General features: G+C 69.1%; 100 protein-coding genes, 1 other RNA gene and 1 pseudogene (1 of these 102 cut by a window edge). 62 read left to right on the top strand and 40 right to left on the bottom strand.

Going from position 1 to position 113,980, the window contains the following annotated elements; genetic code table 11:
- From ACN469_RS27730 to trmB, 6 genes are all read right to left on the bottom strand, one after another.
- A protein-coding gene (locus tag ACN469_RS27730; protein WP_498772481.1) for a helicase C-terminal domain-containing protein crosses the window boundary here: on the bottom strand, positions 1–1,571 show its 5' portion. It extends 1,375 nt beyond the left edge of the window; only the first 1,571 of its 2,946 coding nucleotides appear in the window; its start codon is at positions 1,569–1,571; the stop codon falls past the left edge of the window.
- A gap of 56 nt (positions 1,572–1,627) precedes the next feature.
- Positions 1,628–2,050 carry a cupredoxin domain-containing protein gene (locus tag ACN469_RS27725; RefSeq protein ID WP_498772479.1) on the bottom strand — a complete coding sequence of 141 codons (423 nt, stop codon included), beginning with the start codon at positions 2,048–2,050 and terminating at the stop codon, positions 1,628–1,630.
- A 65-nt stretch (positions 2,051–2,115) separates the two neighbouring features.
- The gene (locus ACN469_RS27720; protein ID WP_498772477.1) at positions 2,116–2,979 is read right to left on the bottom strand and encodes a hypothetical protein; all 864 of its coding nucleotides are present in this window, start codon (positions 2,977–2,979) and stop codon (positions 2,116–2,118) included.
- A gap of 382 nt (positions 2,980–3,361) precedes the next feature.
- Positions 3,362–3,778 carry a hypothetical protein gene (locus ACN469_RS27715; protein ID WP_498772475.1) on the bottom strand — a complete coding sequence of 139 codons (417 nt, stop codon included), beginning with the start codon at positions 3,776–3,778 and terminating at the stop codon, positions 3,362–3,364.
- Positions 3,779–3,833: 55 nt separating this feature from the next.
- A complete protein-coding gene (locus ACN469_RS27710; RefSeq protein WP_498772473.1) occupies positions 3,834–4,877 on the bottom strand; it encodes a diguanylate cyclase in 1,044 nt (347 codons plus the stop codon).
- A 108-nt stretch (positions 4,878–4,985) separates the two neighbouring features.
- On the bottom strand, positions 4,986–5,606 hold the full coding sequence (trmB, locus tag ACN469_RS27705) for a tRNA (guanine(46)-N(7))-methyltransferase TrmB (RefSeq protein ID WP_498772471.1): 621 nt from the start codon (positions 5,604–5,606) through the stop codon (positions 4,986–4,988).
- Between the two features lie 66 nt (positions 5,607–5,672).
- Between trmB and ACN469_RS27700 the strand changes: the two genes are divergently transcribed.
- The 8 genes from ACN469_RS27700 to ACN469_RS27665 all read left to right on the top strand — a co-directional run bounded on the left by ACN469_RS27700 (position 5,673) and on the right by ACN469_RS27665 (position 15,318).
- A complete protein-coding gene (locus ACN469_RS27700; protein WP_498772469.1) occupies positions 5,673–6,602 on the top strand; it encodes a bifunctional riboflavin kinase/FAD synthetase in 930 nt (309 codons plus the stop codon).
- A 212-nt stretch (positions 6,603–6,814) separates the two neighbouring features.
- Positions 6,815–8,515: a type IV-A pilus assembly ATPase PilB gene (gene pilB / locus ACN469_RS27695; RefSeq protein ID WP_498772467.1), complete on the top strand. Its 1,701-nt coding sequence runs from the start codon at positions 6,815–6,817 to the stop codon at positions 8,513–8,515.
- Positions 8,516–8,553: 38 nt separating this feature from the next.
- The gene (locus ACN469_RS27690; protein ID WP_498772465.1) at positions 8,554–9,669 is read left to right on the top strand and encodes a type IV pilus twitching motility protein PilT; all 1,116 of its coding nucleotides are present in this window, start codon (positions 8,554–8,556) and stop codon (positions 9,667–9,669) included.
- 57 nt (positions 9,670–9,726) lie between these two features.
- The gene (gene pilC / locus ACN469_RS27685; RefSeq protein ID WP_498772463.1) at positions 9,727–10,980 is read left to right on the top strand and encodes a type IV pilus assembly protein PilC; all 1,254 of its coding nucleotides are present in this window, start codon (positions 9,727–9,729) and stop codon (positions 10,978–10,980) included.
- A 61-nt stretch (positions 10,981–11,041) separates the two neighbouring features.
- Positions 11,042–12,583 (top strand): two-component system sensor histidine kinase NtrB, encoded by a 1,542-nt coding sequence (locus ACN469_RS27680; RefSeq protein WP_498772515.1) that lies wholly within the window; start codon positions 11,042–11,044, stop codon positions 12,581–12,583.
- A gap of 5 nt (positions 12,584–12,588) precedes the next feature.
- Complete coding sequence (locus ACN469_RS27675; RefSeq protein ID WP_498772513.1) at positions 12,589–14,031, top strand: sigma-54-dependent transcriptional regulator; 1,443 nt, start codon at positions 12,589–12,591, stop codon at positions 14,029–14,031.
- Positions 14,032–14,050: 19 nt separating this feature from the next.
- Complete coding sequence (locus ACN469_RS27670) at positions 14,051–14,608, top strand: GNAT family N-acetyltransferase (protein WP_498772461.1); 558 nt, start codon at positions 14,051–14,053, stop codon at positions 14,606–14,608.
- Complete coding sequence (locus ACN469_RS27665; protein ID WP_498772459.1) at positions 14,605–15,318, top strand: WbqC family protein; 714 nt, start codon at positions 14,605–14,607, stop codon at positions 15,316–15,318. The genes ACN469_RS27670 and ACN469_RS27665 overlap by 4 nt, the downstream gene beginning before the upstream one ends.
- On the opposite strand, the gene ACN469_RS27660 is transcribed toward ACN469_RS27665, so the two are convergent.
- From ACN469_RS27660 to rffA, 4 genes are read right to left on the bottom strand one after another with little or no spacing between them, the layout of a single operon-like run.
- The gene (locus tag ACN469_RS27660; RefSeq protein WP_498772457.1) at positions 15,299–16,153 is read right to left on the bottom strand and encodes a class I SAM-dependent DNA methyltransferase; all 855 of its coding nucleotides are present in this window, start codon (positions 16,151–16,153) and stop codon (positions 15,299–15,301) included. The two genes, ACN469_RS27665 and ACN469_RS27660, sit on opposite strands and share 20 nt — an antisense overlap.
- Positions 16,153–16,950, bottom strand: coding sequence for a phytanoyl-CoA dioxygenase family protein (locus tag ACN469_RS27655; RefSeq protein WP_498772455.1), 798 nt, complete (start codon positions 16,948–16,950; stop codon positions 16,153–16,155). The genes ACN469_RS27660 and ACN469_RS27655 overlap by 1 nt, the downstream gene beginning before the upstream one ends.
- Complete coding sequence (locus ACN469_RS27650) at positions 16,947–17,882, bottom strand: glycosyltransferase family 2 protein (RefSeq protein WP_498772453.1); 936 nt, start codon at positions 17,880–17,882, stop codon at positions 16,947–16,949. Before ACN469_RS27650 ends, ACN469_RS27655 begins: the two co-directional genes overlap by 4 nt.
- 59 nt (positions 17,883–17,941) lie before the next feature.
- Complete coding sequence (rffA, locus tag ACN469_RS27645; protein WP_498772451.1) at positions 17,942–19,162, bottom strand: dTDP-4-amino-4,6-dideoxygalactose transaminase; 1,221 nt, start codon at positions 19,160–19,162, stop codon at positions 17,942–17,944.
- A 58-nt stretch (positions 19,163–19,220) separates the two neighbouring features.
- On the opposite strand from rffA, the gene ACN469_RS27640 reads away from it, so the two are divergent.
- Positions 19,221–20,957 (top strand): glycosyltransferase family 39 protein, encoded by a 1,737-nt coding sequence (locus tag ACN469_RS27640; protein ID WP_498772449.1) that lies wholly within the window; start codon positions 19,221–19,223, stop codon positions 20,955–20,957.
- Between the two features lie 171 nt (positions 20,958–21,128).
- Entirely contained in the window at positions 21,129–22,841 is a 1,713-nt protein-coding gene (locus ACN469_RS27635) for a tetratricopeptide repeat protein (RefSeq protein ID WP_498772447.1), read from the top strand.
- Positions 22,842–22,892: 51 nt separating this feature from the next.
- On the opposite strand, the gene ACN469_RS27630 is transcribed toward ACN469_RS27635, so the two are convergent.
- From ACN469_RS27630 to ACN469_RS27615, 4 genes are all read right to left on the bottom strand, one after another.
- Entirely contained in the window at positions 22,893–23,660 is a 768-nt protein-coding gene (locus tag ACN469_RS27630) for an ABC transporter permease (protein WP_498772445.1), read from the bottom strand.
- Positions 23,657–24,637: an ABC transporter ATP-binding protein gene (locus tag ACN469_RS27625; RefSeq protein ID WP_498772443.1), complete on the bottom strand. Its 981-nt coding sequence runs from the start codon at positions 24,635–24,637 to the stop codon at positions 23,657–23,659. The genes ACN469_RS27630 and ACN469_RS27625 overlap by 4 nt, the downstream gene beginning before the upstream one ends.
- A complete protein-coding gene (locus ACN469_RS27620; RefSeq protein WP_498772511.1) occupies positions 24,618–25,493 on the bottom strand; it encodes a tetratricopeptide repeat protein in 876 nt (291 codons plus the stop codon). Before ACN469_RS27620 ends, ACN469_RS27625 begins: the two co-directional genes overlap by 20 nt.
- A 137-nt stretch (positions 25,494–25,630) precedes the next feature.
- Positions 25,631–26,206: a prepilin-type N-terminal cleavage/methylation domain-containing protein gene (locus ACN469_RS27615; RefSeq protein ID WP_498772509.1), complete on the bottom strand. Its 576-nt coding sequence runs from the start codon at positions 26,204–26,206 to the stop codon at positions 25,631–25,633.
- Between the two features lie 232 nt (positions 26,207–26,438).
- Between ACN469_RS27615 and ACN469_RS27610 the strand changes: the two genes are divergently transcribed.
- The 19 genes from ACN469_RS27610 to ACN469_RS27520 all read left to right on the top strand — a co-directional run bounded on the left by ACN469_RS27610 (position 26,439) and on the right by ACN469_RS27520 (position 53,409).
- On the top strand, positions 26,439–27,647 hold the full coding sequence (locus tag ACN469_RS27610) for a prepilin peptidase (protein WP_498772441.1): 1,209 nt from the start codon (positions 26,439–26,441) through the stop codon (positions 27,645–27,647).
- A 16-nt stretch (positions 27,648–27,663) separates the two neighbouring features.
- Entirely contained in the window at positions 27,664–28,785 is a 1,122-nt protein-coding gene (locus ACN469_RS27605) for a sensor histidine kinase (protein WP_498772439.1), read from the top strand.
- Positions 28,786–28,852: 67 nt separating this feature from the next.
- Entirely contained in the window at positions 28,853–30,271 is a 1,419-nt protein-coding gene (locus tag ACN469_RS27600; RefSeq protein ID WP_498772437.1) for a sigma-54-dependent transcriptional regulator, read from the top strand.
- A gap of 197 nt (positions 30,272–30,468) precedes the next feature.
- Positions 30,469–31,551, top strand: coding sequence for a type IV pilus assembly protein PilM (gene pilM / locus ACN469_RS27595; protein ID WP_141642888.1), 1,083 nt, complete (start codon positions 30,469–30,471; stop codon positions 31,549–31,551).
- 27 nt (positions 31,552–31,578) lie between these two features.
- Complete coding sequence (locus tag ACN469_RS27590; RefSeq protein WP_498772434.1) at positions 31,579–32,262, top strand: PilN domain-containing protein; 684 nt, start codon at positions 31,579–31,581, stop codon at positions 32,260–32,262.
- A 15-nt stretch (positions 32,263–32,277) separates the two neighbouring features.
- On the top strand, positions 32,278–32,859 hold the full coding sequence (locus ACN469_RS27585; RefSeq protein ID WP_498772432.1) for a type IV pilus inner membrane component PilO: 582 nt from the start codon (positions 32,278–32,280) through the stop codon (positions 32,857–32,859).
- Between the two features lie 43 nt (positions 32,860–32,902).
- Positions 32,903–33,478 carry a pilus assembly protein PilP gene (locus ACN469_RS27580; RefSeq protein WP_498772430.1) on the top strand — a complete coding sequence of 192 codons (576 nt, stop codon included), beginning with the start codon at positions 32,903–32,905 and terminating at the stop codon, positions 33,476–33,478.
- A 56-nt stretch (positions 33,479–33,534) separates the two neighbouring features.
- Positions 33,535–36,255, top strand: coding sequence for a type IV pilus secretin PilQ (locus ACN469_RS27575; protein WP_498772428.1), 2,721 nt, complete (start codon positions 33,535–33,537; stop codon positions 36,253–36,255).
- Positions 36,256–36,291: 36 nt separating this feature from the next.
- Positions 36,292–36,930 carry a hypothetical protein gene (locus tag ACN469_RS27570; RefSeq protein ID WP_498772426.1) on the top strand — a complete coding sequence of 213 codons (639 nt, stop codon included), beginning with the start codon at positions 36,292–36,294 and terminating at the stop codon, positions 36,928–36,930.
- Between the two features lie 32 nt (positions 36,931–36,962).
- Complete coding sequence (locus tag ACN469_RS27565; RefSeq protein ID WP_498772424.1) at positions 36,963–37,325, top strand: roadblock/LC7 domain-containing protein; 363 nt, start codon at positions 36,963–36,965, stop codon at positions 37,323–37,325.
- 135 nt (positions 37,326–37,460) lie between these two features.
- Complete coding sequence (gene efp / locus ACN469_RS27560; RefSeq protein ID WP_498772422.1) at positions 37,461–38,042, top strand: elongation factor P; 582 nt, start codon at positions 37,461–37,463, stop codon at positions 38,040–38,042.
- A 28-nt stretch (positions 38,043–38,070) separates the two neighbouring features.
- The gene (gene accB / locus ACN469_RS27555; protein WP_498772419.1) at positions 38,071–38,667 is read left to right on the top strand and encodes an acetyl-CoA carboxylase biotin carboxyl carrier protein; all 597 of its coding nucleotides are present in this window, start codon (positions 38,071–38,073) and stop codon (positions 38,665–38,667) included.
- Positions 38,668–38,734: 67 nt separating this feature from the next.
- The gene (gene accC, locus ACN469_RS27550; RefSeq protein WP_498772417.1) at positions 38,735–40,120 is read left to right on the top strand and encodes an acetyl-CoA carboxylase biotin carboxylase subunit; all 1,386 of its coding nucleotides are present in this window, start codon (positions 38,735–38,737) and stop codon (positions 40,118–40,120) included.
- A gap of 188 nt (positions 40,121–40,308) precedes the next feature.
- On the top strand, positions 40,309–43,518 hold the full coding sequence (gene sgmX / locus ACN469_RS27545; protein ID WP_498772415.1) for a type IV pili formation protein SgmX: 3,210 nt from the start codon (positions 40,309–40,311) through the stop codon (positions 43,516–43,518).
- 24 nt (positions 43,519–43,542) lie between these two features.
- Positions 43,543–44,490, top strand: coding sequence for an ExeA family protein (locus ACN469_RS27540; protein ID WP_498772413.1), 948 nt, complete (start codon positions 43,543–43,545; stop codon positions 44,488–44,490).
- 5 nt (positions 44,491–44,495) lie between these two features.
- Positions 44,496–48,428, top strand: a complete 3,933-nt coding sequence (locus ACN469_RS27535; RefSeq protein WP_498772411.1) for a translocation/assembly module TamB domain-containing protein — start codon at positions 44,496–44,498, stop codon at positions 48,426–48,428.
- A gap of 11 nt (positions 48,429–48,439) precedes the next feature.
- Positions 48,440–51,526 (top strand): POTRA domain-containing protein, encoded by a 3,087-nt coding sequence (locus tag ACN469_RS27530; RefSeq protein WP_498772409.1) that lies wholly within the window; start codon positions 48,440–48,442, stop codon positions 51,524–51,526.
- 9 nt (positions 51,527–51,535) lie between these two features.
- Positions 51,536–52,054: a hypothetical protein gene (locus ACN469_RS27525; protein ID WP_498772407.1), complete on the top strand. Its 519-nt coding sequence runs from the start codon at positions 51,536–51,538 to the stop codon at positions 52,052–52,054.
- A gap of 35 nt (positions 52,055–52,089) precedes the next feature.
- Positions 52,090–53,409: a lysophospholipid acyltransferase family protein gene (locus ACN469_RS27520; protein WP_498772405.1), complete on the top strand. Its 1,320-nt coding sequence runs from the start codon at positions 52,090–52,092 to the stop codon at positions 53,407–53,409.
- A gap of 274 nt (positions 53,410–53,683) precedes the next feature.
- Here the strand turns inward: ACN469_RS27520 and ACN469_RS27515 are convergent, their stop codons facing one another.
- Genes ACN469_RS27515 through ACN469_RS27485 form a run of 7 tightly spaced genes read right to left on the bottom strand, consistent with a single transcriptional unit; the run spans position 53,684 to position 60,444 of the window.
- Positions 53,684–54,985, bottom strand: a complete 1,302-nt coding sequence (locus ACN469_RS27515; protein WP_498772403.1) for a spinster family MFS transporter — start codon at positions 54,983–54,985, stop codon at positions 53,684–53,686.
- Positions 54,982–55,917 carry a Ppx/GppA phosphatase family protein gene (locus ACN469_RS27510; RefSeq protein ID WP_498772401.1) on the bottom strand — a complete coding sequence of 312 codons (936 nt, stop codon included), beginning with the start codon at positions 55,915–55,917 and terminating at the stop codon, positions 54,982–54,984. Before ACN469_RS27510 ends, ACN469_RS27515 begins: the two co-directional genes overlap by 4 nt.
- A gap of 14 nt (positions 55,918–55,931) precedes the next feature.
- Positions 55,932–57,116 carry an aminotransferase class V-fold PLP-dependent enzyme gene (locus ACN469_RS27505; protein WP_498772399.1) on the bottom strand — a complete coding sequence of 395 codons (1,185 nt, stop codon included), beginning with the start codon at positions 57,114–57,116 and terminating at the stop codon, positions 55,932–55,934.
- 50 nt (positions 57,117–57,166) lie between these two features.
- A complete protein-coding gene (locus ACN469_RS27500) occupies positions 57,167–58,462 on the bottom strand; it encodes an LpqB family beta-propeller domain-containing protein (RefSeq protein WP_498772397.1) in 1,296 nt (431 codons plus the stop codon).
- Entirely contained in the window at positions 58,459–59,244 is a 786-nt protein-coding gene (locus ACN469_RS27495) for an energy transducer TonB (protein ID WP_498772395.1), read from the bottom strand. Before ACN469_RS27495 ends, ACN469_RS27500 begins: the two co-directional genes overlap by 4 nt.
- Positions 59,245–59,247: 3 nt before the next feature.
- Positions 59,248–59,721 carry a protein TolR gene (gene tolR / locus ACN469_RS27490; RefSeq protein ID WP_253994577.1) on the bottom strand — a complete coding sequence of 158 codons (474 nt, stop codon included), beginning with the start codon at positions 59,719–59,721 and terminating at the stop codon, positions 59,248–59,250.
- 12 nt (positions 59,722–59,733) lie between these two features.
- Positions 59,734–60,444, bottom strand: coding sequence for a MotA/TolQ/ExbB proton channel family protein (locus tag ACN469_RS27485; protein WP_498772392.1), 711 nt, complete (start codon positions 60,442–60,444; stop codon positions 59,734–59,736).
- A 169-nt stretch (positions 60,445–60,613) separates the two neighbouring features.
- Between ACN469_RS27485 and ACN469_RS27480 the strand changes: the two genes are divergently transcribed.
- On the top strand, positions 60,614–61,927 hold the full coding sequence (locus ACN469_RS27480) for a hypothetical protein (RefSeq protein WP_498772390.1): 1,314 nt from the start codon (positions 60,614–60,616) through the stop codon (positions 61,925–61,927).
- Between the two features lie 113 nt (positions 61,928–62,040).
- Positions 62,041–62,856, top strand: a complete 816-nt coding sequence (murI, locus tag ACN469_RS27475) for a glutamate racemase (RefSeq protein WP_498772388.1) — start codon at positions 62,041–62,043, stop codon at positions 62,854–62,856.
- A gap of 123 nt (positions 62,857–62,979) precedes the next feature.
- Here murI and carF read toward each other — a convergent pair whose 3' ends face one another.
- On the bottom strand, positions 62,980–63,843 hold the full coding sequence (carF, locus tag ACN469_RS27470; RefSeq protein WP_498772386.1) for a plasmanylethanolamine desaturase: 864 nt from the start codon (positions 63,841–63,843) through the stop codon (positions 62,980–62,982).
- A gap of 245 nt (positions 63,844–64,088) precedes the next feature.
- Here carF and ACN469_RS27465 point away from each other — a divergent pair, with 245 nt between their 5' ends.
- A complete protein-coding gene (locus ACN469_RS27465) occupies positions 64,089–64,652 on the top strand; it encodes a RomY N-terminal domain-containing regulatory protein (protein WP_498772384.1) in 564 nt (187 codons plus the stop codon).
- Between the two features lie 63 nt (positions 64,653–64,715).
- On the opposite strand, the gene ACN469_RS27460 is transcribed toward ACN469_RS27465, so the two are convergent.
- Positions 64,716–66,188 (bottom strand): SLC13 family permease, encoded by a 1,473-nt coding sequence (locus ACN469_RS27460; RefSeq protein ID WP_498772382.1) that lies wholly within the window; start codon positions 66,186–66,188, stop codon positions 64,716–64,718.
- Positions 66,189–66,310: 122 nt separating this feature from the next.
- Here ACN469_RS27460 and ftsE point away from each other — a divergent pair, with 122 nt between their 5' ends.
- The 9 genes from ftsE to ACN469_RS27415 all read left to right on the top strand — a co-directional run bounded on the left by ftsE (position 66,311) and on the right by ACN469_RS27415 (position 76,719).
- Positions 66,311–67,003, top strand: a complete 693-nt coding sequence (ftsE, locus tag ACN469_RS27455) for a cell division ATP-binding protein FtsE (protein ID WP_163865347.1) — start codon at positions 66,311–66,313, stop codon at positions 67,001–67,003.
- Entirely contained in the window at positions 67,000–67,902 is a 903-nt protein-coding gene (locus ACN469_RS27450) for a cell division protein FtsX (RefSeq protein WP_498772380.1), read from the top strand. Before ftsE ends, ACN469_RS27450 begins: the two co-directional genes overlap by 4 nt.
- Positions 67,899–69,023 carry a murein hydrolase activator EnvC family protein gene (locus ACN469_RS27445; protein ID WP_498772378.1) on the top strand — a complete coding sequence of 375 codons (1,125 nt, stop codon included), beginning with the start codon at positions 67,899–67,901 and terminating at the stop codon, positions 69,021–69,023. The genes ACN469_RS27450 and ACN469_RS27445 overlap by 4 nt, the downstream gene beginning before the upstream one ends.
- A 75-nt stretch (positions 69,024–69,098) precedes the next feature.
- On the top strand, positions 69,099–69,959 hold the full coding sequence (locus tag ACN469_RS27440; protein WP_498772376.1) for an alpha/beta fold hydrolase: 861 nt from the start codon (positions 69,099–69,101) through the stop codon (positions 69,957–69,959).
- Between the two features lie 57 nt (positions 69,960–70,016).
- Positions 70,017–71,396 (top strand): S41 family peptidase, encoded by a 1,380-nt coding sequence (locus ACN469_RS27435; protein ID WP_498772374.1) that lies wholly within the window; start codon positions 70,017–70,019, stop codon positions 71,394–71,396.
- Between the two features lie 92 nt (positions 71,397–71,488).
- On the top strand, positions 71,489–73,372 hold the full coding sequence (locus tag ACN469_RS27430; RefSeq protein ID WP_498772372.1) for a PEGA domain-containing protein: 1,884 nt from the start codon (positions 71,489–71,491) through the stop codon (positions 73,370–73,372).
- Between the two features lie 2 nt (positions 73,373–73,374).
- The gene (locus tag ACN469_RS27425; protein WP_498772370.1) at positions 73,375–73,671 is read left to right on the top strand and encodes a hypothetical protein; all 297 of its coding nucleotides are present in this window, start codon (positions 73,375–73,377) and stop codon (positions 73,669–73,671) included.
- Between the two features lie 216 nt (positions 73,672–73,887).
- A complete protein-coding gene (locus ACN469_RS27420) occupies positions 73,888–74,868 on the top strand; it encodes a D-alanine--D-alanine ligase (RefSeq protein ID WP_498772368.1) in 981 nt (326 codons plus the stop codon).
- 327 nt (positions 74,869–75,195) lie between these two features.
- Complete coding sequence (locus ACN469_RS27415; protein ID WP_498772366.1) at positions 75,196–76,719, top strand: cellulose synthase family protein; 1,524 nt, start codon at positions 75,196–75,198, stop codon at positions 76,717–76,719.
- Positions 76,720–76,777: 58 nt separating this feature from the next.
- Here the strand turns inward: ACN469_RS27415 and ACN469_RS27410 are convergent, their stop codons facing one another.
- Positions 76,778–77,227 carry a hypothetical protein gene (locus ACN469_RS27410; protein ID WP_498772364.1) on the bottom strand — a complete coding sequence of 150 codons (450 nt, stop codon included), beginning with the start codon at positions 77,225–77,227 and terminating at the stop codon, positions 76,778–76,780.
- Positions 77,228–77,391: 164 nt separating this feature from the next.
- On the opposite strand from ACN469_RS27410, the gene ACN469_RS27405 reads away from it, so the two are divergent.
- Positions 77,392–78,483, top strand: coding sequence for a PEGA domain-containing protein (locus ACN469_RS27405; RefSeq protein WP_498772362.1), 1,092 nt, complete (start codon positions 77,392–77,394; stop codon positions 78,481–78,483).
- 62 nt (positions 78,484–78,545) lie between these two features.
- Here ACN469_RS27405 and ACN469_RS27400 read toward each other — a convergent pair whose 3' ends face one another.
- Positions 78,546–79,145: a hypothetical protein gene (locus ACN469_RS27400; RefSeq protein WP_498772360.1), complete on the bottom strand. Its 600-nt coding sequence runs from the start codon at positions 79,143–79,145 to the stop codon at positions 78,546–78,548.
- A gap of 52 nt (positions 79,146–79,197) precedes the next feature.
- Between ACN469_RS27400 and ACN469_RS27395 the strand changes: the two genes are divergently transcribed.
- Positions 79,198–80,970: a M1 family aminopeptidase gene (locus ACN469_RS27395; protein WP_498772358.1), complete on the top strand. Its 1,773-nt coding sequence runs from the start codon at positions 79,198–79,200 to the stop codon at positions 80,968–80,970.
- Between the two features lie 12 nt (positions 80,971–80,982).
- Here the strand turns inward: ACN469_RS27395 and ftsY are convergent, their stop codons facing one another.
- The gene (gene ftsY / locus ACN469_RS27390; protein ID WP_498772356.1) at positions 80,983–82,551 is read right to left on the bottom strand and encodes a signal recognition particle-docking protein FtsY; all 1,569 of its coding nucleotides are present in this window, start codon (positions 82,549–82,551) and stop codon (positions 80,983–80,985) included.
- 69 nt (positions 82,552–82,620) lie between these two features.
- On the opposite strand from ftsY, the gene ACN469_RS27385 reads away from it, so the two are divergent.
- The gene (locus ACN469_RS27385; protein ID WP_498772354.1) at positions 82,621–83,175 is read left to right on the top strand and encodes a hypothetical protein; all 555 of its coding nucleotides are present in this window, start codon (positions 82,621–82,623) and stop codon (positions 83,173–83,175) included.
- A gap of 16 nt (positions 83,176–83,191) precedes the next feature.
- Positions 83,192–84,346 carry a hypothetical protein gene (locus ACN469_RS27380; RefSeq protein ID WP_498772352.1) on the top strand — a complete coding sequence of 385 codons (1,155 nt, stop codon included), beginning with the start codon at positions 83,192–83,194 and terminating at the stop codon, positions 84,344–84,346.
- Between the two features lie 52 nt (positions 84,347–84,398).
- On the opposite strand, the gene rnpB is transcribed toward ACN469_RS27380, so the two are convergent.
- From rnpB to ACN469_RS27365, 3 genes are all read right to left on the bottom strand, one after another.
- Positions 84,399–84,796: RNase P RNA component class A (gene rnpB, locus ACN469_RS27375), an RNA gene on the bottom strand.
- 67 nt (positions 84,797–84,863) lie between these two features.
- Positions 84,864–85,490 carry a ribonuclease HI family protein gene (locus ACN469_RS27370; RefSeq protein ID WP_498772350.1) on the bottom strand — a complete coding sequence of 209 codons (627 nt, stop codon included), beginning with the start codon at positions 85,488–85,490 and terminating at the stop codon, positions 84,864–84,866.
- A gap of 7 nt (positions 85,491–85,497) precedes the next feature.
- Positions 85,498–86,229 (bottom strand): zinc ribbon domain-containing protein, encoded by a 732-nt coding sequence (locus tag ACN469_RS27365; RefSeq protein WP_498772348.1) that lies wholly within the window; start codon positions 86,227–86,229, stop codon positions 85,498–85,500.
- A gap of 162 nt (positions 86,230–86,391) precedes the next feature.
- Here ACN469_RS27365 and ACN469_RS27360 point away from each other — a divergent pair, with 162 nt between their 5' ends.
- Positions 86,392–87,171 carry a cupredoxin domain-containing protein gene (locus ACN469_RS27360; RefSeq protein ID WP_498772346.1) on the top strand — a complete coding sequence of 260 codons (780 nt, stop codon included), beginning with the start codon at positions 86,392–86,394 and terminating at the stop codon, positions 87,169–87,171.
- Between the two features lie 152 nt (positions 87,172–87,323).
- On the top strand, positions 87,324–87,488 hold the full coding sequence (locus ACN469_RS27355; protein ID WP_498772344.1) for a hypothetical protein: 165 nt from the start codon (positions 87,324–87,326) through the stop codon (positions 87,486–87,488).
- A 142-nt stretch (positions 87,489–87,630) separates the two neighbouring features.
- Here the strand turns inward: ACN469_RS27355 and ACN469_RS27350 are convergent, their stop codons facing one another.
- Positions 87,631–87,924 (bottom strand): FYDLN acid domain-containing protein, encoded by a 294-nt coding sequence (locus ACN469_RS27350; protein ID WP_498772342.1) that lies wholly within the window; start codon positions 87,922–87,924, stop codon positions 87,631–87,633.
- Positions 87,925–88,070: 146 nt separating this feature from the next.
- On the opposite strand from ACN469_RS27350, the gene ACN469_RS27345 reads away from it, so the two are divergent.
- The gene (locus ACN469_RS27345) at positions 88,071–89,744 is read left to right on the top strand and encodes an AgmX/PglI C-terminal domain-containing protein (RefSeq protein WP_498772340.1); all 1,674 of its coding nucleotides are present in this window, start codon (positions 88,071–88,073) and stop codon (positions 89,742–89,744) included.
- An 81-nt stretch (positions 89,745–89,825) separates the two neighbouring features.
- On the opposite strand, the gene ACN469_RS27340 is transcribed toward ACN469_RS27345, so the two are convergent.
- The 3 genes from ACN469_RS27340 to ACN469_RS27330 are packed head-to-tail and all read right to left on the bottom strand — an operon-like array spanning position 89,826 to position 92,622.
- Positions 89,826–90,080 carry a DUF3006 domain-containing protein gene (locus tag ACN469_RS27340; RefSeq protein ID WP_498772338.1) on the bottom strand — a complete coding sequence of 85 codons (255 nt, stop codon included), beginning with the start codon at positions 90,078–90,080 and terminating at the stop codon, positions 89,826–89,828.
- Positions 90,077–91,381: a ComEC/Rec2 family competence protein gene (locus tag ACN469_RS27335; RefSeq protein WP_498772336.1), complete on the bottom strand. Its 1,305-nt coding sequence runs from the start codon at positions 91,379–91,381 to the stop codon at positions 90,077–90,079. The genes ACN469_RS27340 and ACN469_RS27335 overlap by 4 nt, the downstream gene beginning before the upstream one ends.
- Positions 91,378–92,622: a ComEC/Rec2 family competence protein gene (locus tag ACN469_RS27330; RefSeq protein WP_498772507.1), complete on the bottom strand. Its 1,245-nt coding sequence runs from the start codon at positions 92,620–92,622 to the stop codon at positions 91,378–91,380. The genes ACN469_RS27335 and ACN469_RS27330 overlap by 4 nt, the downstream gene beginning before the upstream one ends.
- Positions 92,623–92,736: 114 nt before the next feature.
- Here ACN469_RS27330 and deoC point away from each other — a divergent pair, with 114 nt between their 5' ends.
- The 4 genes from deoC to ACN469_RS27310 all read left to right on the top strand — a co-directional run bounded on the left by deoC (position 92,737) and on the right by ACN469_RS27310 (position 96,487).
- The gene (gene deoC, locus ACN469_RS27325) at positions 92,737–93,570 is read left to right on the top strand and encodes a deoxyribose-phosphate aldolase (protein ID WP_498772334.1); all 834 of its coding nucleotides are present in this window, start codon (positions 92,737–92,739) and stop codon (positions 93,568–93,570) included.
- Between the two features lie 15 nt (positions 93,571–93,585).
- Positions 93,586–93,978, top strand: a complete 393-nt coding sequence (locus ACN469_RS27320) for a TraR/DksA family transcriptional regulator (protein WP_174485450.1) — start codon at positions 93,586–93,588, stop codon at positions 93,976–93,978.
- Between the two features lie 65 nt (positions 93,979–94,043).
- Entirely contained in the window at positions 94,044–95,771 is a 1,728-nt protein-coding gene (locus ACN469_RS27315) for a phospho-sugar mutase (RefSeq protein ID WP_498772331.1), read from the top strand.
- Positions 95,772–95,848: 77 nt separating this feature from the next.
- Positions 95,849–96,487, top strand: a complete 639-nt coding sequence (locus ACN469_RS27310; protein ID WP_498772329.1) for a hypothetical protein — start codon at positions 95,849–95,851, stop codon at positions 96,485–96,487.
- Between the two features lie 12 nt (positions 96,488–96,499).
- Here ACN469_RS27310 and ACN469_RS27305 read toward each other — a convergent pair whose 3' ends face one another.
- From ACN469_RS27305 to ACN469_RS27285, 5 genes are all read right to left on the bottom strand, one after another.
- On the bottom strand, positions 96,500–97,582 hold the full coding sequence (locus ACN469_RS27305; RefSeq protein WP_498772327.1) for a sensor histidine kinase: 1,083 nt from the start codon (positions 97,580–97,582) through the stop codon (positions 96,500–96,502).
- Positions 97,583–98,002: 420 nt separating this feature from the next.
- Positions 98,003–98,932: an ABC transporter permease gene (locus ACN469_RS27300; protein WP_498772325.1), complete on the bottom strand. Its 930-nt coding sequence runs from the start codon at positions 98,930–98,932 to the stop codon at positions 98,003–98,005.
- Positions 98,925–100,070: an ABC transporter permease gene (locus ACN469_RS27295; protein ID WP_498772323.1), complete on the bottom strand. Its 1,146-nt coding sequence runs from the start codon at positions 100,068–100,070 to the stop codon at positions 98,925–98,927. Before ACN469_RS27295 ends, ACN469_RS27300 begins: the two co-directional genes overlap by 8 nt.
- The gene (locus ACN469_RS27290) at positions 100,063–101,613 is read right to left on the bottom strand and encodes an ABC transporter ATP-binding protein (RefSeq protein WP_498772321.1); all 1,551 of its coding nucleotides are present in this window, start codon (positions 101,611–101,613) and stop codon (positions 100,063–100,065) included. The genes ACN469_RS27295 and ACN469_RS27290 overlap by 8 nt, the downstream gene beginning before the upstream one ends.
- A gap of 38 nt (positions 101,614–101,651) precedes the next feature.
- Positions 101,652–102,845: a BMP family lipoprotein gene (locus ACN469_RS27285; RefSeq protein WP_498772319.1), complete on the bottom strand. Its 1,194-nt coding sequence runs from the start codon at positions 102,843–102,845 to the stop codon at positions 101,652–101,654.
- A 78-nt stretch (positions 102,846–102,923) separates the two neighbouring features.
- Here ACN469_RS27285 and ACN469_RS27280 point away from each other — a divergent pair, with 78 nt between their 5' ends.
- On the top strand, positions 102,924–104,228 hold the full coding sequence (locus tag ACN469_RS27280) for a thymidine phosphorylase (protein ID WP_498772317.1): 1,305 nt from the start codon (positions 102,924–102,926) through the stop codon (positions 104,226–104,228).
- A gap of 63 nt (positions 104,229–104,291) precedes the next feature.
- On the opposite strand, the gene ACN469_RS27275 is transcribed toward ACN469_RS27280, so the two are convergent.
- Positions 104,292–105,041: an SDR family NAD(P)-dependent oxidoreductase gene (locus ACN469_RS27275; protein WP_498772315.1), complete on the bottom strand. Its 750-nt coding sequence runs from the start codon at positions 105,039–105,041 to the stop codon at positions 104,292–104,294.
- Positions 105,042–105,203: 162 nt separating this feature from the next.
- Here ACN469_RS27275 and ACN469_RS27270 point away from each other — a divergent pair, with 162 nt between their 5' ends.
- The 5 genes from ACN469_RS27270 to ACN469_RS27250 all read left to right on the top strand — a co-directional run bounded on the left by ACN469_RS27270 (position 105,204) and on the right by ACN469_RS27250 (position 108,864).
- The gene (locus ACN469_RS27270) at positions 105,204–105,812 is read left to right on the top strand and encodes a TetR/AcrR family transcriptional regulator (RefSeq protein ID WP_498772313.1); all 609 of its coding nucleotides are present in this window, start codon (positions 105,204–105,206) and stop codon (positions 105,810–105,812) included.
- A gap of 102 nt (positions 105,813–105,914) precedes the next feature.
- On the top strand, positions 105,915–106,325 hold the full coding sequence (locus tag ACN469_RS27265; protein WP_498772311.1) for an SET domain-containing protein-lysine N-methyltransferase: 411 nt from the start codon (positions 105,915–105,917) through the stop codon (positions 106,323–106,325).
- A gap of 380 nt (positions 106,326–106,705) precedes the next feature.
- A complete protein-coding gene (locus ACN469_RS27260; protein WP_498772309.1) occupies positions 106,706–107,071 on the top strand; it encodes a PilZ domain-containing protein in 366 nt (121 codons plus the stop codon).
- A 31-nt stretch (positions 107,072–107,102) separates the two neighbouring features.
- On the top strand, positions 107,103–107,507 hold the full coding sequence (locus tag ACN469_RS27255; protein WP_498772307.1) for a cytidine deaminase: 405 nt from the start codon (positions 107,103–107,105) through the stop codon (positions 107,505–107,507).
- Between the two features lie 16 nt (positions 107,508–107,523).
- Positions 107,524–108,864, top strand: a complete 1,341-nt coding sequence (locus tag ACN469_RS27250; RefSeq protein ID WP_498772305.1) for a 5'-deoxyadenosine deaminase — start codon at positions 107,524–107,526, stop codon at positions 108,862–108,864.
- Between the two features lie 9 nt (positions 108,865–108,873).
- Here ACN469_RS27250 and ACN469_RS27245 read toward each other — a convergent pair whose 3' ends face one another.
- Positions 108,874–110,229 carry a sensor histidine kinase gene (locus ACN469_RS27245; RefSeq protein WP_498772303.1) on the bottom strand — a complete coding sequence of 452 codons (1,356 nt, stop codon included), beginning with the start codon at positions 110,227–110,229 and terminating at the stop codon, positions 108,874–108,876.
- Between the two features lie 261 nt (positions 110,230–110,490).
- Here ACN469_RS27245 and ACN469_RS27240 point away from each other — a divergent pair, with 261 nt between their 5' ends.
- The 4 genes and pseudogenes from ACN469_RS27240 to ACN469_RS27225 all read left to right on the top strand — a co-directional run.
- Positions 110,491–111,228, top strand: a complete 738-nt coding sequence (locus tag ACN469_RS27240) for a PspA/IM30 family protein (protein ID WP_498772301.1) — start codon at positions 110,491–110,493, stop codon at positions 111,226–111,228.
- A gap of 47 nt (positions 111,229–111,275) precedes the next feature.
- Positions 111,276–112,463, top strand: a complete 1,188-nt coding sequence (locus ACN469_RS27235; RefSeq protein ID WP_498772299.1) for an ABC transporter substrate-binding protein — start codon at positions 111,276–111,278, stop codon at positions 112,461–112,463.
- A gap of 75 nt (positions 112,464–112,538) precedes the next feature.
- Complete coding sequence (locus ACN469_RS27230; RefSeq protein WP_498772505.1) at positions 112,539–113,306, top strand: hypothetical protein; 768 nt, start codon at positions 112,539–112,541, stop codon at positions 113,304–113,306.
- Between the two features lie 303 nt (positions 113,307–113,609).
- Positions 113,610–113,980: pseudogene (locus ACN469_RS27225) on the top strand (hypothetical protein); the annotation flags it as partial.

Below are 113,980 nucleotides of genomic sequence, written 5' to 3'. Positions count from 1 at the left end.
CCGTGCAGTCGCTCGGTGAGGCGCTGAAAGGCCAGGTCCGACAGCTCCACGGTGAGGGCCGTGGTGGCCACGTCCTCCACCTCGTGCGCCTCGTCGAGGACCAGGTGCTCCAGCTTCGGGTAGCGCGCGGGCCACGCGAAGGCGAGCGACTGGTTGATGACCAGCACGTCCGCCTCGCGCGCCTGGGCCACCGCCGAGTGGTAGAAGCAGCGGTGGTAGTGCGGGCACTTCTCGCCCAGCGTCGTCGCGGCTTCGGAGCGCACCGCGGGCGTCAGGCCCATCAGGACGGGGAAGCGCTCGCGGAACCAGTGGCTCAGCCGGTCCATGTCCCCGTCCACGCTGCGGCGCAGGTACGCCCGCAGGTAGGCGCGAGGCGCGCGCGCGGAGTGCCCCATGCCCGGCTCCACGCGTGTGGCCTCCAGCGCGCGGCGACGGCACAGGTAGTTCGACTGCCCCTTGAGCAGCGCGTAGCCGAACGTCCCGCCCATCGCCTTGTGCAGCCGGGGCAGGTCCTTCTCCAGCAGCTGGTCCTGGAGCGTCTTCGTGTGCGGAGCCACGCCCACCTTGCGCCCGTTGCGCGCGGCGAAGAGGGCCGCGGGCGCCAGGTACGCGAGCGACTTGCCCGTCCCCGTCCCCGCCTCCACCGCCACCTGCTCGCCGTCCGACAGCGCGCGCGCCACCGCCTGCGCCATGTCGAGCTGCGCGGTCCGACTCCGGAAGCCCTCGTCCATCCGCTCCAGCGCCCCGCCCGCACCCAACACCGCCGTCACTTCATCGGCCCGCACCGGAAGCACCGGCGCCTCGGCTTCGGGCTCGGGAAGGGAAGGCACTCCGGCCGCCCGACGTCGCTCGGGCTTTCCGCGCAGGAAGCCCTGCGTCTCCAGGGCCAGCTGCGCGGGAGCGGCCCGACAGGCCTCGCTCAGTCGCGACAGCAGCTCCAACAGCGGCCACTCCTCGTAGTCGAACGCGCCGCCGTCCGTCTCCGGAGGCCCCAGCCGCCGCGCGGCCCGAGGGTCCAACGTGGCCAGCAGGTCCGAGACATCCTCACCCCGGCCCTCACGCACGAAGCGGTCCATCGTCTGCACGAGCACGGCGTGCACCGCCTCGCAGTCGGACAGCGCGCGGTGCGGCTGGCGGATGCCCAGGCCCGCCCAGCGCAGCAGCGACTCCAGCGAGTGGCTGGTCAGCTCCGGGTGCAGGTAGTGCATCAACTCGCACGAGTCGAGCACCGGCGCGCGGATGGGATTCAGCAAGTCCGGCAGGAAGCCCTTCTCGAAGGGCGCGTTGTGCGCCACCACCGTCCAGCCCGTGAGCCGACTTCGCAGCTCCTCGATGTCAGCGCCGAAGCGCGGCCGCCCCGCGAGGTCCGCGTCCGTCAGGCCCGTCAGCCGTCGGATGGTGAGAGGCAGGGGCCGCGACGCCGAGTAGAGCCGCGCGAAGCGGTCCACCTCGCGTCCGTTCTCGAAGAAGAGACACCCCAGCTCGATGATTTCGTCGGCACGTGGATCCAACCCCGTTGTCTCGAGGTCGAGGAAGACATGCCGCGTGAAAAGCTCCGCCGCGCCGCCCATGCAGGGCCGGGAGACTAACTCTTCCCGGCGCGGTGCCCAGATTTCGACCTACGTCTTCAGTCCACCAGGAAAACGCCGGAAATCATCTTCCCCATGGCACACCCGTAGACGAGCTTTCCGGACTCCTTGGGTGTGAAGGAGATGTCCACCGGCTGGTTGAGCGGCAGCGGCGTGTTGATGTCGTAGCCGTCCATCACGACTTCGGTGGCGCACGTCTGGTCCGTCTTGCGCGTCACCACCAGCTTCACCGGCTCGCCCTTCTTCAGCGTCACGGGGCTGGGCTCGTAGCCCTTCTCCGTCACCGTCAGCTCCACCACGCGCACGCCGTTCTCCCGCTTCTCGGGGACGGTGGGCGCGGCGGGAGTCTCGGCTGCGGCGGGCGCGTCCTTGGTGCACCCCTGCTGCGTGGCGCCCACCATGGCGGCCGTCGCGGCGAGCGCGAGCCAGGGCTTGATGATGCGGGAGACGAAGGGGCGCATGGGGTGCCTCGAGCGAACGAAGGACTGGCGAAGGTGAAGGGGCGGCGCCCCCGGCGACAGGGCCCTCAGGCCTCGTCGGCGGGAGCGCTCGAAGGACCTGGCTCGAACCTGAGCAGGGCGTGGAGCGGGACGAACACCTCGTGCCCCGGCTCACCCAGCAGCAGGTCGAACCGGCCCACGTGCATCAGCGGGAGCTGGAGGGTGATGCCGTTGCGCAGCACCAGCTTCACCGTGTCGCCCAGGTGGTCCAGGAAGGCGCGCGGGTCCGAGTACGGACGCTTGTCCGGCTGACGCGCCACCGTGGACGGCTTCTGCGTCAGCTTGGCGTCGCGCTCCAGGCTCGGCAGCAGCCGCTCCCATTCGGCGCGACGCGCCAGCAGCACCACCTGCAGCTTCTCCAGCCGCCCGGTGCGCTCCAGCGTGAAGGCGATGGGCTCCTCGGCGACGAGCGTGTCCAGCAGCGAGCGCTCCGCCAGGACGACGGACACCTCCACCTTGCCGGAGATGAGGCCGCCGAGCAGCTCCGCCACCACGGCGTTGTCGACCTCGCCGCGCGCCTGCTTGATGGCCGCCTTGCGCTGGGTGCGCTCCTTGCGCGCCATGAACTCCGCCACCGTCATGCCGCTCTGGAGCACGCCAAAGGCGTCCCCCAGCGACAGGTCCGGCGTCTGGCCCATCAGCTCGTAGACCTGGTCGAAGCGCTTCGCCTCCTCGGCGTGCAGCTTGCGCCAGATGCGGGCCTTCATCTTCCCTTCCAGCTCACCCTTGGCGATGCGCGCGGGCACGTGCTCGCGCTGCGCCAGCGCGAGGATCTGCTCGGGCGTGGGCGGAGGCCGCGGCGTGGAAGAGCGGAAGCCTCCGGGCCGTCCGCCGAAGCCTCCCGGACGCGCACCGGGTGCACCGGGGCCTCCGGGCGCTCGCGGTGCCATCGGGCGGGCGCCGGGCGTCACCCCCGCCGGACGCGGCGAGGGAGCGGGCGCCACGCCGGCGGGCCGGGGCGCGGGCAGGGGAGCCGAAGGGGTCGCCGGCGCCGTCGCCGCAGGGGCGGCGGGGCGAGGCGTGGGATTCACTCCCGCGGGCCGAGGGGCCGGCGGGGTGGGGGGCGCCGTGCCTGCGGACGGCCGGGGCGTGGGCGTGGGGCGCGGCGTGGGCGCCGGAGGAGCGGATTCCGAAGGGGACGGAGTCTGGGCGGCGCTGCCGGGCGTCGAGGCCGGCCGCCGGATGACTTCGACCGCGGGAACCACCCGTCGTGTCTTCCGATCGTTCACAGTCGTACGTTACCTGATGCGAGGAGCCCGGGCATGCCCGGCTTCAAGGCTGGAGGGAGGCTGAGAGGTCCACTTTCCACCCAGACGGCTCCCGGACCATCCGGACCTCATGGGTGCTGCCTGACGAGCGAACGAGCACGGTCGCCTCGTCGCCCGCCTCCCGGACCAGGGAGACCTCCGTAACATCCGGAGGAGGGGGGACATTCGCGAAGAAGAGGCCCATGGGCTCGGGTTTCACCGCGCCCCCGGAGGCGTCACTCACCGCCTGGGCCCGCTTCGTCAGGGTCGCCTGGGTGGGCTGGGACAAGGCGCCCCAGGCCGCGCGCAACTCGCCGCGCTTCACCAGGCGGTGGAAGGACGTATACGCATCTTGCGGTGTGCCGAAGCGGGGCTGGTTGCAGCCGGCCACGCCCACCAGGAGCAGGGCCAGCAACCAGGGCATCGTCGCGGTCAGGCGCATGGACGTGGGGTTTAGGTCAAAGCGGCGCCGGGGGAAAGCCTTGGGTGCGTCAGCCTCACGGAACGTGTTGCTGGACACGGTTGCGCCCCGCTCCCTTGGCCGCGTACAGCCCCGCGTCCGCCGCGCGCAAGAGCGCCTCAGAGCTCTCCAGGTCCGCCGAGGGCACCGTGGCCACGCCCAGCGACGCCGTCAGGCGCACCTCCTGCCGCTTCCCGTCCACGCTCACGTGCTCCACCCGCAGCCCGGCGATGGCCTCGCGCACGCGCTCGCACACCTTGAGCGCATCCGCCGTCCCCGTCTCCGGCAATAGGGCAATGAACTCCTCCCCGCCATACCGCGCCAGCACGTCCACCTCGCGCAGCCGCGAGCGCGTCGTCTGCGCCACCGCCTTGAGCACCTGGTCCCCGAAGGGGTGGCCGAAGGTGTCGTTGATGCGCTTGAAGTGGTCGATGTCCAGCATCACCAGCGACAGCGGTGACTGGTAGCGCCGCGAGCGCGCGAACTCGTCGGTCAGCCGCTCCTCGAAGCAGCGCCGGTTGAACAGGCCCGTGAGCGCGTCCGTGCGGCTGAGGGCGAGCAGCTCCTCGCGCCGCCGCGCCAGCTCCTTGTTGGCCTTGTCCAGCTCCCGGTTCTTCTCCACCAGCGCGTCCTGGAGCGCCTTGAGCCGCAGCATCGACTTCACCCGCGCCGACAGCTCCAGCATGTCGAAGGGCTTCACCAGGTAGTCGTCCGCCCCCAGCTCCAGCCCCTCCACCTTTCCCGCCGCCTGCCGCGCCGTCATCAGAATCACCGGGATGAAGCCGAAGCCCTCCTCCCCGGAGTTCGCCTTGATGATGCGGCACACCTCCACGCCGCCCAGCCCCGGCATCTCCACGTCCATCAGGATGAGGTCCGGCCTCGCCTCGCGAATGGCCGACAGCGCCTGCGTCCCGTCATGGGCTTCCTTGAAGACGTACCCCCGCGGCGCCAGCCCCTCGCGCACATGCGCCACGTGCGCCGGGTCGTCGTCGACGATGAGCACCGTCCGGCCGCTCAGCTCGCCGCCCGCCGCCGTCCGCCGGGCTACCTCCGGCGTCCTCTTCCTGTCACCCTCCGCCATGCGGTTGCGCCCCCAGTGCAATCATCCCGCTCTGCCAGAATGCTTTTGATTGTCTCCCGCCCTCTCCAGGAAGCCAAGGGGTAGGGCAAGTCCCTGTCTTTTGGAGGCTCAGGCGGGTTTGACGAGCCGGGCCCGGTACACCGGCTCTCCCGAGGTGAGATACCGCCGCTCACGCGTCGAGGGCACTTCCTCCGGGTCATAGGGGTGGAAAACACCGGAACCCAAGGGGTTGTGGAAACCCACGGATTCCAGGATGGAGAGCATGTTGTGGGCGCGGTCCTCGACGTCGGTGCGCATGTCGAAGCGGCCGCCGGGGGCGAGCTTGGCGAGCAGGAGGGCGGCGAAGTCAGGCTGCACGACGGCGCGCTTGGCGTGGGCGCGCTTCCACCAGGGGTCGGGGAACTGGAGGTGGATGACGGAGAGGGAGCCGTCCGCGAAGATGCGGGGGACGGCGAAGCGGGCGTCGGATTCGACGACGCGCAGGTTCTTCATCCCGGCCTTCTGGGCGCGCTCCTGGGTGTCGCGCGCGTACTTCTTGCGCCACTCGAAGGCGACGAAGCGGATGGTGGGGTTGCGGCGGCAGTACTCCAGCGCGTGGCCTCCGGCGCCGGAGCCGATTTCGAGCTCCAGGGGGCCCGGGAAGCCGAACTCGGCGTCCCAGTCCGGAGGAGTCTCCTGGGCGATGAGGTGGAGGCCGACGGGGTCTGGCAGCAGGCGAGGGCGTGGCATGAGGAGGCCGCTCCAACCACGGGCAAGCGGGGTCTGGCCAGGGAAAAACACTGGTATAGGGGGGACATGAAGGTCTTCCAGTCGGTGGCGGAGGCGGGCCGGGCGCTGATCGGCCGGGCGCTCGCCCTGGGCAACTTCGACGGGGTTCACGTGGGCCACCAGGCCCTCTTCGCGGAGGCGCGCAAGCACGCTTCCCCCGCGGCGTTCACCTTCAACCCCCACCCGGGCAAGGTGCTCCAGCCGGACCTGGCGCCCAAGCTGATTACGCTCTTGCCCCGCCGCCTGGAGCTGCTCGCGGACCTGGGGCTGGAGGCCACGGTGGTGCAGGGCTTCTCGCGCGACTACGCGCGCACGGGGCCCGCGGACTTCGAGGCCACGCTCCTCGACGCGCTCGGCGTGTCGCACGTGGTGGTGGGCAGCGACTTCACCTACGGCGCGGCGCGTGCGGGCAACGTGGAGACGCTGCGCGAGGCGGCGTCCCGGCGAGGCGCCCGCGTCCACGTGGTGACGCCCGTCACGGTGGACGGGGTGGTGGCCTCGTCCTCGCGGGTGCGCGAGTACATCCTGGAGGGTCGGGTGTCCGCGGCGTGCCGGCTGCTCGGCCGCCCGTTCGATCTGGACGGCATGGTGGTGCCGGGGGCGGGGCGGGGGAGGACCATCGGCTTTCCCACCGCCAACGTGGACACCCAGAACGAGCTGCGGCCCGCTCCGGGGGTCTATGCCATCCGCGTGCGCTTCCTCGCCGGGGAGGGCGTGGGCATCTGGCACGGCGGGGCAACCAACATCGGCATCAAGCCCACCTTCGGCGGCACCGAGGTCACCATCGAGGCGCACCTCCTGGACTTCGCCGGGGACCTCTATGGGCGGGAGCTGCGCGTGCAGTTCCTGGAGCGCCTGCGCCCCGAGCAGCGCTTCGGCTCCGTGGCGGAGCTGACCGGGCAGATCAAGCGCGATGTGGAGGCTGCTCGCACGGTGATTGCGCGGGCCGGGGAGTGACGCACGCACTTTTCCCGTGATTGTTCAACGGGTTGGCGAGTCGGGGCCCCCCAGAGGGTGCCTTGACGGATGTGCGCGGCTCCCCTCTAATTCGCTGTCAGGAACCGTGCCAAAGGTGCTGTGGGGCCCCGAGGCAACGCCCCTGTCTCCCAAGAGCGAGGCGGGCCCCCGCCCGTCTCATCCTCCTGTGCCAAAAGGAAGAGGCTTCACGAATGTCCGGTCGATTGGGTGAACTGCTGGTCCGCGAGAATCTCATCTCCGTCCAGCAGCTGCGCAAGGCCCAGGAAGAGCAGCAGAAGAGCGGCACGCGCATCGGCACCGCGCTCATCAAGACGGGCGCCATCGAGGAGTCGAAGCTCACTGACTTCCTCTCCAAGCAGTACGGCGTGCCGGCCATCAACCTGAAGGACTTCGACGTCGACCCGGACATCATCAAGCTCGTGCCCAAGGAAGTGGCCGAGAAGCACCTGGTGATTCCCGTCAACCGCGCCGGGCCGTCGCTCATCGTCGCCATGTGCGACCCGTCCAACATCTTCGCGGTGGACGACCTGAAGTTCCTCACCGGCTACAACATCGAGACGGTGGTGGCGTCGGAGGTCTCCATCCGCGAGGCGATTGAGCGCTACTACGCGGAGAAGGGCCCCTCGATGGAGGAGATCGTCGGCGACGTCGACGACGACATCGAGCTGGCGAAGGAGGAGACGGAGAACATCGACGAGATGGCGAAGGCCGCGGATGACGCGCCCGTCGTCAAGCTGGTGAACCTCATCCTCATGGACGCCATCAAGAAGCGCGCGTCCGATATCCACATCGAACCGTACGAGAAGGACTTCCGGGTCCGTTTCCGCATCGACGGTGTGATGTACGAGGTGATGCGCCCGCCGATGAAGCTGCGCAACGCGATTACCTCCCGTCTGAAGATCATGGCCTCGCTGGACATCTCCGAGCGACGCCTGCCGCAGGACGGCCGCATCAAGATCAAGATTGGCGGCGGCAAGGAGATGGACTTCCGCGTGAGCGTGTGTCCCACGCTCTTCGGCGAGAAGGTCGTGATGCGTCTGCTCGACAAGAGCAACCTGCAGCTCGACATGACGAAGCTGGGCTTCGACGCGGAGCCCCTGGCCTGGTTCAAGGAAGCCATCGACCGGCCCTACGGCATGGTGCTGGTGACGGGCCCCACCGGCTCCGGCAAGACGACGACGCTGTACTCGGCGCTCGCCAGCCTCAACGACGTCGGCACCAACATCTGCACCGCCGAGGACCCGGTCGAATTCAACTTCGCCGGCATCAACCAGGTGCAGATGCATGAGGACATCGGCCTGAACTTCGCCGCGGGCCTGCGCTCGTTCCTCCGCCAGGACCCGGACATCATCATGATTGGTGAGATCCGCGACTTCGAGACGGCGGAGATCGGCGTCAAGGCCGCCCTCACCGGCCACCTGGTGCTCTCCACGCTGCACACCAACGACGCCCCTGGCACGGTGAGCCGTCTGCTCAACATGGGCATCGAGCCGTTCCTCGTGACGGCCTCGCTCAACCTCATCCTCGCCCAGCGTCTGGCGCGCCGCCTGTGCCCCGCTTGCAAGAAGCCGGCGGACAAGGTGGACGAGCAGGCCCTCATCGACGCCGGCATCCCCCCGGACAAGATGGGCACCTTCACGGTGTACGAGAAGGTCGGCTGCCGCGACTGCAATGACCGTGGCTACCGGGGCCGCGTGGCCATCTACGAGGTCATGCCCTTCTGGGACGGCCTCAAGGAGCTGGTCATCAACGGCGGGTCCGCCGCGGAGCTCAAGCAGGAGGCCATCCGCCTGGGCATGAGCAGCCTTCGCATGAGTGGTCTCAAGAAGGTGATGGACGGCTTCACCACTCTGGAAGAAGTGGTCGGCAACACCGCCCCGGACCGTTTCTAGTCACCCCCTCCCCAGCCTCACCGAAGGACACCCCCACCGTGGCCAACCTGCACCAGCTCCTCAAGGCGATGGTCGAGAAGGGCGCTTCCGACCTCCACATCACCACCGGTTCGCCGCCGCAATTGCGCGTGGACGGCGAGCTCGTCCCCTTGAAGACGGCGCCGCTGACGCCCGTGGAGACCAAGCAGCTCTGCTACTCCATCCTCACGGACGCCCAGAAGCACAAGTTCGAGGAGGACAACGAGCTGGACTTGTCCTTCGGCGTGAAGGGGTTGTCGCGCTTTCGCGCCAACATCTTCATGCAGCGTGGCGCGGTGGCCGGCGCCTTCCGCACCATTCCCTTCAAGATCCTGACCTTCCAGGAACTGGGTCTGCCGAACATCGTGGCGGAGCTGGTGAAGAAGCCGCGCGGCCTCATCCTGGTGACGGGACCCACGGGCTCGGGCAAGTCCACCACGCTGGCCTCGATGATCGACAAGATCAACACCGAGCGTCATGAGCACATCATGACCATCGAGGACCCCATCGAGTATCTGCACCCGCACAAGAACTGCCTCGTCAATCAGCGCGAGGTCGGTGCGGATACGCGCAACTTCAAGACGGCCCTCAAGTACATCCTGCGCCAGGACCCGGACATCGTGCTGGTGGGCGAGTTGCGCGACCTCGAAACGATTGAGGCCGCGCTCACCATCGCCGAGACGGGCCACATCTGCTACGCGACGCTCCACACCAACAGCGCGGTGCAGACCATCAACCGCGTCCTGGACGTGTTCCCCCCGTACCAGCAGCCGCAGGTGCGCGCCCAGCTCTCCTTCGTGCTGGAGGGCGTGATGAGCCAGGCGCTGGTGGCCAAGGCGGGCGGTCCGGGCCGCATCCTCGCCCTGGAGGTCATGATTCCCAACCCCGCCATCCGGAACCTCATCCGCGAGGACAAGGTCCATCAGATCTACTCGTCCATGCAGGTGGGTCAGGCCAAGTACGGCATGCAGACCTTCAATCAGGCCCTGGCGGCGCTCCTCTTGCGCCGGCTCATCACCCAGGACGAGGCCTTCGGGCGTTCCAGCGACCCGGAAGAGCTGCGCAACATCCTCGCCACGGGTGGTGGTGGGATACCGGGGGCCCAGCGGCCAGCCGGAGGAGCGGCGGGTCGTTAGTTCCTGGTTTTGAGATTCAGCGGTTAGACTCGCGCGGCGTCCGCGGAGGTCGAGCTCATGGCAGCACCGGCAGTCCAGAAGGCAACAGCTTCCAAGAAGAACACCGCCCAGTTCCTCTGGGAGGCGAAGACCAAGAGCGGGGAGACGAAGAAGGGCGAGATGGAGGCCTCGGACAGCGAGGCCGTCAACGCCCGTCTGAAGTCCCTGGGCCTCAATCCCGTCAAGGTGCGCAAGAAGAGCGCGCTGGACGGCGAAATCTCCATCCCGGGCTTCGGCGGCGTCACCGGCAAGGACATCCTCGTCTTCACGCGCCAGTTCGCGACGATGATCGACGCGGGTCTCCCCCTGGTGCAGTGCTTGGACATCCTCGCCAACCAGATGGACAACCCCGCCTTCAAGAAGGTGGTGCTGGCCATCAAGGGCAAGGTGGAGCAGGGCAGCACCTTCGCGGATGCGCTCAAGGAGCACCCCAAGGTCTTCGACGAGCTCTACATCCAGCTCTGCGCGGCCGGTGAGGTCGGCGGTATCCTCGACACCATCCTCAACCGTCTGGCGGCCTACCGGGAGAAGGCGGAGAAGCTCAAGCGCAAGGTCAAGGGCGCGATGACCTATCCCATCATCGTCATCCTGGTGGCCATCGGCGTGACGGCGCTGCTGCTCCTCAAGGTGACGCCCGTCTTCGCGGCCATGTTCGCGGACTTCGGCTCGGCGCTGCCCGCGCCCACCCAGTTCGTCGTGGACCTGTCCGCCTGGGCGGAGGCGTACTGGCTGCACGTCATCAGCATCATCACCGCGATCGTCGTCTCCTTCACCTGGAGCTACAGGCAGCCCAGGGGCCGCAAGTTCTGGGACAAGGTCTTCCTGAGTGTGCCGCTGTTCGGCCCGGTGCTCCGCAAGGTGGCCGTGGCGCGCTTCACGCGCACGCTGGGCACGATGATCTCCTCGGGCGTGCCCATCCTCGACGCGCTCGACGTGACGGCGAAGACGGCCGGTAACCGCACGGTGGAAGAGGCCATCTACTACGTGCGCAGCAAGATCTCCGAAGGCAAGAACATCGCCGGTCCGCTGCTCGAGACGAAGGTGTTCCCGTCCATGGTGGTGCAGATGATTGGCGTCGGTGAAGCGACGGGCGCCATGGACACCATGCTCAACAAGATCGCCGACTTCTACGACGACGAAGTGGACACGGCCGTCGGCGCGCTGACGGCCATGATTGAGCCCCTGTTGATGGTGTTCCTCGGCGGCGTGGTCGGTGGCTTCCTCATCGCCATGTACCTGCCCATCTTCTCCATTGCCGGTGCCATCAAGTAGCTCCGCTGTCGCCAGGGCGCGCGCGGACGAAGCCGAGAGGCTCCGCGCGCGCCTGGTCTGGCTGGTGTTGTTCCGGACGGTGGCCGCGAGCCTGTCGCTGGTCATCACCGTGGGTCGCCTGCTGCTCCAGCCCCTGGAGGAGCCGAGCCGGGCGGACTCCCTCTCCCTCTCCGTCATCGTCGCCGCGTACATCTCCACTGTGGTGGTGGGCATCCGGCTGCGGCGGGAGAAGGCCGGGCGGCTGGACGCGTGGGTGCAGGTGCTGGGCGACGTCGCCATCGCCACGGGCCTGGTGTACCTGAGCGGTGGTTCCGACTCCCCGCTGACGTTCCTCTACAGTTTGGCCGTCATCGGCGCCGCGGTGGTGCTGGACTGGCGGGGCGCGCTCTGGGTGGCGGCGGCAGCGGCGGTGTGCTTCGCCGGGCTGGTGGTGATGCAGCGGCTGTTGGACGTCGCGCCCTTGGGGCCGCTCTTGTCCAGCCGGGGCTTCTTCGTGCTGGGCAGCAACCTGCTGGCGCTGGCGCTCATCGCCGTGCTGGCGGGCTACCTGTCCCGGCAGCTCTCCGCGACGGGTGGCGCGCTGTCCGCGCGCGAGGCGGACCTGCGCAGGCTGGGAGGGCTGCAGCAGCAGATCCTCTCCTCCATGCCCTCGGGGCTCATCACCTGTGACAGCCAGAAGCGCGTCACGTACGTCAACGTCGCCGCGCGCGGCATCCTCCAACTGGAGGACGAGGTCGGCGCGGGGCAGCCGCTGGAGTCGCTGCTCCCCGGCGTGTCGGGGTTGGCGCCGCGCTCGGCGCGGGGCGAGCTGATGGTGGGCACGGACGGGGGCCGTCGGCGCATCATCCTCGGGTTGTCCGTGACGCCGCTGGAGGGTGAGCAGGGCGCGCTGCTCATCGTCTTCCAGGATTTGACGGAGCTGCGGCGGATGGAGGAGGACCTGGAGCGCTCGGACCGGCTGGCGAGCCTGGGGGCCCTCTCCGCGCAGCTGGCGCACGAGCTGCGCAACCCGCTGGCGGCGATGCGAGGCTCCGCGCAGCTGCTGGCGCAGGAGTGCTCGCGGGACGTGGTGGTGGTGAAGCTCACCAACATCCTGGTGCGCGAGTCGGACCGGCTGGCGCGGCTGGTGGAGGACTTCCTGCGCTTCGCGAGGCCTCCGGAGCCGGTGCGCCGCGAGGTGCCGCTGGACGCGCTCCTGGCGGAGACGGTGGACATGTTGAGGGCGGATCCGCTGGCGCGGGACGTGCGGGTGGAGGTGTCCGCGCAGGAGCGGTTGATGGCCGCGGTGGACCCGGACCAGCTGAGGCAGGTGCTCATCAACCTGGTGCGCAACGGCTTCCAGGCGGCGGGGCCGAAGGGGGAGGTGCGGGTGGGGCTGGCGAGAAGTGAGAAGGAGGCGCAGATTCGCGTGTGGGACTCGGCGGGAAGCATCACCGAGGAGATGATGGGCCACCTGTTCGAGCCGTTCTTCACCACGCGGGACGGAGGCACGGGCCTGGGGCTGTCGACCGCGCACTCCATCGTCCGCGCGCATGGCGGGTCCATCCGCGTGCGCTCGGACCCGACCGAGGGAACGGAGTTCGTCGTGGGGTTGCCGCTGTGACGACAATGCATGCGGGAGAGGGCGGTGCGCGAGGCCACGTCCTCGTCGTGGACGACGAGCTGTCCATGCGCGAGTACCTGGAGCTGCTGCTGCATCGTGAGGGTTATGCGGTGACGAGCGTGCCCGGGGTGAAGCCCGCGTGCGAGGTGCTCGCGCGCGACGGGGTGGACCTGGTCATCTCCGACATGAAGCTGGGGATGGGCGGCAGTGGCCTGGACGTGCTGCGCACGGCGCGGGCGCGCAAGGAGCCTCCCGAAGTCGTCTTGATTACGGCCTTCGGCACTCCGTCCGCCGCCGTGGAGGCGATGCGCGAGGGGGCCTACGACTACATCTGCAAGCCCTTCGACAACGAGGAGCTGCGGCTGCTGGTGCAGAAGGCGCTGGAGAAGCGCACGCTGCGGCAGGAGAACTCCACGCTGCGCGCGCGGCTGTTGCCCGGTCTGGGCATGGCGGTGGGGCACAGCGCGCGGATGCAGGCGGTGTGGGCCCTGGTGGAGAAGGTGGCGCCGGGGCGCAGCACGGTGCTGGTGACGGGAGAGAGCGGCACCGGCAAGGAGCTGGTGGCGCGTGGCATCCACATGCGTGGCAGTCGGGCCGCGCAGCCCTTCCTTCCCTTCAACTGCGCGGCGCTGAACGAAGGTACGCTGGAGAGCGAGCTGTTCGGCCACGTGAAGGGCGCCTTCACCGGGGCGCTGCACGAGCGCGCGGGCCTGCTGGTGTCCGCGGGCGAGGGCACGGTGATGCTGGACGAGGTGGGGGAGATGCCGCTGGCCACGCAGGTGAAGCTCCTGCGGGTGCTCCAGGAGCGGAAGGTGAAGCCGGTGGGCAGCGCGGCGGAAGTGCCCTTCCACGCGCGAGTCATCGCGGCGACGAACCGGCGGTTGGAGACGGAGGTGAAGGCGGGGCGCTTCCGCGAGGACCTCTTCTACCGACTCAACGTGATTACGCTGGAGCTGCCGCCGCTGCGTGAGCGCACTGGGGACATCTCGCTCCTGGCGGGACACTTCCTGTCGAGGATGGCGGAGGAGCTGGGCCGGCCGGGCCTGCGCTTCTCGCCGGAGACGCTGGAGCTGCTGGAGCGCTACGCGTTCCCCGGCAATGTGCGGCAGTTGCAGAACATGGTGGAGCGCGCGGCCACGCTGTCGGACTCGGACCTGCTGGGGCCGTCCACGCTGCCGCCGGCGGTGCGCGGCGAGTCGGAGCCGGTGGCGCGGCCGGGTGATGGCGGCGAGCCTCAGTTGAGCGTGGGCTTCAACCTGGAGCGCCACCTGGACGACAGCGAGCGGCGCTACCTGCTCGCGGCGTTGAAGCAGGCGGGCGGAGTGAAGACGCGCGCGGCGGACCTGCTCGGCCTGTCCTTCCGCTCATTCCGCTACCGGCTGGCGAAGCACGGCCTCACCGACGAGCTGGACGAACCGCCGACATCCTCGGGCCGGGGCGCGTCATGAGCAGGAGCGCCCCATGGGCGTGAGCGTGACTCGTCCCGACGTGCGGCTTGTCCCGTTGTCACTCGAGCATGCGCCGGCGATGTTCCGCTGGATGGAGGACCCGGAGGTGCGGCTGGGCGTGGGCATCCGCGCCACGCCGTCCCTCGAGCGGACGCAAGGCTGGATTGCCCAGGCCTTGGAGCGCGGAAGTGGCATGTTTCCCTTCGCGATTCTGGAAGGCGACGCTCATGTGGGCAACGTGGTGCTGGACCGCCTGGACTCCCATCTGTCGACGGTGAGGCTGTCCATCTACGTGGGGGAGTCTTCCTGCAGGGGCCGGGGCGTGGGCCAGGCCGCGGTGCGACTGGCGCTGGCGCATGCCTTCGAGCAGCTGGGCCTGTACAAGGTGTGGCTGACCGTCCATGCGGAGAATGAGGCCGCGCGCCGCATGTACACGGTGCTGGGCTTCCAGGAGGAAGGTCGACTGCGGGGGGAGTTCCTCCTCGCGGGGCGACGGGTGGAGGCCATCTACATGGGCGTGCTGGCCTCCGAGTTTCACGCTCGGAATCCGCGCGGTGGTGAGGAGCTGAGCCCGTGAAGGTGGCCGTTCTCCAGTCCAACTACCTGCCCTGGAAGGGCTACTTCGACATCATCCACGCGGTGGATGTGTTCGTCTTCTACGACGACGTGCAGTTCACCAAGAACGACTGGCGTCACCGCAACCGCATCAAGACTTCACGAGGACCGGAGTGGCTGTCGGTCCCCGTGGGCTCCCACATCCACCGGCTCATCTGCGAAGTGTCCATGACGGACCCGCGTTGGGCCGAGCGTCACTTCGACATCCTCCGGCAGAACTACAGGGCCGCGCCCTTCTGGTCTCGCTACGAGCCCCTGCTGAAGGACGCGTTGCTGGGGCGCACCTGGACGCATCTGTCCGAGCTGAACCAGCACCTCATCCGCCAGCTGTCAGGCGAGCTGGGCATCTCCACCCCCTTCCGGGACTCGCGCGAGCTGTCCCTGGAAGGGCAGAAGGGCGAGCGCCTGATGGGGCTGCTGCGGCAGCTGGGGACCACCGAGTATGTCTCGGGCCCGGCGGCCAGGGCGTACCTGGACCCCGCGGTGTTCGAGGCCGCGGGCATCCGCCTGACGTACTTCGACTACAGCGGCTATCCTGAGTACCCGCAGCCGCATCCGCCCTTCGTCCACGAGGTGAGTGTCGTGGACCTCCTCCTGAACGTCGGGCCGGATGCGCCCCGTTACATCTGGGGCTGGCGCGAGCCGCCCGTGGCTATGCCTTCACCGCGGTGAAGCCCACGTACTTGTAGAGGGGCCGGGAGAGCGGCATCGCCGCGCGCAGCGTCTCCTCCACCAGGGCGGCGTTGCGCAGGCGCTCCTCGGTGGACGTGCCCGGCGCGTTGACGAGGGAGGCCTGTCCCAGGAACCAGTAGTAGTGGAAGTCCACCCGGGCGAAGCCCGCCTCCAGGAGCTGCTCGCGCAGCACCTCTTCGCGGAAGCCGCCCAGGAAGTCCTTGCCGTACTCCGCATGGCTGAAGACCTCCGCGTTGATGCCGTAGGTGCGCTGCATCTCCTCGTCCTTGTGCGCGACGGCCTCGATTTCGCGGCGCACCACGGGCGCGTAGTCCCCAGTCCGCTCCAGGCCTTCAATCTGCTGCCAGAAGTAGAAGTTCGGGTCCAGGTCCGCGTAGAAGCAGCCCCCCGAGCGCAGCGCCTTGGCGGCGGTGCGCAGCGTGGGGGCCACGTCGTAGAGGTGGTGGAGGAACGAGTACGCCGTCACCATGTCGAAGGTGCCGGGCTCCACCGGATAGGTGCCCGTGTCGTGCTGGTGGAGGTGGATGGTCGCGGGTCCGGAGCGGTCCACCTGAGCGAGCATGGCCGCGGTGACGTCCACGCCATGAATCTCCGGGATGAACTGGCGGGCGATGCGGATGATGAAGCCCGTCCCGCAGCCCAGGTCCAACAAGCGACGGGCCTGGACTCGTGAAGACAGCTCCCGCAGCTTCCCCTCCACGAAGCTGACGTTCTCCGGGCGGAAGTGTGGCTCTGTCGTCTCGTAGATGGCAGCCAGGCGCGAGTGCACCTCGATGTTGGCCGCGATCACCTGGTCGTTCTTTGCCGTGGTCACTACTCGGTCTCCTGCTGAAACTTCCGCTGCGAGGGGGGCGCGTAATACTCGTCGAGAGAGGCGGGAACCTGCGCGAGGAAGCCCAGCTTCTGTCGGGCTCGTCGCGACATGTCGCTCAAGTCCAGGTGGGCGAGGGCTCGCGGGATGTCGATGCGCTGCTTCATGTACGGGCGGCACATGTTGAGCGTGAGCGCGTGGCGCCACTGGTGGGACTGGTTCTGTCCCCCCGCGTGCCAGAGTCGTGCATTGAAGAAGAAGCCACTGCCGGCTGGCGCGATGAGGCGCAGCCCCTGGGCGTGGAACACGTCCTCATCCGGTGCCTCGGCACGGGTGTGGGAGCCCGGCAGGAACCAGGTGGCGCCATTCTCCTCGGTGAAGTCGTCCACCAGGAGGGTTGCCCCCATGTTCGTGACGTAGCCGGGGATGAGGCGCGGGCAATCCACATGGATGCGCGTGGAGTAGTTCCCCTGTCCGGGCGGCATGGAGGACGAGGTATAGGCGTACACGGTGCAGCCAGGCCCCATGACGGACTCGAAGGGCGCCATCACCGGCTCGAGGTCGAAGAGGCTCCAGAACGCGCCGCCATACAGGGCGCACAGCAGCACCATGTTCTGGTCCCGGTAGGGGCGACCTTCATGCCAGGCTTCTTCCTTCCGAATCGCCTCGGCCATCTCCACGCGTGCGCGTGCGACGAAGTCCGGGGGCATCACGCCTTCGATGACGACGTAGCCCTCCTGTTCGATGTGCTCGCGGACTTCAGCGGGAGAGGGATTTCGGAGGACGCGGGCGGCGGTCATTCCTGTGGCTCCTCGTATATCTGTCGGACGATGTAGAGGGGGCGGCCCTGGACCTCGCGCAGGACGCGGCCGATGTAGAGGCTCGCCAGGCCGACCACGAAAATCTGGATGCCTCCCAGGAACACGGTGATGGCGATGGTGGACGTGTAGCCCGCTCTGTAGTCCACGAAGAACAGCTTGCTGATGACCAGGAACAGCGCCATGAGCAGGCCCAGAAGCGCGATGACCATTCCCACCGCGGCGGCCATCTTCAGCGGCAGGTCGGAGAAGGAGATGATGGTCTCCAGGGCCATGCGCAGGCGGCGCCGGAAGTTGTAGCTGGAGCGCCCCTGTGTGCGTCGCTGATGCCGCATGGGGACATAGGCATGGCGGAAGCCCAGCCAGAACTCCAACCCTGGAATGTAGCGGCTCTTCTCCGTCAAGGCGTTGTACGCATTCAGGAAGCGCCTGTTCATGATGCGCAGCGTGGCGCTGTCCTGTGGCACCGCATAGCCCGTTAGCCAGTTGAGCACCGAGTTGAACCCGCGCGACGTCAGCTTGTTGAGCCACGTCACATCGCGCACCTGGTATTGGCCGTGGACGATGTCTGCTTCGTCGCGCTCCAGCACGCTCAGGAGCAGGGGAATCTGGTCGGGTGGGTCCTCCATGTCCACGTTGAGCATGCCCACGTACTGGCCTCGGGCATGCTGGTAGCCACAGGAGAGCGCCACATGCTGGCCGAAGTTGCGGCTCAGCTCGATGACCCGGACGAACGCGAACCGTGGCACCACCTGCTCCACCAGGAACCGCACGGATGCATTGCGGCTGCCGTCGTCCACGAAGAGCAGCTCGACGCGGCCCGTGATGTCCGCACGGTCGAGGTGCTTCTGAAACACCCGCTCGAACTCCGCCGCGAAGTCGGCCGCCAGCTCGCCGTCGTTGTAGATGGGCACGACGAAGGAGTAGAGGACCCCTTCTTCTCGAGGTTCATTTCGTGCTGGGGCAGCCGGGCTCACCGTGCTTGTGCCTCTCGCTCGAGGCAGCGCACGAACGCGCGGGCGGCATGGTCCGCATCCTCCAACGTCATGCCCCCATGGAGGGGCAGGCGCAGCAGTCGCGGAGCAAGGGACTCGGTTTCGGGCAGGGATGGCGCGGGCGCCCCCTGGCGGATGCGCGCCTGGTAGGGCGACAGATGGAGCGGCTCGTAATGGGAGGCCACCCGGACCTCCTCGGCGGCCATGTCCTTCAGCAACGCCGCGCGATCAACCTGCGCGGGCAGTCGCACCGCGAAGACATGCGCCGGGTGTTCGGCTCCAGCGGGTGTCTGCTGGAAGGACAGGCCCAGCCGCTCGCCTTCGGGTTCCAGCAGTTCGGCATATCGCCGCCACAGGGCCATCCGGTGACGCTGTGAGTCCCGCGAGGACTCCAACTGCGCGGTGAGCACCGCCGCGAGGATGTCCGACAGGAGCAAGCTGCTACCGGCCTCCTGCCACGTGTACTTGTCCACCTCTCCCCGCAGGAATCGCGAGCGGTCCGTGCCCTTCTCGCGAAGGGTCTCCGCGCGCACGGCCAGGGCAGGGTCCCTGATGAGCAACGCGCCGCCCTCGCCACACGAGACATTCTTGCTCCGGTGGAAGGAGAGCGCCGAGAGCTGGCCGAAGCTGCCGAAGGGGCGACCTCCGACGTTCGCGAAGAGCGCGTGGGCGGCATCCTCCACCAGTCGGACACCTCGCGCGGCGCACATGCTCGCGATGCGCTCCATGTCTCGATTCACCCCGCCATAGGGCATGGTCACCACGACGGTGGTGCGCGGCGTCCAGGCGGCCTCGAGCTGCTCGGCTTCCATGGAGAACGTCCGCGGGTCGATGTCAGCCCACCGCAGGCGTGCGCCCCGCAGCGCGAAGGCGTTCGCGGTGGAGGAGAACGTGTACGAGGGCATGACGACCTCGTCCTCGGGGCCCACGTCGAGGGCGAGCGCCGCGAGCTCCAGCGCGTGCGTTCCCGAGGGTGTCAGCAACACATGTCCTCCACCCGTGAGCTCGCTCAGCAAGCGAGCCGCCCGACGGGTGAAGGGGCCATCTCCCTCGGTGTGCCCCGAGTTGAGCGCCTCGCTCATGTAGAGGCTCTCGGTCGGCGCGGGGCAATGGCGGGTGAAGAAGATCACTGAGCACCTGGAAGAGGGGGGCCGACTTCGGGAGCATGATGAATGCAGTCCAGGAGAGTCAACGCTCATGGACCTCGCCCACTTTACCTCGCGAGTCCGCTGACCAGGCTGCTAGGCTCGAATCTTCATGAACACGCGACAACGGGTCGGCCTGCTGGTGTGCGGCGCTACCCTGTATGCCTGCTTCTTCGGGCTCACCCGGACTGCGCCGGGCCTGCTCATCACCTTCCATCCGCCCTGGACGAACGCGAGCGCGGGTGAGGGCTACGTCTGGCTGGGGTTGTTGCTCCTGCTGACTCCGGGGGCCGGCATGGTGGGGGTGGCGCTGGCGCCCTGGGTGGCGCGCGCCGTGGGTTCTGTCGGTGCTCAGCTGATGCAGATGACCTCTCGCGAGCGCAAGGTGGGGGCCGCGATGTTGGCGTGCCTCTTCGTCGGGTTCGCGCGCGCGGGGCACGCTTTCTTCCTGCGAGGCTTTCCCTTCACGGATGACGAAGGGGCCGCGCGGTTCGGAGGGCAGGTGCTGGCGGCGGGAGTGGTCTCGATGCCTCGGCCCCTGCCGGTCGAGGCCTTTCCAGACCTCTTCCTCTATGCACACGACGGACGGTGGGCGGGGTTGGACTGGCTGGGCGTGCAGCTCGCCTGGGCCGCGGCGGAGCTCAGTGGATTGGGAGACGCCCTCTTCGCGATAGCGGCGGCGCTGGCCGTGCTCGGAGTCCTGGGCGTGGGCGCGAGACGAGGAGGTCCCACCGGGGCCGTGCTGACGGTCGCGCTCCTGGTCGCGTCTCCCATGATGGAGCTGTTGTCCTTCACGACGCACGCGCATGTGCTGTCACGAGGGATGCTGGCCCTCGCGCTCTGGGCCTTCGTGTCGGCGATGGAGCGCCGCACGGTGGGGGCGTGGTTCTGGACGGGGCTTGCCCTCGGGTTGGCGGGAATGACCCGCCCCTTCGAGGTGGGGGCGCTCGTGTTGCCGCTGGCGCTCGCGGAAGTGGGGGCCAGCTTCAAGCGGGGAGACCTGGCTCGCACGTTGGGGGGCGTCGCGCTCGGCCTGGCGCTGCCGCTCATCGCCACGCTGGTGCATGCCAGCTGGGTGACGGGTGGGGTGCTGCCTCCACGGCTCGCGGGAAACAACGAGGTCCTCCACCCGTATCTGACCCACTTCAAGAGTGCCTGGAGCCCGGCGCAATTCGCGGACCGGTTCGGCGCCAACTTCTCCTACAACCTGGTGATGCTCGCGCTGTGGTTCCTGGGGCCCGTGGGCATCCTCCTGGTGGCCGCGGGATGGGGCGCGGACCGGCTCACGCGTTGGCTGGGCTGGGGTGTCGTCGTTCATCTGTTGGTCGCGCTCATCCACGACGACCACGGGCTGCATCTGGTGGGCCCCATCCACTACTCGGAGGCCGTGGTGCCGCTGGCGATCATCGCTGGCGCCGGACTGCTCCGGCTGCTCGCCGCGCTGCGCGAGCGCTCCATCCCGACCGAGGCCCTGGTGGGGGCACTGGCGATGGTCCTGGTCCTCGCGCTGGGGACCTTCACGGTGTGGAATGGACTGGCGTTGAGGCGTCAGGCGGAGATTCACGAGAGCATCTACGCCTTGGTGGATGACCCCGCGCTGGGCGATGCCGTGGTGCTGGCCCCCGCCTACAGCAACGTCTGGAGCTCCATCCCGCGTTTTCGTGCCCAGGGCTCGTTTGTCTTCAGTTGGCGCAGACCTCGTCCCGACCTGGGGGATTCGGTGCTCGTGCTCCTGGATGCCCCGGGCGCGGAGCCACGGCTCCGAGCACTCCTGCCGGGCAGGCGCTTCTTCCGGCTCGCGCGCTCCGCCGAGGGACAGGTGGAACTCGTCCCCTTGCCTGCCTCGTAATGGAGGAGGGCTGGACTTGCGCTCGGGGGACAGGTTGCCCTGCTCGCCACGGCGATGGCCGAGGGGGCTCGTGGCACCGGCTGCTGAAGGAAGCCGCTACAATCCGAGTGCTCGATGCCGACGCAACTCCTCCCTGAACCTCGCCCCGTGACTCTCCGACCTCGAACACAAGTGCTGCTCGTCGTCCTGACGGCGGTGCTCGTGTATTCCGGCACCCTGTTCAACGGGCTCGTCTACGACGACCGGCTCCTGGTGGTGGAAAACCCCTGGCTGCAGTCATGGAGCGCGCTGGGGGAAGCGTTCCAGCGTCCCTTGTTCGCCTTTGGTGACGAGCCTGTCGCCCAGATGGAGCGCAGCCCCGGGGAGAGCTACTTCCGGCCGTTCGCGCATGTGCTCTTCTTCGTGCAACGAAGCCTCTTTGGCACCGCCGCGTGGGGGTTCCACCTGGTCCTCATGCTGCTGCATGCGGCGGTGTCCGCGTTGGTGTTCTGGTTGCTGCGCACCTGCCTCCAGCGCCCGGGTGAACCGCTGTCTCCCGCGAGAGGGTGGGCCGCGCTGGCGGGAGCGCTCCTCTTCGCCGTGCACCCCGTGCACACGGAGGCGGTGGCCTGGGTGAGTGGCTGCATGGACGTGACGGCCACCTTCATGGTGCTGCTCGCGGTGTGGCTCATGGTGGCGGGCCCTGCCTCTTGGAGACGAGGGCTGGGGGCCGCGCTGTTGTGGTTCGCCGGCCTGATGTTCAAGGAGGTGGCCGTGGTGTTTCCCGTGGTGCTGTGGGCCACGGACCGCGCCGCGGGCATCACGCCGTCCCCGCCAGGCGTTCGCGGATGGTGGCGCCGCTATGCCCCGTTGGGGCTGGGCGCGCTGGGGTATGCCGCGCTCCGGTTGAATGCCATTGGCCTGTCGCTGCCAGTTCCGGTGGGCTCCGGGGAGACGGGGTTGTATCCGCTCCACCTGCTGGCCCTGGCGGGGAGGCTGGGGGCCAAGCTCTTCTGGCCGCATCCCCTCGTGCTGACGATTCCCGTCCGCGTGGAGCCCACCTCGTTGGAGGTGCTTCTGGGCTCGGTGTTGTTGGTGGCGGTACTGGGGTTGTTGTGGAGGAAGCGCCGCGAGGCGGGGGCGGAGTTCACCGGGGGCGTGTGGCTCTTGACGCCCCTGCTGCCCGTCTTCTTTCTCCAGCTTCGCGGCGTGGAGGCCTACGGAGAGCGCTTCCTCTATCTTCCTTCGGTGGGGTTCTGTCTGCTGGCCGCCGCGGTGCTGGGCCAGCTGCTGGAGCGCTGGCCCGGCCAGACACGCGCGCTGGGACTGGTGGCGGGAGGCGCCATCGCGGTGTCCGCGGTGCTGACGCTGGTCCGGGTCCCCGTGTGGCACGACGATATTTCGCTATGGGAGGACACGGTGGCCAAGACGCCCGGGGAGCCCATTCTCCGGGGCTACCTGGGCGCTGCCTACCTCAAGGCGCGTCGCCCCGAAGAAGCGCTGCCCCAGTTGGAGTTCATGGCCCAGGCGATGCCCCGGGCCTATCAGCCGCAGAGCGACCTGGCCGTCGCCTATGCCCTCTTGGGGCGGATGGACCTCGCCATTCCCCAACTCGAGAGGACGTTGCGACTGCGTCCCAATACGCCGGTGGTCATCCACAACCTGGGGCTCGCGCTTCGCCGGGCGAAGCGACTGGAGGAGGCGGTCGCCCGTTTTCAGGAGGCCGTGCGGCTGGCTCCGAAGCGTGCCGATTCCCATCTGGAGCTGGGCCGGACGATGCGTCAGCTCGGGCGGCCCGCGGAGGCGGTGGCCCCCCTGGAAGAAGCGTTGCGGCTCCAGCCCGACTCGGAGCTCGCGCGTCGGGAGTTGAGCGAGGCACGGCAGGCCCTGAGTGCCGCGCCCTGAGCCGCACGGCGAATCATCCTTCGGCGGGGCCCGTCGCCAGTGCGTGGCGCCTCAGCGGAAGTCGCGTCGCTCGAAGATGAAGATGGCGGCGGCGGTGAAGAGCGCGGCCCAGCCCAGGGTGTAGCCCACACCCGAGAAGAAGGTGGGGGCGTCGACCGCCAGGGCATACGTCGCATGGGGGCGGAAGTTCACCCGCTCCAGATTGGGCAGCAGGTAGTAGAGCCCGGTCGCGACGGCCTTCACGGACCCTTCGTCCAGCCGCCGGGCGATGTCGTGGAGGTCGTTGGCCAGATGCCCGGCGAAGTAGATGCCCGTCGTTGCGATGGCCGACACCGCGGGCCCCGTGAAGCTGGAGAAGAGGATTCCCGCGCTCGTCAGGACCAGGAGCTCGAACCACAGGCCCACCGCCGCGACGAGCTGCACGGGCTGGACGCTCACCTGGAACAGCACGAGCTGGCCGAGGAAGATGAGCATCATGGCCCCCATCAGCACGGCGAGCGTCAGCATGTTGCCGGCGAGCCGCGCCAGCAGGAACTCGGTGCGCGACACCGGCTTGCTCACGACGAGGAAGATGGTGCGCCGCTCGATTTCCCGACTCAGCAGTCCGCTCGACAGGAAGATGGTGAGGAAGACGAGGATGAGGCTCATCATTCCCAGTCCGAAATCGGTGAGCACGCGGTCGAACGTCGCGACCGTCACCTCCGTCACCAGCGTCGAGGACAACAACACCACCGCGGCGAAGGCGCCCACCACCACGGTGACGCGGTTGCGGCGTGCCTCACGGAACCCGTTCCAGACCATCGCGCCGAACGCGCTCATGTGTTGATCTCCCCGCCGACACTCGTCGTTCGTCCCGAGTCCTTGAGTGCATCCATGAAGAGCTGCTCCAAGGAGAACCGCGCCGCCTGGAGGCTGTTGACGCGCCCTCCCGCCGCGAGCACTTGACTCAACAAGCGCTGGCTCTCCTGGTCCGAGACCTGAACGCGCACCCGACCATCCAGGGCCTGCGTGGATTCCAGCGATATGCCCAGACCCTTCACCTGCTCCAGCTTCAGCCCCTCCACCACCAGCTCCACGGTGGGCACCTGGGCGGAGAGCAGCTCCTGCACGCTGCCCTCGCGCACACGACGACCGCCCACGAGCACGGCCAGCCTGTCACACAGCGCTTCCACGTCCGGGATGATGTGGCTGCAGAACAGGACGGTGGTCCCCCGGTCTCGCTCGGCCAGGATGAGGTCGCGCATCTGCCGCCGCCCCACGGGGTCCAGGCCGCTGGTGGGCTCGTCGAGGATGAGCATCTTCGGCCGGGCCACCAGGGCCTGCGCGAGCGCCACACGCTGCACCATGCCCTTGGAATAGCGACGAATCTGGAGCTTCTCCGCGGCGCCCATCTCCACGGCGCCCAAGACCTCCGTCACTCTCAGATCCAGCTCATGCCCGCTCATGCCGCAGAGCTGTCCCGCCAGCGTCACGAACTCGCGTCCGGTGAGGTACTCGTAGGGCGCGGGGTTCTCTGGAAGGAAGCCCACCAGTCGGCGTGTCGCCGCACGGTCCACGGGCTGGCCAAACAGCAGCGCCGTGCCTCCACTGGGGCGAACCAGGTTCATCAGGATCTTGATGGTCGTGGACTTGCCGGCGCCGTTGGGCCCCAGCAGGCCATAAATCTGTCCTGCGCCCACTTCGAGGTCCAACCCTTGAAGGGCACGAACGGTGCGGTTGAACCAGAAGCCTACCTTGTATGTTTTCGAGAGGCCCCGGGCTTGGATGGGGGGGGCATCAGGGCTGATGGGGTTCATGGCTCGTCGTCTCTCGGGGTTTGGGAACGATGCGTTCCCCCTCCGGCGTCTTGTCGTTGTAGATGATCTCCAACCGGAACCGCGCGGCCGTTGAATAGCTCCGGCCGTCCTCCCCCAGGAAGAACTGTCCACCCAGAGGGTCGGCCGGCAGCTCCCTCAGGTCTCCGGAGGTGACGAGCGCCTCCAGTTTCGTGGGGAGGCGGCCCTCCCGGGCCTTGTACCGCTCGAGGGCCTCGTCGAGCTGCTGGAGCACCTTTTCCTGGATGATTTCGTTGACGCGTCGCTCGTAGTACTCACGCGTCTCGGCGTCCTCCGCCCCGTCGCGCATGGTCTGCGCCAACCCCAGGCTGGTGTCGAAGTCGCCCGCCTGCGCATACAGCCGGGTCGCCAGCCCCGAGTACCACTCCGGTGCATCGGGGGCGCGAGCGAGCTCCTCGATGATGGCGGCGGCCTCTTGGTAACGCCGCTCGAAGAACATGAGGTTGTAGGCGAGCTGGAAGTGGATGCGTTTGTCTTCCGGCGTGTTGGCCATCCCCTTGCGGAGGATTCGCGAGGACTCCTCGACGTTGGCGTACTGCTCGCGGCCCAGGTGGATGGGGATGGTGATTCCCGCGAAGGTGTAGACCTTGGCGAAGCGAGGATCGAGATCTGTCGTGAGGTCCGCGTAGTAGTAGATGTCGCGGTACTCAGACACGGTGCTGGCCGCGCCTACGCGGTTGATGGTCATCACCCAGAAGTAGTCCGCCACCAGTCCGAGCTGCGCCTTGAACAGGGCCTTGAGGAGCCCGGCTCGCGGCAGCAGGGGGCGATCATCCAGACGAAGCGGCGGAGGCGGCTGGGCGGACAAAACGACCACCAAGACCAGGCCAGCGACCAAGAGCAGAGCAGTCAGCTTGCGCATCGTTCCTTGGAAAGCACACGGGGCACCCGAGTCTCTCGGGCGCCCCGAATTTACCACATGATGCCCCGCCGGAAAGCGGGGTCATGCCGTGATTAGCAGCTCACGTCGTTGTAGGCGTTGCCCGGCTCACCACCACCGACGTTCGGGCTGTCAATGCCGCAGGGGTTGATGAGGACGGTGCTCGTGGTGGCGACCGAGGTGATGCCCCAGGTGTCCGCGGCGGAATCGTTGTCCACGTTGCCCACGGCCACGGCGCTGAAGTCGCAGCTCGGGCACTGGCCCGCGATCTTGGCGGCCATCGGGTAGGTCGGAGCATCCGGGACCTTGGCGAAGCGCGCCAGGTCCTGGCCGATGCAGCCGGCGCCGTAGGTGCGGCCCGTCGGAGACGCTTCCTGCGCCAGGTTGCAGCCACCGTTGATGGAGTAGCTGAAGCGGTTGCCCGGCTCCGGATCAAAGCCGACGACCTTGAAGTCGGAGACGTACTTGTCCTTCTCGCCGAAGTACGCCTTCTGGGCCGTGAAGATGGCCTTCAGGTTCGTCTTGGCCTCGGACTGCTTGGACTTGGCCTGGAAGCGGATGAAGTTCGGGATGGCGATGGCCGCCAGGATGCCGATGATGGCGACGACGATCATCAGCTCGATGAGGGTGAAGCCACCCTTCTTCTTCAGGAGACGGTTCAGCATGTCGGGAGTGCTCCGCAGGTGCAGAGGGGGGTTGAACGACTGCCTGGATTTATAGCACGAACGGTGCCATGGCCAACAGTCGCCCCAACCCGATGAATTCTCACAGAGGGGCACACTGGATCTCGTCCGCCCGTCCCCCTGGCTGCCAAAAATTGTCACCGCGCCTGACGGAAATCGTCGATCCGCGATGCTGTCCTCCTGATGCCGCGACGCTAGGATGCCCGGCTCCGTGACGGACTTCTCCCTCGTGCCGGGCTGGGCCGGGCCCCTCTTCACCGCCTTCCTCCTGGTCCTCGGCCTGTGTATCGGCAGCTTCCTCAATGTCGTTATTGCCCGCGTCCCGGAGGGACTGAGCATCGTCCGCCCCGGCTCGCGCTGCCCCAAGTGCGGGCATGTCCTGTCGTGGTACGAGAACATCCCCGTCCTCTCATGGCTCGCGCTGAGAGCTCGGTGTCGTTCGTGTCACGCGCCCATCTCCCCGCGCTACGTGCTGGTGGAGCTGCTCACGGGCCTGCTCTTCCTGGCGTGCCTGCGCAGGTTCGGGTGGACGTACGAGCTGTTTCCCGCACTCGTGCTCGTGTCGCTGCTGATTCCGCTCACCTTCATTGATCTGGCGCACTGGATTCTACCGTTCTCGCTCACGGTGCCGGGCATCGCCGCGGGGCTGGTGCTCGCGGTGCCCAGGGGCGCGGATGCGGTGGTGGACGCCACGCTGGGGGCGATCATCGGCTTCCTCACCTTCCGCCTGATGGAGTACGTGGGCTGGAAGGTCTTCCGGAAGGAAGCGCTGGGCGGCGGCGACAAGTTCCTCGTCGCGCTGCTGGGCGCCTTCCTGTCCTGGCGGGCGCTGCTGGGCATCCTCTTCCTGTCCTCGCTGCAAGGCGCTGTGGTGGGAATCGCCATGCTCGGACTCACCGGTCGCGCGGGGCCATCGACACCTCCCGACGCCGGGCCCGTGAAGACTCCCGAGGGCGTGGCGCCGCCCCCGGAGGCCCCGAAGGGCGCGCCTCCCGAGGGCGCGTCTCTGGCTCTCGGTGACGAACGTGTCACGCCCCCTGAGGGTGCGGCGCTGCCCGCTGATCCGCCGAATGACGCGCCTCTCGCCGGAGCGGGTGCGACGACGGCCGCGACCGAGGGCACACAGGAGGCTGATCCCGAGTCCACGATGACGTGGGAGTTCACTCGACCTGGGATTGCACTCTGGAAGCGCTTGTTGCTGGTGCCTTGGTGCCTGCTGTTCCAGCCGATTCCCGACGCGCCCATGGATGACGAGACGGGCGAGGAAGAGGAGTGGGTGCCCGGGCCCACCAACATCCCCTTCGGCCCCTGGCTGGCGCTGGCGGGGCTGGAGGTGATGCTGCTCGGGCCCTGGCTGGCGCGCGTGCTACCCATGGACATCGCGATGTTGCTCGGGGGCGCGCCGTGAAACGCGCGGACGGGCGATGAAGTGGCGCATCGCCAGCGTGGCGTTCCTGCTCAGCTCGCTCTGCACGGGACTCTCCTGGCTGTCGCTCCAGCCCGTCCTCATCCGGTTGCTGGAGCTGGGCCGTCGGCTCGTGTCTCCAGGCTCTCCGGACGCGGAGGTGCTGGCGCAGGTGCGGGGCTTCCTTCCGCTCGCGCTGGGGTTGGATCTGGTGGCGCTCACGTTGCTGGCGTACGTGGTGCTGGATTTGACGGTGGGCCGTCCGCTGCGCTCCGCCGAGGCCATGGTGGAGCAACTGGGGCGCCTGGAGTTGGATCCGCACCTGACGCCCACGCAGGGCGGGCCGCTGCTGTCGAGGATGCAGCGCGCGCTGCAGCGGCTGGCGGAGGCGCTGCGCTCGGAGCAGGCCCTCACGCGCTCCCAGGTGGAATCGCTGCGGGAGGCCAACCTCCGCCTGTCGCGGGCCCAGACGGAGCTGGTGTCCGCCGAGCGGCTGGCCACGGTGGGCCGGCTCGCCGCGGGCGTGGCGCATGAGGTGGGAAACCCCCTGGCCGGCATCCTCGGCTATCTCTCCCTGGCGCGGATGAAGGCGCCCACGGCGGAGCTGAAGGACTACCTGGAGCGCATCGACCACGAGGTGCAGCGCATCGACCGCATCGTCCGCGGCCTGCTGGACCTGGGGCGCCCGGAGACGTCGTCGCCGGGGCCGGTGGACGTGGGCTCGGTGGTGGAGACGTGTGTGCGGCTGGTCCGCGCCGCACCCGAGCTCTCCAGTGTGTCGGTGGACCTGGCGCTGGAGCCTGGGGTGTTCGCCCGGGCGGAGACAGGGCCGCTGTCGCAGATCCTCATCAACCTCCTGCTCAACGCCGCGCAGGCCATGGGAGGGCAGGGGAGCGTGAGTGTCGTGACCCGCAGGGCGGAGGGCGAGGTCCAGCTGATGGTGAGGGACCACGGGCCGGGAATCCCTTCCGAGGTCATGCCCCGGCTGTTCGAGCCCTTCTTCACCACGAAGGGTCGGCAGGGCACCGGGCTGGGGCTGGCGGTGTCGCTGCGACTGACGCAGGTGATGGGAGGGCGTCTGGGCGCGGAGAACCTGCCTGACGGTGGCGCGCGCTTCACCGTGTCCCTGCCCGCCGTGTGAGCGGACGCCGTCTGGCCAGAAGCTATCTCCTCCCCCGGGACTGGGGGATGATGCCGCCAGGCCCCCCATGTCCCTGTTCCGCACCATCCTCGTCGCCGACGACGAGCCGTCCATCCGGCACATCCTCACGTTGGTGCTCACCGACAAGGGCTACGACGTGCGCGCTGTCGCGGACGGGGATGAGGCGCTGCGAGAGCTGGCCACGCGCGACTACGACGTCCTCGTCTCCGACGTGCGCATGCCTCGCAAGGATGGCCTGACGCTGCTGCGCGAGGCCCAGGCCGCGCACCCGGCGCTCACCGTGGTGGTGATGAGCGCATATGGCTCGCAGGAGCAGGCCCTGGAGGCGGTGTCTGCTGGCGCGTACGACTACGTCCAGAAGCCGTTCAAGCCCGAGGAGATCGTCTTCGTCCTGCGCAAGGCCGAAGAGCGCGAGCGACTGCTGCGGGAGAATCGCCGGCTCAAGCAGGGCGGTCTGCCCTTCGCGCCTCAGGGGCACATCCTCGGGGCGAGCGAGTCGCTCCATGCGTTGCTCCGGCAGGTGGCGCGCCTGGCGCCGGTGGACACCACGGTGCTCATCAGCGGGGAGAGCGGGACGGGCAAGGAGCTCATCGCCCGGGAGCTGCACGCGCGCAGCCCGAGGGCACCGCTGCCCTTCGTCGCCGTCAACTGTGGCGCCATCCCGGGCGGGCTGCTCGAGAGCGAGCTGTTCGGCCACGCCAAGGGCGCCTTCACGGATGCCCGCACGGCCAAGCGCGGCCTCTTCTCGGAGGCCGACGGCGGCACGCTCTTCCTGGACGAGGTGGGCGAGCTGCCGCTGCCCGCGCAGGTGAAGCTCCTGCGGGTGCTGCAGGAAGGCGAAATCCGCCCGGTGGGCGAGAACCGCGTGGAGAAGGTGGACGTGCGCGTGGTGGCGGCCACGCTGCGAGATTTGGGCAAGCTGGTGGAGAAGGGGGAGTTCCGCGAGGACCTCTACTACCGCCTCAACGTGGTGAACGTGAGGGTGCCGCCCCTGCGGGAGCGCCGCGAGGACGTGCCCCTGCTGGCGAGCGCCTTCATCCACCGCTTCAACCGCGAGCTCAACCGCGAGTCGCCCGTCGAAGGACTGTCCCCGGAGGCGGCGGCGCTGATGTCCGCCTACGCCTGGCCGGGCAACGTGCGCGAATTGGAGAACGCCATGGAGCGGGCCGTGCTCCTGGCGGATGGCCCGCACATCCTTCCCTCCAACCTGCCCGAAAGGCTGTGGGCCGCGCCCGCACCTGGAACGACGGGGGCCAGCACCGGTGGGATGCCACAGGTCGGTAGCGACCTGTCGCTCAAGCGAGCCATCCGGGACTTGGAGGAGTCCTACATCCGGGCGGCCCTGAGACGGACGAAGGGGAACCGGACCCGGGCGGCGGAGGTCCTGGACATCAGTCACAGGGCGTTGCTGTACAAGATCAAGGAGTACGGCATCGACCCGGACGCGGAGGCCGAGCGGAGCTGAAGCGGGAGATTCAGCCTGGCTGCATTTGACGGAATGCGTCCGGGGCCGGAAAATCGGGCCTCCGCGACCGTGGTGGGGGGCCCGGCGCAGTTTGGATGCAGGGGTCCCGGCCGAACGGAGAGCAGGCGGGCTCCGGGCACTTTTTAGGAGGGGTTGACGGCCAGTGCTACGCTGGCTGCCTCTCGACGGAGTCAAGCATGGCGAAGGGCAAACTGGCACTCGGTCTGGACATCGGATCGACCTCCATCAAGATGATCCTGCTCAAGGAGCAGCGCAAGCGGGGCGAAGTAGGCTTCGCTCTGCAGAGCTTCGGCATGAAGCCGCTGCCCCCCGAGGCCATCGTGGATGGCGCGCTGATGAACTCCACCGCCATCGTCCAGGCGGTGCAGGAGCTGATGTCCGAGCTGAAGGTGAAGGGCAAGGATGTCGCCATCGGCGTGTCCGGCCACTCGGTCATCATCAAGAAGATTCAGATGCCGCGCATGTCCCAGGAGGAGCTCGAGGAGAGCATCCAGTGGGAGGCCGAGCAGTACATCCCGTTCGATGTGAAGGACGTGAACATCGACACGCAGATCCTCGACGGGGGCGGCAACGACGCCACCGGGCAGATGGACGTGCTGCTGGTGGCCGCCAAGAAGGACATGATCAACGACTACACCACGGTGGTCTCCGAGGCGGGCCTGGCCCCGGTGGTCGTGGACGTGGACGCCTTCGCGGTGCAGAACATGTTCTCCGTCAACTACGACCTGCCGGAGAAGGAGACCGTCGTCCTCATCAACGCGGGCGCTTCGGTGGTGAACATCAACATCATCGCCAACGGCGTGACGGTCTTCACCCGTGACGTCACCATCGGTGGCAACCAGTTCACCGAGGAGATCCAGAAGCAGCTCAACGTCTCCTACGAGGAGGCGGAAGCGCTGAAGATCGGCGGCAACCGCGCGGACGCGGATGCCGTGGTGCCCCAGGAAGTCGAGCGCGTGCTGTCCAGCGTCGCCGAGCAGGTGGCCGGTGAAATCCAGCGCTCGCTGGACTTCTACGCGGGCACCGCGGCGGACTCGAACTTCACCAAGGTCTACCTGTCCGGCGGCACGGCGAAGATTCCGGCCCTGTTCAAGACCATTGAAGCGCGCACCGGGGTGCCGGTGGAGATCCTCAACCCGTTCCGCAAGATTGAAGTGGACAACCGCAAGTTCGACCCCGCGTTCATCATGGACGTGGCGCCCATGGCCGCGGTGGCAGTGGGACTGGCGCTCCGGCGTCCTGGCGACAAGCTGGCCTAGACCGTCCACTTCCTGGAGACGACGCACATGATGATTCGCATCAACCTGCTTCCCGTCCGGAAGGTTCAGACCCAGCAGAAGGGCCGGCAGATCCTGGTCCTCTTCGCGCTGGCGCTCATCGGCGCCGCCGTGGGCAACTACCTCTGGTACGACGACCGTGACAGTGAGTTCCAGCGCAACGCCCAGGCCATCGCCCAGACTCGCGCGAAGATCGCCGAGTTGGAGAAGGTCATCGGCGAGGTGAGGAACATCAACGCCCGCAAGACCGAGGTGGAGAAGAAGCTGGCCGTGCTGGACTCGCTGCGCAAGGGCCGCAACGGTCCGGTCCGGATGATGGACGCGCTGGCGTCCGCCACACCGAAGAAGGTCTGGGTGAAGGGCTTCGTCGAGACCGCCAGCGCCGTGTCCATTGACGGCTCGGCCGTCAGCCACGACGAGGTCGCCGAGTTCATGCGCAGCCTGAACGGTGTGGTGTGGACGCCCAAGGGCATGGGGCGCCTGGTGGATCAGCGGAGGGACGCGAAGACGTCCCGCGTGGAGCTGCTGACGGCCGAGGCCACCATCGAGGAGTTCCCCGCTGGGGAAATCACTCCGTTCTTCACCGACATCGACCTGTCCAGCGCGGTGCAGACGAAGGCGGCCACCGGGCCATTGGCCGCGCCCTCGTTGGTCGACTTCAAGATCACCCTCACCGCGAACTACGCCATCTGACCGAGGCCACCGCCCATGGACAAGTACCTGGACCAATTCGTCAAGGCGACTCCGGCCGTCAAGTACGGCGGCCTGGCAGCGGCCATCGTCCTGATGACCGTCGCCAACTACTTCCTGCTCATCGACCCCACCGAGACCCAAATCAAGCAGCAGATCTCCGCGCGGCGCACGCTGGACCTGGATCTGGCGGAGAAGAGTGAGATCGCCCAGAACCTCAACGAGCGTCGGCGCGAGATGGACGTGCTGGAGCAGAAGCTCGCCGAGGCCCTCACGGAGCTGCCGGAGAAGAAGGACGTCGAGGAGCTGCTCGCGCAGATCAACGACATCGGCAAGAAGAGCGGCCTGGAGATCTCCCTGGTGCAGCCCGACCGCGAGTACGTGGGCGGCGGCGAGTTCTTCGCCCGCATCCCCATCCGCATGACGGTGAGCGGCAACTACCATGAGATCGCCATGTTCCTGCAGGAGATGGCGAACATGCGCCGCATCGTGAACGTCAACAACATCAACCTGGGCCAGCCGACCCTGAAGAACGAGAAGGTCGTGCTGCAGAGCAGCTTCCTGGCGACGACTTTCCGGTTCGTCGAGACCAAGAACTAGAAACTTGATCCGTCCGGAAAGTAGGGCGACAAGGGGATTGAGGATGAAGATGTTCAAGGCCACCATGACGACCGCCGCGCTCGCGCTGACGCTCGCTGCTTGCGAGGAGGCACCTCCGCCCCCTCCGCCGGTGGCTGCGCCACCTCCCGCGGCTCAGGCCGCGGCGCCCGCGGAGACGGCACCGACGCCCGTCGACAGCGCCACCGCGCTGGCGCCATACGTCTACAATTACAACCCGGTGGGCAAGCGGGATCCGTTCCGCAGCCCGCTGGAAGAGCTGGGCCCGGTGGCCCAGGCCAATCCCGTCATGACGTGCACGGAGCCTCTGTGCGCGTTCGACCTGGACCAGCTCAAGCTGGTCGCGGTCGTGACGGGAGACGCCAATCCACTGGCGATGGTCGAAGACCCGTTGGGTCGAGGCCACATCGTGCGCCGCAACACCCGGGTTGGACGCCAGGGTGGGAAGGTCACGCAAATCCTCCGCGATTCGTTGACGGTGACCGAGGTGTTCTCGGGCAACGGGGAGATCATCAAGAATCCGGTGACTCTGCAGCTCAAGGCCGATGACCGGCAGGACCCTAGTTACAATCTGATGACGGGCAAGAACTACGGGGAGTAGCCCCCCGTGGCGCGCCCGCGGGCGGCAGCCCGCTTCCAACTTTGGTGAGGGGACGCATGCTCGAGAGGAGCGTTGTGACGAGGGGCAAGTGGATGTTGGCGACCGCTTTTGCGGTCGTCCTCGCGGGCGCCAGCAGCAATGGCGCCGAACTGAATACGCTTCGGGACCTGGATGTGTCCCGTACCGGCTCGGGCGCCCAGGTGGTGGTGACCGGAACCCGGCCCCCCACCTTCACCGTGTTCCGGCTGAGTGGTCCGGAGCGGTTGGTGGTGGACCTCTCGTCGGCTGACGCGACGGGTATCAAGGGCCACCACGACGGCTCTGGCCCCGTGGCCGGAGTCGTGGCGTCGCAGTTCTCGGATGAGCGCGCGAGCGTCGGCCGGGTGCTGCTGGCGCTGGACAAGGCGTCGCAGTACGACGTCCGGGCGGATGGCAACCGCGTGGTGATTTCGGTGGATGGCGCGATGCCCGCCGCCGAGGTCAAGCGTCCGGAGCCTGTTGTCGCCACGGCTCCCGCCGCCCCGACGCCCGCACCGGTCGCCGAGGTCAAGCCCGCCGCGCCCGCCGCCGTCATGGTGGCGGAAGCGCCGGCGAAGCCCGCCGCTGAAAAGCCCACGCTGCCAGAGAACGTCGTCGCCGCCGAGGCGGATGAGCGAGAGGTGGCTCAGCCAGCTCAACGCATCACCCAGCTGGCCTATTCCGACGACACGCTTCGCATCCGCGCGGACGGCGACATCGCCCGCTACGAGGTGCTGGAGCTGGCGGACCCGCCGCGGCTCGCGGTGGACCTGTATGGCGTGGGGCTCTCCGCCCGTGCGCCTCGCGTGAATGGCGCGACGTTGAGGGAGGTGCGCGTGGGCGCCCACTCGGACAAGGTCCGGCTGGTGCTCGACGTGCGCGGCAAGATGCCCGCCTACCGGGTGGACCGGGCCGACAAGGGCCTGGAAGTGGTGCTGGGGGGCGCGGTGGCCCGCAAGGCCGCGCCGTCGCCCGCGCCGCAAGAGGTCATCGCGTCGGTGGCCGAAGTAGAGCCGCTGCGCCCCGCGCCCGAGCCGGTGGAGGCGCCCGTCACGGCCTCGCTGGTGGAGGTCAAGGACCTGTCCTTCCAGGAGGGTGGGGCGGGTGGTCGCGTGGTGCTCAAGCTGTCCGGCACGGCCGCCTGGAAGGTGGACCGTCCCGACCCGCGCAGCGCCGTGCTGACGCTGGACAACGCCCGGCTGCCGAAGAAGCTCGAGCGCAGCCTGGACACCAGCGCGCTGGAGACGCCGGTGAAGATGATCAGCGCCTTCAGCGTCCCCGGTGAGGGCCGCAAGGTGCGCGTCGTCGTCGCCGCTGACGGAGCCATCGAGGAGAAGGTCACGCAGAACGGCGGGACGCTCTCCTGGCGCCTGGACGTGAAGGGCGTGAAGACGGACGAGGTATCCGTGGCGCAGCGCACCGCCGGCTTCACCGCCGAGGCGCCCGCCTACGCCGCCGAGGGCGCGCCGCAGCAGGCCCGCTACCGTGGCAAGCGCGTCTCCTTCGAGTTCAAGGACATCGACATCCAGAACCTCCTGCGGGTCATCGCGGAGATCTCCAAGAAGAACGTGGTCGTCGCGGACGATGTCGCCGGTCGCGTCACCATCCGCCTGCGCAACGTTCCCTGGGACCAGGCGCTGGACCTCATCCTGCGCACCAAGCAGCTGGGCAAGGAGGAGTTCGGCAACATCATCCGCATCGCCCCGCTGAAGACGTTGGAGGAGGAGGCCCGGCTGCGTCTGGAGCGCAAGAAGGCGTTCCAGCAGCAGGAGGACCTGCTGGTCAACCTCATCCCGGTCAACTACGCGGTGGCAGCCGAGATGGCCGCGCGGGTGAAGGACGTGCTGAGCGAGCGCGGCAACGTCACGGTCGACACTCGTACGAACGTGCTCATCGTCAAGGACGTGCGGTCCAACACGGAGAAGGCCCGCGCCCTGGTGCGCAGCCTGGACACGCAGACTCCGCAGGTGCTCATCGAGAGCCGCATCGTGGAGGCGAGCACCGCCTTCAGCCGTCAGCTCGGCGTGCAGTGGGGTGGCCAGGCGCGCGCTGCCCAGGCCACGGGCAACCCGACGGGCCTCATCTTCCCGAACAACGTCGCCGTCACGGGCGGCTCCGTGGGCACGGCCGCGGGTCTCCCTGCCGCGCCGAACTTCGCGGTGAACCTGCCGGCGTCGGTCGGTGAGAACGCCGGTGGTGCGCTCGGGTTCGTCTTCGGCTCGGCTGGCGGCGCACTGCAGCTCAACCTGCGGCTGTCCGCTGCGGAGAACGAGGGCACGGTGAAGACCATCTCCGCGCCTCGCGTGACGACGCTGGACAACAACACCGCTCGCATCAGCCAGGGTGTGTCCATCCCGTTCAGTCAGACGTCGGCCGGTGGTGTGAACACGACCTTCGTGGAAGCCCGCCTGTCGCTTGAGGTGACGCCGCACATCACCCAGGACGGCAGCATCCTGATGTCCATCAACGCGTCCAACAATCAGCCGGACCAGTCCAACACGGGCGCGAACGGTCAGCCGTCCATCCAGCGCAAGGAAGCCAACACGCAGGTGCTGGTGAAGGACGGGGACACCACGGTCATCGGCGGCATCTACGTCCGCCGTGGCGCCACCACCACCAACGCCGTGCCCTTCCTCTCGAAGATTCCGGTGCTGGGGCTCCTGTTCAAGAACTACTCGGAGCGGGATGAGCGTCAGGAACTGCTCATCTTCATCACGCCTCGCATCCTCAACCGGCAGACCATTGCGCAGAGCCTGTAAGGCATCGCGCCTCTTCATTCAGGAGAGCGTTCGCTCATGAAGCCCATCTATCTCGCCACGCTGCTGGCGCTCGGCACGGTGTCTTGTGTCGACAACCTCCCGAAGCTCCAGATTCTCCAGGCCGCTCCACCCGAAGAGGACTGCAATGTTCCTGATGACGTGGCGTTGCTGAGCGGCTCGTTGAACCTCGCGCTGGCTGGTGACTACACCTCGGGGTTCATCGTCACCTCCAACCTGGCCGACACGCCCATCGTCCTCGGTGAGGCGCCGCTCTCTGATACCGACTCCACCGCCGTCTATCTCACCGAACTCGAGCTCAGCTATCAGACGGAGCCCGAGCTCAACATCCCCAGTGCGACGGTTCCCATCTACGGGACCTTCCGTGGCAATGAGGATGGTTCCATGGTGCTCGGCCTGTTGACGCGCGACGCGCGGAACGCGCTGCTGTCCGCGACCGGGGGAGGAGGCTCCGTTGTCGATGTTCTCGTGACTCTGCGGGTCCGAGGACACACGGTTGCTGGCGGCGACGTGGAGACGAACGAAATTTCCTACCCGCTGGTCGTGGGCTTCGCCGAATTCAAGTGCCCGAAGATGGGCGATATCCACGGCCCCAGTTTGGGGCCGTGTGACCCGCGTGGGCAGAATGGTGCTGTCCCCGAGTGCGTGACGCCCTGAGCGGCGCCGCTGCCCAAGAACGCTGAGAGCCCATGTCCTTTCGCACGCACCTCGAGTCAGTGGTCAACCAGGTGGAAGGAGCCCTCGCCTGCAGCGTGATGGGCTTCGACGGCATCTCCGTGGACACCTTCCAGCGCGAGGAGGCCAGCGAGCTGGATTTGAGCGGTGCCTGGGTGGAGTACGCCAACATCCTCACGCAGCTGCGCAACGCCGCGGAGACGCTCAGGACAGGCACCGTCAGCGAGGTCAGCGTCAACAGCGAGAAGGTGCTGACGGTGATACGGTTGGTGTCACCCGAGTACTTCCTGGTGCTGGCGCTGCGCGCGGACGGCAACTACGGAAAGGGCCGCTATGTGCTGCGCGTGACGGCCCCCAAGGTGAGCGCGGAGCTGTAGCCGCGCCCGCTGTAAACCAGTCGTCCAGACGACGCGCCGCTCCGCTGGTTTCCCCTTCCCATGGAAGGGGGCATGGGCTAGACACCCCCGACTTTTCAAGCTTCCGTAATTTCGAGTCTGAAGGAGTCGGTCCCCATGGCCGGTGTCATCGATACGTCCGAGTTTCACAACAACATGAAGATCGAAATCGACGGTGAGCCGTTCGTCATCGTCGAGTTCCAGCACGTGAAGCCGGGCAAGGGCTCCGCCTTCGTCCGCACCAAGATTCGCAGCCTCCTCTCGGGCCGCGTCCTGCAGCCCACGCTGAAGTCCGGCGACAAGGTGGGCAAGCCGGACATCGAAGAGAAGGACATGCAGTACCTGTATGTCCAGGGCGACGACTACTACTTCATGGACAAGCGCGACTTCGAGCAGACCTTCATCAGCGAGAAGGCACTCGGCGACGCGAAGAACTTCCTGAAGGAGAACATCGACGCCACCATCCTGTTCTGGAACGGGAAGGCGATTGCCGTGACGCTGCCCAACTCGGTGGACCTCAAGGTCACCAAGTGCGACCCGGGCGTGCGCGGCGACACGGTGTCCGGTGCGCTGAAGCCCGCCACGCTGGAGACCGGCTTCGAGGTCTACGTGCCCCTGTTCATCAACGAGGGTGACGTCCTGAAGATCGACACGCGCGACGGGGGCAAGTACCTGACTCGCGTGGCCACCGCGGGCTAGCGCAGACTCCGCTCGGAGGGACGCGAGAATGGCAACGAAGCGCAAGTCGACCCGGGCGTCCGCGCCCACCAGCGCGCCCGCTCCGGCGAGCGCGCGAGACGCCGGCAACACGTCCCTGGACGTGGAAGCCCTGCGGGAAATCGTCAACATCCTGGAGGCCTCGGACGTGACGAGGCTCGTGTGGAAGCGCGGGGAAGAGAAGCTCTTCATCCGCCGTGGCCACGCCCCGGAGACGACCATCGTCCACCACTCGGCCCCCTCGGCCGTCCAGGTGGGTCCGGCCGTGGAGTACTCGGCTCCGTCGGCGCCCCGCGCCGCTCCTGTCTCCTTCGCCCCTGCTTCCGTGGCCGCGGCCCCTGTCGCCGAGAAGGCGCCGGAGAAGCCCGGCCACGTGGTGACCAGCCCCTTCGTCGGCACCTTCTACCGGACGCCGGCGCCGGATCAGCCTGCCTTCGTCGACGGGGGTTCGGTGGTGAAGAAGGGCCAGGTGCTCTGCATCATCGAAGCGATGAAGTTGATGAACGAAATCGAGTCCGAGGTGTCCGGCCGCGTGGCGGAGATCCTCGTGGAGAACGGTCGCCCGGTGGAGTTCGGCCAGGCGCTGTTCCGCATCGAGCCGGCTTGACGCGGCGCGCGCGCCTCCGCATCCAGCGGGGCGCGCGCCCGAGCCGACCGTTTCAGGAGACACCCCCGTGTTCAAGAAGGTGCTGATTGCCAACCGCGGGGAGATTGCCCTGCGGGTCATCCGCGCCTGCCGGGAGCTGGGCATCGCCACGGTGGCGGTGCACTCCACGGCGGACGCCAACGCCCTGCATGTCCGCTTCGCCGACGAAGCGGTCTGCATTGGCCCTCCGGCGTCCAAGGAGAGCTACCTCAACGTCCCGCAGCTGCTCTCCGCGGCCGAAATCACCCGCGCGGACGCCATCCACCCCGGCTACGGCTTCCTCTCGGAGAACGCCGAGTTCGCCGAGGTGTGTGAGAACTGCAAGATCCGCTTCATCGGTCCGCGCCCTGAGATGCTGCGGATGATGGGCAACAAGGTCCGCGCGAGGCAGGCGGCGCGCGAGGCGGGCATGCCACTGCTGCCCGGCAGCCCCGGCACCGTGAAGGACCCCCGCGAGGCGGAGGCGTTCGCCCGGGAGATTGGCTTCCCCGTCATCCTCAAGGCCGCCGCCGGTGGCGGTGGCAAGGGGATGAAGATCGTCCGCGAGCCGAGCGCGCTGGCCCAGGCGTTCTCCACCGCGCAGGCGGAGGCGGTGGCCTCCTTCTCCAACGGCGACCTCTACATCGAGCGGTACGTGGAGAAGCCGCGCCACATCGAAATCCAGATCGTCGCCGACGAGCACGGCAACGTCATCCACCTCAATGAGCGCGAGTGTTCGGTGCAGCGCCGGCACCAGAAGCTCATCGAGGAGAGCCCGTCGCCCGCGCTCACGCCGGAATTGCGACAGCGGATGGGTGACGTGTCCATCGCGGCGATGCGCAAGCTGCGCTACAACAACGTCGGCACCATCGAGTACCTGCTGGACGAGCGCGGCGAGTTCTACTTCATGGAGATGAACACGCGCATCCAGGTGGAGCACCCGGTGACGGAGCTCGTCACGGGCATCGACCTGGTCCGTGAGCAGATCCGCATGGCCTACGGCCACCCGCTGCGCTTCAAGCAGGAAGACATCCAGATGCGCGGGCACGCCATCGAGTGCCGCGTCAACGCCGAAGACCCGATTACCTTCGCCCCGTGGCCCGGGAAGATTACCGGCTACAGCGTCCCGGGTGGCTACGGGGTGCGCGTGGACTCAGGCGCCTACGAGAACTACACGGTGCTGCCGTACTACGACAGCCTGCTGGCCAAGCTCATCGTCCACGCAGAGGACCGCGAGACGGCCATCCGCCGCATGCAGCGCGCGCTGGGGGAGTACGTCGTGGAAGGCATCCGCACGAACATCCCCTTCCACCGCGCGGCGCTGGCGGACGAGTCGTTCCAGGAGGGCAACTACGACACGCGCTTCGTGGAGCGGCTCCTGGCCAGCGAGACGGGTTCTCGTCGGCTGAAAAAAGCTGTTGAAGAAACGCCGTAGCACACGTCCGCCTACGTGGCGTTCCCGCCCGTGGGGCGGGCATGCGAGCAGGTGAGCTGGCTCTGGGGGAAGCCGGGCTGTTTCTTGACCCGCGTTGGAGGATTCCGTTAGCCTCCGCCTCTCCCCCTTTTGAAGATAGAAACCCGCGAAGTTCCAAGGGGTTTCGGCTTTCCGGAAGCCCACGCTCGATGGACAAGAACAAGATCATCGAAGCCGCCGCGAAACTTGTCGCGAAGGGCGCGTACGACAAAGCCATCAAGGAGTACCAGAAGGTTCTGGAAGTGGATCCGAAGGACATCCGGGTCCTCCAGAAGATGGGCGAGCTGTACGTCAAGAAGAACGACAACGCCCAGGCGGCGCACTTCTTCACGAAAGTCGCCGAGAGCTACTCCTCCGACGGGTTCTTCCTCAAGGCCGTCGCCCTCTACAAGCAAGTCCTCAAGCTCAACCCGAACCTGCTGGAGGTGAACCTCAAGCTGGCGGAGCTTCACCAGCAGCTCGGGCTGATGTCGGAGGCGATGGCGTACTTCCAGATCGTCGCCAACCACTACGACAAGGCGGGCGACACCAAGTCGTCGCTCGATACCTTGAAGAAGATGGTGGATCTCGACCCGGAGAACGTGGCGTCGAAGATCAAACTCGCGGAGCTCTACGCCCGCGAGAACATGACGCGCGAGGCCATCCAGGAGTTCAAGCGCGCCGCCGAATACCTCAAGCGCAACAGCCGCGGTGACGACTGGGCCCGCGTGGCCGAGCGACTGTCCACGCTCGAGCCGGACAACCTGCCGCTCGCCAAGGAGCTGGCCTCCTCGTACTTGCAACGCGGTGACCAGAAGCGCGCGCTCGCGAAGCTGCAGGTGTGCTTCAAGGCGGATGGCCGCGACGTGGAGACGCTGTCGCTCCTGGCGCAGGCCTTCCAGGGCCTGGGGCAGACCTCCAAGACGGTGTCCGTCTACAAGGAGCTGGCGAAGATCCACCAGGAGCGCGGCCGGCAGACCGAGTCCGAGGCTGTCTGGACGCAGATTGAAGTGTTGGATCCGCAGGACCCGGATCTGCTCGCGCGCCGTGCGCCCGCGCCGGCCCCCGCCGCGCCGCAGCCCACGCCCGCCGCGGCGCCGCAACCCGCCGCTCGCGCCGCGCCGCAGCCCACGCCCCAGGCCGCTCCGGCTCCCGTGGCGGCGCCGCCTCCACAGCAGCAGCCGGGCGGACTGGCTCGCGAGCAGCTCTCCAAGCTGCTCACGGAGACCGACGTCTACGTGAAGTACGGGCTCCACGACAAAGCCCTGGAGCACCTGCGCAAGGTCTTCTCCGTGGACCCGGAGAACCTGGATGCGCACGAGAAGGCGTACCAGATCTACGTCGCGTCCGGGAACACGGCGCAGGCGTCCGAGCAACTGCTGAACGTGCTGCGGCTGTGCACGCGCGCGGCGGACTCGACGCGCGCGCAGCCGTACCTGGCGACCATCCTCCAGCAGAACCCCTCCCATCCCGAGGTGCCGGCGTTCCTGTCGGTGCTGCGCGTGGAGGGCCCGGTGGCGGTGGCACCGTCGGCCACGGTGGTGGAGTCGGTGGGCGAGGACGCCATCCTGGTGGACTCCAGCGACGACGAGGTGCTCGTCGCGCCGCCCCCCGAGGACGCGCTGCTGCACCCGCCCGGCGATGAGCTGGCGCTGGCAACGCTGCCCTCGAGCGACTCCGACGAGGTCATCGACGACGAAGGCGACGCCACCGTCGTCAGCGAGGAAGCGCTCGTCGGCGAGGCCATCACCTCGGGTGAGCACGACATCTTCGACACGCCCGCGCCGGAAGACCTGGCCTCGGACTCCGCGGACGAGACGCTCGTCTCCGGAGACGACGACGGGCTGATGCTGACGGACGAGCCCGGCCTCGACTCCTCGGAGGACGAGCCCCTCGTCGAGTCGGCCGACCTGGACGCGTCGTACGCCAGCGACGAGAGCATGTCGCTGGGCGACTCGGACGACGAGGCCACGTCGTCGTCGATGGCGGCGCTGTCGCTCGGAGACGAAGACGAGCCGCCTCCGACGATGGTGCGCGCTCCCACGCGGGCCCTGCTCCAGGAGGCCGCGCCCAACACGCGCAAGCAGCCGGTGTACGTGGAAGAGGCCCCGCTGGACGTGGACGAGATGCCCACGCGCGTGGGCATTGCTCCGCTGGATGCCTCCATGCTTGACGAGCTGGAGGAGGCACCGGGCTCGGACATGCCCTCGCTGGGGGATCCGTTCGAGGAGGAGGAGCCCACCGCCTCGCACGCCATCGTGTCGCTGGACGACATGCCGACGGAGGACCCGGAGACCGACTTCGGCTCGGAGCCTCAGGTCGAGTCCGACTTCCAGTCGGTGGATGACGCCGAGTCCGACTTCGATTCGGAGCCTCAGGTCGAGTCCGACTTCCAGTCGGTGGAGGAGCCGGAAGAGGCCTCCGCCGAGCTGGTCGCCGATGGCGCCACCGAGGGTGACGAGGAAGAGCCCGCGGTCGAGGAGTGCGACGAGGCCGCCTTCTTCCTGGACCAGGGCCTGCTGGAAGAGGCCCGCGAAATCCTGGAGACGGTGGCCATTGCCTTCCCGGGCCACGCGCGCGCCACCGAGCTGATGGAGCGGCTGGAGGCGATGGAGGCCAGCGGTGGGGCGGCGCCCGAAGAGGAGCCGCTGGAGCCCATCTCCGTGCCTTCCGTGCAGCCGGTGACGGATGCCGGCGCGGAGCGAGACGCGTTCGACCTGGCGGCGGAGCTGGCTGGCGAAATCGACAACCTGGGCGACGACACCGTCGCTCCGGCGCCCGCGGAAGAGGATTTCCAGTACTCGGTGGAGGAGGTGTTCTCCGAGTTCAAGAAGGGCCTGGCCAAGGTGGTGAAGCCCGAGGACGTGGACACCCACTACGACCTGGGCATTGCCTACAAGGAGATGGGCCTGCTGGACGACGCGCTCCACGAGTTCGAGGTGGCCCGGCAGGGCTCCGCGGGCACCAAGCGCGAGGTCGACTGCCTCACGATGATGGGCATGCTGCACCTGCTGCGTGGCGACGGAGGCTCCGCGGTGGAGACCTTCCGTGAAGGGCTCGCGAACCCGTATGCCACGGGTGAGGCGGCCAAGGCGCTCGGCTTCGAGCTGGCGCTGGCCTACGAGGCCAATGCCGAGCCCGGCAAGGCGCTCCACCACTACCAGCGGGTGGCGGCGATGGATGCGAAGTACCGCGACGTGGGCACGCAGGTGTCCCGCCTCGCGGCGAGTACGGAGCCGGAAGACGACCCCCTGCCGACCCCGGCCCCCGCCGCGGTGAATGGCGCCAGGTCTCATGGCGCCGCGCCCGCAACGGCGGTGGCGAGTCCCCCAGTGCCAGCGGCCGGCGCCCCCAAGGCGCGCAAGGTCGGTTACGTGTAGTTGCCCCCGAGGTCCGGCGAGCCCATGACGACCTACCTCGATTTCTTCGACCTCACGCAGGAGCCCTTCTCCAACGCTCCGGTGAGCCGCTTCTATTACAACTCGGCGCAGCACTCGCAGGCGCTCACCCGTCTGATGCACGCGGTGAGCTACATGAAGGGCCTGTCCATCCTCGTCGGCGACATCGGCGCGGGGAAGACGACGCTGGCCCGCCGCATGCTCGACTCGTTGCCCGAGTCCGAGTACGAGGCCGCGCTGCTGGTCATCATCCACTCGGGCATCACCGCCAACTGGCTCTTGCGGCGCATCGCCCTGCAGCTGGGCGTGGAGAACCCCGCGCAGGAGAAGCTGGCGCTCCTGTCGCAGCTCTACCAGCGGCTCCTGCAAATCTACGAGTCCGGCAAGAAGGCCGTCGTCCTCATCGACGAGGCGCAGATGCTGGAGACGCGGGAGTTGATGGAGGAGTTCCGCGGCCTGCTCAACCTGGAAGTGCCGGAGCGCAAGCTCATCTCCTTCGTGTTCTTCGGCCTGCCCGAGATTGAGAAGAACCTGAAGCTGGACCCACCGCTCGCCCAGCGCGTGGCCATGCGTTACAAGCTCGAGCCCTTCACCGCCGAGTCCACCGAGGCCTACATCAAGCACCGCCTCCGGCTCGCGGGCTGCCCGCGCATGCCGTTCTCCCCCGAGGCCCTGCTGGCGGTGCACGAGCACTCGTCCGGCTCGCCGCGTGTCATCAACACGCTGTGCGACAACGCGCTCTTCGAGGCCTTCCTCGCGCGCGCCGAGACAGTCTCCGCGGAGCTGGTGCATCGCATCGGAAAGAACCTGGGACTCCAGGGCATCAACGCGGCTGCTCCCGGAGCGAGCGAGCGAGCGAGCACCACCCCGGCGACGAATCTGCCCCGAGCGTCGAACAACAAGCTCGACCTCGCGGAGATAGACCGCTACCTCGAAGGGCTGGGTAAGCTCTAGGGGCTTTGGCGACACAGAGCCGCAACGGTGCGCTTCGAGCGCTGCTGCTCGTGCTCCTCGTTCTATCGGGGAGTGTGCTCGCGTTGCGCATGCCCGAGACGTGGGAGGTGGCCTGCACCGTCGCGCGGCGGCACCTGCCTGACGTGCTCGGGCTGGACGTGGGCATTGGCCGGTGTGAGTTGGATCCACTGGGCTCGCGCGTGGTGGTGCACGGCCTCTCGCTCTTCCTTCCAGGTGAGGACACGCCGCTGGTGGCGGCGGACACCGCGGAGGTGCAGTTCGGCTTCCTGCGTCCCTTCTCCGGCCGGTTGACGCTCGCGCTGGTGCGCGCCGAGCGGCCCCGCGTGACGCTGGATTTGTCCCAGCCCTCGGCGGAGCCGGCGAAGAAGTCGGAGGGCTGCTTCCTGGACCCGTTGGAGCGGGTGAGGATTTCTCACCTGGACATCACCGGCGCGGAGCTGCGCCTGGCGCTGCCCGAGGGCCGGCGCGTCGAAGTCGCCGACCTGGACGTGCGCTGGACGGAGCGTTGGGGCGTCATCGAGCTGGACGCGGAGGCCCGTCGTGGCCTCGTGCGGCTGGGCCCGGACGGCAAGGAGCTGGCGCTGCAGCGGCTGGCCTTCGCCGGCGCCGTGGACCCCGACGAGGCGCTGCTGGAGCTGGAGCGCGCGGAGGTGTCACTGGATGACATCAGCACCACGGTGTCGGGGCGCGTGGACTCGCTGTGCCAGCCGCACCTGGCGCTGGATGCACAGGTCTTCCTCCCGCTGCGCACGCTGTCGCAGGCGAAGCTCCTGCCGAAGCCCGCGACGGGACACCTGTGGAGTCGCGTGTCCATCGCCGGCAAGGCGGAGTCGCCCGCGGTGTCGCTGGAGCTGTCGGGCAACGGGCTGGGCTACGACAGGTATGGCCCGGTCAACATCTCCGCGCGCCTGTCGTACTCCGGTGACGAGCTTCGGGTGGAGGAGGTGGTGGTACCGGTGGGAGCGGGCCGGGTGCGCGCCACGGGCAAGCTGGGGCTGACACCGCTGTTCCCCCTGGAGGTGACGCTCAAGACGGAGGACGCGTCGCTGGCGCGCATCCTGGACAAGGCGGGCATCAAGGGCGCGTGGGTGGACTTCCCGGCCTCGCTCGACGCGCAGCTCACGGGCAACCTGTTGCCGCGCTTCTCGCTGTCGGGGCCGTTGGACTTGCGCACCGGCCGCTTCACGCTGGCCACGCGCGCGTACGACGCACCGTCGTCCGACGGCATCACCATCCTGGAGTTCGACAAGGGGCGCGCGCAGGCGCAGGTGAAAATCCAGGCGGACCGGGTGTCGTTCAACCACGTCTCCGCGGAGGTGGGCCGCTCGCGCGTCCAGGGCGACGTGGGGCTGCTCATCGGCAACGGGCTGGGGCTGGACATCCACGGCAAGGGCGAGCTGGAGCTGGCGGACTTCGGCCACATCGCGGGGCTGAAGTGGGCGGGGCGGGGTAACGCCACGTACTCGATTACGGGGCCCGTCTCGGCGGTGAAGGTGGAGTCCGGACTGTCGTTCCGTGACTTCGTCTTCTGGAGCTTCTCGATGGGGGTGTTGCAAGGGAAGCTGAACTACTCCGACGGGGTGCTGGCCTTCCCCTCGTTCACCGGCCAGAAGGGGCGCACGCAGTACTACGGCAAGGCCGCCGTGGGCTTCGGACGGTTGCTCAACCTGAAGCTCGAGGTGAATGTCCCGCAGGGGCGCACCGAGGACCTGGTCGACGTGGTGGCGGGCCTGACGCCGTCGCTGGCGGTGATGCAGGGCACGCTGGGCGGCACGGCCTCCGGCCGCGTGGAGATAGACAGCCCCATCGAGCGGCTGGAGGGGCTGGTGGCCTTCGACGTGAAGGACACCACGTACTACGGCCGTCGCCTGGGAGATGGCTCGGCGCGGCTGCGCTTCGTGGACGGCAAGGCGATGGTGCTGGAGCGCACGGAGCTGCGCGGCCCGTTGGGGCGCACGTGGGCCGAGGGCACGCTGCTGTTCGCTGGTGGGCTGGACTACCGCTTCGGCGGTGATGGCCTGTCGCTGGCGGAGACGGTGGAGCCGGAGCTGGCGCGGCGCATGGGCATCCAGGGGACGATGGTCATGGACGGCGTCGTGTCCGGCACCTCCGACGTGCCCGTCGTCGACGTGACGCTGCGCGCCCCCCGCGTGACGTTCGCCGACCGCAGCCTTGGGGCCATGGACCTCACCGGACGGCTGGTGGGCAAGGACCTCGAGGTCTGGGGCCGGCCCTTCCAGGACGCCAACGGGCGCGTGAAGCTCAAGGTCCAGGACTCGTGGCCCTATGACGCGTCGCTGACGCTGTCGCTGCCGGAGATTCGTCCGCTGCTCCCCTCGGAGCCGTTGTGGGCCGGCGTGTCCGGCGCGGTGTCCGGTTCGCTCACGGCCAAGGGCCCGTTGATGGAGCCCGAGGCGGCGCACCTGCGCGCGACGGTGGACAAGCTGGTGCTGTCACGCGACGACGTGCGCGGCGAGAACACGGCGCCCATCGCCCTCTCGTACGAGAAGGGGCGGATGGAGGCGCAGCCGTTCCGCTTCCTCGGGCCCTACATCGACTTGAACCTGGGCGGGTGGATGACCACTCGCGGCGGCATCGCCTTCACCCTGCGCGGCGGTGGGGACCTGCGCCTGCTGGAGTCGCTCATGCCGGCGATGGTGGAGCGCTCCACCGGACGCGTCACGGTGGACGCGGAGGCCACGGGCACGCTGGACGCCCCCTCCGTCGTGGGCAGCGCGGAGCTGTTGGACTTGCGCCTCGCCATGAGGGACTTGCCCATCAACATCCGAGGCATGTCCGGGCGCGTGGAGCTGACGGGTCAGCGGGTGCTGCTCGAGCACCTCCAGGGGCTGCTCAACGAGGGGCGCATCTCCGCGCGCGGAGACGTGCGGCTCGCGCGCTTCATGCCGCAGCGACTGGGCCTCACGGTGCAACTCGACGAGGTGCCCTACCGGCTGACGGAGGACCTGCCGGCGACGTTCTCCGGCTTGCTCCAGGTGGTGGGGCCGCCCCGTGGCTTCACCGTCACGGGTGGCATGGACATCGTCAAGATGCGCTACCAGAAGGCGCTGGACGTGGAGTCCCTGCTCAAGTCCATGCAGAAGCGCGCCAACGCGGCGTCCTCGTCGGCGAACGCCGTCACCGGCGAGCAGCAGAAGCCCTGGGTCATCTGGGATGTGAACGTCCACTTCGGGGACGTGCGCGTGGACAACAACCTGGCCAAGGCGCGGATGCTGGGCGATGTGCGGCTGACGGGGACGGACCTGCGGCCGGGCCTGCTGGGCCGAGTGGAGCTGGCCGAGGGCAGCCAGGCGTTCTTCCGCAACAACCCCTTCACCATCAGTCAGGGTCAGCTCGAGTTCCAGGACCCCACCAGCCTGGAGCCCGTCTTCGAGGTTCAAGCCCAGACGCAGGTGCGCGAGTACGTGGTGAAGCTGCACGCCTTCGGCAAGCCCACGGACCCCCAGGTGCTCCTGTCCTCGGAGCCGGCCCTGGTGGAAGGTGACATCGTCTCCCTGCTGACGCTGGGCTTCACCTCGTCGGACCGGGACACGGCGGCGTCGGCGGGGGCCGGGCTGGCGGCCGAGGCCCTCTTCAACGTGTCGGGGCTGGACCGGCAGGTCCAGCGGTTCCTCCCCAGCAATCCGGTGCTGAGGGATTTGTCCCTCCAGATTTCCACGACCTACAACGACGCCACACGTCAAGCGGAGCCGACCGCGCAACTGGAGTCGAAGTTCCTCAGCGAGCAGCTTAAAATCGGTATGACTCAACCGGTGAGTGGGCGAGGAACGCGGGCGCGTGCCGAGTACCGCTTCGACGACAGACTTTCCGCGCAGGCCCAGTGGGACAACGAGAACAGCGAAGCCTCGTTCGGCAACCTCGGGCTCGAGCTGAAGCTCAGCTGGGAGGTCGAGTAGCCCGCGCCGCCATGGCGCTGGTGCTGTGGCTCTGCGTCCTGTGCGCGGGGCTGGCGCGAGCCCAGCTTCGCGAGGTCGATGTCCCCGGACCGGAAGTGGTGGCCGTGGAGCTGCACCTCCAAGGGGGCGGGGACGCGGAGGGCCTCAGCGGACTGGTGGCGGTGCGCAAGGGCCAGGCGTTGACGCCGGGGAACGTGCGTCGCTCGGTGGAGCGGCTGTGGGCCACGGGGCGCTTCGCGGACGTGGTGGCGAGCGCGGAGGATGTGCCCGGTGGAGTGAAGCTGGTGTTCCAGCTCACGCCCGTGTCGCGGCTGGCGAGGCTGCGCTTCGACGGCAACGCAGTGCTGTCGGACGCGGAGCTGCTGGAGGCCAGTGGCCTGCTGGAGGGCGGGCCTCTGGACGGCGAGGAGCTGGAGGGCGCGGTGTCCTCCGTGCTGCAGGCGTACCAGCGCAAGGGCTACGACTCGGTGAAGGTGACGGCGCGGCAGGAGCCCGTGACGGACGGCGTGGCGGTGTCGCTCCTCGTCGCCGAGGGCCAGCCGACGCTCGTGCGACAGGTGAGCTTCTCGGGAAGCCCGGGCCTGCCTTTGCCGCGCCTCTTGCGCGAGCTGGCGATGCAGCCGGGCGAGGTGTTCGACCGGGCGCGCCTGGATGCGGGGCTGGACCAGCTGCGCATGCTGCTGCGGCAGGAGGGCCACTGGCGGGCACAGGTGGGCACGCCCTCGGTGCTGGTGGAAGGAAGCTCCGCGTCGGTGGCGGTGCCGCTGTCGGCGGGGCCGCGGTATTCGCTGCGCTTCCACGGCAATCACCGCTTCTCCGCGGAGATTCTGGAGCGGGTGCTGGCGCACGACGCGGCGGAGCCGCTCGACGAGGTGGTGGCGGGGCGGCTGGCGCGGCGGGTGGAGTCCTTCTACCGGCACCGTGGCTTCCACGACGCGAAGGTGCGCCCACGCGAGGTGATTCGTCCCGATGGCGAGGTCGCGGTGCTGGCCTTCGACCTGGACGAGGGGCAGCCCCTGCGCGTGGAGGAGGTGCGCTTCCATGGCAACGCCTCGCTCGGCTCGGGGACGCTGAAGGCGCTGCTCGCGGAGCGCATTCGCGCGGGCGAGCTCCAGCCGGAGCTGGACATGCGACTCCAGGACGACCCGTTGGACGTGGAGGGTCGCCATGGCCGTCGCCCCGAGTCGCTGGAGCCCGTGCCGGACGCGTCCACGGTGTACGTGGAGGACGCGTGGCTGGACGCGACGGAGGCGATGAACGAGCTCTACCGGGAGCGGGGCTTCCTGTCCTCGTCCGTGGTGTTCCGTGGGTTGACGGTGGATGCGCGGACGCGGACGGCGGTGGCGGACTTCGACGTGGAGGAGGGGCCCCAGGCGCGCGTGACGGAGCTCCGCTACGAGGGGCTGCCGGAGGGCACCGTGTCGCTCACGACGATGGCGGGGCTGGGGGTGCACAAGGGCCTGCCGCTGAGCTTCGAGGCGGTGGAGGCCGCGCGCGTGGCCCTGGAACGAGGACTGGGGCAGCAGGGCTACCTCTTCGCCAAGGTCACGACGGAGGCCTCCGTCGGAGTGGACGGCAAGGCGGCGACGGTGGTGTTCCGCGCGGATGCGGGGCCGCAGGTGAAGGTGGGCAAGGTGCTGGTGCAGGGGCTGACCCGCACGGACCCGGACCTCATCATGGCCAACCTCGACTTGAAGGAAGGACAGCCGCTCGCGCTGGAGGCGCTGACGGAGGGCCAGCGCAAGCTGGCCCGGTTGGGCTTGTTCCGGCAGGTGGATGTCTCGCTCGCGGACCCGACCCGACGCGAGCCGTCCAAGGACGTGGTGGTGACGGTGCACGAGCGACCGCGCCTGGATGGGCAGGTCTCCGGCGGATACTTCCTCGTCGACGGTCCGCGCATCACCCTCGACACGACGTATCGCAACCTGGATGGGCTGGGGTTGAGCCTGCTGGCGCGCGGGAAGGTGAACTACGCGGGCTGGAGCGCGGATGCGCTGTCGGCGGACCGGCGCATCGCCTGTCAGCAGTCCGGAGGCGTGGCCTCGGCGGGCTGCGACGTGGAGCTTCAGGGGCTGGCGGGCCTGGGCGGCCGAGGCAACCTCGCGCTGTCGCAGCCGCGCCTGTACTTCATGCTGCCCTTCGAGGTGGGCGCGCGACTGGACTTGATTGCCGAGCGCGTTCACCGCCCCTCGTACGTGTCCACGCGGTTCGCGGCGGCCGCGGCGCTCGACTGGGCGGTGACGTCCTGGTTCAACGCCTCGCTGTCGTACGAAGTGGAGAACAACCGGCTGCGCTCGCGCGCGGGCGTGCTGGAGTTGCTCAACCGCGCGGACCAGGAGCGGCTGCGCTATCCGTTCGGTGACTTCGCGCTGCACTCGCTGAGGCCGTCCATCACGCTCGACTTCCGGGATGACCCGACGAATCCCCGGCGCGGGTTGGTGCTCATCAGCAGCGCGGAGCTCACGAAGGGAATCAGCGTGAATCCCACGGACGTGGCGGGCAATGCCGTGGCCGCGTTCCCCATCAACGGCGTGAAGCTGGCGAGCAACCTGAGTGGCTACATCCCCCTGGGGCGCCGGGCGAGCCTGGCGCTGTCGGCGCGCGCGGGGACCATCGTCCCGCTGGAGACGGGCGCGCAGACCATCGGCTCGAAGCTGTTCTACCTGGGTGGCTCGTCGAGCCTGAGAGGCTTCCGCGAGGACGGCGTGCTGCCGGAGGACGTGCGCACGGCGCTGCATCAGCGACTGAGGGACTGTCGCTCGCTCATCAGCCCGTCGGGGTGCTCGGGAGAGCTGAAGGCGGTGCTCGCGGGGCAGGTGCCGGCGAGCCAGGGTGGTGAGCTCTTCACGTTGGGCAAGGTGGAGTTGCGGGTGCCGGCGCTCACGTCGGTGGACCTGGGGTTGTTCTTCGAGGCGGGCAACCTCTGGTTGGACCGGACGCGGTGGGACCTGGAGCGGCTGCGGTACGCGGCGGGCTTCGGCTTCCGGTACGTGACGCCGGTGGGCCCGCTGGCCTTCGACGTGGGCTTCAACCTGGACCCGGACGAGCAAGTGAACGAGGCGCAGACGCAGTTCCACTTCAGCATCGGTACGTTCTGAGGAGGCGGGATGCGCGCGTCGTCCAGATGGCTGGCGGCCCTGGTGGTGGCGGTGGGCGGAGCGGGTTGCGGCCACACCAAGGACGCGGCGCCGAAGCCGGAGCGCCCCAAGTGGATGCCGCCGGAGGGGACGTGTCCGAAGGGCTCGCTCGTCCAGATGGAGCGGCTGGGGCTGAAGCCGGGCGACAAGATTCCGGTCATCGTCGATGCCATCCAGGACCATCCCGGGCCAGCGCGGTACAACTACAGCTTCGTGATTGCGCTGCCTCGGGAGGGCGGGGAGAAGATGCTGCCCGAGGCGCGCTTCGGTGGACGGCTGTACGTGACGAAGCACCGTGTGTTCGGCCGGTATGACCGGGTGTTCCTGCCGGAGGGTGGCGCGATGTCGGTGCCATTCTGCGGAATCCTCCTGGATGCGCGGTGGGACCGTGACGGCGAGGGGCTGATTGCCTACCCGAGTCCGATGAAGGGCTTCTCCGTGGTGCAGGACAACACGGGCGTCATCCTCGTGGTGGACCAGTACCCGTGAGCCGTCGCGTCCGCTCGTGAGGTAGAGTCCGGGCCGTGTTCTACGCGTGCGTCCGGGCCGTGGTGGCGGTGTGTCTGCGACTCTTCTACCGGGTGAAGGTGAATGCGCCCGGCGCCGAGCCCGAGGGCCCGGTGCTCTTCGTGGGCAATCACCCCAATGGCCTCATCGACCCAGCCCTCGTCTTCGTCCTCACGCACCGCAAGGTGACGTTCCTGGCGAAGGCGCCGCTGTTCCGCATGCCCGTCCTGGGCTGGTTGCTCAAGGGACTCGATGCGCTGCCGGTGTACCGCAAGCAGGATGACCCGACGAAGATGGGTGGCAACGAGGGCACGCTCGACGCCGCCAAGGGCGCGCTCCTGCAGGGCCGCGCCATCACCATCTTCCCCGAGGGCAAGAGCCACTCCGAGCCCGGCCTCGCGGAGCTGAAGACGGGCGCCTCGCGCATCGCCCTGAGCGCCGCGAAGGAAGGCGCCCCGGTGCGCATCGTCCCCGTGGGCCTCACCTACGCGGAGAAGCACGTCTTCCGAAGCGAGGTCCTCATCGACGTGGGCCCCGCCATCGACGTCGCGACCTTCCTTCCCGCGGATGCCGCGTCGGAGGCCGACTCCGTGCGCGCCCTCACCGAGCGCATCGCGGAGGGGCTCCGCGCCGTGACGCTCAACCTGGAGCAGTGGGCGGACCTGCCGTTGGTGCAGCTCGCCGAGCAGCTCTTCTCCTTCAAGCAGGGAGGGACGTTGGACGCAGAGCGCCTGCGCTTGTGGGCGCGTGGCGTGCAGTTGTTCCGCGCCCAGGAGCCCGAGCGTTTCGAGGACGTGCGTACGCATCTGGCGTCCTTCCAGCGGCGTCTGGCGCTGGTGCATGCGGACGGGCCCAAGGACCTCGCGCTCGTGTACCGCACGGGCAACGTCGTCCCCTTCGTCGTGAAGAACCTGCTGGCGTTGGTGTTCGGCCTGCCGCTCTTCGCGTTGGGGCTCGCGCTCTTCTGGCTGCCCTACCAGGTGCCCCGGGCCGCCAGTCGCAAGGCCGAGCTCGACGTGCAGGCCACGGTGAAGTTCCTCACCGCATTCGTCGTGGCGCTCGTGTGGTGGGGCGCGCTCACCGTCGCCACGGGGCTGTGGGGAGGCGCCGTCTGGGCCGGCCTCACCTTCGTCGCCGTGCCGCCCCTGGCCCTCTTCACGCTCTACTTCGCCGAGCGGTGGGATGTGCTGAAGCGGGACATCGTCGTGTTCTTCACGCTGGGCAATCGCGCGCGCCTCAAGGCGCTGCTGCTCTCCGACGGAGAGCGACTGGCCGCCGAGGTTGAGCGGCTGGCGGAAGAGTACCGGCCGAAGGTCGACGCGGTCGTCAGGCGGTAGCTCTCGGGGTGCCGCCTCGCGAAAGCGCGAGGTGGTCGATGCGCTGAGAGGCACTTCTCAACGTTACGAGTACGGCACTTACTTTCGCAGGTGGTAACGCGGCCCTGTCTTGCGGAAGAGAGAGGCGCCCGATGCTGAGCCTCGCCTCTCGGCAGCGTGTGGCACGGCATCCATCGTCAGGCGGTAGCGCGCGCTCGCGGCAATGCCTCCCGGAAGAGAGAGGCGTCCGATGCTGAGCCGCGCCTCTCCGCAGCGCGCGGCATGGCAGCCAGCGTCAAGCGGTAGCGCGCGCTCGGGGCACTGCCTCGCGGAACAGCCGTGCGCCCAGGAGCAGCGCCAATCCGCCCAGCAGGACGGGCAGGGCGTTCACCGCGATGGCGGTGCGCAGGTTCGCCGCGTCGGCGATGTTGCCGATGAGCGCGGGCGAAATCGCATCACCCAGCAGGTGGATGCACAGCACGTTGAGCCCCATGGCGAAGGCGCGGAACGCGGGCGGCACGCAGTTGACGATGGCGGCGTTGATGGGGCCGCTGTTGAGGAAGATGAGGAACTGCGCCACACCCATCGCCGCGAGCGCGGGTCCCACTTCCTGCAGGTTGACCGCCAGGTACATGCACGGCGCCGCCAGCAACAGGCCGATGCCGGACATCCACAGTCCGCCGCCCTCGCGCTTGCGGTCCATCCTGTCGCCCAGCCAGCCGCCCGCCACGGTCCCCAACAAGCCCGCCACCGCCGTAATCGCGCCGAAGATGAAGCCGGCGCTGTCTCCCGCCATGCCTCGCTCGCGCACCAGATAGGTCGGCATCCAGAAGCCCAGGCCGCCGATGGAGAACGTCATCAGCGTGTAGCCCGCCGTCACCGCCCAGAAGGCCGCGTTGCGACCCAGTCCCTTGAGCCCCACCATGAAGGGGAGCTTCGTCTCCGCGTCCGGTCCATCCATGGCCCCGCGCTTCGGCTCCGGCATGAAGAAGGCCAGCGCCCCCAGAATCAGGCCCGGCACGCCTCCGGCGAAGAAGGCCACGTGCCACGAGTACTTCTGCGTCAGCCAGCCGCCCAGTCCGTAGCCCGCGGCGGCGCCCACCGGAATGGCGATGTAGAAGAACGCCAGCATCCGCGTGCGCTGGTCGCGCGGATACAGGTCCGAGATGATGCTCGGCGCCACCGCGCCATAGCCCGCCTCGCCGATGCCAATCACCGCGCGCGCGACGAGCAACGCGACGAAGGACGTGGCCAGTCCACTGGCCCCCGTCGCGAGGCTCCACAGCAACACTCCGCCCGCCACCAGCAGCCGACGCGGATACCTGTCACCCAGGAAGCCACCAATCGGCGAAGCCAGCATGAACACCACGATGAACATGGTGCCCAGCAGCCCCGACTGGGTGTCGTTGATGCCGAACTCCTTCTGGATGCCCGGCAGCGCCACCGCGACGATGTACCGGTCCAGGTAGTTGACCAGGTTGATGAGCGTGAGGATGAGCAGCGCGTACCCGGCATTCGTCGCGGGGGCGATGGGCGCCGTGGAGGGCGAGGGCGACGGAGCAGGCGAGGGAGGGAGACTCACGGAGGGAGCGCTCATGACCGGGCCGCCCCAGCGCCGAAGCGGTGCGCCAGCAGTCCCCACCTCAACCCTCGGTCACTCACGCGGCACCCGTCCAGGCCCAGGGCCTTCACCGACTCCAGCAGGATGATGGCTCCAGCGGGGACGACGTCCGCGCGCTTGGGCTGCATGCCCGGCAGGGCTCGTCGCTCCTCCAGCGGCATCCCGCACAGCCGGTCCACGAGCGCGGTCAGCTCGCCCACTGACAGCGTTCCACCATGCACCCTCACCGCGTCATACGGGTCGATGGCGTGCTGCACCGCGTACAGCGTCGTCACCGTGCCCGCGACTCCCACCAGCGCCGAGGCGGGCGGAGGTGCTGGCAGCGTCTTGAAGGTGTCACGCAGGTGCGACTCGATGCGGGCCCGGTCCTCCGGGGACATCGGGTCGGAGCGCACGAAGCGCTCGGTGAGTCGCACCGCGCCCACGTCGAAGCTGTGGCGGAACTCCACGTTGCCCGCGGGGTTGCCGAAGATGAACTCCGTGGAGCCTCCGCCGATGTCCAGCACCAGCAGCGGCCCCGCCGCCTCGCCCGCGAAGTCCGAGTACACCGCGGCGAAGGACAGCTGCGCCTCCAGTTGCCCGGAGATGATCTCCACCGTGACGCCCGCGCGCTGCTTCGCGGCGGAGAGGAACTCCGCGCCGTTGCTCGCGTCACGCGCCGCGCTGGTGGCGGAGACGGCGATGTCCTCCGCGCCCAGCTCCCGCGCCTCGCGCGCGAAGGACTCCAGCACCGCGAGCGTGGCCTCCATGCCCTCCGCCGACAGCTGACGGGTGGCGTCCACGCCTCGGCCCAACCGGGTGATTTCCGCGCGCTCCCGGACGGCCTCGAAGCGGCCCTCCGCCGTGCGCTCCGCGACCAGCAGCAGCACGGAGTTGGTACCGATATCGATGGTGGCGAATCGCGGCATGCGCGCAAGCCTACTCAACGCAGCAGCGCTTCCAAAGCGTCCGCCAGCACCTGGTACTCGTCAGCCGTGTTGTAGAGCTGCGCGGACACCCGGACGTGCCGGTGGGGGGGCTTGGGCCAGGCGACGATGGGCACCTCGATGCGGTACTCGTCGAACAGGCGCAGGTGGAGCGGGTCCAGGTAGAGGGGCGGCTCGGGCTGCTCCGGGTAGCCCTCGGGCAGCGTCACCACCGCCATGCTGCCCACCATGTCCTCGGGGCAGGCGGGGGAGACTTTCAGTCGCTCGCACAGCAGCGCGCGCGCGGCCAGGGCCTTGCTCCGGTTGGCCGCCATCACCTCGGGCCAGCCGCCGGGTAGCAGGCCACCCACCACTCGCAGCGCGTCCGGGACGCAGAGCGCGGCGGAGGGGTCCAGCGTCCCCGTCCAGTCGAAGAGGAGCCTGAAGCGGGAGCGGTCCGTGCGGGGCGAGTTGCGCCCATGGCTCACCGCCAGCGGCGTCACGCCCTCCTGCAAATCACGGCGCACGTGGAGGAAGGCCGCGCCCTTGGGAGCGCACAGCCACTTGTGGCAGTTGCCCGTGTAGTAGCCCGCGCCCAGCGAGCGCATCGACAGGGGCACCATGCCCGGCCCGTGCGCGCCGTCCACCAGCGTCTCGATGCCCTTCTCCCGCAGCGCGGAGATGAGCCGGGCGATGGGCATCACCAGCGCCGTCTGGCTGGAGACGTGGTCCACCAGCAAGAGGCGCGTGCGGGGCGTCACGTGCGCGAGCACCACGTCCACGATGGACTGCGCGGACGTCACCGGCCAGGGGAGCTTCGCCACGACGATTTTCGCGCCCCACTGGGCCGCGACGAAGTCCAGCGCGTTGCGGCTGGCGTTGTATTCGTGGTCCGTGGTGAGCAGCTCGTCACCTGGCTCGAAGCGCAGCGAGCGCAGCACCGTGGTGACGCCGCTGGTGGCGTTGGCGACGAAGGACACGTCCTCCGCATCCGCGTCGACGAAGTCGGCGAGCGTGGCCCGGGCCGCGTCCAGCAGCGGCTCGATTTCGCGGTGGAGGAAGCGGACGGGCTCGGCCTCCATGCGCGCGCGCAGCTCCGACTGCTTCTGGAGCACGGCGGTGGGGCACGCACCGTAGGAGCCGTGGTTGAGGAACCGGACCTCGGGGTCCAGTCCCCAGTGGGAACGGAAGGGGACGCTCATGCGCGGGAACTGGACCCGAGCACGCGCCCCCTGTCAACGAGCAGCGAGTCCTACGGCTGGGCGTCCGCGAGCGGCGCCCAGTCGGGCGTCAAGAGCGTGCCCTTCTCCGCCCGAAGGGGGAGCTGGTTGTTGCCCTCCGCCGTCATCACGAACAGCTGCGAGCCGCCCGCGCGGGTGGTGGAGAAGAGGACCAGCCGACCGTTGGGCGAGAAGGCGGGCTCCTCGTTGTTGCCCTGGTCCTGCGTCAGGCGCGTCACCTTGCCCGTCTCGACGTTGATGGTGAACAGGTCGAACGCGTTGCGCTCGTCGCGCGCCGTGAAGACGATGAGGTCGCCGCGCGGAGACCAGTCCGGCGTCTGGTTGTAGTTGCCCTGGAAGGTGAGGCGGCGCACGCCCGCGCCATCCGCGCCCATGACGTAGATTTGAGGGCTGCCGCCCCGGTTGGACACGAAGGCGATGCGCTTGCCGTCGGGCGACCAGGTGGGGCTGGTGTTGAGCCCGTAGGGCGTGTCGGTGATGGCCTTCGGGCCGCTGCCGTCGGCGTTGGACACGTAGATCTGCGCGCTCTCACCCTCGGCCAGCGAGTACGCCAGACGCTTGCCGTCCGGAGAGAAGGCGCCGCCGGTGGCCATCTGCCCGGCGGAGACCACCGAGCGGGCCTCGCCACCCGGACGCTGCACCCAGATGTCCGGCCGGTTCTTCCGGTAGGACGTGTACGCCACCTGCGCGCCGTCCTGGCTCAGCGAAGGGAGGATGTTGATGCCGCCCTTGGTGAGCGCCACCGGGTTGCCGCCGTCCCAGTCCGCCACCAGCACGTCGCGGTTGTTGCCCGCCTTGCGCACGTAGGTGATGCGCGAGAGGAACGGGCTGGGCTCGCGGGTGAAGTGCCGGTACAGCGCGTCCGCCAGCCGGTGGGCCAGCAGGGACGGGTTGTTGCCCGGCGCGTCCTTGGCGACCTTGAGGTCCTCGCGGCCGGTGCCGACGTTGAACAGGCGCAGCTCGCCGCGCAGCGTGCCCGCGTCCTCCGCGAGCGACACCTTCACCAGCGCCTCGGCGCCCACGTCCGCCCAACGGCTGAAGGTGATGGTGCCGGCGGCCATGCCCTCCTTGGGGTCGGCCGTGAAGCTCTTGCGGTCCAGGACCTGGAGGATGCCGGAGGCCAGGAGGTCGAAGTTGAACGCCGTGTCGAAGGCGCCGGCCTGCGCCTTGGCACCGTCGCTCTGGGTGATGGGCGCGGGCACCGCCACGGGCAGCGGGCGGAAGTTGGCGCCGGAGATTTCGATGGTCGGGGTCTGTGCGAGCGCCGCGAGCGGGACGAGGACGAGGGAGAGGAGCAGGGCTTTCATAGGGCGTTGAACATCAGGTTGACGCCGTTCTTCTGCAGCGCGTCTCGAAGGTGGTCGGGAGGAGGCGAGAAGGGTGAGGCCTTGCGCACGGCGTTGAGCACCGCCGCGTCGAACAAATCATTGCCACTGGGCTTGGTGAGATTCACGTCCAGCACCTCGCCCGCGCGTCCCAGGCGCAGCGCGACGAGCGCCTTGAGGTGCATGCGTTCCGACTCAGGGATGGTGTCCGCGACGCTGTAGTTGCGGCGCACCTGTGCCTGGAGCATGCCGAAGTAGCGCTCGCCCTCGGCGGTGGCCGAGTCGCCGTCCGCGTCTCCATCCTCGGCGCCCTCGGGCTCTTCTTCCGGCGACGCCTTGGCCGTCTTGTCGAAGGCGCCGAAGAGCCGCTTGCGGCGGTCCTCGCCTTCCTTCTCGCCCTTCACGGGCGTGGGCTTCGCCGCGGAGGTGGGCTCCGGCTTGACGCCGGGAATGGGCACCGCGACGGCGGCGGAAGAGGGAGGAGGCGGCGCTTCAGGCGCGGGCTTGGGCGCGTCCACCTGCTTGGGCGGCGGTGGCGGCTGCTCCTTGCGGGGCAGCAGCTTGGCGTCGCGCGGCTTGCCCAGGCGCACCAGCGTGGCGCGGATGGGCTGCGCGGTGAGGTCCACCGGAGGCGAGGCGTTGAAGCGCGCGTACAACACCGCGGCGAGCAGCAGGGCGATGTGACCCACCACCGACGCGATGACGAAGGGCGACACCTTCGCGGAGCGATTGACGAGCAGGCTGTGGCTCACCGCGGAGTGCATGGGCTAGCGCTTCGCCTCCTTCGGCTTCTTCGAGGTCGACGAAGTGTTGGACGTCTTGGCCCCCGTGGAAGGGTCCGTGATCATCCCCACATTGTTGATGCCCGCGCGCTGCGCTGCCGCCATGACCTCCACGACGGTGCCGTAGGGCACGTCCCTGTCCGCGTGGAGGAACACTTCTTTATCGGCCTGCACCTTGGCGTTGGCGGCGAGCTTCGCCTCCAGCTCCTCCATGGGCACCTCGGCGTCGCCGATGTAGACCTTCTTGCCCGCGTCGATGGAGAGGACCACCTTCTTCTCCGTGGCCTCCACGGGCGCGGCCTTGGTCTCCGGCAGGTTCACCTTCACGCCCTGCTGGATGAGGGGCGCGGTCACCATGAAGATGATGAGCAGCACCAGCATCACGTCCACCATGGGCGTGACGTTGATCTCGCTCATCGTGGTGCGGCCACCGCCGCGATTGCCTCCGCCCATTCCCATGGTCGCGACCGCCTAGCGGAAGAAGTGACGCTTGATGATGTTGAGGAAGTCCGCGGAGAAGTTCGACATCTCCGTGTCGAACACCTTGATGCGGCTGACGAACGAGTTGTAGGCGACCACGGCCGGAATCGCGGCGAACAAGCCCGCCGCCGTGGCGAACAGCGCGTTGCCCACCGGCGCGGCCACCGTGGCCAGCGTGGCGTTGCCCTGCTCGGCGATTTGATTGAAGGCGCTCAGGATGCCGATGACGGTGCCGAACAGGCCCACGAAGGGCGACGCCGCGCCCACGGTGCCCAGGAACGACACGCGCGCCTCCAGCTCCGTGATTTGCGACGTGGAGGCCCGCATCAGCGCGCGCTCCACGTTCTCGATTCCGCCCAGCCGCTCCGCCATGGCGCCCTCGGCGCCGCCTTCCTTGGCCTGGGCCAGCTTGGACAGCTCCTCGTAGCCGGCGCAGAAGACCTTGGACAGGGGCGAGGCGTCGAGCTTCTGGGCCGTCTGGTAGATGGCCTCCAGCCGGGACGCCTTCCAGAAGGTGTCGAGGAAGGTGAGAGACTGTGCGCGAGCCTTGGAGAGCTGGGTGGCCTTCATGGCGATGAGGGCCCAGGAAGTCACGGAGACACCCATCAGGAGCAGCAGGACGGCCAGCTCGATGAAGGAGGCGTCGCGGATGATCTCCACGTAGTTCATGGCGCCAAGCGCCAGGGGCAGGTGGGGCGTCATGGGGTGGAGCGCGTAACACTCCGCTACAACTGGGTCAAACAAACCAGGGCGGGGGCTGGTTGCCTGCTTGAAGTTGCTTGGCCGTACGGATGAATAATTCCCGGAGGTGGTCGTCAGAGGTGACTGAAACGGGCCGAACACCTCAACACCCCACGGACAGGTTGCCCCCATGAACTCCCGACTGCTGGTTGCTCTCCTTTGCCTGGCGGCGGTCTCCACCGGCTGCGTCATCCACGGCGACGACGGCTATGACGAGCCCATCTACCCGGGCGACGCGACGTTCCGCTGGACCTTCGGCGGGCTGCGCTGCGACGAGGACCGCGACATCAAGGGCGTCAACATCACGATTCCCGGCGAGCGACTGGCCAACGACGGCCAATACGCGTGCCAGGCCAACGGCTTCGACGGCATCGTCCTCCACGACTTCGCGCCGGGCATCTACAGCTTCAACCTGGAGGCCATCAGCTACACCAACGAGGTGCTGTACGAGGCGACCGGCACCTTCCGCGTGGATGGCGACGTGACGGTGAACATCGACCTCGCGCCGTTGGGAGCTCCGCCGTCCTTCGCGTACGTGAACTGGCTGTTTCCGGCGAACTCCAGCAGCGGCAACCCGAACTGCAACCAGGCGGGCGTCGCCTTCGTGGATGCCCGGGTGGATGGTGGGCAGTGGGCGCGCTTCGACTGCACGGCGGGGCATGGTGGCAACAGCGTGAAGACGCCGTACCTGGACCCGGGTGAGCACAGCCTGGAGCTGGTCGCCCTCGACTCGCAGCAGCGCACGATGTACGCCCACAGCGGCCGGTTCTCCACCCGCTACGGCGAGCCGACGTCCTACACGGCCACCCTGCGCTCCTCGAGCAGCGGCGCCGCCATCCGCTGGGAGTTCGTGGAGGGCTCGAGCACGCTGGGCTGCGGGCAGGCCGGAGTGACGCACGTGGAGGCGCGCATCAACGGGGGCGACTGGGTCCGCTTCAGCTGCTCGGAGGGAAGCTCGGGCGCCAGCGTCACCACGCCCACGCTGAACGCCGGCAACCATGACCTGCAGCTGGTGGCCGTCGATGGGCAGAACCGTCCCTGGTATTATTACAGCGGGCAGTTCTCCCTTCAGTCCGGCGAGACGAAGAACGTGCTGGCCTCGATGTGGGTGATTGGCGGGGCGTCCATCAAGTGGGAGCTGCGCGCCGGTGGCTCCGCGCTGAGCTGCTCGCAGGCGGGCATCACCGAGGTGGCCATCAACTTCCGCGACGCCTTCACCGGGCAGTTGGTGTACGGCATCGTCGGTGACCGGCACGGCTGCAACGACGCGCCGGTGGTCTACGAGTTCCTCCGCCCGGGCCGCTACGAGGTGGAGATGTACGCGAAGGCTGGCAACGGCACGGAGTACTTCAACGTGGACGACAGCGTGTTCATCAACGTCTCCGGCCACGTGTTCCCGGGGCCGGGCAGCGCGGCGCTGGTGTCGATGTTCCCGAGGCCGTAGTCGAGCCCGCTCGCTCGTGGAGTGAAGGAGAGGGTCGGGGCCACGTGCCTCGGCCCTCTTCGCGTTGCGGGGTGCCCATGGCGTTGGCATCAAACGTGATAGGGACACCGGGCATGCGGCAAGGCAGCCACAGTCCCATTGGCGTATTCGATTCGGGTGTCGGAGGGCTCACGGTCCTCAAGTCACTCATGGCGCACCTCCCCCACGAGAGCACGGTGTACCTGGGGGACACGGCGCGGGTGCCCTACGGCACCAAGTCCAGCGAGGTGGTGACGCGCTACTCGCTGAAGAACGCGGAGTTCCTGCTGGAGCGCGGCATCAAGCTGCTGGTGGTGGCGTGCAACACGGCCTCCGCCGCGGCCCTGCCGGCCCTCGAAGCGGCGCTGCCGGTGCCGGTGGTGGGCGTCATCCAGCCTGGAGCCCAGGCGGCCCTGGCGCGCACGCGGGGCGGTGGCGTGGGTGTCATCGGCACGCCTGGAACCATCCGTTCGGGGGCCTATCAGCGGGCGCTGGAGGCCGCGAATCCCAATGTGAAGGTGAAGGCGCGCGCCTGCCCGCTCTTCGTGCCGCTGGCGGAGGAGGGTTGGACGACGGGCGACGTGCCGCTGCTGACGGCGCGTGAGTACCTGGGGGAGTTCGCGCGGGACGGCGTGGACACGCTCGTCCTGGGCTGCACCCACTACCCGCTGCTCAAGGGCGTCATCGCGGAGGTGGTGGGGCCCGACGTCGCGCTGGTGGACTCGGCGGAGGCCACCGCGCTGGCGGTGGCGGCGCTGCTGGCTCGCGAGGAGCTGCTGGCCCCGGCCGGGATGAGCGCCCCGTCCCACGCGTACTACGTGACGGACGTGCCCGAGCGCTTCATGGAAGTGGGGGCGAGGTTCCTCGGCCGCCCCATCGATTCCGCCGAGCAGGTGGACCTGAAGTTCTGAGCCGGAGGGGGGCGCTCGCGCGGTTCGCGGGCCTCAATCCCTCATCGACGGTCCAGCGCGCTGCATGCCTGGACCGCGCTCGAGTCACGGTGCCACGGGCGTTCGTCGCCCGTGACAGCCCGCTCAGGACGGGCGGGTGGTGACGGTGACGGGCGGAGCCTCTTCCGGCGTGGTGGCCTTGGTGAGCAGCTCCTTGGCGGCCTGGACGACGGGAGCCTCGGCGGCGACCTGGGCCTCGACGAGCGCGCGGGCGGCCTCGTCACCGATGTCGTCCTCGCGGGGGACGAGGCCGGTGACGAACGTCACCAGGCGCTCCGCCAGCGGGAAGAAGTGCACCACGTTGAGCGGCCAGTTCAGCCAGCCCACGGTGATGCAGTAGTACTTGTTGAAGGGCGCGGTGTGGTGGATGCGGTGGTGCGCCGGCGGCAGGATGAGGTGCACGCGCTGCAGGAAGCCGATGATGGCCGGCGGCGAGTCCATGTGCGACCACTTGTGGAACTGGTTGGTCGCCATCACCCAGAAGATCATCGCGCCCAGGAAGCTGGCGCAGAACACCCAGCCGGAGCTGGTGAGCGGCATGCTCACGGCGGCCACGGCCACGGGCAGGGAGATGAGGCAGTTGTTGCCGTTGGTCTCCACGAAGTCGTGGCGGGTGATGGCCTTCTCGTCGACGTGGTGCTCGCGGAAGGGGCGGATGAGCGCCTTGCCCAGAATCGGCATCTCCGTGGAGCCCCACGTGTCGCCCATCCAGTGGACGAAGCCGGAGACGAAGTCCGCGGCCAGGTAGCCCAGCAGCACCGCGCTCAGGAGCAGCCACGGGCCGCCGTGCGGGTTGTTGTAGAGCCGGTACACCAGGAACAGCTCCAGCGCGATGAAGCTGACGATGGCGCCAATCTCCATGGCACGGATGGCGGGTGAGTAGCCTTCGGCCAGGACCTGGGCGTCCTGGAGGCGAACCTTGTTCTTGATCTCGTTCGTCTTCTTCATCCGTGGAGTCCTGGACGTTGGCGCCGCTCAACACCGCACCGCATGCCCTGTACGTACCCCAGCCGCTTTCGGCTTTTCAACGGACGGAGGTCGCGTTCCCGCACGAAGGGTGGGCTGCACGGCAGACGGGCGTGGACCGCAAGAATTGCGCGCGTCTGGGGGCCAGCCAGCCAGGGCGCGACATGCGGGGTTGACGCTTACCTTGTGTCGTGGGGAAGCGGCTGGTACGGTCCGCCCACTCGGCAATGACGAAAACCTTCGAGAAGGCCGTCACCGGCTTCAACCACAACATCAAGCACAAGGGGAAGGTTTACCACGTCCAGACCGAGGACTCGGGCGTCAACAATCCCCACATCATCACCCACCTGTTCGTGGGCGGTAACATCCTCGCGTCCAAGAAGACGTCCTACTCGGACATCCTCAACGCGGAGAGTCTGGCGGAAGTGGTCCGCGAGTTGATGGAAGAGCAGCACAAGGAGATGCTGCGCAATCTCATCAACAACGTGTACGACAACTTCGAGTCGACGGTCCGGCACTATCAGCCCGGCCAGCTTGCCTCGGAGGCCGAACAGGCCCACGCGAAGATGCAGCCCGGCCATCAGCCGGTAGCGCCCAAGCCGGTGGTCGTCGCTCCCGTCGCGCCCCTTCCTCCCGCGCTCCCCCCCGAGGTCGCCGCCGCTCGCGCCCTGAAGGAGAAGCCGAAGATCAACGAGGTTGGCGTCGAGACGCTGTTCGGAGAGGACCTCATCTCCGAGAAGAGCCTCGACGAGGTCATCCTCAGCTACCTCGCCGGAGAAGGCGACCAGTAGCCCGCGGCTCCCTGGTGGCACGTCGCCCCGGGAGCGCGGTGTCGGGAAGTCGACGCTTCCCGACTAGGGCAGCACCCACGCCACCCAGGTTGCTCCGTACACCGTGAGCACCGCCGCGGCGAGCAGGTCCAGCAGCACTCCCACGCGCATCATCACCGGCAGGCGCACCACGCCACTTCCGAAGACGATGGCGTTGGGCGGCGTGCCCGCGGGCAGCGCGAAGTCGCACGAGGCCGCGAAGGTGCTCACCGCCAGCAAGGGCCGCGAGGCCGGTAGCACGTTGAGCATGACGTTCGTCGTGGCCGTGTTGGAGGCGATGGCCGACAGCAGGATGGTGGCGCTGGCGACGATGCCGTGCTGCACCAGGACTGGCAGTGACTCCAGGCCGGACAGGCGCGAGGTCATCCAGGAGGCCAGGCCACTGGCTTCGATGCCCGCCGCCAGCGCGAAGCCTCCGCCCAGGAGGAGCAGCGTGTCCCAGGGCACGCGCCGCAGGGCCGCCACGGACAGGCGCCCCAGCACCAGCAGCGTCACGGCGCCGAGTATCGCCACCGTGGCCTCGTAGTGCTTGCCCCCCAGCTTGAAGCCATTGAAGGCGCGGGCCACCGGCCCGGCGAGCACCTCGCGCAGCGGGTCGCCGAAAATCCACAGCATCGCGGCCACGAAGAAGACGAGGCCCACCGTGCGCTCGCCCCGGGAGAGGGGGCCGAGCTGGGCCAGCTCGCGGGCGATGACGTCCCCGCCCTGGCCGGGCCCCATCTTGTCGCGCCGCGCCCAGCGCCACAGCACTGCCCACGTCAGTGGCAGGAAGATGAGGACGAAGGGGAGGGCGGCCACCATGTACTCGACGAAGCCCACGTCGGTGCCCAGCCGGCGCGACACCACGCCCGCGAAGACGGAGTTGGTGGGGCTGCCAATCTTGGTGCCGATGCCGCCGATGTTGGAGCCGTACGCGACGGCCAGCATGAGCGCCGCGCCGAAGTGCTCCAGGGGCCGTCCCTCGGCGGTGCGGAGCTGGACGAGCAGCGCCATGCCGATGGGCACCATCATCACCGCGGTGGCGGTGTTGGAAATCCAGAGCGACACGGCGGCGGTGGCCGCGAGCATGCCGAACAGCAGCCGCTCCGGCCCGGTGCCGACGGCGCGCATGATGAGCAGGGCGATTCTCCGGTGCAGTCCCCACTGCTCCATGCCCGCGCCCAGGGCCATGCCGCCCATGAAGAGGAAGATGTAGGGGTCCAGGAAGGGCAGGGTGGCGCGGCCCACGGCGACGGCGACGTTGTCCGTGTCGAAGACGCCCAGGAGCGGGAAGAGCGCCACGGGGAGCACGGCCGTCCACGCCATGGGGACGGCCTCGGTGAACCACCAGAGGGCCATCCACGCGGCGACGGCGGCCGCGGCGGCGGGGCGGTGGTCCAGGCCCGGCAGGGTGTGCAGACCCGAGGGAATCCCGTAGATAAGGGCGGCGGCCACGGGTCCGGCGATGCGTCCCACCCACTGTCCCGTCGTCGCACGCCGCGCGGCCTGCTCGCTCATATGGCGCGGCACCGTCGCACAGGTGTCGCCGAGGGTGGGAGTGGAAAGCCCGGCATCCTTCCCGGCGTGCGTGGGTCGCATGCGCCCGGCCGTGGTAGGTTGGCGCTCTCCCGCGCCGCGCCATGATTCAATTCTTCCACGTCTACAAGGCGTATCCCGGTGATCCGCCGGTGCTCTCGGACATCAACCTCAGTGTGGAGAAGGGCGAGTTCGTGTTCCTCACGGGCCCTTCCGGCGCGGGGAAGACGACGCTGCTCAAGCTCATCTTCTGCGCGGAGAAGGCCACCAAGGGGCAGATTCTGGTGGGGGGCCGCAACATCGCCCGCATCCGCGAGTCCGCCGTGCCCTACCTGCGCCGCAACATCGGCGTCGTGTTCCAGGACTTCAAGCTGCTGCCGCACCGGACGGTGGAGGACAACGTGTCCTTCACGCTGGACGTGCTGGGCGTGCCGCGCGCGGCGGCTCGCGACAAGGTGCGGCGGATGCTGAAGCTGGTGGGCCTGGAGCACAAGGCGAACTCGTTCCCCCTGCGCCTGTCGGGTGGAGAGCAGCAGCGCGTGGTCATCGCGCGCGCGCTCGTGAATGACCCGACCATCCTCCTGGCGGACGAGCCCACCGGCAACCTGGACCCGGCGCTCACCGTCGAAATCATGGACCTGCTCACCCAGGTGAACATCCGAGGCACCACGGTGGTGGTGGCCACGCACGACGCCACGCTGCTGGCGCGCTACCAGAAGCGCACGGTGCGGTTGGAGCGCGGGCAGATTGTCTCCGACGAGGACGGCGTCAAGGCGGCGCGACGGATGGTGGTATGAGCGCGCTGGCGAAGACGCGGTACTTCTGGCGCTCGGCGGCGGTGGGGCTCAAGCACTCGCCCTTCGTGCACTTCATCGCGGTGACGACCATCGCGATTGCCCTCTTCTCCGCGGGGCTCGCGCGGGGCAGCGCGCGGGTGCTGGACAACCTGCTCGCGTCGCTGGGCGGCGAAGTCGAAGTCACGGTGTATCTGGCGCCGGAGCTGGGACAGGACGAGGCGCACGGCGTGCGCGCTCGCGTCGAGGAGCTCAGCAAGGGCCAGGTGACGCTGGTTCCTCCGGATGCCGCGCTCGCGCGCCTTCGCACCGAGCTGGGGGACTTGGGCGAGGCCCTGTCGGAGCTGCCGGAGAACCCGTTGCCCGCGGCGCTGGAGCTGCGCGTTCCTCCGGAGCAGCGCACGCCCGAGGCGCTCCAGGCCCTGGCGAAGGAGCTGCGCGCGCTGCCCGGAGTGTCCGGCGTGGACTACGGAGAGCAGGCCGTGGAGCGGCTGACGGCCATCGCCCGGGCCCTGCGCTTCGGCTCGCTGGTGGCCTTCGTCGTCGTGCTGAGCGCCACCGTGGTCATCGTCGCGGCCACGCTCCAGCTCGCCATCTATTCGCGGCGCGAGGAGATTGAAATCCAGAAGCTGGTCGGCGCCACGGACCGCTTCGTCAAGGCGCCATTCCTGCTGGAGGGGCTGCTTCAAGGGCTGCTCGGCGCGGGCGTGGCGCTGCTCGGGCTGTGGGCCTTCGGTCGGCTGGTGGGACCCACGCTGGGCTCGCTGTTCGCGTTCCTCCTGGGTCCGGGTGTGGCGGCGCCGTGGGTGGAGCCGCGATTGGTGATGGAGCTGGTGGGCGCGGGGTGCGGCCTGGGGTTGGGCGGCAGCTTCGTCGCGGTGGGGCGTTTCCTGCGCGTATGAGCCGGTCCTTCGTCCTCGCCCTGGCGCTGGTGCTGGCAAGCCTCCCCGCGCACGCGCAGAAGCTGGAGGAGGCCGAGCAGTCCGAGCTGCGCGAGAAGCTCGCCGCGCAGCGCGCGACGCTGGCGCTGGTCGAATCGAAGAAGCTCACGGTGCTCGAAGGCCTGGAGTTGATGGAGGAGATGGTCGCCTTCTCCCGGCGTCGCGTGCGGGCCCTGGATGCGGACCTCGCGGTGTTCCGCAAGCGCGTCATCCTGGCCGAGCGCGAAGAGGTGCTGCTGCGCGAGGCGCTGCGCGTGCAGCTTCGTCGCCTGTCCCCCCGCCTGCGCACGCTCTACCGCGTCATGCGTCGCCGGCCGCTGGAGGTGCTCCTGTCCGCGGAGGACTTCTCCGCGCTGGTGTGGCGGGCGCGCGCCTTGGAGGCGAGCATGTCCGGCGACCTGGACCTCTTGCGCGGCGTGCAGCGCGTGGCCCACCTGCAGCGCCAGTCCACGCTCGAGCTGAAGCGGCTCCAGGCCTCGCTGGCCGCGCGGGTTACCTTCCTCCAGGAGCAGGAGCGGCTTGCGCGCGCGCAGCACGAGGCGCTCGAGGAGGTGGTGGGCTCGCTCGCGGGCGAGGCGGAGCTGGCCCGTCGCGCGGTGAAGGAGCTGGAGCAGGCGGACGCGGAGCTGTCCCTGGTGGTGCGCGACCTGAAGGAGGTCCCCGCCACGCACGGCTTCGGCGCCCTGCGCGGCAAGCTGCCCCAGCCCACGCGCGGCATCATCGAGGTGGCCTTCGGCAAGGTGGTCAACCCGCGCTTCAACACCGTCACCGTGCAGAAGGGGCTCGACATCCGCGCCGCCTCGGGGACGCCCGTGGTCGCCGTGGCCGACGGCACCGTCGTCTACGCGGGCTCGCTGCGGGGCTACGGCAACCTGCTCATCGTCGACCACGGCGACGGCTACCACACGCTCATGGCCCACCTGTCCTCCATCGCCCTGGAGCTGGGCGCCGCCGTGGCCTCGGGCGAACTGGTGGGCGAGGTGGGAGACACGGGCTCGCTCAAGGGCTCGTACCTCTACTTCGAGGTCCGAAAGGCCGGGCAGGCCGTCGACCCGGCTCCCTGGCTGGCTCCCATGCAATGACGCGTTGCGGCGAAGTGGTGCGGGGCTTGTTATCCTGAGTCACGGACTCCCGGTACGAGAGGAGCAGGCGAGCGCATGGACCTCATGGGCGGAATGCAGAAGGCGGTACGGCGCGTCCTGGTGGCGCGAGGTGTCCAGTCCTCGACAGTCGATGTCGGCGGGCAGTCGGTGCACTTCTACTCGCTGAAGGGGCAGGGGAAGGGGCCGCCGGTGGTGCTGGTGCACGGGCTGGGCGGTTCGGCCAACGGCTTCGGGCGCACGTTCTTCGGCCTGGCGAAGCGCTTCTCACGCGTCGTCGCGCCGGACCTGCCGGGACACGGATTTTCCACCGAGTACTGCGGCGGCCAGGTCTGCGTGCGCAACCAGTTCGAGGTGCTGCGCGCCTTCGTGGAGCAGGAGGTGAAGGAGCCGGCCTTCGTCGTCGGCAACTCGCTGGGCGGGGCGATGGCGGTGAGCCTCGCGTCGGAGTATCCGCAGTGGGTGCGCGCGCTGGTGCTGGTGGCGCCCGCGGGCGCGGAGCTGCCGGTGGAGGAGAGCACCGCGCTGCTCAACTCCTTCAAGGTGGGCACGCCCGCGGAGGCTCGCGCCTTCACCCGGCGGCTGTTCCACCAGGCGCCGCTGCCGGCGCTGCTGCTGGCGACCGAGCTGCGCCGCTTCTACGACACACCCACCGTGAAGGCCCTCACCGCCGAGGCGATGGCCTCCCGGCTCAGCCTGGAGCCGGAGGCGGTGCGCAAGCTGTCCATGCCGGTGCTCTTCCTGTGGGGCGGTAGCGAGCGGTTGTTGCCGACGCGCTCGCTGGACTGGTTCCGCGCCCACCTGCCCGCGCACGCGCAGGTGAGGGTGGTGGAGGGCTTCGGGCACGTGCCGCAGATGGAGCGTCCGGACGAGCTGGTGTCGCACCTGGTGCGCTTCGCGGATGCGTCGAGCCTCTGAGGGCCGGGTATAGACTGGGACGCCCCTTCGAGCCTCACCGCGAAAGGACGTACCGACGTGACGGGTCTCCACCAGCCATGGCGCGCGGCGCTGGTCGCGCTGCTCCTCCTGTCCGGGCCATCGGCCGCCGATGAGAAGAAGGGTGTGCCCGCTCCAGTCTCCAACAGCGCGCGCGCCACGCGGGCGGAGAAGGACGACGCCACCTACCGCCAGCTGGAGACGTTCGCGCGCGTGTTGTCCTACGTGGAGAACAACTACGTGGAGGCGCCGGACCAGGAGCGGCTCGTCTACGGCGCCATCCAGGGGATGCTCGACACGTTGGACCCGCACACCGTCTTCATGCCGCCAGATGTCTTCCGCGAGATGAAGATCGACACCTCGGGCGAGTGGGGTGGGCTGGGCATCGAAATCGCGCGCAAGAATGACCGCATCGTCGTCGTGGCGCCCATCGACGACACGCCGGCGGCGCGCGCGGGCATCAAGGCGGGCGACGAGCTGGTGGGCATCGACGGAGAGAGCACGCGCGGCATGGACGTGGGGCGCGCCATGCAGAAGATGCGAGGCCCCGCCGGTGGACGCGTGCTCCTGAGCATCCTGCGGCAGGGCTTCAGCGCCCCTCGCGAAATCGCCATCATCCGCGACCACATCCGCATCGTCTCCGTGGAGAGCGAGCTGTACGGCGGCTTCGGCCACATCAAGGTGAAGAACTTCCAGGAGCGCACGGACCAGTACCTGCGCAAGGAGCTCGACAGGCTGCGCGGCCTCAACGGCGGCAAGGAGCTGCGCGGCCTGGTGCTGGATTTGCGCAACAACCCGGGCGGCCTCTTGGACCAGGCGGTGGCGGTGAGCGACCGCTTCCTGCCGGGCAACCTGCCCATCGTCTCCACGCGGGGCCGCGACGGCCGCAACTCCACCGAGGAGCGCAGCAAGGACCGCGACACGGAGAAGAACTACCCCGTCGTCGTGCTGGTCAACGCGGGCAGCGCGTCCGCGTCCGAAATCGTGGCCGGCGCGCTCCAGGACCATGGCCGCGCCACCGTCCTGGGCACGCAGACGTTCGGCAAGGGCAGTGTGCAGACGGTCATCGAGCTGGAGGACGGCTCCGGTTTGAAGCTGACCATCGCCCGCTACTACACGCCCAAGGGCCGCAGCATCCAGGAGCGGGGAATCACTCCCGACTACGTCGTGCCGGACGAACCCGGTGGCAAGCCGGGCCGCGAGACGCCGCGCGAGAAGGACCTCCAGCGCCACTTCCGCGCCGAGTCCACCGCGGCTTCCGAGTCGCCGTCGCCCGCGCCTCGGGGCCTGCCGGAGAACCTGGCGCCGTGGGAGGCGACCGCGTCGCTCAAGGACTATCCGCTCAAGGTCTCACTCGAGTACCTCAACGGCCTCTCCGCTGCTCCGGGGCGCTCTCCGGCTCGCGCCGAGGGTCGTTGAGGACTCCTTCCCCCTTGCTTTTCGGCGAGACCTCCGTTTGATGGCGGGCGGACAAAGGTGAACGAGTGATGCGACCTTCGAGCAAACGCGCGATGCACGCGGCCCTCAGCGGGTGGTTGGTGGGCATGCTGGCCGTGGGCCCCGCCGCCGCGCAGTCGAGCCTCCCCCTCCGACTGACTCCCCGAGCAGTACCCACCGCCTCACCGTCCTCCGTGACGGTGGTGGCCATCTCGCTGGATGCGACATCACGAACGGAGGCGGCGCGGCTGGCGTACTGGGCCGAGCAGTCGGTGGCGCGCTCCGGCCGACTGGAGCTGGTGAGGCTGACGGACGCGCTGGACGCGCAGGGCAAGGCGGCGCGAGAGGCGAAGGCCGCCGAGGGTGCCGCGGCCATGAAGGAAGGCCAGACGGCGTACGACGAGCTGGACACGCAGAAGGCGCTGCAGCAGTTCGACAGGGCGGCGCGCGCGTTCGAGGCGAGCGACTTGTCGCGCAACTTCGGCGACCTGAGCCGCGCCCGGGTGATGAAGGCGGCCTCGCAGGTGGCCAACGGCGAGGGCACGGCGGCGCAGCTGGAGATTCGCGCGGTGCTGGCGGTGGACCCCCGCGCCCAGTTCTCGCCCAACTTCTTCCCGCCGGACGACATGGCCTTCGTGGACAAGGAGCGCAAGGCGGCGCTGGCCGGCTCCACGGGGACGCTGTCGGTGAGCACCGAGCCCGTGCCCGCGCAGGTGTACGTGGACGGCCAGTTCCGGGGCGTCTCTCCGGTGGAACTCAAGGGGCTGACGCCCGCGGACCACTTCGTGACGGTGATGGCGCCGGGCTTCGAGGTGGAGCAGCGCCGGGCGCGAGAGAGTGACACGAAGCTCACGCTGGCCCCCGCTGCGTCCATGCGCGCGCTGCAGGCCATCACCGACCGCGTCGTCCGCAAGCCGGAAGGGGCGGAGCGGGACGTGGCCCTGCGAGAGCTGGGTGCGCTCGCGGGCGTGTCCCAGGTGCTGGCGCTGCTGGTGCGCGGTGGCACGGGCACCGCGCCGCTCCAGGTGACGGGCCTCCGGCTCGACGTCACGGACGGGCACAACCTGGGCTACTCCGTGGGCGCGGTGCCCGCGGGTGAGGCCATGGCCACCGGCTCCGACGCGCTCTTGTCCTCCCTGGTAGGCGCGGACACGGCCCGGCTCGCCGGCAACAAGCCGGTGACGCACTTCTCGGGCGGCGCTGGCGCCAACCGCAAGACGATGGGCTACGTGCTGATGGCCACCGGCGTGGCGCTGCTCGCGGGCGGCATCTATTTCGGCATGGAGGCGTCCTCGAAGGAGGATGACTTCCGCCGCGCGCCCCAGACGAGCCCCCGGGCCCAGGACTTCAAGGACACGGGCAAGACGTACGCGCTCGTCGCGGACATCGGCCTGCTCACCGGCGCGGTCGCCGCGGGCCTGGGCGGCTACTTCGCCTTCTCCGGTGGTGGCGGTGGTGGTGGCGACTCCAAGCCCGCTCCCACGCCCACGCCGAAGAAGTCGCGGGCCACGCCGCCGCCGGCGAAGAGCGACGGCAAGAGCGACTCGCTGAGCATGCCGCCGCCTCCCAAGGGCACCAGGCCCGTGGGCGAGTCCCTGCCCATGCCGCCTCCGCCGCCCCCGGCGAAGACGACGCCCGCCGCCCCCGCCGCGAAGACGACGCCCGCCGCCCCCGCCGCGAAGACGCCACCTCCGGCGACCGAGCCGGCCCCTCCGCCCACGACGCGCACCCAGGACACGCGCCGCTCGAAGGCTGAAGAGGCCGCCCAGCGCGAAGAGGAGCAGCGCAAGCGGGATGAAGTGGAGCGCCAGCGTCGCGAGCTGGAGGAGCGCACCAAGAAGGACGAAGCGGAGGCGGAGGCCAAGCGCAAGCGCGACGAAGAGGAGAAGCGCAAGCGCGAGGAAGACGAGAAGAAGAAGCGGCCGTCCATCGACGAAGACGATCTCCGGAATTACTAGCCATGCGCCGTCCCCTTCGTTTCCTCATCCCCCTCGCGGCCCTGTCCCTGGGCCTGTCCGCGTGCAGCCTCCTCGTCGACTTCGACGAGGAGGGCCAGCCGTGCGACGAACGCAACCAGTGCCTCACGGGCTTTGCCTGCGAGGACGGCAGTTGCATCCGTGATGACTCCGCCGTCCCTGACGCGGGCCGCCCGGATTCAGGTACCGACGCGGGCGTCCCCGGGCCTGGGCCCGTGGATTCGGGTCCGGTGGACGCGGGCCCCGTGGACGCGGGCCCCGTGGACGCGGGCCGGCCGTAGTCCCCACCGGCGAGGGGCGGTAGTTCCTACAGCCCCTCGCTTCGCGTGGTCCGGTTGCCACGCCGTGTCCTCGGGGACACGCCCGCCCGGCCGCCCTCCCGCCGATGCAAACCCGCGTTCCCACGGGGACTGTCGGGGCGAAGCCGGGGAGCTGCCCTCCCGGGAGGGGTTGGCATCCGCCGTGCTCTGTCGTGGGCCCAAGGAGGTTTCATCGACATGGGCAAGCGCGTCGGAGTGCTGATGGGCGGGTGGGGCGAGGAGCGGGAGATTTCGCTCAAGACGGGAGAGGCCGTGGTCGCCGCGCTGGAGTCCCGTGGCCATCAGGTCACCCGGGTCTTCGCGGGGCCAGGGCTGGACCGGGCGCTGCGCGCCGCGGAGCTGGACGTGGCCTTCATCGCGCTGCACGGGCGCATGGGCGAGGACGGCCGGGTGCAGGGCCTCCTGGAGCTGCTGGAGCTGCCGTACACGGGCTCGGGCGTGCTGGCCTCGGCGCTGGCGATGAACAAGCCCATGGCCAAGAAGCTCTTCCGTCTGCACAACCTGTCCACGCCCCAGGGGTACCGCGTGGGCCGTGACGACGCCGGACGCGCCCTGGGGCTGCACGGCGACCTGGGCTTCCCCTGCATCGTGAAGCCCGCGTGCGGGGGCTCGTCGGTGGGCCTGTCCATCGTCCACGAGCCGGAGTCGCTCGTCGCGGCGGTGGCCGAGGCGTGCCGCTTCGGCGGCGAGGCGCTGGTGGAGCGCTTCGTCCCCGGCCGCGAGGTGACGGTGGGAATCGTGGGCGACAAGGTGCTGGGCAGCTGCGAGGTGGCCACCCCGCGCGAGGGCTTCGACTTCGACGCCAAGTACAAGGGCGGCTCGCGCTACTTCCTCCCGCCCCGCCTGTCCGCCACGCGCGTGGCCAACGTGGAGGCGCTGGCGCTCGCGGCGTACCGCGCCCTGGGCTGCCGGGGCTACGGCCGCGTGGACCTCTTGTGCTCCGACACCGACAACGACGTGGTGCTGGAGGTCAACACGCTGCCCGGCTTCACCCCCACCAGCCTCCTGTCCAAGATTGCCGCCCATGCGGGCGTGGACTTCCCGGAGCTCGTCGACCGCATCCTCTCGCTGGCGACCCGCGACGAGGCGGGTGTCATGGACGCGCCTGTTGTCGCCCCCGCTCCCACCGTCGCCGAACCTCGCCGCGCGGTGAGCTGACCTCCCGGGTAGTCCGAGCCCTGGCGCCGCCTCAGCCCCGGCGCCAACCTCTTGGATCTCCTCGAAATACCAGTGACGCGTGGTGTCACCTGAGACCTGAACGGAACGTTCAAAGTCCGGGAATAATTTGACACGCCCTTGACGCATCCCTATTGTCCGGCGCCGATCAGTCCTGGATGGTTAAAGCCTTGTCTTTTCGGGCACATACGGGACGGGGGCTCAGCGGACCCAGCAGGCGGCGGTCGGCGTGAGACGGGATTCCGATGCCGCCACGCAAGGAAGGACCGCGGGCCACGGGGGCTGCGCGGGAGGGGCTGAGCGTCACTGATGACCACCGTCGAGATCATCTTCCTGGGCGTCTATTTCAGCGTCCTGTGCGTGCTGGCAGTCTACGGCTCGCACCGGTACCGAATGGCGTTCCTGTATTACCGGCACAAGTTCAAGCTGCCGACGCCCAAGAGCCCTTTGAAGGAGCTTCCACGCGTCACCATCCAGCTCCCCATCTTCAACGAGATGTACGTGGTGGAGCGCCTGGTGGAGTCGGTGTGCCGCATCGACTATCCGCGTGACCTCCTGGAAATCCAGGTTCTTGACGACTCGACGGACGAGACGTGTGGCATCGCCCGGGCGTGCGTGGAGCGGCACCGGCAGAAGGGCCACGACATCGTCTACATCCACCGCGTCAACCGCGAGGGCTTCAAGGCGGGCGCGCTGGAGCATGGGCTGAAGGTGGCGCGGGGCGAGTTCGTCGCCGTGTTCGACGCGGACTTCGTGCCGAGCCCCGACTTCCTGTTGCGCACGGTGCCGTTCTTCTCCGACGCGAAGGTGGGCATGGTGCAGGTGCGCTGGGGGCACCTCAACCGTGAGTTCTCCATCCTCACGCAGGCCCAGAGCATCTTCCTGGACGGCCACTTCATCATCGAGCACACGGCGCGCAACCGCTCCGGCTGCTTCTTCAACTTCAACGGCACCGCGGGCATCTGGCGTCGCGGCACCATCGCCGACGCGGGTGGCTGGCAGCACGACACGCTGACCGAGGACCTGGACCTGAGCTACCGCGCCCAGCTCAAGGGCTGGCAGTTCGTGTTCCTCCCGGAGGTCATCTCCCCGGCCGAAGTGCCGGTGGACATGAACGCCTTCAAGAGCCAGCAGCACCGCTGGGCCAAGGGCTCCATCCAGACGGCGAAGAAGCTGCTGCCCACCATCCTCAAGAGCGACCTGCCGCTGGCGGTGAAGCGCGAGGCGTTCTTCCACCTCACCAACAACATGGCTTATCTGTTGATGGTGCTGTTGTCGGTGCTGATGCCCATCAGCATGGTGGTGCGCTTCCAGCACGGCCTCTACGGCACGCTGTTCCTGGACCTGCCCTTCTTCGTCTCCGCGACGGCGAGCGTGTGCTTCTTCTACGTCGCCGCGCAGCGTGAGCGGGGCGTGACGGGCTGGGAGCGGGTGAAGTACCTGCCGTTCCTGATGAGCCTGGGCATCGGCCTGGCCATCAACAACGCCAAGGCCGTGGCGGAGGCGCTGCTCAACCAGCAGTCGGGCTTCGCCCGCACGCCGAAGACGGGCGCCGAGGGCAAGAAGGTCATCGCGGTGAAGAAGGCGTACCGCGGCAGCAAGACGCTGATGCCGGTGGTGGAGCTGCTGTTCGCGGCGTACTTCACCGGGGCGCTGTGGTTCGCCATCGACGCGCGCATCTACACGTCGCTGCCCTTCATCATCCTGTTCCAGGCGGGCTTCCTCTACGTCGGCATCTCCAGCCTGCTGCAGGGGTTGGCCGGCCGCGTGAAGCTCGCTGACGCCAGCCCCGCGGTGACTCCCGCCGAGGAGCAGGCGCGCCGCGCCGCCTGAGGATGACTCGCCCCGCGCCCCTTCGCTTCGGGGCGCGGTGGCTGGAGTCGCTTCGGACCTAGAGGCCCGCGTCCGGCGGGTCTCTCAGCAGCACCTGACGCAGCCTCACCGGAGGCGGGCCGGAGCGGGAAGGCCGGCACCCTTCGTCGATGGACGTGCTGGCCACCGCGCGCAGCGTGAGGCCCGCGTCGTCACACGCCTCCAGCTCCGTGGGGAACGAGACGGGGCAGGGCGCTCCCGAGCCGCTGAAGCCCGTGGCGCGCGTCTCGCCCACGAAGCCTCCGGGCGTGCGCTCGAGGACGATGGACGCGGTGCTGGAGTCGGGAGGCTCCGTGCCCGCGTCGCTGTCCGCGCGAGCCCGCACGACGGTCAGCGACAGCGTCCCGCCATCATCCTCGCCGTGGTAGCGGAAGGCCGGATTGTCGGCGTGGTGATACTCGCCTGCCTGGCTGCTCTCGCATCCAGGTGGGACGCGGACGGGAGGCGCGGGTGGGGGGCGCGTCTCCACTGTGGGCGGCGCCTTGGTGGGGCACGCTGTGAGGCAGAGGACGCTGAAGCCGAGGGCCAATGAGGGCAGGGCGCGATGCATGGGGCGCGGATATTGGCTGAATGGACGGTTGGGAGGGACTTCGTTTGATTCCCCTTGGACGACTCTCTAACCTTCGGTCCGTCATGAGCATTCGACGCCTCGTCCTCTTTTCGCTGGTGGCCGTCCTCGCGGCCCCGTCTTCCGCGCTCGCGCAGGCCGATGACCTCCTGGCTCCTCTCACGCCGTCGTCGAAGTCGACGAAGGCGAAGCCGGCCAAGACGAAGGTGGTGAAGAAGAAGAAGGCGGCGGCGGAGAAGGTGACGAAGAAGCCCGCGCGCTCCAAGGCCACGGCGAAGGGCGGCAAGAAGAAGAACGTGCCGCCTCCCGACGACAGCCTCCTGGCGCCCCTGGCCCCGGTGAAGACGGAGCTGGCGGTGTTCATCACCGGCTCCGTCCGAGGCGCGCGGCTGACGCTGGATGGTCGCGACGCGGGTGTGCTCACGCCGACCCCCATGACGCTGTCGGTGACGCCGGGCGAGCACGCGGTGGTGGTCCGCAAGCCTGGGTACGAGGAGTTCACCCGGCGGCTGGACGTGAAGGAAGGTTCGACGGCGGAGGTCAAGGTGGTGCTGCAGGCCACCATGGGCTTCGCGCGAGCGTTGGCGGACGTGGCCGGCACCGTGGTGCTGGTGGACGACGTCGAGGTGGGAACGGTGCCGCTGAGCGACATCCTCCTCAAGCCAGGCTCGCGGGAAATCGAGTTCCGCGCCGAGGGCTACAAGCCCCACGTCCACAACATCAACGTGCTGGCCGGGACGACCTACGAGCTGACGGGGCGGATGCGGCCCGTGGTGGACACGGCCGTGGCGAGCAACACGCCGCGCGGAGGGGACACGCCGCGCACTCCGCCGGTGCTGGACCCCTCGACGTCGATTCCGGACGAGCCGAACCCGGCCCTGTCGTTCGACAGCGAGTCTCCGGATGCGGAGGTGGAGAGCTCCAGCAAGCCCTGGTACGGCCGTTGGTACGTCTGGGCGGGCGTGGGCGCGGTGGTCGCCGCCGGTACCGTGGGCGCGGTGATGGCGACGCGGGACCCCACCATCACGAAGGCACCTACGGAGACGTTGTGTGGGGGGCCCTGCGACCTCGTCATGAAGCCGGGTAGCAGCCCGCGCTCGGGCGGCGCGGGAGCAGGGGTCTTCAAGACGCCCGCGGTCGGCGGGTTGCGCTTCTAGATTTCGGTGTTCCAGGCCGCGCCCGTGCCATGTCGGCGGAGGAGCGCGGCCTGTCGTCCGGCTCACTCGCCGCGCAGGTCATCCTCGGCGGCGCGCTCTCCCGGGGCGCTGAGCACCAGGTAGACGTCCGACACGCGGCCCACGCCCCAGGAGTCCAGGACGGTGACGCGGACCTTGAAGGGCGCGGACTCCGGCAGCAGCTCGGTGACGTCAATCTCGCCGGGCTCGAAGCTGAAGGCTCGGCGGCCCAGGTTGTCGACCTGCTGGTTGCCGATGTGGACGCTCTCGGTGAAGCCCATGACGGCGCGTCGCATCACCTTCTTGCCCTGGCCGTCGAGCACTTCCATCAGCAGGAAGTTGTCCACGCTGAAGCCGAGCGTGCCCTTGGCGTCGCCGTAGAGGCGGGCCCGCTGCCCGTCCCTGCGCAGCACGGCGGTCTCTCCGAAGGTGACGACGCGAGGGGTGCGCTCGCCTTCGTCCGTGTCGACCTCCACGTCATCGCGCACCTTGTCGAAGGACTCTGTTTCCTGGGGCGGCGTGTCGGCCACGAGGCGGACGGCGCGGGGAGTCGAGGAAACGGAAGCGGCGGCGGGCGCGGGGACGTTCCGCGCACACGCCGTCCACCCGAGGGCGGCGACCAGGAGAAGCGTTCGAGAGTGCATGCCCACGAAGGCTAGACGAGCCGTGGTGCCCCAGGTCAATTAGCATGCGCGCATGCGGACGCTCCTGCCTGGCCTGCTGTCGTGGTGCGTGCTCTTCGGGCAGCCCGCCCAAGGTGATGTCTCCCCAGAGGTGCAGCTGAGCCTCCAGCACCTGAAGCCCTCCGAGCGGGAGCGCGCGGCGAAGGCGCTGGGGCCCCTGGAGGAGCTGCCTCGCTACCGGGTCCAGCTGGAGGTGGACCCCGTCGCCCGCGAGGCGAAGGGGCGGGTGCAGGTGGAGGTGCTGGCCCGCGAGAAGCCCCTGACGGAGCTGTACCTGCGGGTGACGCCCAATGCGCAGGGGGGCAAGCGGGTGGTGCTGTCCGACGCGCGGCTGGGGCGCCAGCCCATCATCCTGGAGCAGCCGGAGCCCACGCTGTACCGCTATCGCCTGACGGAGCCGGTGCCTCCGGGCGCGGCGGCGGTGCTGGACGTGGCGGTCCGTGCGGTCGTCCCGAGGGGAGAGAAGCCCACGGGGACGCTCCTCGGCGGTGGAGGACAGGGGCCCAAGGGCGACCATGGGGCGTTCTCCGCCACGGAGGACTTCATGAGCCTGGTGGGCGTCGTACCCCAGGTGCCGCCGATGGACGACAAGGGCCAGCCCTGGGCGGGACCGCAGGGCTTCGGCGACCTGGCGCTCTACGCGCCGGCCCACGTGCTGGCGTCCATCACCGTCCCCTCCGGTTGGGCGGTGCATGCCACGGGCGCGGCGATGGGCGAGGTGCCCGAGCGCGACGGCCGCGTGCGCTTCGCCTTCGCCGCGGGCGCGGTGCGCGACTTCCCCATCCTCGTGTCCAAGGGCTACGCGGTGTCCACGGCCACGGTGAATGGCGTCACGGTGGAGAGCCACTACACGGCGAAGGACAAGGAGGTGGGCGAGCGCGTGCTGAAGTACGCCTCGTCGGCGCTGGCGGAGTTCGAGAAGCGCCTGGGGCCGCTGCCGTACACGCACTTCCGGGTGGTGGAGGCGCCGCTGTCCGGAGGGGCGGGCGGCATGGAGTTCCCTGGCCTCATCACCGTGTCGAGCATGCTGTATCGCGGCGTGGAGGACCCGTTCGAGCTGGTGGCGGGCCAGGTGGACGTGGAGCAGCTGAAGGAGGTGCTGGAGATGTTGGGGCCTACGGGCTCCGCGCCCTTTTCACAGCTGAGTGCCTCGCTGGAGCGCACGCTGGAGTTCACCGTCGCGCACGAGGTGGCGCACCAGTACTTCGCGGGCCTCGTGGGCTCGGACCCCATCCACGCGCCCGTGGTGGACGAGTCGCTGGCCCAGTACGCCGCGCTCCTCTACATCGAGTGGAAGCACGGCAAGCCGGCGGCGGAGTCGCTCCGGCGCGAGCTGCTGGTGTCGCCGTACCACATGTACCGGCTGGCGGGCGGCGAGGACGCGCGAGCAGACCGTCCCACTGGCGCGTTCGACAACGAGACGGAGTACGGGGCGCTGGTGTACGGCAAGGCGCCGCTGCTGCACCACGCGTCACGCAAGCTGGTGGGCGACACCGCGTTCTTCCAGGGCCTGCGCTCCTACGTGGACACGTATCGCTTCAAGTGGACGTGCAAGGAGTGCTTCACCAAGGAGCTGGCCAAGGCGAGCCCTGGGAATGCGAAGGCGCTGGAGAAGCTGCGCGTGCGCTGGTGGAACGAGGCCCGTGGCGATGATGACCTGGGCCTGCCCAGCCTGGACTCGGTGATGGGCACGCTGGGGGCTGGCAGTGGGTTGGACGTGGACAGTCTGGACCCGCAGGCCAAGGAGTTGCTGGAGTCGATTCTGCCCTCGCTGCTGGGACAGTGAGGGCAGGGGAAGTCAGTCGAAGAGGGCGTGGACGAACTCGCGCGGCTCGAAGCGGCGCAGGTCGGCGATCTTCTCGCCCACGCCGACCCAGACCACGGGCAGCTTCAGCTCGTCGCAGATGCCGATGATGACGCCGCCCTTGGCGGTGCCGTCCAGCTTCGTCAGGGCAATCGCGGTGATGCCCACGGCCTCATGGAACTGCTTGGCCTGCTGAATCGCGTTCTGCCCGTTGGTGGAGTCCAGCACGAGCAGCACCTCGTGCGGGGTGCCGGGCATGGCCTTGTCCATGACGCGCTTGACCTTCTTCAGCTCCTCCATCAGCGGCGCCTTGGTGTGGAGCCGGCCCGCCGTGTCGGCGATGACGACGTCGGCGCCCTCGGCCTGGGCCTTCTTGATGGCGTCGAAGATGACGGAGCCCGGGTCTCCACCCTCGGTGCCCTTCACCAGCTGCGCCTTCGCGCGCTCGGCCCATACGTCGAGCTGCTCGGTGGCGGCGGCGCGGAACGTGTCGCCCGCGGCCAGGACGACCTTCTTGCCCTCGCCCGTGAGCTTCGCGGCCAGCTTGCCGATGGTCGTCGTCTTCCCGGCGCCGTTGACGCCCACCACCATGACGACGTGCGGTGGGCCTCCGCCCTCTAGCGAGCGCGGCACCGGCAGGTCGACGATGCGGGCGACCTCCGTGCGGATGAGGTCCTTGATGCGGTTCGAGTCGCTCAGCTCGCTGCGCTTGAGCTTCTCGCGAGCCAGCTCCACCAACTCGCTGGCCGTGCGCACGCCGATGTCCGCCGTGAAGAGGATCTCCTCCAGCTCCACGAGCACGGACTCGTCCACCTGCCGCTGCTGGCCGAACAGCCCGTTGAGACGGGCCATGAAGCCCTGGCTCCGCGTCTTGTCCAGGCCCTGCGCCAGCGTACGGCCGGCCTCGGCGTCCACCTTGGCGCGGGCGGCGGCCTCCTCGGCGCGACGGGCCTCCTCGACGACAGCGGCCTCCCGGGCGCGCTCGTCCTCCATGAGCCGCTGGGCCTCGGTCTGCTCTCGCTTGCGCCGCTCGCGGGCCTCCTCGTCGGCGGCCTTCTTCGCGCGGTACTCGGCGCGCTTCTCCTCCTCCTCGCGCTCCTTGAGGACCCGGACCTGCTCCTCGAGCCGGGCGCGCTCGCCAGCGTCGGTGGTGGTCCTGGCCGCGCGGGCAGCCTCCTCGCGCTGACGAGCCAGCTCCTGGGCGCGGGAATGGGCCTCGTCCACCTCGCGCAGCCGGGCGGCCTCCTTCTCGGAGGGCGGCAGCTCCACGCGCAGCTCGGGACGCTCCGCGGGCAGCGCGGGCCTCTGCTCCGGGACGGGGACGCCGGGCTTCCGACCTGGCTCGGGAGCGCGCTTGCGGAAGAAGAGCTTCCGAGCCGCCAGCACCATCAGCAAGGCGAAGAGGGCGGCGCCACCAATGCCCACCACGTCGCCCGTGGTGAGTCCGTCCGACGGAGGGATGCCCGTCCCCGGCTGGGTGGTCTCTCCGCCCGGAGTCGGAGCGGGGGAGGGGGCGGGCGGCACCTGAGCGGTCAGGGCGTCGAGGGCATGGGGGGTCTTCATGTGCGCCGCTCCGCATACACCAACACGCCGGTGGATGCAGCGCCCGTGGCCGAGTAGAAACGGCCTGCCATGCGCCTCGAGCTCCCCACCGTCATGTTGTCGGTCCTCCTGCTAGGCAGTGCCTGCATCGTCGAGGCCCCGGGCGGAGCGAGTCCCGAGCAGCGGCGCGCCTCCACCGTCACCCAGATTCCGCCCCTGTCCGTGCGCAACGGCGCCAACCTGGGTGGCAAGGTGGAGCTGGTGGCCGCCACCGTCCAGCCCGGCCGGATGACGCCCGGAGAGCGCGCCCAGGTCACCGTCTACTTCAAGGTGCTCGAGGCCCTGGACGCGGACTACCTCATCTTCGTCCACGTCGAGGACGCGGGCGGGCGCATGGAGCGGATGAACCTGGACCACCTGCCGGCCGGCGGAATGTTGCCCACGTCACAGTGGAAGCCGGGCGAGACGGTGAAGGACGAGTTCTCCATCTACCTCCCCGCCGACGCCAACCCGAAGGCCCTCAACATCTGGCTGGGGCTGTGGGACCCGAAGACGGATGCCCGACTGCCGCTGACCAACCGGGACGCGGTGCGCAACGACGGAAGGGACCGCATCCTCATCGCGCAGGTCCCCGTCGGGCGCTGAGGTCCACGGGGGCGAGATGGACACGGTCTGGGTGGTGTTGGGAGTCCTGGTCGGCCTGGCGCTGGGCATTGCCCTCCTGTTCGGTGTCGTCGTCACGCTGGGCTTCAGTGGGGAGGCGCATCGCCACCGGGTGACGCGGCTTCACGCGGCCCTGCAGCGAGGGACGTTGCTCGTGGCACTCATGCCCGTGCCGCTCGCGCTCTGGGTGGGCTGGCGGTACTTCTTCTCGGGGCGGGGATTGGAAGGACTCCCGCTCACGTGGGGCCTGCCGATTGCGGGCTCCGTGGGGTGCGCGGCGGTGGCCGCCCTGTTCTTCTTCGCGGGAGAGTGGCTCGCGAGCCGGGAGTCCGAGAAGCGGTTCGAGGCGGAGCGACGAGCGCTGGTCGCGCTGCGTGTCGAAGTCGTTCAGGGCGCGCGGCAGAAGGCCTGCCTCCTGGTGGCGAGTGACCCCGAGGCCACGGCCGACGACATGCGACGGTGTCGTGAGTACGTCGACTCGCTCTCCGAACCGACAGCGCGCTGGAGCGAACTGTCGCGGTTCCTGGCCGACTTCGGCTTCAAGACCTGGAACCTGCGGCAGGTGGGGCTGAGCCCCGTGTGGGACTGGAACAGGTCCATCGTGGTCGTCCGGCACGAGCAGGCGTGGTTCCTCCGGGCGTTCTACGAGACGTGGCTCGCCCGGCCCGACGCGCTCCAGTCCTCGGACGAACTGGAGCGTCTGAGCGCGTGTCTGCGAATGAGCACTCACCGCTCCGGATGGAGTGCCCCGGCGCTGGACGTCTTCACGTCCCAGGTCCTCCCGGAGCTCGTCCGGCGACTCGAGGAGCTGGCGCCCAGTGTGCCGTCCTCTTCTGGCGAGGCGCTGGCGCGGGTAAGGGAGGAGCTCGCCTCGCTCCGGACACGCCTCGACGAGGACGTCGTGCCGCAGCCTCCCTCCATCGGCGCGGTCTCCGAAGGCACCATCGGACTGGCGGAGCTTCGTGCCGAATCCGTGCTGCGACTCTGGCTGCGAAGCACGCCGGACGCGGGGGCCTTCGGCGACGTCTACCTCGAGTACCAGCCGTACGAGGCCGAACTGCGCCAGTGGTTGGGGCACCTCGGCTCGATGACCCAGGGCGTGGTGAAGCCCGTGCCGCCCATGAAGCGGGCCGCCACGTCACGGGCCGCGTAGCGCGGCGAGCGACAGCCGTCCGCCAGGTTCAACGAGGGCTCACGAAGAAAAGCGCCGGAGTGGCCCTGTAAGCCGAGTTTTGTCCCCGCCCCTTTCGGAACGGGCGATGAACATTCATCTAGGGCCCTGGTTACCCAGGGGCCTCATCAGCGAGCAACCCGAACGCATGGGACGGGCAATCCCTGTCCCCCAAACAGCGGGGACGCGCTCCTATTGGCTCTTGCTCCAGGTGGGGTTTACCGTGCCGTCTGAGTCACCCCAGACGCGGTGCGCTCTTACCGCACCGTTTCACCCTTACCCGCCCCCTCGCGGGAACGGGCGGTCTGTTTTCTGTGGCACTTTCCTGCGAGTCGCCTCGACTGGCCGTTAGCCAGCACCTTGCCCTATGGAGCCCGGACTTTCCTCCCGCCACCCATGACTGCGGTGGCCGGCGTTCACCCGGACCACTCCGGCACCTGTCCCTTACAACAGCCTCGGGACAGCGGTCCACTCCAGGGGACGTCCGAGGGGAGGAGCGCTACATCCGCTCGTCGATGGCCCGGTTGCTCATCTCATCCGCTTCCGCGTTCTTCGCGCGGGGGATGTGGTGGAGCTTCACCTTGGAGAAGAGTGCCAGGAGCCGCCGCGCCTCCTCGAAGAGGGGCCTGAGCGTCATGCTCTTCACCTGGTACAGCCCGTCGAGCTGGCGGATGAGCAGCTCGCTGTCGGCGTAGACGTCCACTTCGCGCGCGCCCAGCGCCTTCGCGTGCTTCAGGCCCAACAGCAGGCCCTGGTACTCGGCGCTGTTGTTCGTCTGCGTCCCGAGGAAGCGGCCGAGCCGCGCCACCACGTGCCCCTCGGGGTCCGTCACCACCGCGCCCGCGCCCGCGGGGCCGGGGTTTCCTCTCGCGGCGCCGTCCGAATAGACGCGCACGCGAGGAAGGGGCTCGGAGGAGGGGCGTGGCTCCACCGCCTGGGAGGCGGGAGCCGAGGCCGCCGCCCCTCCGTTCTCGGCCCTCGCGGGAGGGCCCAGACGGGTGGCGGCTTCGTCGAGAAGCTGACCCAATCGCTCCCGCGTGAGTCCGCGGAAGGTGCGCACCGTCGACGAGAGCGGCTCCTCACGCGCGATGTGGCGGAGGATGTCGACGAGAGACGGTGCGGTCATCGGCGGCCTACTTCGCCGCCGCGGGTGTTTCCTGGAGGGCTTCCACCGCGTAGATGATGCGGTTGCAGGACGGGCAGACGTCCGTGCCCAGCGAGGTGCGCAGGTTGTTGTAGAGCTGCGGGGGCACGTTCATGTTGCACCCCTGGCAAGTGCCCGCCACCACGCCGACCAGCGCGGGCAGCTTCTTCTTGCGGATGACCTCGTAGCGTCGCAGCAGGTTGGAATCGACGGCGCTCGACACACCGGAGCGACGACCCTCGAGCGCCTTCACCTGCGCCTCGGACTCGCCCAGCTTGCCGCGCAGCTCCGCCATTCGCGCCGAGAGGCCTTGCTGCTTCGTCCCGAAGTCGGCCTCCTTCCCCTTGAGGGCCTCGCGAGCCAGGCCGAGCTGCTTGATCAGCTCCACCTGCTCCTCGGCCATCGTCAGGTTGGCCTTCTTGGCGATATCGATTTCACGGGCGAGGGCGGAGTACTCGCGGGTGGAGCGCTGTTCGCTCAGCCGCGCCTCCCACTTCTTCACCTTGTCCTTCTCGTCCGTGATGTTCTGCTCGCGCTCCGCCTTCTGCCGCTCCATGTCAGTGACGCGCGCGCGCTCAGCCTCGATGGCGCTGCGAGCTACACCCAACTCCCGCTCCAGCTCGGCAATCTGACGGGGGTGGACGTCCGCGGCCTTCCGGAGCGATGCGACCTCCAGGTCCACATTCTGAAGCTCCGCCAGCGCCTTCAATTTCTCCCGCAAAGTTGCTGCCTCCCACAGAGCCGCACCGTGTACGGCCGCGCGCTCTTCTACCAACAAGGGTGATAAGGGTCCAACGCCCAAATGGACCATGAGTCATCCCCTGGGCCCTTGGATTGCTCCGCGCCATTTGAAAGAGCTTCACGCACCCGTTAGACCGGGCACGTGCTCCGCGCCACCTTTCATCGTCCGTTGCTCCTCCTCGCGCTCGTCTCCGCGTGCCGCGAGACGCCTGCTCCCTCGGCCCCCGTCACTCCCGCGGCGACGGCTCCCTCGCCCGCGCGCCCCGCCGCCGACGTGAAGTGGGGCACCCTCGAGGGGCGCGTCCGACTCACGGGGACTCCTCCAGCCCCTACCTTGTCGCCCACCACCGGCACCGTCGTCTCCGTGTGTGGCGAGCAGGCGGAGGACCGCTCCCTCGTCGTCGGCGCCGAAGGGGCACTTGCCCACACAGTGGTTTCCCTCAAGTCCGGTGCGGGGCTCCCCGTCCCAGCGAGCCTCCCGCCCGAGCCCGTGCTGGACCAGAAGAAGTGCGTCTACGAGCCGCCCGTCCTGGCTGCCCGGGCCGGCACCTCCCTGACGCTGCGCAACTCTGATCCGCTCGTCCACAACGTGCGCGCCGCCTCCGGCTCCACCCGCTCCTTCTTCAACGTGGCCATGCCGCTGGAGGGGATGACCACGCGCAAGCCGCTCCCGGCCGAGCCGGGCATCGTGCCCGTCCGCTGCGACATCCACCCCTGGATGCGCGCGGTGGTGCGGACCTTCGACCACTCCTATTTCGCGACCACCAGTCCGGAGGGGCGCTTCCGGCTGGAAGTCCCAGAGGGCACCCACACCCTCGTCTTCTGGCACGAGCGACTGCCTCCGGCCGAGCACACCGTGACGGTCCGCGCCGGGGAAGTCGTGGAGGTCGAACAATCCTGGGCGGTGGGCGACCTGAAGTAACGGACCTGCTCGCGCCTGTAGCAAAAGGTTGAAAGATTTTCGGCGCTGCACGTTCTAGATGTCGAGGCGTGGGTGATCCGGATTTCATTTCCGCCCCGATAGAAAAATTGCTACATTACTGGCGAGCAACATCACGAGAGGGGGGCCGAGTCATGCAGCAGGCCAAGAAGCGGACGACTCTGACGAGCCAGTCACACACGCACCAGGAGCCGCCCCGCAAGGACATCCGTCCGGTGGGGATGCAGGAGATGGGGCCTGGTCTGTACGAGCAGATCCGCCGCGCGATGATGGAACTGTCGCTGGCGTCGGGGACCTGAGCGGAGCGCGGGCAGGCGCATCACGCTGAACGGAGCCTTGGCGGCGCCCCTCGACGGGCACGCCTGGCTTCAAGGCTTCGTGGGTACCACCGAGGCGCAGGGACTCCCGGCGAACGCCAGGGAGTCCCTACTACCCCACGACTCAGGTTTCTTCTTCTTCGGTTTCCGCGGCCGGAGTCTCGTCGTCATCGAACGAGTCGAGGTCTTCTTCCTCATCCTCGCTCGCGGCGGCGGGCTCTTCGGGTTCAATCGGTTCGATGACCTTCGGGGCGGCGGCCAAGCGTCCGCGTCGTCCCTCGGGCTGAGGCTTGAGAGCAGGGCTTTCCCGCTGGTCCGCGCCGCACTTGGGGCACAGCGGGTCAGGCTTCTTCATGTCGTAGAACTTCGTCGTGCACTTGTAGCAGACGAACTTCGATCCGAGGTCCTTCGCCGGCATTCGCCACCTTCTGAATAAGGCCGAGAGAAGACAGAGGGCGGCTGCATAGTTGGCGCGCAAGACGGAGTCAACCGATGGTTTGCGCGGGAGATTTCTAGCGGTAGCATCCAGAACCCAGTTTCCCCCCAGTGAGCCGGACGCTCCCCTTGAACTTCACCTGCGACAATTGCCAGAAGCGGTACTCCATTGCGGACGAAAAAGTCCGCGGCAAGACGGTCAAGGTCCGTTGCAAGAACTGCCAGAACGTCATCACCGTCGAAGGACCCGCCGAAGAGGAGAGCACCCGCGTGGTGTCGCTCGCGGATGTGGAGCGGCTGCGAGCGCAAGAGCGCTCCCTGGCCGAGCCCGCCGCCGCGCCCGTCACCGCCGCGCCCGCCGTGGCCAAGGCGCCACCCGCCGCGCTTCAAACGCCCTGGGACGATGAGCCCACGCGTGCCGCACCCTTGCGGGCCACGGGTTCGCCCTGGTTCGTGATGGTGAAGAACAAGCAGGAGGGTCCCCTCGACGAGGGAGCGCTCCGGGAGCTCGTCGCCACTGGCACCATCAGTGGCCGCAGCTTCTTCTGGCAGCAGGGCATGGCGGACTGGAAGCGCGGCGCGGATGTGCCGGAGCTCGCCGGTCTGTTCACCCCGCCGCCCGAGCCGGAGCCCCTGCCTCCACCGCCTCCGCCCGTGGCGGCGCCACCAACTCCCGCCCGCGCCTCGAAGAGCACGCCTGCTCGTCGAGAGCCGGAGCCCGAGCCGGAGCCGGAGCCGCAGCACTTCTTCCCCGAGCCGGAGCCGCAGTTCCCGCAGGAGCCAGAACCCGAGCCGGAGCCCCAGCGCGCGTGGGTGCCCGAGGAGGATCCGGACACGACGTACTTCGGCGAGCCTGATCCACGGAACCAGCAAGCCGCGGCACGGCGGGGCGCCGCGCCCACCGCGGCTCCGCTGAACGAGCTGTTCTCCGACCTGGACCTGCCGGACAAGGGCGACCAGGACGACGTCCCCCAGGAGGATCCACTGGCCTCGCTGGGCGGTGGTGAAGAGGAGGAGCGTCGGCCTCGGGAGGACACACGCCACTTCGCCAAGAAGGCGGGCGTCACGCGCCGCAACTCCGGCTGGAAGTACGCCGTCTTCGCCCTGCTGCTCATCATCGTCCCGCTGGGCGGTGCCTACGTGCTGTCGGAGTCGCTGGGTGTCATGCCGTTGCGCGTGACGACGGTGGACGCCTCGGGCACTCCGGTGGAGCAGTCCGTCTTCACGGGCGCGGGCATGGGCGCGCTGCGCGACAAGCTGCTTGGCAAGACGCCTCCGCCGGCACCGCCTCCCTCCAAGGCTGTGCCCGAGCCGAAGGCCGCGCCGGCCGCCGAGCCTCCCACCGAGCCCAAGGCCGTCGAGCCTTCCGCCGGTGAGGGGGCCGCCGTGCCTGCTCCTACCGAGGCGCAGGTCGCGGCCGTCTACAACGACGCGGAGAAGAAGGACGTCGCTCCGGAGGTCCGCGAGGGCGCGGACGTGGCCGCGGCGGACACCGAGGAGGTGGGTGGTCCCTCGGACGAGGAAGTGGAGCGCGTCGTCGAGCAGACGCAGGTCTCGTTCCGCGACTGCGTGGAGCAGGAGCTGCGGCGCAACCCGGCCTTCAAGGGCGGGAAGGTGACGCTCACCGCCACGGTGGGGACGTCCGGCGCGGTGAAGGCCGCCACGTTCAGCCGCAAGGACCTGAACGGCTCCTCCAACGCGGTGGGCTCCTGCATCCGGGAGCGCGCCAAGCGCATGGTCTTCTCCAGCTTCTCTGGAGAGGACGTCGACCTGGAGATTCCGCTCGTCCTCTCCGGGCGTTAGCCGCGAGCCCGGCCCCGGGCCTCTCCCTCTCGTCGAGGGGAGGCCTCGGGCCAGGAGCCTGTGTGCGAGCTGGGCCTCGGCTCAGAGGTCGAAGTCGCCCGGAGGCGGCTTCTTGCCCTGCATGGCCCGCTGACGCGCCACGCGCACTTCCTCGCGCAGCGCCTCGGTCGCTTCAGCGTCTACTTGCATCGTCTCCAGGTTCAGCACGTCGCCCTCGCGCGCTCCCGGGGGGAGTGACGAGCGGGGCCGCGTCACCTCGCGCCCGTCGACGATGAGCACCGCGACGTCGTCCTCGATGCGGTCCAGCGAGGCCCGCGACATGGGTGTCTTCGTCATGGGTTGCAGTCCTGGGCGGGACGTCGTTCCGCGGCCGCTGCCTCGCGCGTCTTGTAGACGATGAGGTTCTCTGCGTGGATCTTCTTCGCCCCGTCGCAGTCCGGGAAGTGGAACAACGGGCGCTTGCGGCTGGCGTGGTACGGGCCCTTGTACTTCTTCGAGCGGTCCGTGCGCCCCTCCGCCACGGGCGGCGTGGGCGGCTCCGTCTTCGTCGTCTGGAGCGACTCGATGGGCTGCACGTCCTCGGGAGGCTCGGGCGGTGGGGGCGGGGCCTTCTTCTCGGGCAGGGGCTTGCCGGCCCAGAAATTCGGCTCCGGCGTGGGCCCCTGGCCCACGTGGGTGTAGCGCGTGTCGCTGGGCTTTCCCTGTGGCAGCCGCTGGGGCGTGACGACCAGCGACTTGCCGTCGCTGACCACCTGCACCTCGCCGTCCACATCGGTACGGAACACCTGGACGTGCGCGGCCTCCAGGCGCGCCAGCGTGGCGGCGGCGGGCGCTCTGAGGCCGTTGTTGGCGCCGACGGAGATGACAGCGGCACGGGCGCCCACGCGGGCCAGGAACGGCGCGGTGGTGGCGCTCGCGAGCCCGTGGGCCCCCACCTTGAGCAGCGTGGATTGGACGGGGACCTCGCGCGCGAGCAGGTACTCCTCCGTCTGCGAGAGCGCGTCGCCGGCGAAGAGCACCGACGTCTCGCCGTAGGAGAGCCGCATGACGATGGAGTTGATCTCCGCCTTGGCGGGTCCGTCGAAATCGAGGAGCGGCTCGGTGGGCGCCCGAGGCCAGAGGATGGTCAGCGACACGCCATCGCCCAGGTTGATGCGCTGCGGGGCATTGGGCGTGGACGTCGGCGGCGCGGGCGAGACGACCTGGATACCGCGTCCGCTGATGGTGGTGAGCAGGGTGTTGTAGTCGGGCGGAGCGCCGGGCAACTGCGGCTCCATCAACTGGCGCGCGCCCACCCGCCGCAGCACGGCGTCCAGCGCTCCGTGATGGTCGTTGTGTGGGTGGGTGAGGATGACCAGGTCCAACTGCTTGACGAGCAGCTCCGGGAGGCGGTTCACCAGGTGACCGGCGGCACTGGCCGGGCCGGAGTCCACCAGCACCGTGTTGCCCTTGGGGGAGACGATGAGGGCGGCGTCTCCCTGGCCCACGTCGAAGAAGTAGACGTGCAGCTTCCCGTCGGGCGCGGTGCCGAAGTAGCGCCGGGCCTCCGGGGGCCGCGAGGTGGACGGGTCGGGTGATTCCTTGCAGGCAGCCAGGGCCAGCAGGGTCCCCAGCAAGGCGAGATGGCGGGGGCTCATGGGTGGCAATCCTCGGCGGGGCGACGCTCGCGCAGGGCGGCTTCGCGGTTCAGGTAGAGCGTGCGTTCCGACTTGGAACGCTTCAGCGTTGAGCACGTCTCGCGGTGGAACACCTTGCTGTTCTTGAGTCCCACGAAGGGCCCGGGACTCTCGGTGTTCGTGGGCGCGCCGCCGCGCTCACCTGGAGTGGGGGCGGGCGAGGTGTCCCTGGCCTCGTCACGAGGCTCGATGGAGGCGATGGTGCTTCGTCCCGTGCGGGACGGGTTGGGCACGACGGGGCCGAGCGCGATGGGGCCCGGCTTGAGGTTGCCGGGGACCACCAGCAGCGCGCCGGTGCCGCCGTTGGCCCGCAGCGTGACGGAGTGGCCGTCGCTGGCGGCGATGACCTCGCCATCCCGGTCCGTGCGCAGCACGTGGGCGCCGACGGCATCGAGCCGCTCCAGCGTCTCCCGAGCGGGGTGGCCGTAGTCGTTCTTGGCACCCACGGAGATGACGGCGGCCTGGGGCTTCGCCGCGGAGAGGAACGCGGCGGTGGAGGAGTGGCGTCCACCGTGGTGGGCGACCTTCAGCACGGTGGTGGTGAGGTCGAGGGGGCGCTGGAGCAGGGCGGCCTCCGTGTCCGGCTCCGCGTCGCCGACAAGGAGGAAGGCCGTCTTCCCGTACGTCAGCTTGGCGATGATGGAGTTGGAGTTGGCGTCCGAGCGCGTCCCCGTGAGGAAGGGCTCCCGGGGCACGCGGGGCCAGAGCACGGTGAGCGAGACGCCTTCACCCAGGCCGATGGTGAGCAGCGAGTCCGGCGTGGCGGGGTTGGGCTCGGGGTTCATCACCTGGCCCACCGAGTCGCCGACGAAGCCGAGCAAATCCTTGTAAGCCTCGCTGGGGTGGTTGAAGCCCGGGTCCATGAATCGCCTGGCGCCCACGGCGCGCAGCGCGCCCGTGAGCCCGCCCAGGTGGTCCAGGTGCGGGTGGGTGAGGATGACCAGGTCCAGCGGCCCCGTCACCAGGGTGCGCAGGCGGGCGGCGAGTCGCTCCCGGGCCTCGGGAGGGCCACCGTCGATGAGGACCGTCTTCCCGGTGGGGGAGATGACGAGCGCGGCGTCGCCCTGGCCCACATCGAAGAAGTGGACCGTGAGGGGCTTGGTGTCGGTGCTGAAGGTGAGAGAGGAGGGCGGGCTCGCGGCGACGCCTGGCAGCGCGGCGAGCAGGAGGGCGAGGAAGCTGGACAGCCGGAGACGGGACATCACGGTGCGGACTCTACCGCCACGTTCCCACCCTCGGCACCTCGGGCGCGAGCAGGAAACGCACGGGTCGCCCGCGCGCTTCCCGAGGACCTCGAAGTGGGCTAAGGGGCCGCCATGTCCGACTCCGAGGACCTCTTCAAGTACGTCGAGGAAATCGCCGACCAGGCCCGGCGCCGCATTCAGGCGTGGACAGGCGCCCGGGAGGCCCCCGCCACCGACGCCCCTCCCGCCCCCTTCACGCGCTACGGCACGGCGCGTGTGGACATGGACTCCATCCGGTCCGCCGCGGACCTGGCGCCGTATATCGACCACACGCTGCTCAAGCCCGAGGCGCGCAAGGAAGACGTGGTGAAGGTGGCCGAGGAGGCGCGTCGGTACGGCTTCGCCACGGTCTGCGTGAACAGCTCGCACGTGGCCACCGTCGCCAGAATCCTGAACGGCTCCTCCACGGTGCCCATCGCCGTGGTGGGATTTCCGCTGGGCGCGGCGCTGTCGTCCGCCAAGGCGTTCGAGGCCCGCGAGGCCATCGCCGCCGGGGCGCGCGAAATCGACATGGTGATCAACATCGGCGCGCTCAAGGCGAAGGACCACCTCGACGTGTTCCTGGACATCGCCGCCGTGGTGGAGGCCAGCCGCCCGTATCCGGTGAAGGTCATCCTCGAGACGGCGCTGCTCACGCGCGATGAGAAGGTCTTCGGCTGCCTGCTGTCGAGGTCCGCGGGCGCCGCCTTCGTGAAGACGTCCACCGGCTTCAGCTCGGGCGGCGCGACGGTGGAGGATGTGGAGTTGATGCGCGTCGTGGTGGAAGGGGGCGTGGGCGTCAAGGCGTCCGGCGGCATCCGCTCCGCCGAGGACGCGATGACCATGCTGCGCGCGGGCGCCAACCGCCTGGGCGCCTCCGCGTCGGTGGCCATCGTCACCGGCCAGGTTTCCACCGCGAAGTACTGACCCGGCGGAGCCGACGTGAACGCGAAACAGCGAGATGAACTCAAGGCGCTGCTGCTGGCGCTGCATGCCGAGCTGACCGAGAAGACGCCCTCGAGAATCGAGCCCAACCGCACCGATGAAGCACGCATCGGCGGCGACGAGGACGAGCAGCCCCTCAACGAGATGATGCAGGCCATCGCCTCCAACCGGAACCGGAACATGGACGGCGTGCTGGCCCGCGTACTCAAGGCGCTGGGCAAGCTGCGGGACGAGCCGGACTCCTTCGGTGAGTGCGAGGAGTGCGGGGACGAGGTTCCGCTCGGGCGGCTGCGCGCCATGCCCTACGCGGAGCTGTGCGTGACGTGCCAGGGCGGCAAGGACGGCCCCAAGGGCCGCGCCACGCGTCGCAAGCTCACTGACTACAGCTGAACTTCCACTGGCGCCCGGGGCTTGTCTTCCGCGCGCTCCCAGATTGCACGAGGCTTCGAGGCTCCATGAACGACACCGGACTGAGAGAGCGGGCGGAGGCGTGGCGCCTGGCGGACCCGGACCCCACCACCGCCGAGGAGCTGGCGCGGCTGCTCGCGCAGGGAGACCTCGTCGAGCTGGCGGACCGTTTCGCCGGAGACCTGGAGTTCGGCACCGCGGGCCTTCGCGGCGTGCTGGGCGCCGGACCCAACCGGATGAACCGCGCCGTGGTGCGCCGCACCACCGCGGGCCTGGCGCGCTACCTCAAGGAACACGTGCCGGACGCCGCCACCCGGGGCGTGGTGGTGGGCCGCGATGCGCGCAAGCTGAGCGCGGAGCTGGCCGAGGATACCGCCGCCGTGCTCGCCGCCGAGGGCATCCCCGCCCATGTCTTCTCTCCGCCGGTGCCCACGCCGCTCACCGCGTACGCCTGCCTCCACCTGAATGCCGCCGCGGCCATCATGGTGACGGCCAGCCACAATCCACCCGAGTACAACGGTTACAAGGTGTACTGGGGCAACGGCGCCCAAATCATCCCCCCGCATGACACCGGCATCGCCGCCGCCATCGCCAAGGTGGAGCCCGCCAACCGCGTGCCCCTGCTGACGGTGGCCCAGGCGCGCGAGCAGGGCCTGTGGCGCGACATCCCGGACTCGCTGGGCGAGGACTACCTGCGCGCCATCCTCGGGCTGCGCGTGCACAAGAAGGGCTCCGACACGCTGTCCATCGTCTACACGGCGATGCACGGCGTGGGCGGCGTCTGGGCGGAGCGGGCCCTGCGCGACGCGGGCTTCCCGCGCTTCACGCCGGTGGCCGAGCAGCAGATGCCAGACGGGCGCTTCCCCACGGTGCGCTTCCCCAACCCGGAGGAGCCCGGCGCGATGGACCTGTCGCGCGCGACGGCCGAGCGCGTGAAGGCCGACCTGGTGCTCGCCAATGACCCGGACGCGGACCGGTTGGCCGTCATGGTCCGCGAGGCGGGCGGCGGGCTGCGCATGCTCACCGGCAACGAGGTGGGCGTGCTGCTGGGGCATTATCTTTTGACGCAGGGGACGAAGCACGGCCGTCCGTACGTCGTCACCACCATCGTCTCGTCGACGCAGCTGGGGGATATCGCCCGCTCGCTCGGCGCCGCCTATGACGAGGTGCTCACGGGCTTCAAGTGGATCGCCAACCGCGCGCTGGAGCGCGAGCATGCCGAGGCGTTTCAGTTCGTCTTCGGCTACGAGGAAGCGCTGGGCTACACCGCCGGCACCGTGACGCGGGACAAGGACGGCGTCGGCGCGGCGCTCGTCATGGCGGACCTGGCCGCGTGGTGTGAGTCGCGCGGCACCACCGTGCTCGGCTACCTGGAGGAGATTCAACGCCAGCACGGCCTCTACGTTGGCGCCCAGCGCAACGTCACGCTGCCCGGCGCGGCGGGCGCGCAGGTCATCCGGGGCATCATGGACGCCTTCCGTGCCCGGCCTCCCTCCCACGTGGGTACCGAGGCCGTCCGGGCCGTGCTGGACTACCAGCGCGGCGTGAATGGCCTGCCGCCGTCCAACGTGCTCGCGCTGGAGCTGGAGGGCGGTGGCCGGGTCACCCTGCGCCCGTCCGGCACCGAGCCCAAAATCAAGTACTACTTCGAGCGCAAGGAGACGCCCACGGCCGGTGAGCCCCTGGCCCAGGCCCGTGCGCGCGCGGAGGCGCGGCTGGCCTCGTTCATCGACGCCTTCATCGCGCTCGCACGTGAGCGTGGACAACCCACCTGAGTCCTGATTCACACCTCACCTTGCTCCTCGGCTTCCCCCTGGCCGCGCCCGACGCGGCCCCCGTCGAAAGGATTCGTGTGAAGCGCCTCGTTCCTGGAGTCCTCCTCGCTTGTCTCCTGGCCCTTCCTGGCTCCGCGCTGGCGCGAGGGCAGGGTTGGTCCGTGCTCGCCGCCGATACGTTGGGGCGGGGCAACACCGCGTTCTCCGGGCAGATTGGCTGGCCGGGCCTCACGCTGGGCGTGCTCCACGGCACCTCGGAGCGCTTCGACATCGGCGGCAAGTTCAGTTTCAACTGGGGCCGCGAGGGCTGGGTGCGCGACACCGCGCCCGGCATCAAGCTGCAGGCGTGGATGCGGTGGGAGCTGGCCAGGACGAACAAGGTCTCCTTCGCGCTCACCTTCCAGCCCGGGCCGCTCTTCTACTTCCACGACGGTGACACGGACGTGGGCCTGGCGCTGCCGGTGGCCTTCGTCGTGGGCATCCCCGTCAGCAGCGCGTTGATGGTGAACGTGGGCATCGACATGCCCTTCCACGTCTACTTCGGGGAGAACATCGGACCCGTCATCCCCATCCTGGTGGGCGGCGGGCTCGAGTACTTCATCGACAGCCGGCTGGCGGCCACCTTCAACCTGCGCATGGGGCCCTCGCTCATCCCCGACTGGGACGAGAGCGAGTTCGCCATGGAGGCCCTCTTCGGCATCGCCTACCGCTTCTAGAGCGGCGGGCGACTACCAGGAGGACGTCTGCTCGGGCAGCTCCACCGTGAAGGTGCTGCCCAGGTTGACGCGGCTCTGCACCGTCAGCTTGCCGCCCATGGACTCCACCAGGGCGCGCGCCACGGTGAGGCCCAGCCCAGCGCCCTTCTCCGGCGGCTTCGTCGTGTAGTAGGGCTCGAAGACGGCCTGCAGCTCGTCCTCGAAGATGCCGATGCCCGTGTCCTTCACGAACAGGCGCGGGCCGAAGTCGCCGAACATGTCCGGCAGCTCCACGCCGACATGGAGGCGGCGCGGCCGGTCCATCACGTCCTCCACCGCCTCCGCCGCGTTGGCCAGCATCTCCACCACCACCTGCTCCAACTGGCGGCGGTTGAAGACGACGGCGATGGGGTCCTCGGGCAGCACCACTGTCACCTCGGCGGTGCCCAGCCGACCGTTGCCCCGCATGCGCTCCACCACCACGGGGACCAGCTCCCGCAAGTCGAAGCGCTGGATGTCCTTGGGGTTGCTGGGGCCGAGCGAGAGCAGATGCTGGCCGTACAGGCGCATCTGCTCGCCGGCGACGCCCAGCTTCTTGAGCTCCTCCACGTCCGGAGGCAGGCCCTGCATCGCGCGCTCACGCACGTGCCCCAGCGCTCGCTGGAGGCCCTCGCCGATGTGACCCAGGTTCTGCGCGACATCCGCCGCCAGCGTGCCCACGCGCGCCAGCCGCTCCATCTCCACCCAGCGGGTGCGTGGATTCAGCAGCTCTTCGGGCCGCTGCCCACCGCGGTCGCGGTGCGCCTTGAGCTCCAGCAACGTGTGCACGCGGACCTTCAGCTCCAGCGGGTCCAGCGGCTCCGTCGTCAGCAGATCATCCACTCCGGCTTCCAGCACCTGTCGCCGCGTCTGGCGGTCCGCCCTGCGGGTGAGCATCAGCACCGGCACCGACGCCGCACCCAGCTCCGCTTGGAGCCTTCGGTACGCCGCCAGCCCGTCTGTCCCCGGACGCTCCACGTCCAGCAGCACCAGGTCCGCGGCCTGACGGGCCGCCGGCCCACGCGCTGGCAGGACGTCGTAGCCCGCGGGGGCCAGGATGGAGCACAGCCGCTCCATGCCTTCTGACTCCACGTCCACCGCCAAAACGCGGGGTCTATACGTCTCGGTCGTTCCCGTCGTATCCAGCATCACCCACCCCCGCCGTGTTGACCGGACCGACCGGGCCCGGGTTTCACAAGGAGTCCCTCCGGACCTTGCGACAGACTGGATGAAGCCTCCCCCCGGTGGCCTGATTCCATTCCGGCGCGGCCCGACCTGGCCTCTATATGCGAGGCCCGTGCCGCCGTGATTTCCGACGCCCTGTGTCTCAATCCCGGAGAAACCCGGAGTTCGTTTCAATAACCGCAAGGGGTTGGAGTGTCGTCTTTCTCCATCATCCGAAGGAGGGGACGTTGGCCATCCGACATCTGGGTGTCACTTATGACCAGGAATCATTTCATACCCAGGTATGAAATGACACCCATGCGTCAGGTGACCTCAGCGGGACTCCTGCTCGTATGGGACGCCGAGTGAGGCAGGAGTGCTGTTGCGCTGGCCCTGGAAGGCGAGGACCAGGAGGGTCAGCAGGTAGGGCAGGGCGAGCAGGACGCCCTGGGGCACCAGCTCCAGGAGGCCGGGGGCGCTGGAGGCCAGGCCGATTCGCAGCGCGTTGCCGAAGGCGAAGAAGGCGGCCGCGGCGAAGGCCCCCAGAGGTGTCCAGCGGCCGAACACCATGGCGGCCAGGGCCATGAAGCCCAGGCCCGCGGGCGTGTGTTGCTCGAAGCGGTCCAACACGGTGGTGGAGAGCACCGCGCCCCCCAGGCCCGCGAGCAGCCCGCCGCCCAGCACCGCGCCCCACCTCAAGGCGGGAACGGAAAGACCCAGGGTGGCCACCGCCTGGGGCTTGTCACCCACGGCGCGCAGGCGCAGGCCCAGGGGCGTACGGGTCATCATTCCCTGGAGCAGCAAGGGCAACAGCAGCGCGAGGTACGTGGGTGCCGCATGACCGGAGAGCGCGCCCAGCACGGGCACCGAGGCCAGCTCCGGCCAGTGGAGGGGCGGGAGCTGCTGGATGGGCGGCGTCCCGTTGGGCCCGAAGTGCGTCTCGAGCAGGAACGTGCCGCCGGCCAGGGCCACCAGGTTGAGTGCGATGCCCGACACGACCTGGTCCGAGCGCCAGCGGATGCACAGGAAGCCATGCACCGCCGCCAGGGCCGCCCCCGCGAGCATTCCCATTCCGACGGCCGCGGGCGTGGGCATGACGAGCGCGGCCACCGCGGCGCAGAAGGCGCCCACGCGCATCATCCCCTCCACGCCCACGGCGACGACGCCCGCGCGTTCGGAGAGCACCGCGCCCAGGGCGGCGAAGACGAGCGCGGGGGCCGCGTCCAGCGTGGCGAACAACAGCCGGTGGATGATTTCAAGCATGGGGCACCTGCGCGGCCGGAGCGGGCGGCGTGGCCGGGGTGGGCGTCGGGGCGCTGCGTCGGCGCAGCACCGCCAGCCAGATGAGACGTCCCGCGACGAAGAGCAGCGCGAGGCCCTGGATGAGCTCGGGGAAGCTCTTGTGCACGTCGAGCAGCTGCATGCGCGTGCCGCCCGCGCGCAGCACGCCGAAGAAGAGGGCCGCGGCGCCCACGCCCAGCGGGTGGTTGTTGCCGATGAGCGCGATGGCGATGCCGTCGAAGCCGTAGGGCGCGCCGAGCGTGCCCGGGTAGCGGCCCTCCGTGCCCAGCACCAGCACCGCGCCCGCGAGCCCCGCCAGCGCGCCGGCCAGCGCCATGGCCAGCCCCGCGCGACGTGCCACGGGGATGCCCGCGGCCCGCGCGGCCTCGTCACCCAGGCCCACCGCGCGCGTCTCGAAGCCGGAGCGGGTGCGCGTCAGCCACGCCCACACCGCCACGGCGGCGAGGGTCGCGATGACGAAGCCCAGGTTGAGGCGGGACATGTCACCGAGCAGTCGCGGGAGCGTCGCGGTGGGGTGGATTTCGGCGGTGCCGGTGATGGACGCGCCAGCCTCCGCCACGCCGCGCAGGGGGCCCACGACGAGCCAGTTGTCCACCAGCCGCACCGCCACCCAGTTGAGCATGATGGTGGAGATGACCTCGTGCACGCCCCGGTAGAGCTTGAGCGCGCCGGCGATTCCCGCCCAGGCGGCGCCCGCCAGCGCGGCGGCGAGGAGCGCGGCCGGGATGTGCAGCGCGCCGGGCAGGGCCACGTGCGCGCCCACCACCGCGGCGGCGAGCGCGCCGAGCAGCATCTGTCCCTGAGCGCCGATGTTGAACAGGCCCACCTTGAAGGCCACCGCCACGGACAGGCCGGTGAGGGTGAGCAGCGCGGCCTTCATCGCCGCTTCGCCCAGGGGCCGGGTGAGCACGGTGAGGGGGGCGCCGTCGAGGAAGCGGGGCCAGTCGCCCACGCCGCCCCAGAGCATCTGGAGATAGGCCGCCGTGGCGGTGGCCAGGCCGTCCGTGTCCCGGCTGAAGGCGATGAGCAGCCAGCACACCAGGAGCGACAACAGCACCGACAGCACCGAGGGCAGGGCCTGCCGCGTCCGCTCACCCATGGGCCTGCTCCGCTCCCAGCATGCGACGCCCCAGCTCCCGCTCGTCGTACTCGGGCCGGGTGAACTGGCCCGTCACGCGGCCCTCGAAGAGCACGTAGACGCGGTCCGCCAGCGCCAGCACTTCCTCCAAATCCAACGACACCAGCACCACTCCCGTTCCCTGGGCTCGCGCCTCGCGCAGCCGTGCGTGCACCTGCGCCACCGCGCCGATGTCCAGGCCTCGCGTGGGCTGCACCACCACGAGCAGGCGCGGCCGGGCATCCATCTCCCGCGCCACGACGACCTTCTGCTGATTGCCTCCGGACAGGGCCTGCAGGGGCAAGGTCGGCTCGGGCGGGCGCACGTCGTACTCGGCCAGGAGCGTCTGGGTCCGCTCGCGGCGGCCTGCGAAATCAATCCACAGACCCTTCGCGAAGGGCGGGCCCGTGTGTCGCCCGAGGGCGATGTTCTCTTCCACACTGAGCGCCTTCACCACCGCGCGGCGCAGCCGGTCCTCGGGCACGTGGCCCACGCCGCGCGCTCGCGCCTCGGCGGGGGTGAGGCCCTTCAGCGCCCGTCCAAGCAGGGTGCCGCCGCCGGCGGTCAGCGTGCGCAGCCCGGTGAGCACTTCCGCCAGCTCGCGCTGTCCGTTGCCGTCCACACCGGCGATGCCGACGATTTCTCCCTCGCGCACCGTCAGGTCCACGCCCCGCAACGCGGGGCAGCCGTTGTCGCCGAGCGCCTGGAGTCCCGTGGCCTCCAGCAGGATGTCGCCGGGGGGCTTCTCTCCGCCGCGCGCAGTGGACCGTCCGTTGTCACCTGGTGCCGGGAGCCCCACCGCTTCCAGCAGGGCCTCGCTGGGGAGCTTCTCCGTTGGAGTCGCCGTGGTGCGCTGGCCCTCGCCCACCATGAGGGCGGCCAGCGCCGTCGCGGAGGTCTCCGAGGGCCGCACTTCGGCCACCAGCCGGCCGCGCCGCATGACGGCGATGCGGTCCGCCACGCCGAGCACTTCCTTCAGCTTGTGGCTGATGAGCACCACGGTGCGCCCCTGCGCGATGAGGCCGCGCATGACGCGGGCCAGCTCGTCGGCTTCCTGGGGCGTGAGGACGGCGGTGGGCTCGTCGAGGATGAGCACGCGGGCACCCCGGTGCAGGGCCTTGACGATCTCCACCTTCTGCTGCGAGCCCACCGTGAGCGTGTCCACGCGGGCGCGCGGGTCCAACACGAAGCCGAAGCGCTCGCAGGTGGCGGCGACCTCGTTGACGGCGCGCTCCCAGTCGAACAGCCCGCGGCGGGTGGGCTCGCGGCCGAGCACCACGTTCTCCGCCACCGTCAACGTGGGCACGAGCATGAAGTGCTGGTGCACCATGCCGATGCCCCGGGCAATCGCGTCGCGGGGGCTCTTGAGGCGCACGGACTTGCCGCCCACGGACACCTCACCCGAGTCCGGATGGTAGAGCCCGTAGAGGACGTTCATCAGGCTGGACTTGCCCGCGCCGTTCTCTCCCACCACCGCGAGCAACTCCCCTTCGCGGATGTCGAGCGACACGTCGTCCAGCGCCATGACGGCGCCGAACCGCTTCTGGATGTGTCGAAGGGAAATCAGGGCGCGGCGGCCTGGAAGGTGGCGAGGTCCGCCGGGACGGAAGGCACCTGGAGCTGTCCGGAGATGACGCGCTGGCGCAGCGCCTCTACCTTCTGGAGCGCCTCCGCCTTGCCGGGGAAGTCCACGCGCACCTCGGCCATGGCCACGGCGTTCTCCTTGAGGCCCAGCACCAGCTCGGTGGCGGTGAACTTGCCGTCCACCAGGTCCTTGGCGGCCTGGTACACGACCAGGTCCGTGTGCTTCAGCATGGAGGTGAGGATGGCCTCCGGCGCCACGTGCGACTGGTCCGAGTCCACGCCGATGGCGAACACGCTCTTGCCGGCCGCGCGCGCCTCCTTCACCGCCTGGATGACGCCGATGCCGTCCGAGCCCGCCGCGTGGAAGATGACGTCCGCGCCCTTGGCGATGAGGTCCTGCGCCACCTGCTTGCCCGCGGCCATGTCGTTGAAGCTGCCGGTGTAGACGGACATCAGGGCCTGGGCGGCCTCGGGCTTCGTCGTCTTCACGCCAGCGCGGTAGCCGACCTCGAAGCGCTGGATGAGGGGCACCTCGATGCCGCCCACGAAGCCGACCTTGTTCGTCTTCGTGACGAGGCCCGCGAGCGCGCCGACGAGGAAGCTGCCCTCGTGTTCCTTGAAGAGGACGGTGCGCACGTTGGGCAGCCGCAGCGTCTTGCCCTGGGCGTCCAGCACCTGGCTGTCGATGAGCAGGAAGCGGGCCTGGGGGTTCTCCTGGGCCGACGTGCGCACGGCGTTGGCCAGCATGTAGCCGTTGCCGATGGTGAGCTGGGCGCCCCGGTCCACGAGGAGCTGGAGGTTGGGGATGTAGTCCTCCTGGGCCTTGCTCTGGAGGACGACGGGCTGGATGGGCAGGGGCTGGAGGGTGGTGGCGATGGAGGCCAGGTGGCCGGGCAGCGACTTGCGCACGTCGTCCGGCGTGGCGTCCACGTACTTGCCGCCCTCGTAGCGCTTGCCGGCGGCCCACAGCTCCAGGCCGCGCAGCGCGGCGTCGTTGAACGAGTGATCACCCCGGCCGCCCACGTCGATGACGAGGCCCACGGGAAGGGGCTTCTTCGCCTCCTGCTGAGCGGAGGCGGGGGCCGGAGCGCCGGAGGGGGGCGTCTCTTCCTTCTGCTTGGTACAGGCGCAGAGGAGCGCCGTGAGGGCGAGGACCTGAAGGCGAAGCATCATGGCTGGCTATCTACCAGATGCGGCGGCGCCTTTCGCGGAAGTGCATGGGGGCCCGGGTTCCTGGTATGGGCAGTCCCCGTGCAACCCTACGAACTCATCAAGTCAAAGCGGGACGGAGGCCGGCTGGAGCCGGCGGACATCCGCGCATTCATCCAGGCGTATACGGCGGGGACGGTGGCGGACTATCAAATGGCGGCCATGTGCATGGCCGTCTTCTTCCGGGGACTGGACTCCCGGGAGCTGGGCGCCTGGGCGCGCGCCATGCTGGAGTCCGGCGAGGTGCTGGACCTGTCGGACACTCCCGCCGTGAAGGTGGACAAGCATTCGACGGGCGGCGTGGGCGACAAGGTCTCGCTCAGCCTGGCCCCGCTGGCCGCCGCGTGCGGCGTGCCGGTGCCCATGATTTCGGGCCGCGGCCTGGGTCACACGGGCGGGACGCTGGACAAGCTGGAGTCGATTCCGGGCTTCAATGTGAACCTGTCCACGGCCGAGTACCGCCGGCTGGTGCGCGAGGTCGGCTGCTGCCTGATTGGTCAGACGGCGCAGGTGGCGCCCGCGGACAAGAAGCTCTACGCACTGCGTGATGTGACGGCGACGGTGGACTGCATCCCGCTGATTGCGTCCTCCATCATGAGCAAGAAGCTGGCGGAGGGCATCGACGCGCTGGTGCTGGACGTGAAGGTGGGCAGCGGCGCGTTCATGAAGAGCGACGAGGATGCCCGCACGCTCGCCCGGACGATGATTGGCCTGGGCGCGGAGATGGGGCGCAAGGTCGTCGCGCTCTTGACGGACATGGACCAGCCGCTCGGGCGCAAGGTGGGCAACGCGCTGGAGGTGATGGAGGCGGTGGACATGCTCCGCGGCGAGGCCCCGGCCGACTACACCGAAATCACCTACGCGCTGACGGCGGAGATGCTGGTGCTGGGCAAGAAGGCCGCCACCGTGGATGAGGCGCGCGAGAAGCTGCGCAAGTCCGTGGAGGACGGCAGCGCGCTGCGCAAGCTGAAGGAGATTGTCCTGTCGCAGGGCGGTGACCCGCGCTCCATCGACGACTACTCGCTGCTGCCCCAGGCGCGCTCCACGGTGGACGTGGTGGCGCCCCGGGATGGGTACGTGACGGGCATCGACACGGAGGGCGTGGGCCTGGCGGGCGTGGCGCTCGGCGCGGGCCGTCAGCGGGTGGACAGCAAGATCGACCCCGCCGTGGGCTTCACCCTCCTGAAGAAGACGGGCGAGGCGGTGACGAAGGGCGAGCCGGTGGTGCGCGTGCACTTCAACGACGAGGCCCCCGTGGAGGGGGTGAAGGCTCGCCTGCTCTCGGCGTACCGCTTCGGCGATGCCGCCCCCGCGCCCCGGCCGCTGGTGCGCGAGCGGGTGGAGTAGGGCGGCTCGAACCAGGGCCCGGGCAGGAGCTGCCCGGGCCGCCAGCTCACGCGGGTCGCGAGCTCACGCTCCCTGGCCACCGTCGACGTTCAGCACGGTCCCCGTGATGTACGTGGCACCCGGGCCCGCGAGGAACACGATGCTGTCGGCGACTTCCTGGGGACGGCCGAACCGGCCCAGGGGGATGGTCGCGTTGATGGCGGGCTTCATCGGCTCCAGGCCGGAGGACATGTCCGTGTCCGTGAAGCCCGGCTGCACCACGTTGACGGTGATGCCCTTGGGCCCGAGGTCTCGTGCCACGCCCTTGGTGTAGCCGACCACCGCCGCCTTCGTCGCCGTGTAGTCCGCCATGCCAGGCATCCCCACGCGCCCGGTGATGCTCGAGCCCACGGTGATGATGCGCCCACCCTGGCCCATCACCTTGACCGCCTCGCGGATGGCCGCGATGACTCCGTTGACGTTGATGTTCTGCTGTCGGTCGAACGCCACCACATCGCTTTCCGGGCTGTCGACCGCGCCCGCCGTGGCCACGCCCGCGTTGTTCACCAGGATATCCAGCCGCCCGAAGCGCTGGGTGACGGCCTGCACCAGCTTCGCCGCCTCCGCCGGGACGCCCTGGTCCGCCTGGAACGCCGCCGCCCGGACACCGTGCGACTCCAGCTCCCGCACGAGCGCTTGCGCCTTCTCCCCCGAGGCCACGTAGCTGATGGCCACGTCCGCTCCCTCTTGCGCGAGCGCCCGCGCCGTCGCCGCGCCAATCCCCCGGGAACCCCCCGTCACCAGCGCCACCTTGCCTGCGAGCTTCTTGGCCATGTTCGTCATGTCTCCGTGGTTATGTACTTGTCGGTACTGAATCAGGCACACGCCAAGCGCGCTCCGCACGGTTCCGCACGAGCCCGGGCGTGGGATGTGTACCGATTGGTATAGAAGTAGAGCCCTGGCTGGGAAGCGTCAAGGGGATTAGTATCGAACGGTATGAAACCAAAGACGGCAGCCGCCCAGGTGGGGCGTCCCCGGGGTTTCGACGTGGATGAGGCGTTGGACCGTGCGCTGCGCTTGTTCTGGCGGCAGGGGTACGAAGGCACCTCGCTGTCGGACCTGACGGAGCATCTGGGCATCAACCGGCCCAGCCTCTATGCGGCGTTCGGCAACAAGGAGTCGCTGTTCCGCAAGGCGCTGGACCGCTACGTCGAGCGTCACCTGGTCCTCTATCGGGACGCCTTCGCCAGGCCGACGGCCCGAGCCGCCGTCGAGCACCTGCTGCTCGGGCTGGCGGACGCGCAGACGCTGCCCCGGGAGCCCAAGGGCTGCATCACCGTGCAGGGCGCGCTGGTGAGCGGCGCGGATGCGGCTCCCATTCAAGGCGAGCTGGCCGCGAGGCGCGCGGCGGGAGAGCAGGCCCTTCGCGAGCGACTCGAGCAGGGGCAACGGGACGGGGATGTGCCAGCCCACGTCGACTGTGCCGACCTCGCCCGCTTCTTCACCACCGTCTCCCAGGGCATGGCCGTCCAGGCCGCCACGGGGGCCAGTCGCGAGGAGCTGCGGCGCGTGGCCCGGACGACCCTGCTCGCGTGGCCGGCCTGACGACGCTGGGGTCCTCCTTGGCGGACTGAGGCCTTCGCTCGGTCCTTCACGTCCGCTCTGGAACGCGGCATCTTCCCGGGCCGCCAACCGCGGCGGGGACGCATGAACACGGGCGAAGCGCTGTACCTCCATCCGGGAGTGAAGGTCCGGCCCTGTGAATGGGGCTTCGGTGTCTTCACCGATGAATTCATCAAGGCCGGCGAGCTCATCGAGGAGTGTCGCTACCTCAAGGTGCTGCAGAAGCAGACGCGGCAGCCCCCGCTCGACGACTACGTCTTCCAGATTCGCTGGGGCGAGCGCGAGCAGCAGCCCGCGGGAGACTGGGTCGCGCTCGTGCTGGGCTACGGCATGCTCTACAACCACGCGAAGGAGCCCACCGCCGCGTATTACCGAGCGGTGGACCGCGAAATCTTCACCTTCTACGCCCTGCGAGACATCCACCCCGGCGAGCAGATCTTCATCAGCTACGGCGACGAGTGGTGGGACACCCGGGACGAGGACGCCCCTCCTTGAGTCCTCGGGCGCCGCCGGGGGCCGTGAGCGGGCCCTTGGGGCTCCGGAGCCCCGCCGGGTTCGACGCGGGGCAGCAACGGGGTGCACTCCCGGTACAGGACATTCTCGGGGGAACCCGTCCGGGGGATGAAATTCGGCGCCTCCCTGGCGGGTGGGCAAGCGTATGATGGGCGGCGGATGGTGCTTCATGAACACGTGACGGAGGCGGCCGTGGCCGTTCGCCGGGGGGCCTGGGTGTGGAAGCCGAGGGTGGGCTTCGACCTCCCGGATGATGCCCTGCTGGCCGGGCCCGGTGAGCCTCGCGCGTGGACTCAGGGGCGGGCCACCTCCCAGGCGCTTCCGACGGTGGTACGGGCATGAGCGTCAGGACTGGAACGGCGATGGCCGAGAGGAACAACTCGATGAGCGACAAGGCCGAGGACCGGCGCGACTCCCCCCGGATTCCCATGCGCCTGAAGATGCGCCGGGCGGGCAGCTCGGCGGACTTCGAGGCGCGGGATGGGGACCTGTCCCTGGGCGGCTGCGCCTGGAATGGCCCCGGGCTGGAGGCGGGCGCGAAGGTGGAGGTGCGCTTCACGCTGCCCATCCTTCCCGACGAAGTGGAGGCCAGGGGCGAGGTGCTCCACGTGACGGACGGCCCGCAAGGCCCCGCCGCCCACGTGCGCTTCGAGGACCTGCCGGTGGAGGCGGAGCTGGCCATCGCCCGCCACCTGGACGACATGCGGCTCAAGGGCGAACCTCACTGAGGCGCACCCCGTCACCTCGGAAGGCGGCGACATGGCGGATGAGATTCCCTGGGAGCGGCTGTTCGAAGAGGCAACCCGGGTGCGCGAGCGGGCGCACGTGCCGTACTCCCGCTTCCCGGTGGGCGCGGCGATTCTCTACGCGGACGGCTCGGTGATGGCCGGCTGCAACGTGGAGAACGCCACCTACGGCCTCACCGTGTGCGCGGAGCGCAACGCCTTCGCCGCGGGTGTGGCGCAGGGCCGCTCCCAGCCCGTGGCGGTGGCCGTCGTCGCCAACACGGCCACGCCCGTCCCGCCGTGCGGCATGTGCCGGCAGGTGATGGCCGAGTTCGGCCCGCCGCAAATGCAGGTGCGCAGCCGCACCCCTCGTGGGGACGAGATGCGCTACTCCCTGGGCGAGCTGCTGCCGCACGCCTTCACCAAGGACTTCCTCTAAGAGAGCCTGAGCACCCGTGGATCTGCTTCTGACTGGCGGCACCGTGGTGACGATGAACCGCGAGCGCGAGGTGCTCGTGGGCGCGGACGTCCTCGTGCAGGACGGGCGCATCGCGAAGGTGGGCCGGGGCCTGAAGGCCCGTGGCACGCGGCGCGTGATGGACATGACGGGGAAGGTGGTGCTGCCGGGCCTCATCCATGGCCACCTGCACGCCTGTCAGACGCTGTTCCGGGGCCGCGCGGATGGGATGGAGCTGCTCGACTGGCTCCGCGAGCGAATCTGGCCCTTCGAGGCGTCCCACGACGCGGCCTCCATGCGCGCGTCGGCGGACCTGACCTTCGCGGAGCTCATCCGCTCGGGCTCCACGGCCGCGCTCGACATGGGCAGCGTGCACCACTACGACTCTGTCTTCGAGTCCGCGCGGGACTCGGGCTTCCGGCTGGTGGGCGGCAAGGCGATGATGGACGCGGGCGCCAACGTGCCCGACGGGCTGCGCGAGTCCACCGCCGAGTCGCTGGCCCACAGCCTGAAGCTGCTGGAGAAATGGCATGGCACGCACGAGGGCCGGCTGCGCTACGCCTTCGCGCCCCGCTTCGTGCTGTCCTGCACGCCGGAGCTGATGCGGGAGGTGGCGAAGCTGTCGCGCCAGCACAACGTGCGCATCCACACCCACGCCAGCGAGAACGCGAAGGAGACGGACGCGGTGCGCCAGTACTCGGGCGGCCGGGACAACGTCGACTTCTTCCACACGCTGGGGCTGACGGGGCCGCACGTGACGCTGGCCCACTGCGTGTGGCTGTCCGCGGAGGAACAGGAGCTCATCCGCGAGACGCAGACCGTGGTGTGTCACTGCCCCGGCTCCAACCTCAAGCTCGCCTCGGGCATCGCCAAGGTGCCGGAGCTGCTGGAGGCCGGCGTGACGGTGGCGCTGGGCGCGGATGGCGCGCCCTGCAACAACACGCTCGATATCTTCCACGAGATGCGGCTGGCGGCGGTGCTGCACAACCCGCGCGTGGGGCCTCGCGCGATGACGCCCATGCGCGTGCTGGAGATGGCCACGCTGCACGGCGCTCGGGCGCTGGGGCTGGAGGACGAGGTGGGCTCGCTCGAGCAGGGCAAGCGCGCCGACATCACCGTGGTGGACGTGAGCGGCCTGCACTGTGGCCCTTCGGCCGAGGACGTCCTGGCGCCGCTGGTGCACTCCGTGCGCGGCAGCGACGTGACGCACGTCTTCATCGACGGCAAGCCGGTGTTGAAGGACGGCGTGCTCACCACGCTGGATGCGCCGTCGGTGCTGGCGAGCGCCCGCTCCAACGTCGAGCGCATCCTCCGCCGCCGGCAGCGCGCCCGCGGCTGAGACGGCGGCTCAGGTCGGCAGCCGCACCAGGAAGGACGTGGGCCAGTCCGGAGCGTCCTCCACGGAGAGCTTGCCTCCGTGGGCCTCCGTGGCCAGCCGGGAGAAGTACAGCCCCAGGCCGTAGCCCCGGCGCGTGTCTCGCTCCTGGTCGCCCTGGACGTACTTGTCGAAGAGGCGCGCGCGCAGGTCCTCGGGAATCGGCGGGCCGTCGTTGCGCACCGCGAGCCACGGCCCCTGTTCATCGGCGCCGCCCTCCAGCCGCACCCGGCCGCCCGTGGGTGCGTAGCGCAGCGCATTGGTGGCCAGGTTCTCCACCACGCGGACGAGCAGCTCCTGGTCTCCCTGCAGCGCCAGCGCCCGGGGCGAGACGACATCCAGGGTGAGCTTGCGGGCGCGGGCCACGTTCTCCAGCGAGCTGCGCACCTCCTCCAGCAGGCGGCCCATGTCGAGCGGCACCTTGCGGGGCTCCAGCCGGCCCTGCTCCAGCCGCGTGACGTCCATCAAGTCCGTGAGCATCCGGTCCAGGCGCGCGGTGACGGCCAGGCCCGTACGCGCGGACTCGAGGAGGTGGCCCTGGGGAAGCTCCTGCTCCATCCAGGCCAGCGTCATGGTCAGCGCCGACAGGGGCGAGCGCAGGTCATGGACGAGCAGCTGCGTCAGCAGCTCCTTGTCGCGCTGGAGCGCCCGGAGCTCGTCGTTCTTCGCGTGCTCCTCGTCGAGCATCCTCGCGATGATGCGCCGGGCCTCCTCGACCTCCTGGAAGCGGCGGGCCTCCAGGGCACTGTTCACTTCCGCGCGGGTGAGGACCCCCGCGAGTACGCGCAGCCGTCCGGTGCCGTAGTGCTTCACCGCGGCGACCATCAGCAGGGTGACGACGGCGATGACCACCGCGCCCCAGCCCACGCCGGCCTCGCGCATCAGCGCCGCCTGGGCCACGCACGACAACACCGCGGTGCCGTAGACGACGGTGGGGCGCAGGGCGAGCCCGCTGAGCGTCACCACGAGGGCGAAGAGGCCCAGGCTGAAGCCCGCCACCCCTGCCGGGAAGGGGGAGATGGGGAGGGCCAGGTGCTGCAGGCCGTAGACGAGGGCGACGTCCACCGGGGACTGGACGATGCCCAGCCAGCTGGCCTCCGGGCGGTTCCTCACCACGTAGAGGATGGTGGCCACGCCCACATAGGGGGCCAGCAGGAGCGGGTAGGGGCTCCAGTCCTCGCCGCCGCTCAGCCACAGCGTCGTGGTGACGAGCAGGAAGAGCAGCGCGCCGACGAGCCGCACCGCCGCGCCCGTGCCCAGCACGCTTCGTCGCTGGGCGTCCACGGCTCGCGCCAGCGACTCATCGAAGGAGGAGTGGGTCCAACCCAACGCACTGTCCACGCGGAGAAGGTTTTCCCCGCTTCCCGGCGCCAGGGCAAGCCCTCGCTGGGGGAGACCACCAGGGGACGGCTCGCGGGCTCCTACCCGAGGCGTCCGAGCAGGGCGGCTCAATGGGACTTGTGGGTGGTCGGCAATCGCCTTAGGTGAGTTCGCGTAGCACTGATCAGAGGGGTGGATGCGGCTGCTTGCTCTCCCCTGAGTTCGTGTAAGGTGGCTGGGAGTAGGTCTGGACGGAGGTAGACCGGCGACATGTGGGACAGACTCAAGAGGGCGTTGCGCAGCTTCGCGGGCTTCTTCGTCTCCTCCATCGAGGATCCGGAGCTCATTCTCGAGCAGAACATCCGTGACCTGAACGACCAGGTCCCGAAGATGAACGAGTCCATCGCCATGGTTCGGGCGAACGTGACGCTGCTGGAGAAGGAGAACACCAAGTACAAGGACGACGTGCGCGGGCTGACGGCCAAGGTGAAGGCCGCCATCCAGGCCGGTCGTGACGACCTGGCGGCGCAGTACGCGACGAAGCTCCAGGTGGAGAAGGAAGCGCTGGAGCGCAACGAGGCGCAGCTGGAGACGGCGCGGCTGGCGTACGAGAAGGCGCTGAACGTCAAGAAGGCGTTCATGCGGGAGAAGGACAAGAAGACGGCGGAGGCGATGACGGCCATCCGTGACGCGCGGCGCGCCAAGTGGCAGGCCAAGGTGGCCGACACGATGGAGTCCTTCACCGTCGCCGGCATCGACTCGACGCACGACGAGATGCTGCGCAAGGTGGAGGAGCGCACCGCCGTGAACGAGGCGCGCATGCAGATGGCGCTCGAGTCGGTGGACCACCAGTCCGCGCAGATCGAGGAAGAGGCCGAGAAGATCCAGGCCAACGAACTGGTGAAGCAGTTCAAGATGGAGATGGGGCTGATGGAGAGCCCCGCCCCGGTGTCGGATGTGAGCGGACAGACGGGGAAGACCATCGGCAAGAAGGTCGGGGTCGAGTAGGCCCCGGCGGTCGGCACGATGAAGGGAAGAGACCTGGGAACTGACGGATGAAGCTCCACCGTGGGCCAGGTCTCTTTCTCTTCTTGTTCCTGTGCGTGCTGGGCGCGGGCTGGGTGCTCGCGTCCCGCATGGGATATCTGGACACGCTCCAGGCGCGCTTCTTCCCCTCCGTGCGCGAGGCGGTGCGCCTGTCTCCTGGAGACTTTCCCGCGGGTGTGTCCGCGCCGGTGGCGGACGTGGCGTCCGTGCCGCTGCGGCCCGTGCTCATCGGCTTCACGCCGCGCGGCTCGGCGGCGGGGCTGCTCGTCGCGGCGGGTGGAGCGACGACGCTGGACAACCCGGCGGCGCCTCCCAACGCGGCGCAGGGCTTCCTGAAGACGGCCTATGCGCTGGACGCGCGGGCGGTGCTCTTCGGCCGTGAGGAGGAGCTGCGGCAGGCCCTGGCCATTGGCGCGGAGAACGGCGGCGTGGACATGGCCATGCTGTCGGTGGACCGGCTGGCGTCCTGGGCGCCGGGGCTGCGGGACGCGGCACCCCGGACGATATTGCTGGCGGGGCGAAGCCGGGGGCAGGAGGCGCTCGCGGCGGTGGGGGTGACGGACCTGGCGAGCCTGCGAGGCAAGCGCGTGGGCGTCTACCCGTTCAGCTCCACGCACTACTTCGCGCTGTGGGTGCTGGCGCGGGCGGGGCTGCGGACGACGGACGTGCGGTGGGTGGACCTGCCGTCCACGCTGGACGCCGGGCGGGCGCTGCGCGAGGGCCGCGTGGACGCGGTGGTGGGGCTTTGGGGCGACGTGGAGCTGGCGGCGAAGGACCGGGGTGGCTCGGTGCTCGCGACGACGGCGGACGCGCCGCACCTGGTGGCCACGGTGCTGGTGGCGCGGGGTGACTTCGCGGCGCGCTATCCGGACGCGGTGAGGCGGGTGCTGCGCGGGATGCTGGACGCGGGGCAGAGCGTGTTGAAGGACCCGACGGCGGGGGCTCGGATGCTGGGCGAGGTGGCGCCGTACCTGGGTGACCCGATTGAGGCCATCCGCAGCGCGCCGCCAGCGACGCTGGCGGACAATCGAGCGTTCTTCGGCCTTTCCGGCGAGGCGCCGGTCACCTATGACGAGCTGTACCAGAGCGCCGCCGCGCTCTTCCAGAAGCTCAAGCAGGGACCCCAGGTGCCACTCGCGGAGGATACGAGGGACCTGGGAGCGTTGAAGTACGTGTCGGAGGCGCGCGGTCCCTGAAGCAATTGACTGGGCGCCGGGAAGGGGAGGTCGGACGTGGCGAAGAAGTCGCCGAACTACATCAAGGCCGCATTCATGCTGCCGGCCAACCTGGTGGGGTTGGGCACGGCGGCCGCCTCCGCTGCAATGACGGGTGAGCCGCTGCCCGCCTTGCTGGCGCTCGGGCTGGAGGGGCTGTACCTGGGCCTCTTCTCGTCGATGCCGCGCTTCCAGCGAGCCATCCGCTCGCGGGAGCAGGTGGACCCGGAGGCCGCGCAGAAGGCGGTGGACTCGTTGCTGGCGGACCTGGCTCCGTCGCAGCGCGAGCACTACCAGCAGCTCGTCGGGCTCAAGGAGAAGATTCTCGCCAACTACCGCAAGCTGCCGGGCGGCAAGGTGCTGGAGTCGGACAGCGAGCCCCGGTTGGATGCGCTGCTGACGTCGTTCCTGCGGCTCATCTCCACGCTGAATCAGTACCGCTCGTACCTCAACAGCTCCGACCGGGGGAATCTCGAGAAGGACGTGCGGGAGCTGGAAGAGGACGTGGCGCGCGAGACGAACCCCCGGTTGAAGGACGTGAAGCAGAGCCGGGTGGACATCCTGCGCAAGCGGCTGGCGCGCTTCGAACAGGCGAGCGAGAGCAGGGAAGTGGTCAGCCACCAGCTGGCCGGCATCGAGGACATGATGCGGCTGACGCACGAGCAGTCGATTGCCATCCGGGACCCGGAGGTCGTCAATCGGCAGCTCACCATGCTGAGCGCGGAGGCCGAGGCCACCGACGAGTCCGTGCGGCAGATGGAGCAGTTCCTGGAGTTCACCGAGGAGACTCGCGGCCCGCTGCCGCATGGCTCGCGGGTGCGCTGACGTATCGTCTCCGAGCTTCGCCCGGGTTGAGTCTCAGGAGGGCCGCTCGTCTTTCAATCGCCGTGCCCTTGCTCTCCATGACGAGACTCCATGGAGGGCCTGCTTGAACCCGTCAGATTGGCACTGGCGCGGCGGAGCTCGCTGACTGAATGGCGTCGGCTCGCCCTCCGGAGCCGCTCTGGCGGGCGGCGCCTCTCCCGCGAAGTTGCCTGCCCATCATCCGGGTCCCTTGGCCGGGAGGCGGACGTACGCCCCGCACAGGAATACATTGACTCTCCGGCCAAGCCGTCCTGTCCTGCCGTCATGTTCCGCCGAGCCTGGCTTCCGACCCTCCTCCTCGTGCTCGCCATCGCGGGCTGCTCACGCTGTGGCAAGGATGAGGGGCCCGTCGCGCCCACTGCCTCCGGCCCCGCGCGCTACCTGCCTCGCGATGCGCAAGCCTCCGTCGTCATCAATGACTTGGGAGCGCTCGGAGAGAAGCTGGCGCGCTTCCAGAACCTGAAGGTCGCCTCCTTCGCCGCTCAGCTCCAGAGCTTCTCCTCGGCGGAGGGCTACGTGAATGCGGTGATGCGTCAGGTGGGCGTCGACCTGCGCAGCCGTCAGGCCCTGGAGGCCTCAGGTCTCGCTCCCGAGCGCGGCGCTGGCGCGGCCTTCCTCGGTAACAATCGCGCCGT

The organism is Corallococcus terminator (assembly GCF_049194865.1).
GTDB lineage: Bacteria > Myxococcota > Myxococcia > Myxococcales > Myxococcaceae > Myxococcus > Myxococcus terminator_A.
This window is presented reverse-complemented; position numbering and strand designations above follow the sequence as displayed.

Bases quoted from the DNA above. Each gene is read 5' to 3' on its own strand.
- ACN469_RS27725 (WP_498772479.1), bottom strand. From the start codon at position 2,050: ATGCGCCCCTTCGTCTCCCGCATCATCAAGCCCTGGCTCGCGCTCGCC.
- ACN469_RS27720 (WP_498772477.1), bottom strand. From the start codon at position 2,979: ATGGCACCGCGAGCGCCCGGAGGCCCCGGTGCACCCGGTGCGCGTCCG.
- ACN469_RS27715 (WP_498772475.1), bottom strand. From the start codon at position 3,778: ATGCGCCTGACCGCGACGATGCCCTGGTTGCTGGCCCTGCTCCTGGTG.
- ACN469_RS27710 (WP_498772473.1), bottom strand. From the start codon at position 4,877: ATGGCGGAGGGTGACAGGAAGAGGACGCCGGAGGTAGCCCGGCGGACG.
- trmB (WP_498772471.1), bottom strand. From the start codon at position 5,606: ATGCCACGCCCTCGCCTGCTGCCAGACCCCGTCGGCCTCCACCTCATC.
- ACN469_RS27700 (WP_498772469.1), top strand. From the start codon at position 5,673: ATGAAGGTCTTCCAGTCGGTGGCGGAGGCGGGCCGGGCGCTGATCGGC.
- pilB (WP_498772467.1), top strand. From the start codon at position 6,815: ATGTCCGGTCGATTGGGTGAACTGCTGGTCCGCGAGAATCTCATCTCC.
- pilC (WP_498772463.1), top strand. From the start codon at position 9,727: ATGGCAGCACCGGCAGTCCAGAAGGCAACAGCTTCCAAGAAGAACACC.
- ACN469_RS27675 (WP_498772513.1), top strand. From the start codon at position 12,589: ATGCATGCGGGAGAGGGCGGTGCGCGAGGCCACGTCCTCGTCGTGGAC.
- ACN469_RS27655 (WP_498772455.1), bottom strand. From the start codon at position 16,950: ATGACCGCCGCCCGCGTCCTCCGAAATCCCTCTCCCGCTGAAGTCCGC.
- rffA (WP_498772451.1), bottom strand. From the start codon at position 19,162: ATGAGCGTTGACTCTCCTGGACTGCATTCATCATGCTCCCGAAGTCGG.
- ACN469_RS27640 (WP_498772449.1), top strand. From the start codon at position 19,221: ATGAACACGCGACAACGGGTCGGCCTGCTGGTGTGCGGCGCTACCCTG.
- ACN469_RS27630 (WP_498772445.1), bottom strand. From the start codon at position 23,660: ATGAGCGCGTTCGGCGCGATGGTCTGGAACGGGTTCCGTGAGGCACGC.
- ACN469_RS27625 (WP_498772443.1), bottom strand. From the start codon at position 24,637: ATGAACCCCATCAGCCCTGATGCCCCCCCCATCCAAGCCCGGGGCCTC.
- ACN469_RS27610 (WP_498772441.1), top strand. From the start codon at position 26,439: ATGCCCGGCTCCGTGACGGACTTCTCCCTCGTGCCGGGCTGGGCCGGG.
- ACN469_RS27605 (WP_498772439.1), top strand. From the start codon at position 27,664: ATGAAGTGGCGCATCGCCAGCGTGGCGTTCCTGCTCAGCTCGCTCTGC.
- ACN469_RS27600 (WP_498772437.1), top strand. From the start codon at position 28,853: ATGTCCCTGTTCCGCACCATCCTCGTCGCCGACGACGAGCCGTCCATC.
- pilM (WP_141642888.1), top strand. From the start codon at position 30,469: ATGGCGAAGGGCAAACTGGCACTCGGTCTGGACATCGGATCGACCTCC.
- ACN469_RS27590 (WP_498772434.1), top strand. From the start codon at position 31,579: ATGATGATTCGCATCAACCTGCTTCCCGTCCGGAAGGTTCAGACCCAG.
- ACN469_RS27585 (WP_498772432.1), top strand. From the start codon at position 32,278: ATGGACAAGTACCTGGACCAATTCGTCAAGGCGACTCCGGCCGTCAAG.
- ACN469_RS27580 (WP_498772430.1), top strand. From the start codon at position 32,903: ATGAAGATGTTCAAGGCCACCATGACGACCGCCGCGCTCGCGCTGACG.
- ACN469_RS27575 (WP_498772428.1), top strand. From the start codon at position 33,535: ATGCTCGAGAGGAGCGTTGTGACGAGGGGCAAGTGGATGTTGGCGACC.
- ACN469_RS27570 (WP_498772426.1), top strand. From the start codon at position 36,292: ATGAAGCCCATCTATCTCGCCACGCTGCTGGCGCTCGGCACGGTGTCT.
- ACN469_RS27565 (WP_498772424.1), top strand. From the start codon at position 36,963: ATGTCCTTTCGCACGCACCTCGAGTCAGTGGTCAACCAGGTGGAAGGA.
- efp (WP_498772422.1), top strand. From the start codon at position 37,461: ATGGCCGGTGTCATCGATACGTCCGAGTTTCACAACAACATGAAGATC.
- accB (WP_498772419.1), top strand. From the start codon at position 38,071: ATGGCAACGAAGCGCAAGTCGACCCGGGCGTCCGCGCCCACCAGCGCG.
- sgmX (WP_498772415.1), top strand. From the start codon at position 40,309: ATGGACAAGAACAAGATCATCGAAGCCGCCGCGAAACTTGTCGCGAAG.
- ACN469_RS27540 (WP_498772413.1), top strand. From the start codon at position 43,543: ATGACGACCTACCTCGATTTCTTCGACCTCACGCAGGAGCCCTTCTCC.
- ACN469_RS27530 (WP_498772409.1), top strand. From the start codon at position 48,440: ATGGCGCTGGTGCTGTGGCTCTGCGTCCTGTGCGCGGGGCTGGCGCGA.
- ACN469_RS27525 (WP_498772407.1), top strand. From the start codon at position 51,536: ATGCGCGCGTCGTCCAGATGGCTGGCGGCCCTGGTGGTGGCGGTGGGC.
- ACN469_RS27515 (WP_498772403.1), bottom strand. From the start codon at position 54,985: ATGAGCGCTCCCTCCGTGAGTCTCCCTCCCTCGCCTGCTCCGTCGCCC.
- ACN469_RS27510 (WP_498772401.1), bottom strand. From the start codon at position 55,917: ATGCCGCGATTCGCCACCATCGATATCGGTACCAACTCCGTGCTGCTG.
- ACN469_RS27505 (WP_498772399.1), bottom strand. From the start codon at position 57,116: ATGAGCGTCCCCTTCCGTTCCCACTGGGGACTGGACCCCGAGGTCCGG.
- ACN469_RS27500 (WP_498772397.1), bottom strand. From the start codon at position 58,462: ATGAAAGCCCTGCTCCTCTCCCTCGTCCTCGTCCCGCTCGCGGCGCTC.
- ACN469_RS27495 (WP_498772395.1), bottom strand. From the start codon at position 59,244: ATGCACTCCGCGGTGAGCCACAGCCTGCTCGTCAATCGCTCCGCGAAG.
- tolR (WP_253994577.1), bottom strand. From the start codon at position 59,721: ATGGGAATGGGCGGAGGCAATCGCGGCGGTGGCCGCACCACGATGAGC.
- ACN469_RS27485 (WP_498772392.1), bottom strand. From the start codon at position 60,444: ATGACGCCCCACCTGCCCCTGGCGCTTGGCGCCATGAACTACGTGGAG.
- ACN469_RS27480 (WP_498772390.1), top strand. From the start codon at position 60,614: ATGAACTCCCGACTGCTGGTTGCTCTCCTTTGCCTGGCGGCGGTCTCC.
- murI (WP_498772388.1), top strand. From the start codon at position 62,041: ATGCGGCAAGGCAGCCACAGTCCCATTGGCGTATTCGATTCGGGTGTC.
- carF (WP_498772386.1), bottom strand. From the start codon at position 63,843: ATGAAGAAGACGAACGAGATCAAGAACAAGGTTCGCCTCCAGGACGCC.
- ACN469_RS27465 (WP_498772384.1), top strand. From the start codon at position 64,089: ATGACGAAAACCTTCGAGAAGGCCGTCACCGGCTTCAACCACAACATC.
- ACN469_RS27460 (WP_498772382.1), bottom strand. From the start codon at position 66,188: ATGAGCGAGCAGGCCGCGCGGCGTGCGACGACGGGACAGTGGGTGGGA.
- ftsE (WP_163865347.1), top strand. From the start codon at position 66,311: ATGATTCAATTCTTCCACGTCTACAAGGCGTATCCCGGTGATCCGCCG.
- ACN469_RS27450 (WP_498772380.1), top strand. From the start codon at position 67,000: ATGAGCGCGCTGGCGAAGACGCGGTACTTCTGGCGCTCGGCGGCGGTG.
- ACN469_RS27445 (WP_498772378.1), top strand. From the start codon at position 67,899: ATGAGCCGGTCCTTCGTCCTCGCCCTGGCGCTGGTGCTGGCAAGCCTC.
- ACN469_RS27440 (WP_498772376.1), top strand. From the start codon at position 69,099: ATGGACCTCATGGGCGGAATGCAGAAGGCGGTACGGCGCGTCCTGGTG.
- ACN469_RS27430 (WP_498772372.1), top strand. From the start codon at position 71,489: ATGCACGCGGCCCTCAGCGGGTGGTTGGTGGGCATGCTGGCCGTGGGC.
- ACN469_RS27425 (WP_498772370.1), top strand. From the start codon at position 73,375: ATGCGCCGTCCCCTTCGTTTCCTCATCCCCCTCGCGGCCCTGTCCCTG.
- ACN469_RS27420 (WP_498772368.1), top strand. From the start codon at position 73,888: ATGGGCAAGCGCGTCGGAGTGCTGATGGGCGGGTGGGGCGAGGAGCGG.
- ACN469_RS27415 (WP_498772366.1), top strand. From the start codon at position 75,196: ATGACCACCGTCGAGATCATCTTCCTGGGCGTCTATTTCAGCGTCCTG.
- ACN469_RS27405 (WP_498772362.1), top strand. From the start codon at position 77,392: ATGAGCATTCGACGCCTCGTCCTCTTTTCGCTGGTGGCCGTCCTCGCG.
- ACN469_RS27400 (WP_498772360.1), bottom strand. From the start codon at position 79,145: ATGCACTCTCGAACGCTTCTCCTGGTCGCCGCCCTCGGGTGGACGGCG.
- ACN469_RS27395 (WP_498772358.1), top strand. From the start codon at position 79,198: ATGCGGACGCTCCTGCCTGGCCTGCTGTCGTGGTGCGTGCTCTTCGGG.
- ftsY (WP_498772356.1), bottom strand. From the start codon at position 82,551: ATGAAGACCCCCCATGCCCTCGACGCCCTGACCGCTCAGGTGCCGCCC.
- ACN469_RS27385 (WP_498772354.1), top strand. From the start codon at position 82,621: ATGCGCCTCGAGCTCCCCACCGTCATGTTGTCGGTCCTCCTGCTAGGC.
- ACN469_RS27380 (WP_498772352.1), top strand. From the start codon at position 83,192: ATGGACACGGTCTGGGTGGTGTTGGGAGTCCTGGTCGGCCTGGCGCTG.
- ACN469_RS27370 (WP_498772350.1), bottom strand. From the start codon at position 85,490: ATGACCGCACCGTCTCTCGTCGACATCCTCCGCCACATCGCGCGTGAG.
- ACN469_RS27355 (WP_498772344.1), top strand. From the start codon at position 87,324: ATGCAGCAGGCCAAGAAGCGGACGACTCTGACGAGCCAGTCACACACG.
- ACN469_RS27350 (WP_498772342.1), bottom strand. From the start codon at position 87,924: ATGCCGGCGAAGGACCTCGGATCGAAGTTCGTCTGCTACAAGTGCACG.
- ACN469_RS27340 (WP_498772338.1), bottom strand. From the start codon at position 90,080: ATGACGAAGACACCCATGTCGCGGGCCTCGCTGGACCGCATCGAGGAC.
- ACN469_RS27335 (WP_498772336.1), bottom strand. From the start codon at position 91,381: ATGAGCCCCCGCCATCTCGCCTTGCTGGGGACCCTGCTGGCCCTGGCT.
- ACN469_RS27330 (WP_498772507.1), bottom strand. From the start codon at position 92,622: ATGTCCCGTCTCCGGCTGTCCAGCTTCCTCGCCCTCCTGCTCGCCGCG.
- deoC (WP_498772334.1), top strand. From the start codon at position 92,737: ATGTCCGACTCCGAGGACCTCTTCAAGTACGTCGAGGAAATCGCCGAC.
- ACN469_RS27315 (WP_498772331.1), top strand. From the start codon at position 94,044: ATGAACGACACCGGACTGAGAGAGCGGGCGGAGGCGTGGCGCCTGGCG.
- ACN469_RS27305 (WP_498772327.1), bottom strand. From the start codon at position 97,582: ATGGAGCGGCTGTGCTCCATCCTGGCCCCCGCGGGCTACGACGTCCTG.
- ACN469_RS27300 (WP_498772325.1), bottom strand. From the start codon at position 98,932: ATGCTTGAAATCATCCACCGGCTGTTGTTCGCCACGCTGGACGCGGCC.
- ACN469_RS27295 (WP_498772323.1), bottom strand. From the start codon at position 100,070: ATGGGTGAGCGGACGCGGCAGGCCCTGCCCTCGGTGCTGTCGGTGCTG.
- ACN469_RS27290 (WP_498772321.1), bottom strand. From the start codon at position 101,613: ATGGCGCTGGACGACGTGTCGCTCGACATCCGCGAAGGGGAGTTGCTC.
- ACN469_RS27285 (WP_498772319.1), bottom strand. From the start codon at position 102,845: ATGATGCTTCGCCTTCAGGTCCTCGCCCTCACGGCGCTCCTCTGCGCC.
- ACN469_RS27275 (WP_498772315.1), bottom strand. From the start codon at position 105,041: ATGGCCAAGAAGCTCGCAGGCAAGGTGGCGCTGGTGACGGGGGGTTCC.
- ACN469_RS27270 (WP_498772313.1), top strand. From the start codon at position 105,204: ATGAAACCAAAGACGGCAGCCGCCCAGGTGGGGCGTCCCCGGGGTTTC.
- ACN469_RS27265 (WP_498772311.1), top strand. From the start codon at position 105,915: ATGAACACGGGCGAAGCGCTGTACCTCCATCCGGGAGTGAAGGTCCGG.
- ACN469_RS27260 (WP_498772309.1), top strand. From the start codon at position 106,706: ATGGCCGAGAGGAACAACTCGATGAGCGACAAGGCCGAGGACCGGCGC.
- ACN469_RS27255 (WP_498772307.1), top strand. From the start codon at position 107,103: ATGGCGGATGAGATTCCCTGGGAGCGGCTGTTCGAAGAGGCAACCCGG.
- ACN469_RS27240 (WP_498772301.1), top strand. From the start codon at position 110,491: ATGTGGGACAGACTCAAGAGGGCGTTGCGCAGCTTCGCGGGCTTCTTC.
- ACN469_RS27235 (WP_498772299.1), top strand. From the start codon at position 111,276: ATGAAGCTCCACCGTGGGCCAGGTCTCTTTCTCTTCTTGTTCCTGTGC.
- ACN469_RS27230 (WP_498772505.1), top strand. From the start codon at position 112,539: ATGCTGCCGGCCAACCTGGTGGGGTTGGGCACGGCGGCCGCCTCCGCT.